The sequence below is a fragment of the Novosphingobium sp. SG919 genome (genome assembly GCF_012932495.1).
Classification (GTDB): domain Bacteria; phylum Pseudomonadota; class Alphaproteobacteria; order Sphingomonadales; family Sphingomonadaceae; genus Novosphingobium; species Novosphingobium rhizosphaerae.
Genome location: NZ_JABCNG010000005.1, coordinates 1 through 115,343, shown reverse-complemented (window position 1 = coordinate 115,343; position 115,343 = coordinate 1). Strand labels below are relative to the sequence as shown.

The window sequence follows — 115,343 nt, the reverse complement described above, 5'->3', positions numbered from 1 at the left end:
GCGATCGCCGGCGAGGAACAGCCCGGCCTGATCATCACCGGCAAGCAGGCGATCGACGACGATTCGAACCAGGTGGGCCAGATGATCGCCGCGCTGCTCGGCCGGCCGCAGGGCACCTTTGCCAATGAAGTCAGCGTCGAAGGCGATCAGCTGATCGTCAAGCGCGAGATCGACGGCGGGCTGGAAACGGTCAAGCTGGCGCTGCCGGCGGTGGTGACCACCGACTTGCGTTTGAACGAGCCGCGCTATGCCTCGTTGCCCAACATCATGAAGGCCAAGTCCAAGCCGCTCGCCACCAAGACCGCCGCTGACTTGGGCGTGGACGTGAGCCCGCGCCTCAAGACGCTGAAAGTGGCCGAGCCGCCGGTGCGCGCGGCGGGGGTGAAAGTGGCCGATGTCGATGCGCTGGTGGCCAAGCTCAAGGAACTGGGAGTCGCGTGATGGGTAAGGTTCTTCTCTGGGTCGAGCACGATGGCGCCGCGATCAAGGACGCGACGCTGAGCGCGGTGACCGCCGCAGCCCAGCTTGGCGACGTGGTCGCGCTGGTGGCGGGCGAAGGCGTCGATGGCGTGGCCGCTGCGGCGGCGCAGATCGCCGGTGTTTCCGCCGTGCTCAAGGCTGATGACGCGGCCTATGCCCATGCGCTGGCCGAGAACGTCGCGCCGCTCGTGGCCGGCCTGATGGCGGATTACGATGCCTTCGTGGCGCCGGCCACCACCACCGGCAAGAACGTCGCGCCGCGCGTGGCCGCGCTGCTCGACGTGGCGCAGGTCTCCGACATTCTCTCGGTGGAAGGCCCCAAGACCTTCACCCGGCCGATCTATGCCGGCAATGCCATCGCCAGGGTCGAATCGGGCGATGCCAAGCTGGTGGTGACGGTGCGCGCCACGGCCTTTGCCAAGGCGGACGCGACCGGCGGCAGCGCGAGCGTGGACGCGGTGAGCGGCGCGGGCGATGCGGGCCTGTCCAGCTTCGTCGGTTCGGAAATCGCCAAGAGCGAGCGCCCGGAACTGACCAGCGCCAAAGTCATCGTCTCGGGCGGCCGCGCGCTCAAGGACGCGGAGACCTTTGCCGCGACGATCACGCCGCTCGCCGACAAGCTCGGCGCCGCCATCGGCGCGAGCCGCGCGGCGGTGGACGCGGGCTATGTGCCCAACGACTACCAGGTGGGCCAGACCGGCAAGATCGTGGCGCCGCAAGTCTATGTCGCGGTGGGCATTTCCGGCGCGATCCAGCACCTGGCGGGGATGAAGGACAGCAAGACCATCATCGCCATCAACAAGGACGAAGACGCGCCGATCTTCCAGGTGGCCGACGTGGGCTTGGTCGCCGACTTGTTCACCGCCGTGCCGGAATTGGTGGGGAAGCTTTGATTTGACGGGAACATGCCCTCCCCCAGCCCCTCCCGCAAGCGGGAGGGGAGCTTAAGGCAAAATCCCCCTCCCGCGTGCGGGAGGGGTTAGGGGAGGGGGTGTTGCCCCAATGCCCTTGATGACCACCCGCCAGACTTGCGCTATAAGCAGGCCATGGGGCGGGGCATCTTGGGCATGGCGGCGCTGGTCGTGGCGCTGTCGCTAGCGCCGGCAGCGCAGGCGGACAGTTTTTCGATCCAGCGCACGGCAGACTTGCGGTTCGGCCGCTTTGCCGTGTTTGCCAGCGGCTGGCGTGCCGTGGCTGTCAGTGGTGCGGTGAGCGGCAGCGGGATCATGGCGGTGGCCGGCAGCAGCACCGGCCCGGCGCAATTCACCCTCCGCTACGATCGCGGCAGTACCAGCACCCGCCCGATCACGGTGGCCGCGCAAGTGATGTTGATCGCGCCGGGGCAACTGATCAAGGATGGCGTCGTGGCGCGGCTTTCCGCATTCGAATCCGATCTGCCGGGCGGCAGCCTGCTGGTTTCGGGAATGCCCGTCACCGTGACGATCGCCAATTGCACCACGCGGGTGTGCACCGCCAATTTCGCCATTGGTGCGCGCATCGATGTGGATCGCCAGGCGGGCGGGGCTGACCTGACGATCCCCTTGCCGGTCACCGCCATCTTGCTTGGTGTGCTCTAGCCTCTTGCCCTGCGAGACGCTTCGTGGTTTCCTTCTAATGGGAAACGCAAGGCAATCAGGTGGTTGATAATCGTTCACCAAAGTTTCGGGCCAAATTGGCACGTAGGTGTGCCGTTATGGCCGTGCTTGCCTTGCCTGGCAGCGCCCAGGCAGCCCAGGCCAACACCGCCACTGGCGAGGCGCAGGCACGGGTTGTCGCCGCGCTGTCCGTCGATGCGCTCGACGCGCTGGATTTTGGCGTCGTGGTGGGCCGCGCCACGACAGGCGGCACCGTGGCGGTCGATCCCGCCGGCGGAGCGCCGCGCTATGGCGGAGGGGCCATCGCGGCGTGCGGGGCCGGCGTGCCCTGCGCCGCGGCGCACCCTGCCCGCTTTGCCGTGCATGGCGAGGCGGGGCGCGTCTATCTCGTGTCCGTGCCGGAAAGCCTGGTGGTCAGTGGCGATGGCCAAGGCCCCGTGCTGACGGTCGATGCCTTGGCCGTGCTCGCGCACACCCCGGGGCCCACCGGCAATGCCGGGCTGCTTGATGCGCAGGGCGCCGATACGTTCAGCGTGGGTGGAACGCTGAACGTCCCTGCCGATGCGCCGGCAGCGCGCTATCGCCTGACGATTCCCCTGATCGTCACTTACGGCTGATTCTTGCGCGCGTTTTTTTCGTGCCGGACTGGCGAAATTTTTTGCGATGTGGCGGGAAATTTACAGGGGAAATTCCCTATGTGCTTGTTTTGCCAAAGCCAGGGGTAAACGCCAATTGGGTGAATTGTTAACTTAACCCAGATTAAAGAAGGCCTGCACCGCAGGACGGGGAAAGTACGTAGAACGTGCTGGTGCGGTGTCTCTCGCAGAGAGCACCCAGGGGGTCTTTAAGGGGTAAAGACGATGAAGAAGATTGCTGTTATCGCGGCCGTGATCGCCGCTGCTGCTGCCGTTCCGGCTTTCGCCGCCGGCAACACTGCCACCACCAACGGTACGGCCACCGCCACGGTGATCGCGCCGATCACGCTGGCCCACACTTCGGGCGCGGCGCTCAAGTTCGGCACCTTCACCACCGGTGCGGGCTCGATCACCGTGGGCGCCGGCGGCGCTGGCTCGGTTTCGGGCGGCGTGGTCTTCGTGACGGGCAATGCCAACGCGGCCGATGCGTTCACCGTGACCGGTGATCCCAGCCGTTCGTTTGCGATCTCCACCACGGGTGGCACGATCGCCAACGGCACCAACACCATCCCCTTCACCACCGCAGCGTCTGCCGCCACCGGCGCGCTCGACAGCAAGGGCAATGCATCGTTTACGGTTGGCGGTACGCTGACCCTGGCCGGCACGGAACCGGCTGGTGCCTATTCGGGCACGTATAGCGCGACGGTCACCTACAACTGATCGCGACGAGGGGCCGGCTCATCGGGGGGTGAGCCGGTCTCTTTCGGTACAGGATAATTAACCATGATTGGAAACCGCAAGCCTGGCCGCAGGACCTGGTCGGGATGGGCGGCAGCGGGCCTTGTGTGGTCGAGCGGGATCGTCCTGGGCCTGGCGCCCGGATCGGCCCAAGCGGCGCCGAACAAGGTTACCGTCAGCGGGACTGCCGCGGGAACGGTGGTCGCCCCCATTTCGGTTCGCCAGATCAATGGCATGAGCTTTGGCCAGTTCGTTCAGCCCGCATCGGCGGGCGCGCTTGTGCTGAGCACCGATGGCACGCTGACCGCTTCGGGCGGCATGGGCGCGCAGACCACGATCGCGCAAAGCAGCGCAAATCCGCCGCGCGCCGGGCAATTTGCCGTGGATGGGGATGCCGGCCGGCTGTTCTATGTGACGCTGCCTTCGTCGACCACGTTGACGGGTAACGGCGCGAGCATGACGGTGAGCAATTTCACCCAATCCACCTTTTTCGGCTTTGCCTGGACGGACAGCGATGGCGAATTCACGCTTAACGTGGGCGCGCAACTCAACGTGAATGCACGGCAAGCTGTTGGAACCTATCGAGGAACCTATGCGGTGACAGTCACCTACCTGTGATGGCGCCGTATTGTTTCGCGATATCCATCTTGTGAACTCCTAGGAAAAATCCCTATAGCTTCCGCCAAGCTGTACGGGGGTAAGCGATGAAGGGGATGCGTTGCGCGGGGGCGGGGGCCCCAGTGCGGGCTAAAGGCGCGCGGGCTAAAGGCGCGCGGGCTATTGGCGTGCGGGATGCCGGGTTGCGGATCTTGGGCATCATCGCCACGGCTATGGTTGGGGGAATGGTTTCGGGCGTGGTGCGCGCCGCCGATGATCCACCGCCAGCTGCGCCGGTCGCCAATGCAGTGCCACCCGAAGGGGCGGTAGGCGGGCTTGGCGATGTAAACCTGTTTCCCAAGCGCGTGGTGCTCGATGATCGCCAGCGTGTGGCCACGATCGGGCTTTACAATCGCAGTGCCGGATCGGGCGATTATGAAATCGCCATCACCGACCGCGCGATGACGCCGGGCGGCGATATTGTGGACCTGGCCGCCGTCACCGATCCTGCGCTCAAGGCCCGGGTCAAGACCGCGGCCGACATGCTGCGCTGGTCGCCGCGCCGCGTGGTATTGCAAGGCAATGAAGCGCAGACCGTGCGCGTCATGGCGCGCCTGCCCGAAGGGCTGCCGCCGGGCGAATATCGTGCGCATTTTTCCGCAGTGGCAGTGCCGCCCGATGTGGACCAGGGCCTATCGATTGCCGATGCGGCCGGCAACCCGCCCAAGAACGCCATCGGCGTGAAGATCGTGCCGCGCTTTGGCATTTCCATTCCCGTGATTGTTCGCGTGGGCGAAACCACGCTGACCGTGGGCCTGGCCAGCGTGCGGCGCACGGCCTTGCCCGATGGGCGCCAGGCGCTGGCGCTTGCGATCACCCGCGGCGGCACGCGGTCCGCGTTCGGAGACATCACGGTAACGGCGCCGGGCGCCAAGGGGCTACTGGCGGTGGCGCGCGGGGTGGGCATCTATCCCGAAGTGGATGGCCGCACGGTGACCTTGCCGCTCAACCCTGCCGCGGGGCCGCTGGCGCCGGGCGCGCGCGTCACGGTGACGTACACCGACGATGACTTTGCCCCCGGCCAGACGCTGGCCAAGCAGGACTTCACCGTGCCGTGATCACGCCGCCATGCTCGCCTGCCATGGGCCCTGCCTTGCCGCAGGCCCTGGCAGCGCGGGCCACCTGGTGGAGCACGGGCCTGGGTTTGGGGCTGGGCTGCCTGGCCCATGGCACGCCTGCATGGGCACAGCCATGTCACGCCGGTCCCGTGCACGCGGGAATCGCCCGGCCCTCATGCGGGCATGGCCATGGCCAGCGGTTTGCCATGCCGGGCTTGCGCTTCATCCAGGGCCATCATGCGCGGCGGTGGGACCATCATCGCAGGCGCCACCTGTGGCGCGCGTGGCGCATGCATCGCCGCGCGGTGATACGGCGCAATCTGCTGGTTTCTGTCGCGCCGCGGGCATTGGCACACGCCGGCATGGCCCCGCGCAGGAGCCGGGCGTCGGCGAGCGCTGGCCCGCGCCTGCCACGGCCGATGTTTGGCGCCAAAGCCGCGAGCGGGCCGGTTGCCGAGGCGCCGGCACCAACGCCGGCGCAGATTCAAGCGCCCCCGCCGCGCGCCGCGCCTGCAGACAAGGCACAGGCCAAGGCACCACGCGCGCCGGCCGATCACGCGCCTTCGGCCAAAGGCGCGCCGCTGTTCGATTATGACGACGAACTCGTGCTGCAGATGCGCACCGAAAAGGGCGGCTTCGAAGACACGGTCATTGCCTATGGCACGCGTGCCGGGGTCTATCTGCCGCTGGGCGCGCTGGCCCGCTTCCTCGATCTGCCGATCCGGGTGAGCGACGAGGGGCATTTTGCCAGCGGTTGGTTCCTGGCCGAAAACCGCACGTTGAGCGTGGACCTGCGCCAGGGCAAGATTGCCGTGGCCGGCAAGGAACGCGCGACCGAAACAGGTGAAGCCACGGCCTTTGACGGGGAGCTGTATGTGCGGGCCGACCGCGTGGCGACCCTGCTGCCACTGGAGGCGCGGGCCGACTTGCGCGACCAGTCGCTGGTGATCCGCACGCACGAGCCGTTTCCCTTTGAACAGCGCCTGGCGCGCGAGGCCGAGCGCGAGCGCCTGGCGGGGCTGCATCGCAACCAGGGGCCGCAGCACTGGCCGCGCGAGGAAACGCCGTGGCTCGCTGCCAGCGTGCCTTCGGCCGAAGCGGAATTGCGCGCCGTGTCCGACGATCAGCGCGGCACGCGCGGCCAGGCCGACCTGCGCCTGGCAGGTGACCTGGCCTGGATGACCGCGCAGGCCTATGCCAGCCTCGATAGCGCCGAAGGCCTGGTGGCGGCTCGCGTGGAAATGGGCCGGCGCGATCCCGACGGGCAATTGCTTGGGCCGCTGCGCGCCACCGGTTTTGCCCTGGGCGATGTGGCCAGCATGCCCATGGCGATCGGCCTGCGCGGGGTTTCGGGCCGGGGCGTGGCAGTCACCAACGCGCCGATCGAACAGACCAGCGTTTTTGATACGCTCGACCTGCGCGGGCCGTTGCTCGCTGGCTATGAAGTGGAACTCTATCGCAACGGCATCCTGGTGGGATCGACGGCCAAGCCGGTCAATGGCCAGTACGAATTCCTGGCGGTGCCGGTGGATTTCGGCCTCAATGTGTTGCGGCTGGTGTTCTATGGGCCGCAAGGCCAGCGGCGCGAGGAAGTGCGGCGGATCAGCGTGGGCGATGGGCGGCTGTCGCCCGGCCAGTTCGTCTATAGCCTGGCAGCCCTGCAGAACGGATCGAGTGTGCTGGGCGCGCATGGCGCCGCGTTTCAGCCGGGGCAGGACTATGGCCGCTGGCGCGCCGGTGCGCAGCTGGGCTGGGGGATCAATCCGGCGCTGACCGTGCTGGGGGGCCTGGCCTGGTTCGATGGCGATGCCGGCCGCAACTATCTGGCCAGCCTGGGCCTGCGCACCGGGATCGGGCCGATGGCCTTGCGCGCGGATGCCGGCATCGAAAAGGGCGGGGCCTATGGCATCACGCTGGCCGGCGGGGCACGCGTGCTGGGGCTGTCGTTCACTGCGGCGCACAGCGAATATCGCCGGGGTTTTGTCGACGAGGTGCAGGCGCTTTCCGCCCAGCCGCTGCGCGCGGTGAGCGAGGCGGAACTTTCAGGACAACTGGTGCTGTCGCATCGTGGCAACGGCCTCACGCTGCCGCTTGCCGCGCGTTGGCGCATGGTGGACCACCTTGATGGACAGCGCGATGTGACCGCCAGCCTGCGCTCTTCCCTGGCGCGGGGTGGCGTGCTGGTGTCGAGCGCGTGGGAACTGACCAGCACAAGCGCGCCGGGCATGGCGACGAGCCGGCAATTGCTAGCGAGCTTTGACCTTGCCACGCTGTCGGGCTCTCGCTGGCAGGTGCGCGCCGGGCTGGGCACGCGGGTGCTGCCGCGCCCGGCCTTTGCCAGCGCGGCGGTGGAAGTGAACCGGCGCATCGGCGAACAGACGCTGGTGGCGGCCACGGCGTCCCACGCCTTTGACAACCACCAGACGCAATTGGGGGTGAGCGCCATTCGCCGCCTGCCGCGCCTTACCATAGGATTCGATGCGGCGGTCGGGTTTCCCGATCGCAGCTATGCCGCGATGGTGCGCCTGGGATTCAGCATCGGGCGCAATCCGCTGGATGGACGCCTCTTTCTGGCAAGGCCAGGGCTGGCCTCGTCAGGCGCGGTGATGGTCCATGCGTTTCGCGACAACAACGGCAACGGGCGGCACGATGATGGCGAGCCGGCCTTGCCGGGCGCGGCGTTTACGTCGGGCGCGGACGTGGTGCAAAGCGACCGGCACGGCCAGGCCTTCCTGGGCCAATTGGGCAGCGGCACGCGCACCAGCGTGCAGGTGGACATAGACAGCCTGCCCGACATTGCCCTGGCGCCGGTGACCCGCGGGGTGGAAGTGGTGCCCCGGCCCGGCCGCATCCATGTCAGCCATTTTGCCATCCAGGCCCTGAGCGAGATCGAAGGGACTGCGCGCTTTGCCAGCGCCGGGAGCGGGCGGCGCCGCGAAGTTTCGGGCCTGGCGGTGCAACTGGTTGACGCCAAGGGCACCGTGGTGGCGCAAGTGCGGTCAGAAGCGGACGGGTTCTACCTGTTCGAGCAGGTGCGGCCCGGCACATATCGCCTGCGTGTCGATCCCGATCAGGTTCGCCGCTATGGCCTGGTGGCGCAAGACAGCACGGCCATCACGGTGACCGGGGATGGGCGCGGCGCGCGGCGTGACCTGGAGGTTTCCGCCGCGCATTGACGGCGCGGCATCAGTCGCAGGGGTCGCCGGCTTCCACCGTGACGCTGGCCTGGGTCTGGCGCACGCGGCTGCCCGGCGGGACCGAGCGGGTAAGCCAGACATTGCCCCCGATGACGGAGCAGCGCCCGATGGTGACGCGGCCCAGGATCGTGGCCCCGGCATAGATCGTCACGTCATCCTCGATGATCGGATGGCGCGGTTCGTCCTTGACCAGTTTCCCGTCCTCGTCGGTGCTGAAGCTGCGCGCGCCCAGGGTTACGGCCTGGTAGATGCGCACGCGCTTGCCGATGATTGCGGTCTGCCCGATCACCACGCCGGTGCCATGGTCGATGAAGAAGCTTTCGCCGATCGTGGCGCCGGGATGGATATCGATCCCCGTGCGCGAATGGGCGATTTCAGCCAGGATACGGGCCACCAGCGGCGCGCCGAGCTTGTAGAGTTCGTGCGCCACGCGGTGATGCAGCACGGCGGTGACGAACGGATAGCACAGCAGCACTTCATCGACGCAGCGCGCGGCGGGGTCGCCATCGAAGGCGGCTTCCACATCGCTGTCGAGCAGGCGGCGGATTTCGGGCAGGCGCGCCGCGAGGGTGCCGACGATGCGGTTCACTTCGGCGTCGACGATGGCGTCGCCATCTTCTGGATGGCTGTAGTGCAGTTCCATCCGCACTTGCGCGGCGAGCAGCGGCAGGGCCGATTGCAGGCTGGCCGAAACGAAGATGTCTTCGTTGACCGCAGTCACTTCTGCCGGCCCCAGGCGCAGCGGGAACAGGGCGGCGGCGAGCACGTCGATGATGCGGCCCAGCGCATGGCGCGAAGGGAATCCCACGGCGCCGTAATCGCCGCGCTTGCTGCGTGCGTCGCGCCAGTTTTCGCGCACGTCGCGCAGCCGCTCGACCACTTCGTTGACGGCAAATGGCGGCTCGGGAAATTCCACGTCGGCCTTGCCCATATCCCTCATGTCCTTCCTGCGCCTGCGTGGACCGTCGATCGTGGGCGGTCTGGCTTCTCGCGCATCATATAGGATGCCCGCCCACCACGGAAAGGGGGGCGCCCAAGGTTTGTTATGCTTGGGCAAGGCCGGCCGCGGCGAGGCGCGCGGCCGTGGCATCGCCATGGGCAAACCGCGCCGCTTCTACCACCAGATCGGCCGAGGGGCGCACCCCGGTGTAGAGCACGAATTGCTCCACCGCCTGAAGCACGATGACTTCCGCGCCAGAGATGACCGGCTTGCTGGCGGCGATCGCGGCCTGGATGAACGGGGTCTGCGCCGGCTGGGCGACCACGTCGAACGCCACTTGCGCGGCGGCGATCATGGCTGCCGGAAAGGCGAGCGTCAATGCGTCGGGGCCTTCCATGCCCAGCGGTGTGACATTGACCAGCAGCGGCGCACCTTGGGCTGGCAGTTCGCTTGCCCAGGCAAAGCCATAGCGTTGCGCCAGTGCCGGGCCGGCCACGCCATTGCGCGCCACGATCGTGCCCTGGGTAAACCCGGCATCGCGCAGCGCGGCAACCACCGCCTTGGCCATGCCGCCGCTGCCGCGCAGGATGAAGGGCGCGGCGCGATCGGCCGGGCTGGCTTCCAGCAACTGGCGACAGGCGGTGTAATCGGTGTTGTATCCGGTGAGGCGGCCGTCGTCGTTGACGATGGTGTTGACGCTGTCGATGGCGAGCGCGGAGGGCTCCAGCGCATCGAGCAACGGGATCACCGCTTCCTTGAACGGCATCGAAATCGCGCTGCCGCGAATGTCGAGCGCGCGAATCCCGGCGACGGCAGCAGGAAGATCGCGCGTGGAGAAAGACTTGTAGAGGAAATCGAGGCCCAGCGCTTCATAGAGGAAGTTGTGCAGGCGCGATCCGGCATTCCCGGGGCGACCCGAAAGCGACATGCACAAGCGAGTGTCACGGCCGATGGGGGGCTTTTGGGGCATCGGGGGAGGCTCCTTTGTTGGCGCCAGCGCCTGGCGCGGCAGAGTTTGGGGCAATTTGCAGGAACGCATCGAGACGGGGAAATCAATACCCAATTTGAAGTATTGCCATATTTGCAGCAACTTACACTGGCGATTCGAGTTGGCTTGGTCTAAATGCCCTCGTGGGACCGGGCAGTATTGGCGCTGAACGGAATGATCGGGGGGCTGTTCAGGGATGCGCGCGATTATCGATTTTCTGCGTCGGTTTTTCAGTTGGCGCTGCCCCTATGGCGCCCCGAACTGCAAGTTGATCGACATGTGCCCCGATTGTCGCCGCGACGAGGCATGGTGAGGGCACGGTGATGGCGCGCCCTGCAGGATTCGAACCTGCGACCACCGGCTTAGAAGGCCGATGCTCTATCCAGCTGAGCTAAGGGCGCGCACAGCCGTGCCCATAAGACGGCTTTGCCTTTGGTGCAAATGGCGATAGCAGTTCATCCCCATGAACGATCCCGCTCCTGCATCGCCGACGCTCGAAAAGCCTGCGCTCGAAAAGATTGGGGGCTCGCTCGGCGCACGCCGCCATTTCCGCTTCTTCGACTATATGATGGCCGCGTTCGTGGCGATCTTGCTGCTGTCGAACCTGATCGGCGCGTCCAAGCTGTCGAGCGTGGGCGGGTTCACCTTTGGCGCGGGCATCCTGTTCTTCCCGATCTCCTACATCCTGGGCGACGTGCTCACCGAAGTGTACGGCTATGCCAATGCACGTCGCTGCGTGTGGGTGGGCTTTTTCGCGCTGCTGTTCATGGCGGTGATGAGTTTCGTGGTGGTGGCGATGCCACCGGCGGCCGATTGGGGGTGCGCATCGAGCGGTGACCCGCAGTTTGCCGGTCTTGTCGCCAAGTCTTCCGCCGGGGCGGTCTGCCAGACCACCTATGTTTCGGTGTTCGGCAGCACCTGGCGCATCGTACTTGCCTCGGTCGCGGCGTTCTGGGCGGGCGAGTTCGTCAATTCATTCGTCATGGCGCGGATGAAAGTGTGGACGGGCGGCAAATACCTGTTCACGCGCACCTGGGGCTCCACCATCGTGGGCCAGGCGGTTGACAGCCTGATCTTCTATCCCGTGGCGTTCCTTGGCACCTGGACCAACGCCGATGTCGTGCACGTGATGATCACGAATTGGGCGATGAAAGTGCTGTGGGAAGTGGTGCTGACGCCGCTGACTTATGCGGTGGTCAATTTCCTCAAGCGGCGCGAAGGCGTGGACGTGTTCGACACCGACACCGATTTTTCGCCGTTTGCCCGCACCGCTTCGGTGTGAAGAGGTGCGGGTCGAATCCGGCCCGCATCAATCGGCAAGCAGGGCGATGGCCAGGTAGATCAGCAGCAGCGAGCCGAAGCCCAGCAGCGTGCCGGCGATCCAGGCAACGCGCACCAGCGTGACATCGAGGTCCAGCGCTTCGGCCATGCCGGCGCAGACGCCGAAGATCTTGCCGTTCTGGCGGTCGCGGCGGAAAATGCTGCCACGGCGGCGGGCGGGGCGGACGGGGCTGTCTTCAAAGCGCAGGTCGGTCATCATGCGATCTCCACGACGGGGGCTGCACCCTGGGCGGTGACGGCCGGCGTTTCCACGGTCTGGCCGATCAGGGCCAGCGAAAGGGCGAGGGCGGCAACCGCGGCAGAGGCGCGGCCGGCAATGGCAAGCAAGGTGTTCATCGTGAGGTACTCCCTGAAAGTGGCGCCGGAGCGTTTGCTTCCGGCCGATGCTCCCTGCTTTGCATGGGCCGTGCCAAATTCAGAAAGTGGCGGTTTTCCGGGATTTTTTCATGCCCGCGCCGCGAATGAACATCAAATGAATGCCAAGGATTGGGATTATTCACCGATAATTTGGATGATGTATTCCCATGGCTGACGCGATTCGCATGCCGCGCAGCTTTTGAGGGCGGGAGCCGGCCTTCTTTTCCCCTTGGAAGGCAGGCGAGCCGCGTGGGCCGGGCGGGCCCACCGCGGCGCGCCGCCGGAGCAATCCGGCGGCTCTCGTCCCGTTTTGCCGCGACCAGCCTGGCTTTTGGCGTGCAAGGAACGGCGTCGCCGCTTTGTTCTTGCAATTTTGGGCTGCTTGCCTTATCTGCACATTCATCCCGACATTGTGAAGGCAAGAGCGGGCTGGCGCCGAAAGGGGCTGGCGCGAAACTCCGTTGCCTGCATGGGTTTGCATGCCAGGGGCATGTTCGGGTCATTGGAGACGGCATGACGGATATCGCGCGGATCATCGAGATTGTGGAGCCCGAGGTGAAGGCCCTGGGATTCGATCTCGTGCGCGTGCGCCTTTATGGCAAAAGCGAAGTGGGCGACGAGGAGCATACGCTCCAGATCATGGCCGAGCGGCCCGAGACCGGGCAGCTGGTAATCGCCGATTGCGCCGCCTTGTCGCACCGCATTTCCGACAAGATCGACGCGCTCGAAGAAGCCGGCGAAATGCTGATCGAGGAAGCCTATCGCCTCGAAGTCAGCTCGCCCGGGATCGACCGTCCGCTGACCCGTCCCAAGGATTTTGCTGCCTGGATCGGGCACGAAGCCCGCATCGAGCTGGCCGAGCTACTGGACAATCGCAAGCGTTTTCGCGGCGATCTCAAGGGCTTCGATGCCGATACCGGCACGATTTCGATCGAGGATGATGGCCAGGTCTATGCCGTGCCGTTTGCCCTGGTCACCAATGCCAAGCTGATCCTGACCGATCGGCTGATTGCTGCCTCTCGCCCGGTGGATGCCTCCGGCGTGGACGAGGAAGATTTCGAAGACGAAGACGCTTTGGCGCAAACCGACGCATTTCTTGAGGAACAGGAAGACTAAGCCATGGCCAGTGCGATTTCCGCCAACCGTGCCGAGCTGCTGGCGATTGCCAACGCGGTCGCTGCCGAAAAGATGATCGACAAGTCCATCGTGATCGAAGCGATGGAAGAGGCGATCCAGAAGTCGGCGCGCAACCGCTATGGCGCCGAGAACGACATTCGCGCCAAGCTCGATCCGCGCACCGGCGACCTGCGCCTGTGGCGCGTGGTCGAAGTGGTCGAGCATGTCGAAGACTACTTCAAGCAGGTCGATCTCAAGCAGGCCGAAAAGCTGCAGCCGGGCGCCAAGGTGGGTGACTTCATCGTCGACCCGCTGCCCCCGGTGGACCTGGGCCGCATCGACGCCCAGTCGGCCAAGCAGGTCATCTTCCAGAAGGTGCGCGATGCCGAGCGCGACCGCCAGTATGACGAGTTCAAGGACCGTGCCGGCGAAATCATCACCGGCGTGATCAAGTCGGTCGAATTCGGCCACGTGATCGTCAACCTCGGCCGTGCCGAAGGCGTGATCCGCCGCGACCAGCAGATCCCCCGCGAAGTGCCCCGCGTGGGCGAGCGGGTGCGCGCGCTGATCCTCAAGGTGGAGCGCCAGAATCGCGGGCCGCAGATCTTCCTGAGCCGGGCACACCCCGATTTCATGAAGAAGCTGTTCGCCCAGGAAGTGCCCGAAATCTATGACGGCATCATCGAGATCAAGGCCGCTGCGCGCGATCCGGGCAGCCGTGCCAAGATCGGTGTGATCAGCCGCGACAGCTCGATCGACCCGGTCGGCGCCTGCGTCGGCATGAAGGGCAGCCGCGTTCAGGCGGTGGTCCAGGAAATGCAGGGCGAAAAGATCGACATCATCCCCTGGAGCGAAGACACCGCGACTTTCGTGGTCAACGCGCTGCAGCCGGCAACCGTGAGCCGCGTGGTGATCGACGAGGAAGAAAGCCGCATCGAAGTGGTCGTGCCCGATGACCAGCTCAGCCTGGCGATCGGCCGTCGCGGCCAGAACGTGCGCCTGGCCTCCTCGCTCACCGGTTCGGCCATCGACATCATGACCGAGGCCGAGGCGAGCGAAAAGCGCCAGAAGGAATTCTCCGAACGCTCCAAGACGTTCGAGGAAGAACTCGACGTGGACGAAACCCTTTCGCAGCTGCTGGTGGCCGAAGGCTTCAGCGAGCTGGAGGAAGTGGCCTACATCGACATCAGCGAACTGGCCAATATCGAAGGTTTCGACGACGAGCTGGCGTCTGAACTGCAGAACCGCGCGCTTGAAGCGCTGGAGCGCCGCGAAGAAGGCCAGCGCGAGGAGCGCCGTGCCCTGGGCGTGGACGATGCCCTGGCCGAATTGCCGCACCTGACCGAAGCGATGCTCGTCACCCTGGGCAAGGCCGGGATCAAGACGCTCGACGATCTGGCCGATCTGGCCACCGACGAGCTGATCGCCAAGAAGCGCAACAACGACCAGCGCCGCCGCAACGACCGCCGCGAGCGCGATCGTTCGGAGCGCAGCGAAGACAAGGGTGGCGTGCTGGGCGAATATGGCCTGAGCGACGAGCAGGGCAACGAAATCATCATGGCGGCACGCGCCCACTGGTTCGACGACGAACCGGTGGCTGACGAAGCCCCCGCAACCGAGGAGGCCGCCGATGCGGAATCCTCACAATGAGACGCTGAGCGCGCAAGGGCCGCAAGACCGCCCGGCAAGGCCTGAAAAGGCTTTGCCGGAGCGGAAATGCATCCTCACCGCCCGCCACGATGGCCGGGGCGCGTTGCTGCGCCTGGCGATCTCGCCCGATGGCCTGGTCCTGCCCGACCCATTGGCGCGTGCCCCCGGGCGCGGCGCCTGGATCGGCGTGTCGCGGGCAGACCTTGAAATTGCGCTTGCCAATGGCAAACTTAGGGGAGCGCTGGCGCGTGCGTTCAAGGGCGCGCCGCTGACCATTCCTGCCGACCTGCCCGATCTGATCGAACAGGGCCTCAAGCGCGCCACGCTGGACCGACTCGGGATCGAGTTGCGGGCCGGCAATCTGGTGCTGGGCACCGAAAAAATTGCCCAATCCGCCCGTTCGGGGGCGATAGCGTGGCTGGCCCACGCCAGCGATGCGCGCGCCGATGGCGTGGGCAAGCTGGCACAGGCCTGGCGCGTGGGCGAAATGGCCGAAGGATCGGGGATGGCTGGGGTCATCTTGCCGCTGGACCGGGCGGCGTTGTCTGTGGCATTGGGCCGCGACAACGTCGTTCACCTGGGCGTTACCGATCCGGCTGCGGCCGAACGGATTGCCGGTCCACTGGACCGTCTGATGCACTTTATCGGGGCTGCGGCACCGGAAGGACCACCTGGGACCCCGATTGGGATCGAGTCTCCAGGCGGGCCTGCCCCTGCCACTGCACCGGCTGCGCAAGCAGCGAACGACGATTTGGATACGAAGGGCGAATGAGTTCGATGAGCGATAGCGACAAGAAGCCGACACTGGGCCGCAGGCCACTGGGCCTGAAGACCGCAGTTGAGGCCGGAGAGGTCAAGCAGACCTTCAGCCATGGTCGCACCAACAAGGTGGTGGTCGAGGTCAAGCGCCGCAAGCTGGTGCCCGGCGGGCAGCCCGCAGCCGCTGCGCCGGCAGCCGCCGCCCCTGCCGCGGCGCCGCGTCCGGCTGTGCCTGCAGCCCGCGCCCCGGTCGTGCCGCCGCCCCCGCCGCCGGTCTCGCCCACCGCATCGCGCGAAACGCGCCAGGAACTGCAGGCCCGCCTGCTGCGCCAGGCCGAGGAAGCCCGCCTTGCTTCGCTCGAAGCGGCCAACCGCCGCGAGCAGGAAGAACGCCTGCGCGCGATCGAGGACGAGCGCCGCCGCGCCGAGGAAAAGGAAGCGGCTGCCAGGGCTGCTGCCGCGCAGGAAGCCGGCGAGGTTGAACCTGCCCCGGCTGCGCCGGTTGCCGAACCCGCCCCGGCCGCTGCGCCGTCGGCGCCCGAGCCTGTCGCTGCTGCCGCTGCGCCCGCCGCCGAGCCGGAGGCATCTGCCCCGGCCGAAGAATCGGCCCGCCCGGCCGCTGCGCCCGTGGCGGCTGCCGCTCCGGCTGCGGCCAAGCCGGCTGCTGCTGCTCCGGCGCAGGCCGCCGTGCCCGCACCGCGTCGCTTCACCCCGGTTGTGGCGCCCAAGCGCCCCGAACCGGCCAAGAAGCCGGCCCATGCCCCGCGCGACAAGAACGCCAACGACCGCCGCCAGGCGGGCAAGCTGACCGTGACGCGCGCGCTCAACGAAGACGAGGGCGCCCGCGCCCGCTCGCTCGCCGCGCTCAAGCGTGCCCGCGAAAAGGAACGTCGTGCGCACTTTGCCGGGCAGACCCAGCAGCGTGAAAAGCAGGTGCGCGACGTGGTCGTGCCCGAGGCGATCACCGTGCAGGACCTCGCCAACCGCATGGCGGAAAAGGCTGCCGACCTGATCAAGGCGCTGTTCAAGATGGGCATGATGGTCACCATCAACCAGACCATCGACCAGGACACCGCCGAACTGCTCGTCACCGAATTTGGCCACAACATCCAGCGCGTGAACGAAAGCGACGTCGACATCGACACCGCTTCGGACATCGATGCCGAGGCGTCGCTCAAGCCGCGTCCCCCGGTCGTGGCGATCATGGGCCACGTCGATCATGGCAAGACCAGCCTGCTCGACGCGCTGCGCGGCACCGACGTGGTGCGCGGCGAAGCCGGCGGCATCACGCAGCACATCGGCGCCTATCAGATCAAGACCAAGGGCGGTGACTACATCACTTTCCTCGACACGCCGGGCCACGAAGCCTTTACCGAGATGCGCATGCGCGGTGCCAACGTCACCGACATCGTCATCCTGGTGGTGGCGGCCGATGACGGCATCATGCCGCAGACGATCGAGGCCATCAACCACACCAAGGCGGCCGGCGTGCCGATGATCGTGGCGATCACCAAGGCCGACAAGCCCGAGGCGAACCCGCAGAAGATCCGCGAGCGCCTGCTTGAGCACGAAGTGATCGTGGAAGACATGTCGGGTGACGTGCAGGACGTGGAGGTTTCCTCCAAGACCGGCGCCGGGCTCGACACGCTGATCGAGAAGATCCTGCTCCAGGCCGAACTGATGGAACTGCGTTCCAACCCCGATCGCGCCGCCGAGGCGACCGTGATCGAGGCCAAGCTCGACAAGGGCAAGGGTCCGCTCGCCACCGTGCTGATCAACCGCGGCACGCTGCATGTGGGCGACATCCTGGTGGTTGGCACCCAGTCTGGTCGCGTGCGGGCCATGCTGGATGACAAGGGCCGCCAGGTGAAATCCGCACCGCCTTCGCTGCCGGTCGAAGTGCTGGGTATCGGCGGCGTGCCGATGGCCGGTGATACGCTCACCGTGGTCGAAAACGAAGCCCGCGCCCGCGAAGTGGCCGCCTACCGCCAGGAAAAGGCAACCGCCAAGCGCACCGCCGTGGCTCCGGCAAGCATCGAGAACATGTTCTCGGCACTGGCTGCCAAGCAGACCGTCATCGAATATCCGGTGGTGATCAAGGCCGACGTGCAGGGCTCGACCGAAGCGATCGTCAATGCGCTCAACCGCTTGTCGACCGACGAGATCAAGGTCCGCATCCTGCAATCGGGCGTGGGTGCGATTACCGAGAGCGACGTGGGCCTGGCCCAGGCATCGGGTGCACCGATCGTGGGCTTCAACGTCCGTCCCAACGCCAAGGCGCGCGAGCTGATCGAGCGCAACAAGGTGCGGATGAAGTACTTCGACGTGATCTACCAGCTGACCGACGACATCGCCAAGGAAATGGCGGGCGAGCTGGGTCCGGAACGCATCGAAACCGTGGTCGGCCGTGCCGAGGTCAAGGAAGTGTTCCCCGCCGGCAAGAAGGACAAGGCCGCAGGCCTGCTGGTGCTGGAAGGCTATATCCGCAAGGGCATCCACGCCCGTCTTACCCGCAACGATGTCATCGTTTCCAAGACGACCATCGCGTCGCTCCGTCGCTTCAAGGACGACGTGGCCGAAGTGCGCGCCGGGCTGGAATGCGGTGTGGTGTTGCACGACACCAACGACATCAAGGCTGGCGACATGCTGGAAGTGTTCGAAGTGGAAGAGCGCGAACGCACGCTCTGATCTTCGGATCGGTTATCAAAAGGGCGGCTTTTCCTGTTGGAAAGGCCGCCCTTTCTTTTGGCAGACGGGAGCAGGCGGTTGGCTAAAGCAAGGGATATTGCAGGCGGGGCGGAATGGAACCCGGCGCAAGTGCGCACCTGGCTGGAAAGCCGCATGGCGGCGGCCGCGCAGGAGCAGATCTATGCCGATCGCAAGGGCCGCGACTACCGCGACGACTACGACAAGGCCGCCGCCGAGGGCTACGTCTGCGGCATGGCCCGCCGCAGCCCCAGCCTAGAAGACCAGGCCAGCTTCGTTGCGTTTCTGACCACGCAATTGGCCAAGGACGACTATCTTCTGGCCGGGGTGAACGATGACCGGCGCTTCGAGCGCGAGGTGCGCGCTTGCCTGCGCAAGCTGATCAAGCAGGCCAAGGCGAACGACGGGTTCGCCAATCTCGCACATTTCCAGTAACCGCCACCTTCACGCGTTGCGTTGCGCCACGGCTTGCTGGGCGGCAAAGGCACGGACGAAGGCCGGGCGTTGCTCGCCCCGCGCGACATAGGCGGCGAGGGGGGCATGGGCATCGAGCAGGCCGGAGCCCGAAAGGCGGCGCAGCACGGCAACCATCACCAGATCGGCAGCGGAGAACGCACCGTCGAGCCAGGTCTTCTCGCCCAGATGGTGGGCGAGCTGCGCCAGGCGCGCCGCCACCCGCGCGTCGAGCATGGCCAGGCGCTCGGCATGCCAGGGCTTGTCCACCTCCAGCAGCAGGGCCATGCTGCGCTCCACGATCGGCGGCTCCACCGTGGCAACGGCCGCGAACAGCCAGGTGATCGCGCGGGCGCGGGCCTGCGGCTCTGCCGGCAGCAGCTCGCCATGGCGTTCGGCAATATGCAGCACGATGGCGGCGGATTCGAACAGCACCAGCCCGTTTTGCTCATAGGTCGGGATCTGGCCGAACGGATTGCGCGCCAAGTGCGCGGGCGCCTTGAGCTCAGCGAAAGTCAGCCGTTGCACGGCGTGCGGCTGGCCCACTTCTTCCAGCGCCCAGCGCACCGCCATGTCGCGCGCCAGGCCCCGGCCGCGATCGGGCGAATTGGCAAAGGCGGTGACGATCGGTTCCATGCCAGGCAGCATCGCACCAATCGTCCGTCCGATCCAGCCGGTCCGCTGCCGCGATAGCCGATTGGTTGGGCAAGGCGTGCGTGGCGCTTGCCCGGCGGCGGGGTTTTGCGCCTTCGGGCAAGCAAAAAGGGCGGCCCCTTGCAAGGCCGCCCCTTCTTATTCCGATCGGGGGAGCGATCAGAAGTTGTTGGCGATCACCGAGGCGATCACGCCGGTGCCGATGGCGACCAGCAGCGCGTCATTGCCCGAGCGCACCCAGTGGTAGCCGCGCGGCGGCGGGCCGAGGCGGCGATACTGGCGATAGTCCACCACGCGGTAGTTCGGCGCGCGGCGCGCTTCAAAGCGCTGGCCCTTGCGGAACGGATTGCCGGCCTGCATGCGGTTGGGGCCGGGGCGGGCCGGACCATGGGCGGCGGGGCCACGGCGGTCGTCGTGGCGATCGTCGCGGTGCTGGGCCAGGGCCGGCGTTGCGGCGGGCAGGGTGATCGCAAGCGCGATCAGGGCAGAGGAAAGCTTGTTCATGACGGTCCTTTCATGTCATGCCGGAAGCACTCTGCCTTAACCCCGCAACGTGGTTGCGGCTCCCGAAACAAATGTCTGATTTTGTATCCGCTTTGTAACGCTGGGAGACATGGCGCGGGGGCCGGCCGTGCCGCCTTGGCATGAAATCTTCACCGGCAATCGTGCACAGGTTCTGGCGCAATCGTGGCCAATGCCCCATATAGGCCGGCGATGAACCGACAGAATGCCTCTCCCGAACAACGCTCCGTCCGCCTGCTCAAGGTGGGGGAGCAGGTGCGCCACGTGCTTTCCGAACTGCTCACGCGCCAACTCGTGCACGACGATGTGCTGTCTGCCCACACCGTTTCGGTAACGGAAGTGCGCATGTCACCCGATCTGCGCCACGCCACCGTTTTCATCAAGCCGCTGCTGGGCGAGGACGAGGATATCGTGCTCAAGGCGCTGCGCACGCACACCGCCTATTTCCAGAAGGAAGTGGCCGGCCGGCTCAAGCTGAAATATGCCGCGCGGATCAAGTTCCTGGGCGACGAAAGCTTTGACGAGGCGAGCCGGATCGACGCTTTGCTGTCCGATCCGAGGGTGCAGCGCGATCTTTCGGGCGAGGCGGAGGGCTGAGCCCCCGCGGGCGGCGCCATGGCCAAGCTCTATTTCTATTATGCCAGCATGAATGCCGGCAAATCCACCAACCTGCTCCAGGCCGCGTTCAACTATCATGAGCGCGGCATGGCCACTATGCTGTGGACCGCTGCGCTTGACGACCGGGCAGAGCATCTCGGACCGGGGCGGGCCATCGCCAGCCGCGTGGGTCTTCATGCCGACGCGCATCGTTTTTCGTCCGACACCGACCTGTGGCAGGCGGTGAGCACGCAATTGGCACAGGCGCCGCTGGCGTGCGTGCTGGTGGACGAAGCCCAGTTCCTGACACGCACGCAGGTTTGGCAACTGGCTGATCTGGCTGACCGCGCCGGGGTGCCGGTGTTGTGCTATGGCCTGCGCACCGATTTCCGCGGGGACCTGTTCGAAGGTTCGGCCGCGCTGCTGGGCCTGGCCGACAGCCTGGTGGAATTGAAGGCCGTGTGCCACTGCGGGCGCAAGGCGACGATGAACTTGCGCGTCGATGCCGCCGGCCACCCGGTGCGCGAGGGCGCGCAGACCGAAATCGGCGGCAACGAACGCTATCTTTCCCTGTGTCGCGCCCATTTCAGCGCGGCCATGCGCCCGGATGAACGCCTATGAGCTTTGGCCAATGAGCGACGAACTTTATGTGCCCCTGGCCGAGGGCAACCTGGCGTTGGAGCCGCTGGCGGAGCGCCATCGCGAGGGGCTGCGCGCGGCCTGTGCGCAGGATACGGAGATCTGGGCGGTCTATCCGCACAACTATCTGGGTGCCGATTTCGATGTGCAGTTCGATCGCCTGCTGACCAGCGCGCCGCAGCGGCGGGTCTATGCCGTGCTGGCCGATGGCGGGGTGGCGGGCATGACGGGCTGGCTCGAACATGGCGCGCCGGGCTGGTCGATTGAGATCGGCAACAGCTTCATCGTGCCGGCGCTGCGCGGCACGGGCTTCAATGGCCGGCTCAAGCGCCTAATGCTCGACCACGCCTTTGCCTGCGGGCTGGAGCGCGTGGTGTTCAAGGTCGATCAGGTGAACGCCCGCAGCCAGGCGGCGGTGCGCAAGTTGGGCGCGCAGACCGAAGGGGTGATGCGCCACGAGCGCCGCACCTGGACCGGGCGGGTGCGCGATACTGTGCTGTTTTCGCTGCTGCGCCAGGAATGGGAAGAGGCACGGGGATGAACGAGACGCTTTATACCGTCGCCACCCTGGCGGTGCCGATGATCGTGGCCATCGTGTTTCACGAAGTGGCCCACGGCCGCATGGCGCTGCTGCTGGGCGATCGCACCGCAAAGGATCTGGGGCGGCTGAGTTCCAATCCGCTGCGCCATGTCGATCCGGTGGGCACGGTGATCCTGCCGGGCATGCTGGCGCTGGCCCATGCGCCGGTGTTTGGCTGGGCGCGGCCGGTGCCGGTGGACGTGCGCGGGCTGCCCCGGCCACGCCGGGCGATGATGCTGGTGGGCGCGGCCGGGCCGGCGATGAATTTCGCGCTGGCGGTGGCGGCGGCGCTGGCCATCGGCGTGCTCGCCCGGTTTGTCACCGTGCCGGGCGCCGTGGCGCAGTTCGTCGCCGCCAACCTGGTCAATTTCCTGGCGATCAACCTGTTTCTCGCCTGCTTCAACCTGATCCCGCTGCCGCCGTTCGATGGCTCGCACATTGTCGAAGGGCTGTTGCCCGAACGGCTGGCGCCCGGCTATGCCCGGCTGCGGCCGCTTGGCTTTCCGGTGATCCTGTTGCTGCTGATCGGGCTGCCCTGGTTGTTTCCCGGTATCGATCCGTTGCGCACCGTGATCGATCCGCCGGTGAATTGGTTGGCGGATCGCTATCTCGCCCTGGCCGGCCTGGTGGCCGGGCGGCCGCTCGCTTGAATCCCGTTTCGGGCTGAATGGAATTTCAGCTTGGTCGCGATTTGTCGCGCCGCGCTTGATGCGGGCGGCGGGCTTCCCATGTCGCATGCATGATTTTACGCATGGAGCAGATCTGATGATCCGCAACGCACTGTTCGCCGCGCTGGCCCTGGCTGCCACGCCGGCACTCGCCCAGGCGCCCGCCGCGCCGGCCCCGGCAACGGCCGAAGCCTCGATCCCCTTCGTCAACCATGGCGGCATCCAGGATTGGCGCGCGCAAGGTGACAGCACCCTGTACGTGCAGGACCAGCACCGCCAGTGGTACCGCGCCACGCTGATGGCGCCGGCATTCGACCTGCCTTTCGTGGAAACGATCGGGTTTGATGGGCGCGGCACCGATACGTTCGATCGCTTTGCCAGCGTGCTGGTGCGCGGGCACAGCTATCCGGTGCAAAGCCTGGTCAAGGTGGATGGCCCGCCCTCGCGCGTGGCGCCCAAGGCTGCGCACACTGCAAGCAGCAGGCCCGCCGCCTGAGCCTTGCTTGCGCCGGTCGGCTTTGCCCCCTAGGGGGCAGGCCCATGGCAGATGGCTGGATCATTCTCGACAAGCCGCTGACCCTGGGCTCCACCCAGGGTGTGGCGGCGGTAAAGCGCAATGCCCGCACGCGCGGCTTGGGCAAGGCCAAGGTGGGCCATGGCGGCACGCTCGATCCGCTGGCCACCGGCGTGCTGCCGATCGCGCTGGGCGAGGCGACCAAGCTGTGCGGGCGGATGCTCGACGCCAGCAAGACTTATGCGTTTACCGTGGCGTTCGGCGCGGAAACCGACACGCTCGACCTGGAAGGCGCGGTGATCGGCGAAAGCCCGGTGCGCCCTGCGCGCGCTGCGCTCGATGTCGCGCTCGCCACGTTTACCGGCCCGATCGTGCAAGTGCCGCCGGCCTATTCCGCGCTCAAGGTGGATGGCCAGCGCGCCTATGACCTGGCCCGCGCGGGCGAAACGGTGGAACTGGCGGCGCGCAACGTCACGATCCACGCCTTGCGCGTGCTGGAAACCACCGGCCGCGCAGATGCGCTCGACAGCGCGACGCTGGAAGCCGATGTTTCCAAAGGCACCTATGTCCGCAGCCTGGCGCGCGACTTGGCCCTGGCGCTGGGCACGCGCGGCCATGTGACCATGCTGCGCCGGTTGAAAGCCGGGCCGTTCACGCTCGATCAGGCGATTTCGCTGGACAAATTGAACGAATGGGGCCAAGGGGCGCCCCTTGAGAACGTGATCTTGCCTGTGGAGGCAGGGCTGGTCGACATCCCGGCTCTTGACCTCAACCCCGAACAGGCCGGGGCGGTCCGACAGGGCCGCGTTCTATCGGGGTTGCCCTTTCCTGACGGGCTGTGGTGGGCGCGATGCGGCGGCAAGCCGGTCGCGCTGGTCATGCTGGCAGGCGGCGCCTTGCGCGTTGAACGGGGTTTCAATCTATAGCATGTCGCGGAGTGAATACTTATGTCGGTGACCCCGGAAAAGAAGCAGGAAATCATCCAGGACAACGCGCGCGCCGCCGGTGATACCGGTTCGCCCGAAGTTCAGGTGGCCATCCTCACCGAGCGGATCGTCAACCTCACCGAACACTTCAAGGGCCACCACAAGGACAACCATTCGCGTCGTGGCCTTCTGCAGATGGTGAACAAGCGTCGTTCGCTGCTCGACTACCTGAAGAAGAAGGATGTCGATCGCTACAACGCGCTGATCCAGAAGCTTGGTCTGCGTAAGTAAGTTCACAGACGGCCCGCCCCAGGCGGGCCGTTTTGCTTCAAGGTCCGCCAGCAAGGCTGGCCGCGGCCGCCCCAGGCGGGCGGTTTTGTATTTGATCCTCCGTCACGGTGGATCGACCAGGATGGGCTGCGAGCCGATGCAAAAGGCATTCGGCATCCCTGCAATCCATGGTAAGGCAAAGGGGCCTTGCGCAATTCGGCGCGGGCTCTGTGGGGCCAAGCCCCAGACCGGACCGGGACGGTATCCCCGGCAGCAAATCCCGCCGGCAATAGGGCCTGCGGGCCGAAGGAAAATTCATGTTCGACGTCAAGACCGTATCGCTGGAGTGGGGCGGAAAGACCCTCACCCTGGAAACCGGCCGTATCGCACGCCAGGCTGATGGCGCGGTGCTGGCCACTTATGGCGAAACCGTGGTGCTTTGCGCCGTGACCGCCGCCAAGTCGGTGAAGGAAGGCCAGGACTTCTTCCCGCTCACCGTGCACTATCAGGAAAAGTTTTCGGCCGCCGGCCGCATCCCCGGTGGCTTCTTCAAGCGTGAACGCGGCGCCACCGAAAAGGAAACGCTGGTTTCGCGCCTGATCGACCGTCCGGTGCGCCCGCTGTTCCCCGAAGGCTTCTACAACGAAGTCAACGTCATCGCCCAGGTACTGAGCTATGACGGCGAGACCGAACCCGATATCGTCGCGATCATCGCCGCTTCGGCCGCGCTGACTATCTCGGGCGTTCCCTTCATGGGCCCGATCGGCGCAGCGCGCGTCGGCTTCAAGGATGGCGAATACCAGCTCAACCCGTCGCTGTCGGAAGCTGCCAGCGGCCGCCTCGACCTGGTCGTTGCCGCTACCGACACCGCCGTGATGATGGTGGAATCGGAAGCCAAGGAACTGACCGAGGAAGAAATGCTCGGCGCGGTGGTCTTTGCCCACCAGGAAAGCCGCAAGGTCGTCGGTGCGATCATCGAGCTGGCCGAAAAGGCTGCCAAGGATCCTTGGGAAATCGACCTGTCGGACAACACGGCCGACATCAAGGCGAAGCTCAAGAAGGGCGTCGGCGCCGATATCGCCGCTGCCTATCGCCTGACCGACAAGTCGGCCCGCTCCAACGCCCTGAACGAAGTGCGCGCCAAGGCCAAGACGCTGTTTGCGGATGAAACCCCGCAGACGCAGATGGTGGCGATCAAGACGCTCAAGAAGCTGGAAGCGGAAATCGTGCGCGGCGCCATCCTCAAGGACGGCCAGCGTATCGACGGCCGCACGGTCACGCAGGTCCGCCCGATCGAATCGATCGTCGGCTTCCTGCCGCGCACCCATGGCTCGTCGCTGTTCACCCGTGGCGAAACCCAGGCCATCTGCACCACCACCCTTGGCACCAAGGATGCGGAGCAGATGATCGACGGTCTCGACGGGCTGACCTACCAGCGCTTCATGCTGCACTACAACTTCCCCCCCTATTCGGTGGGTGAAGTGGGCCGCTTCGGCGCTCCGGGTCGTCGTGAAGTGGGCCATGGCAAGCTCGCCTGGCGCGCGCTCAACCCCGTGCTGCCCACCAAGGACGAGTTCCCCTACACGATCCGCGTGCTCTCCGACATTACCGAATCCAACGGCTCCTCGTCGATGGCCACGGTGTGCGGCGGCTGCTTGTCGATGATGGACGCCGGCGTTCCCATCGCGCGCCCGGTTTCGGGCATCGCCATGGGCCTGATCCTGGAAGGCAAGGACTTTGCCGTCCTGTCGGACATCCTGGGTGACGAAGACCACCTGGGCGACATGGACTTCAAGGTGGCCGGCACCAGCGAAGGCATCACCTCGCTGCAGATGGACATCAAGATCGCCGGGATCACCGAGGAAATCATGCGCAAGGCCCTGGCCCAGGCCAAGGAAGGCCGCGCGCACATCCTGGGTGAAATGACCAAGGCGCTGGGCACTGCCCGCACCGAACTGTCGGCCCATGCCCCGCGCATCGAAACGATCCAGATCGACAAGTCGAAGATCCGTGAAGTGATCGGCACCGGCGGCAAGGTCATCCGCGAAATCGTCGCGGAAACCGGCGCCAAGGTGGACATCGACGACGAAGGCCTGATCAAGATCTCGTCTTCGGATATCGCGCAGATCGAAGCGGCCAAGGCTTGGATCCTCGGCATCGTCGAAGAACCCGAAGTGGGCAAGGTTTACAACGGCAAGGTTGTGAACATCGTCGATTTCGGCGCTTTCGTGAACTTCATGGGTGGCAAGGACGGCCTCGTCCACGTGTCGGAAATGAAGAACGAGCGCGTGGAAAAGCCGGGCGACGTCGTCAAGGAAGGCCAGGAAGTCAAGGTCAAGGTCCTCGAGATCGACAACCGTGGCAAGGTGCGCCTGTCGATGCGCGTGGTGGACCAGGAAACCGGCGAAGCGCTGGAAGACACCCGCCCGGCGCGCGAACCGCGTGAACCGCGCGGTGACCGTGGCGGCGATCGCGGTGACCGGGGCGGCGATCGTCGTGGCCCCCGCAGCGATCGCGGTCCGCGCCGCGATGGCGACCGTGGCCCCCGCCGCGAAGGTGGCGACCGCCCGCGTCGCGACCGTGACGAAGGCCCGGCCCCCGATCACATGCCGGCGTTCCTCAAGTCTGACGACTGAGGACAAGCCAGCCTGATGGCAACAAGGAAGGCTCGCACCCACCCGGTGCGGGCCTTTCTTGTATGAGGACGCTGCGTCAGGGTTTGATAGCCGGCACCGCAAGCGGGCTGGCGGGCGTGCACTTGGCGTGGGCATCGCGCTCTATCCGTCCCATGACGCCCAGCGTCATCACCTGGTGATCCGCAAGCATGCCGGTTCGCGGATCGAACGTGATCCGTCGTTGCTGGCTCGGCCAGGAGACATCGGCGAGCCTGATCGGCACGGCATGGCGCTGCGCGATGGGATAGGTTTCATTCGCGGTGCAGCGGTCATAGCAATAGGTGCCGGCCAAGAGGTCAGCATGAAAGGTCAGCGCATAGGGCAGGGTGCGCGGCGCCTGGGTGCCGACCTGCAAGGTTTCCGAACCGCTGCAGGCCTCGTCCAGCCGTGGCGCGGCGTGGGCGGCGATCGGGGCAAAAGCAAGCACGGACAACAGGATCTTCATGGCAATCTCCGTGCCTTTCGATCCCGATGCGAGCCTAGCAGATTTTCCCGTTTGCAAAAGAGTGGCGGTCACGATGAAGGCGCACGCCTCGCTTTGGCCAAGCTATTGGAATTCCTTCCCGAAGAAGGAATCGATATTGAACCACAAGGTCAATTCCTCGCCGCTATCCTGCGCGCTCTTGACCGTCATGACGTCGAAATTGTGGCCCTCGACATTGGACAGCGCCTGCCGCGTGGTCTTCATCCCACCCAGGGCCAGGAACGCATATTCCTCGTCGATGGTCACCGCGTTGAACGCATCCTGCGCGCTCTTGCCGGAATGGCCGCCCATGATCGAGCGGATCAGGCCATCGATGATGGTCTTTTCCTGCGCCGCCTCCGCCGTGCGGCCCAGCTTGATCAACGCCATGCGCGCCACGGCATGGGCAAACATGTCGACCCACACGTCCTTGAGCCGTGCCTGCGCCAGCGCGAGGCTCCGCGCGGGTGCGCTGTCGAGCGCGGCATCTGCCTTGGGCAGATCGTCCCAGCGCGGAAAGGCATAGTGGTGGCTGATCGCGGCCTGTTGGCGCAGGAACAGATAGTCCACGTCGGCAGCACCGCTCTGGGCGCGGGCAATGGCCGCCTCATAGCCCTGCCGATCGAACGCCTCCTTGGCCAAACCTGTCTGAGGCACGGCCCAAGCCAGAAGGGCAACCGAGACTGAGGCGCAGAACTTGAACCATGGGTTTGGATAAGGCACGGACGCGCTCCCTTCGATCGGCAGGGTGCCATCACAGGCCTTGGGCAACAAATACATATCGCGCCAGATCGGCGTGATCGCGACGCGATTGGCTATCTGGTCACTGGCCACGCGCGGTCGGTCAGCATCACGCGATTGCGGCCGCCGCCCTTGGCAGCGTAGAGCGCCCCGTCCGCGGCGGTCAGCGCGCTTTCCAGGTCGCCACAGGCAATGGCATCGGCGATACCACCTGAAAACGTCACTGGCCCGAACGGCACGTCGGTGGTGCGATTGATGAGGCGGCGTTCCGCCATCCTGGCGCGCGCGGAATTGAGCAGCGCCAAGGCCTGGCCAGGGCTGCGGCCAGGAAACAGCACGCCGAATTCCTCCCCACCGATCCGGCCCACGATGCAGCCGGCCTCGCGCAGCACGCCCAGGGTTTCTGCCACCACCTTGAGCACGCGGTCGCCGGCAGTGTGGCCGTGCCGATCGTTGATCCGCTTGAAATGGTCGATGTCGACCACGCCCAGGCACAGCGGCGCGGCTGTGGCGCGGGCTGTCTCCAGCGCCTGGGCGAACTGGCGTTCGAACGCGCGCCGGTTGGCCAAGCCGGTCAGGTGATCCTCATCGGCCACCCGCTGCACTTGTTCCAGGGTGCTCTGCAGTTCGGCCGTACGCTTACGGCTGGCGGCCAGCTCGGCATGCAACTGGCCTGCCTGCGCCAGCATGGCGCGCGTCGCTTCGGCCAGGCTGCGCACCAGCGCCTTGTCGGCGCCCGCCTTGGCCATTTCTCCCAGGTGCGCTTGCAGGCTATCGGCAAAATCGCCGCTCGCCTGCATGGCGCCATGGGTGCTGCGATCGAAGGCGGTCAGGCTTTCGCGCACATGGCACAGTAGCGTGACGAGCTTTTCGGCCGCCAGGTCTTGCGCGGGATGGCGCAGGGCTTGCTCCAGCCAGGCAAGGTCCACCGGCAGGCCGGCACCGATCCGCTGAATCAGCAGTTCGGCCAAGCGCGGATTGGCCCCGGTCACGCAATCGTGCGCCATGACCAGGGTGAACGGTGTGATCGGCAGGTCGTGATCGATCAATAGCGCGGCGAGGCGCGCCAGCAGCGCCCGGCGCGCCGCAAGCGTTTCGGCCACGCCGGCCACGTCGGCAGACGCGTGCGGTTCAGGGCCAAGGCCCAGCCTGTGCCACAGGCGCTGGAAAGGGCTCTCTGCCCACCGGTCTTGCTTGGCCATGCGCGCCAGAACGACAAGGCCGCGTCCCGGTTAAGGGCGCGGCCTTGCGTTATTTTCGGCAATGGTACGACGGGGCCCGGCGGCTATGCCAGGCCCCGTGGATCAGCGCACGCGCGGGCCGCCAAACGGCATCGGCGGGGGCGGGCGGCGATGGCCACGCGGCAACTGCGCCTGATAGGCGCGGCCGCAGTGTTCCACGCAGTAAGGGAAGCCAGGGTTCACCTTTTCGCCGCAGAAATGGAAGTCCGGCTCGCCCGGGTGCCCCATCGGCCAGCGGCAGATGCGATCGTTGAGATCGAGCAAGCTGGTCTTGTCGGCGATTTCCGGGCTCGGGCGTGCGGGCACTAGGCGGCGCGGCGGCGCGGGCGGGATCGGCGCTTGCTGGTCGCCAGGGCCTTGGCGCAGGAAGCCGCCAGGGCCGACCGAAACCACGCGCGGTGCAGGCGGGGTGGGTGCGTCCGTCGCCGGCGCAGCGCTGGCAGGCGCCGGGGCGGCGGGGGCTGCCGGGGCAGGGCGGGCCACCGGGGCGGCCGGGGCCGGGCGCGCTTCCACCGGCGCGGGCGCCGGGGCAGGCTTGGGCGCTGCCGGACGCGCTTCCACCGGCGCTGGCGCCGCTGCGGGTGCAGTCGGCTTGGCCGGCTTGGGCGCCGCGGCGGTCGCCTCGGTCTTGTCGTTGGCCTTGACCGGGGAAGGCCGCGCCTTCAGCCCCAGCCTGTGGGCCTTGCCGATCACGGCGTTGCGGCTGACCCCGCCAAGTTCCTCGGCGATCTGGCTGGCGGTGGCTCCGCCTTCCCACATCTTGGTCAGTTTCTCGATCCGCTCGTCGGTCCAGCTCATCCGTTCGAAAACCTTTGCATGGGCCAAGGGGATTGCCCCTTGCCCTTTCATTGTCTTGCCATCGGCCCGTGCGCGCGATACCGCGCAGCCCATGGCCAATCAATTCCCGTCTCCCACCGGAGAAACGAAACCGCTTGACGCCGGCAACACCTTTGCAGGCGCCGCCGCCGGTCATGCCTATGGGCATCTAGCCGGTTTCCCGCCGCCCGGACAGCCGATTTTCCGCAGCTTCAATAGTGTCGGGCTCTGGACCCTCTATATGAAGGAGGTGCGGCGGTTCTTCAAGGTGCAGACCCAGACGATCTGGGCCCCGGCCGTAACCACGCTGCTCTACCTGATGATTTTCACGCTCGCGCTGGGTGGTGGCGGCCGCGTGGTGCTGGGCGTGCCCTTCGCCAGCTTCGTGGCCCCGGGCCTGATCGCCATGGGCATGATCAACAATGCCTTTGCCAATGCCAGCTTTGGCCTGCTGGGCGGCAAGATCCAGGGCACCATCATCGATTACCTGATGCCGCCGATTTCCGAAGGCGAACTGCTGGCGGCCATGGTCGGCGCGGCGGTGACGCGGGCGATCCTGGTGGGCCTGGCCGTGGCGGCTGCGATGATGTTCTGGCCGGGCGTCTCGCTCGTGGTGCGGCACCCCTGGGCGGTGGTATGGTTCGGCCTGATGGGCGCGATCCTGCTCTCGCTCATCGGGGTTGCCACCTCGCTTTGGGCGGAAAAGTTCGATCACAACGCGGCGGTGACCAATTTCATCATCACCCCGATGTCGATGCTGTCGGGCACGTTCTACGTGATCGACCGGCTCGCGCCGGCGTTCCAGACCGTGAGCCGGATGAACCCGATCTTCTACGTGATCTCGGGCTTCCGCTATGGCTTCCTGGGGCAGAGCGACATCGGCAGCAGCAACATGGCCGTGCTGCACGGCGCGATCGGCCTGGGCGTGCTCAACCTGGTGCTGGGCCTTATTGTCTATGGCCTGCTGCGCTCGGGCTGGAAGCTCAAGGCCTGAAATTTTCACGGATACGAAAAAGGGCGCCGTTCCCATGGGAAAGGCGCCCTTTTTCGTGTACCGCGCAGATCAGTGCGACAGGCTGCGCCTTAGCCGATAGCGCCCGTCGGTAAAGCCTTCGAACATCTCGCGCAGCGAGGGATGGTCGACCGGCCCGGCTTCCGCATCGGCCGCCAGGTTCTGCTGGCTGACATAGGCGACGTAGCTGCTCTCGTCGTTCTCGGCGAGCAGGTGGTAGAAGGGCTGCTCGCGCATCGGTCGCATGTCTTCGGGAATGGATTCGTACCATTCCTCGCTGTTGGCAAAGACCGGGTCGATATCGAAGACCACGCCGCGAAATCCGAACAGGCGGTGGCGCACCACATCCCCGATCGCAAAGCGTGCCTCGCTTACCGCCGGAACGGAAATCTGGCGGCCGGCCTGGGGCGAAAAGTAACTGGTATTTTCGGCAAAGATCGACATGGGGTGAATATAGGTTTGCGGCAGGTGCGAAACAAGCAAGGCTTTTGGGGAATATGCGCCTGGGGATAACTCCTGTTTCCTCTTGGCAAGCCCGGAATCGTGCGCTAGTGGCGCGGTCCTCGACCGGGGCGGCGCCAGCGCCGCCTTCACACGGCACTTCATGGAGAGGTGGCAGAGTGGTCGAATGCGCCGCACTCGAAATGCGGTGTACGGGCAACCGTACCGTGGGTTCGAATCCCACCCTCTCCGCCATGTGCCCCCTCCGGCAGCGCGCTGGGCTACCCTAAAATACGACGCAAGGTTCGGAAAAATAGACGTTTTTTCGAAACCTCCTATTTTCGCTGGGCGAGCCGTTGAAGTGCGAAGTGTGGGCTGGAGTGTGGGCTAGCGCAGGGACGGTCGGTTTGAAATCGGACCTTCCAGTGATAGATTCCGGGCATGGGAAAGCTCACCAACTCCACGGTCAACGCGTTAAGCGAACCTGGCCGCTATGCTGATGGCGAGGGGTTGTATCTGCGCATTTCGCCTGCCGGTGGCAGGAAGTGGGTGTTGCGGATCCAGATCCACCGTACACGCAACGACATTACCATCGGCGATGCTCGGCACATCTCGCTGAAGGCCGCCCGGCTCGAAGCGGCCGCCCTGCGCGCGCAGGTTGCGAAAGGTGGCGATCCGGCCGAGGAGCGGCGCAAGGCCAAGAAAGTGATCCCTCGGTTCGAGGAGGCAGCCCGACGGGCCCATGCCGAGATGTGCAAGGGCTGGAAAAACGGCAAGCACCAGCAGCAGTGGATCAAAACGCTGGAACTTTATGCCTTTCCCAAGCTGGGCAAGCGCACGGTCGACAAGATCGATGGGCCGATGATCCGCGATGTCTTGGCCGAAATCTGGCTGGATATTCCCGAAACCGCGCGCCGGGTGCGGCAACGGATCGGTGCGGTGCTGGACTGGTGCTATGCCAAGGGGTTGCGTGACAGCGAAGCGCCGATGCGCTCGCTCGCGCGCGGCTTGCCGCGCCAGCCCAAGCGCAAGGGGCATTTTGCCGCGCTGCCCCATTTCGAGGTTCCGGCCTTTCTGGAGACCCTGCGTGCCAAGCCGAGCAGCGCCGGCACGCTGGCCCTTGAATTGCTTATCCTGACCGCGGTTCGTTCGGGCGAGGTCCGGCATGCGCTCTGGTCGGAAGTGTACGATGATCTGACGATCTGGACCATTCCGGCCGAGCGCATGAAGATGGGTGTGGAGCATATCGTGCCGCTTTCGCGCCAGGCCGCCGACGTGCTGCGTCGTGCCAGGCAACTGGCGATCGACGACAGCATGTATATCTTTCCAGGACCGATTTCGGGTGCGGCCTTGACGGATATGGCGTTGCTCGAACTGGTGCGCGGCATGGACGTCCCTGTGACGGTCCATGGCTTTCGCTCGAGTTTTCGCGACTGGGTTGCCGATGAAACCGACACTGCCGATGAGGTGGCCGAAGCTTGCCTCGCGCATTCCATCGGCAACAAGACCAAGGCAGCCTACTTGCGCACGGACTTTTTCCGCAAGCGGCGTGCGCTGATGCAACTCTGGGCGGACCATTGCCTGCCTCCGGCCCGTATCGCGGCCGTGCCCGCGCAGCCTGTGGCAACTGTCCAGCAGGCGCTGGCTTCGCCCGTGCCAGTTCGCGCCGTCGCGACGCTTCCACCGCTGCGCCGGCACGCCTATCGCTGACCCGGCGTGGGATTTGGCGTTGCCGGATGCGGCTGAGCTTGGCGGCAAACTGGTGGTTGCATGTCTGTGGCGGCGCGGTGTTGCGGAAAGGAAAGAGGGATTTGGGGGGCTGAGGCCCCCCGGGAGCATAAAGGTTCCCCTGATCCGGGCCTCGGTCCTGGTCCCGGAGATCTTTCATGCAAACCACTGCTGTTCCCCATGCCAAGCTGCGCCTGTCGCAGGCCAATGTCCGCACGAGCGAGCGGGATGCCGGCCTGAATGCCCTGGCGGCAAGCATCGCCGAGCACGGCCTGCTGCAGCCCTTGGTCGTCACGCCTGCCAAAGGGCGCAAGGCGCTCTACGATGTTCATGCCGGCGGTCGCCGCTGGCGCGCGATCGGACTTCTGATCGAGCGTGGCCTCTGGCCGGCGGAGCGGCTGGTCGATGTCTGCCTGCTGGCCATGGGCGAAGCCAGCCCGCGTGAAATCAGTCTTGCCGAAAACATCCTGCGCGAAGCGATGGCGCCGGCCGATGAAGCGCGCGCCTATCGCGATGTTATGGGCGATGGCGCCGATGCCGCGGCCGTGGCGCGCCGCTTCGGGGTCACGGTTCGCCATGTCGAAGGCCGCCTGCGCCTTGCCGATCTTGCTCCGCCGATCTTCACGGCCTTGGCGGAGGGGACGATCACTCTCGATATCGCGATGGCCTATGGCGCCACGGCCGATCATGCCCGGCAACTGGCCGTGTGGCAGCGGCTCGCCGATACCTGGCAGGGCGACAATCCCCAGGCGATCCGGCGGGCGCTGGCGACTGACGTTCTGGCCAGTGATCATCCCGTCGCAATGTTCCTGGGGGAGGCGGAATACGAAGCCTGCGGGGGACGCGTCGAACGTGATCTGTTCAGCGAAGCCGGGCAGGGGAGCTGGCTCGACGTCGATCTTGCTTACGACCTGGCACTGCGCAAGCTGACCCATGAAGCGGATGTTGCCGCGCTGGGCAGCCGGCTGGCCTGGGTGCGCCCGTGTCTCGCGACCTATCTCTCGCATCGCGAAACGGCGGGGCTGGAAATCTATTGGCCCGACCATGCCGATCCGACGCCCGAAGCACTGGCGCGGATCGCCGCTATCGATGCGCGGATGCAGGAGCTGGCCGACTGCCTCGATGCGTGTCCCGATGGCAGCGAGGGCGCGCTCTATGAACAGGAATACGATAGCCTGGTCGCCGAGCGTGAGCGGCTGCAGCGCAGCGCGCCGGTCATTCCGGACAGCGATCGCCCGCATGTCGGCACCTTCCTGCTGCTCGACAGCGCCGGGCGGCCACAGCTGCTCGACATGTACTATCGCACGCCAGCTGAAGCGCCGACCGATCTCGAAGATGATGGCGATTGCGGTGGTGCAAATACGGAGGTCGGCAGTGCTGGTGACGCGGTCGTTGGGACATCGCCGACCGCCTCGGGGTATTCCCGCGCACTGGAAGTGCAACTCGCGAAGGACCGGCGCGACATCCTGGCCTGTAGCATCGCGCAGGAGCCAGACCTGGCGCTCGACCTGGCGATGTTCGTTCTGGCTTGCTGCGTTGCCAGGCCGAGCCATCTGTCCGCGATCGGCTGCACCATTCGTCTGTGTGACCCGGGTGATCTCAAGGGACTGGGCAACGTGCCGGCCTCGCGGGCCGCGCAGGCCCTGGCCGCGCATGCCGAGGGATTGCCGCGATCGTGGAGTGACAGCGAGGATCCGTTCCAGTCTTTCCAAGCCTTCCGGGGACTGGATTGGGCGGAACGACTGTCGTGGCTGGCGCTCGCGGTCGGTTGTGGCCTGACCGCCAGCTTGGCCAGTGGCGCGCACGAACGCCCGTTTCACACACAATTGGGCGCGATGATCGGCATTGCGGCGGCCGATGTCTGGCGACCGACCGCCGAGGGCTTCTTCGACCGTTTGCGCAAGGCGCAGATTCTCGATGTCTTGCGGGAAATCGATCCTGAACTGCCGGCGCGCCACGGCGCGAGCAACAAGGCCGAACTGGCCGGGTTTGCCGCGCGACTCTGTGCCGGGGAAGCCATAGTGGAGGCCGAGGTCAAGCAGCGCGCACTCGCTTGGGTGCCGGCTGTTCTCGAGTTCGCTGCCGCTCCTTGCACCCCAAGCGATGGATCGTCGGTCGAGCAGGATGGCGAAGCGCCGGCTCAAGCCGCCTGATTTTTCCGAACCTGATGTCCCGCCAGCGGGGGCCGTGCGCGCCTCCTGCTGGTCTTTGTGCGCCCTTGGTCAGGGCCGAGGCGCCCTTGCAGGAGATTGCTCATGTCTTCCCGTCATGACGTATATGCCCAAGTGACTGCCGAACTGGTGGCTGCCATCCAGGCTGGTGCCGGCGAATGGCGCATGCCCTGGCACCATGATGGTGCCGCTGTGACTCGGCCCGAGAATGTCGCGACCGCCAGGCGCTATCGCGGCATGAATGTTCTGGTACTATGGGCCACTGCGCAGAACCGCGGCTACAACAGCGGTCAGTGGGGCACCTATCGCCAGTGGCAAGCGCTCGACGCGCAGGTCCGCAAAGGAGAGCGGGGAACCGCTGTCGTATTGTGGAAGCCGATCGCAGACCGGCAGGCAGTCGGTGGTGACGATGGTCAGGCAGCGCCAGGTCGCATGTTTGCGCGTGCTTTCACCGTATTCAATCTGGCCCAGGTCGGTGGATACACGCCCAAAACATGGCCCCTCCTTCCCGAAACCGAGCGGGTCGCGCATGCCGAGACGTTCGTGGCTGCCCTTGGCATTCCGGTGCGGGAAGGGGCGTGGGATGCCCATTACCGGATCGACCTCGACGCGATCTTCATGCCACCGTATTCGGCATTCCGCAGTCCGGTAGACCATGTCGGCACCTTGCTCCATGAATGCGGCCACGCCACCGGGGCAGCGCATCGGCTTGATCGCCGGTTCCAGGACCGGTTCAAGGAAGACTGGCTTCCGATCGAAGAGGCCTGTGCCGAATTCACCGCATCGTTCGTTCTGGCTGACCTTGGCTTGGCCCATCACCCCCGCCGCGATCATGCCGCCTATATTGCGTCCTGGATAGCGATGCTCCAGCATGATCCCAGGGCCATCTTTACCGCCGCGAGCAAGGCGCAACAGGCGGCAGACTGGATGTGGGCGCAACAGCCCCAGGTTGAGGCCTTGGCCGCGTGACCCGGTCTGCCTGCGAGCGCAGGTTTCGCCGGCGAGGGCGACGGGCTCTGCGGGGGATGACGGCGCGCCAGCGCGCGATCTTCACAGCCATGCGCTTCGAGGGTGCCTCGTACCAGGACCTTGCCGCGCGCTATGGCCTTTCGGTGGGGGAAGTGCAGCGGGAATTCGCGTGTGCGATTTTGCGGCTTTCGCGGGCAATCCATGGGCGGTGGTGGCAACGCTGGTGGCCGTGGTGAAAAATTCAGGCCGCCCGATGACTTGCCATCGGGCGGCCCTCGCGACAGGGTAGCCATGTCATGCGCAGCGATCTCGACCATCTTCCCGCCAGCAAGCAGCGCGAACTCGAGCGCGTGGTACAGATCGTCTTCGAGGAATTCGAGGACGCCCTGGCCCTGGCCTCGCACGAGTGGAAGAAGAAGGGCCGCATTCTCAAGGTCATTCTCTACGGCAGCTACGCGCGTGGCGGCTGGGTCGACGAACCGCACACCGCCAAGGGCTACCAGTCGGACTATGACCTCCTCATCATCGTCAACGACAAGCGCCTGACCGACCGGGTCAAATACTGGGCCAAGGTGGATGACCGGCTGATGCGCGAGTACGGCATTGCCGGCACGATCAAGACCCCGGTCAATTTCATCGTCCACACCCTGCAGGAGGTGAACGACGGCCTCGCCCATGGGCGCTATTTCTTCATGGACGTGGCCCGCGATGGCATCGCGCTCTACCAGAGCGACGATACCGAACTGCACCAGCCCAAGCCGAAGACGCCGCATGCGGCGCTGGCCATGGCGAAGGAGTATTTTGAAGAGTGGATGCCCACGGCAGTGGGCTTCAAGCGGAATGCCGGTTACGCCGTGAAGGACGGCGATAACAAGCTGGCTGCATTCCTATTCCATCAAACAGCTGAGCGCCTTTACCACTGCGTGCTGTTGGTCGTAACCTTCTACACTCCGCACGTCCACAATCTGGCGTTCTTGCGCACTCAGGCTGAACGCCTGGATGTCAGGCTTGTCCATGTCTGGCCCAGCGACAATCGCAAGCAGCGGGCCATGTTTGAGAAGCTCAAGGAAGCCTATGTCAAGGCGCGCTATTCCAAGCACTACCATATTACTGAGGAGGAACTGGCGTGGCTGGGCGAGCAGGTCGAGGAATTGGGCCGCGTCGTTCACGCCATCTGTTCGGAACGCATCAACCAGTTGGAAGCGACTGCGCGACAGGCAGGGTGAGAAATAGGCAATGCGTCGATTTCGCGCATCGCACGGCTTTTGCTCGCGCAGTCCGGGTCTGGGACAAAGCCGTCGTTCTCCGGTGCGGCGGCGAATGTCGGATACGGGCTGGACCTGACATTCGCGGCTCGGCTAGCTTTGAATTTCCGAAAGTCGCAAACGCTTTGCGATGGTCCTCCCGCTAATCGTATATCTAGAGTTTGTCACGGAGCATGCTTGAGGCACCGAATCGTTTCAGTGGCGGGCAAAACAATGTAGAAGCGCGGCGTCTGTTGGGGGATGATTGAACACCGTGCGTTTCTTTGTCGGAAACCAGCAACCTGCTTACCAAGGCATGCCGACCTTCCAGTTGATCAAGGACAATTGGAACGATTGGTTCAAATGGTATACGCTCTACGCGATCCGCGCGATCCAGCCCGATGGTTCAATTGTCGAATTGGGTAGCGCGAAAATCGCGCGGCAAGGCATGACGGAGGAGCAAGGCAGCACCGAATTGCCGCTGACCTTCGAGGCTTTGGACGCAACTTATTTCTCTGTCGGTCAAGACGAGAATTATTATGAGACGCTGATATCGCTTGGCGATGACGTGCGCACTGGCTTTCTGACCGCAATGCGCGACTGCGCATTCACGCCAGCAATCCTCGACGCTAACGCCAACGAGCCCGTCCTTCAAAACTCGCTTCTACGCTATGTCGAAATGTCGCGAGTTCGCGAGCGCTTCAATCGCCTAGCCCACGGACAGGTAGTGCTGTCGCCCTACAGTTTCGACTATCTCTTTCCCCCTGATCCGCAGGCGCTGACGCCGCCCCCCATTCTTAGCTTTGCGGTGAAGCCGAACTCGCTGCCGGCGACCAACATCCATGTGCTGATCGGTCGCAACGGCGTCGGCAAGACTCGCTGCTTCGACTTCTTGGCGCGCGCATTCCTCGGAATGCCGGCGAACGATCCGCAACAGGCTGTCGGCCAACTGCGCAACCGCGCCGCCAATCCCTGGGGGGGTGAAGACCTAGAGGCCGACCCCGGCTTTGCAGGGTTGGTCACGGTGTCGTTCAGCGCGTTCGATTCTACCGGTCCGCTCGGCGGTGCCAGCAGCGGTGAAAAGCGTTACGCTTATGTGGGACTGGTCACGCACGAGGCCCCGCAGACCGGCGCACCAGTCGCGATGCCGCGCGGCCCGCGCGTTAAGGATGGGCACGAACTGGCGCACGAATTTGCTAAGAGCATGCTCGCCTGCCGCGAAGGCGTCCGGCGGCGCCGCTGGGAAAACGCCCTGCGGACGCTTGAGGCCGATCCTCTGTTTGCGGAGGCGAACGTTTCTGAGCTAGCGGATTATCAGGGGCCAGATCTCGAACAGCGGGCACGCAGCCTGTTTCGACGGATGAGCTCAGGTCATGCCGTTGTGCTCCTTTCAATGACCCGCCTAGTCGAGCTGGTCGAAGAGAAGTCACTCGTTTTGATCGACGAGCCCGAGAGCCATCTTCACCCGCCATTACTTTCAGCGTTCGTACGCGCGCTGTCGGACTTGCTGATTAACCGCAATGGCGTCGCGATCATCGCCACGCATTCACCGGTCGTCCTGCAAGAGGTTCCGAAATCCTGTGCTTGGAAGTTGAGCCGCGTCGGCCGCGAAGCCCGCGCCGATCGTCCCGAGCACGAAACCTTCGGCGAAAATGCTGGCACGCTGACCCGCGAGGTGTTTGGGCTGGAGGTGACGCAGACGGGATTTCACAAGCTGATCGCCGATCGAGCCGAGGGCCACACCTATGAGCAGATCTTGGCGCTGTTCGGTGGCCAGCTTGGTGCCGAGGGCCGGGCGCTCGCGCGAGCCCTCAGTCTCGTTCTACCCAACCAGCTCCCGCCGGAGGGCTACGAATAGGATGCGCACGCTCCCGATGCCGCCGCAGTCGGCGGCCGATGTACTGGCAGCTTGCATCGGCGGCGTTGCCGATCCTGCCTTGAGCCTTCGACTGCAGGCCATCGCAGGACAGATCGTTGCGGACGCAGCCAGTTTTGACCAGCTCGCCCGCGCCCAAAGCCTGCATCAGGTCGTGCGTGCGCCGAATGTCGGCGCAGTCACCCGGCCTGAGCTCGAAGCGCTCTATTCAAAACAGATGAGCGCCACGAACGGCGCTGCGCGCACGATCTACAGCGCGCTTCGTAACGCCGCGCCTAACAGCAAATGCCCGTTATGTGGCATCGGCACGGTCACAGTGCTCGACCACCATCTCCCAAAGGCGCACTATCCTAATCTATCGGTTTGCCCCTTTAACCTCGTTCCGGCTTGCGACTTCTGCAACAATGCCAAGCGGGCGCGCTTTCCGACCTGCGCGGAAGAGCAGACTCTCCACCCATACTATGACGACTACACTCAGCAGCAATGGATCTACGCCCACCTTGATGTCGCTGGGCCGCCCGTTCTCGTGTTTTACGTCAATGCGCCGGCGCACTGGCCGCAGGTCGCGCGGCTCCGGGCAAAACGGCATTTCGATGTCGTCAAACTCGGCGTGAGCTACACTTCAAATGCGAATGATGATCTCAATAACCTGCGCGATCATCTCATTACGATCGCGGAGACAAAGGGAGCAGTCGGCGTGCAGGTTTTTCTCGCCGAAGAGCAGGCGCGCTACGCGGCTCGGCTCAATTGCTGGCAACACGTCATGTTTCAGACGCTGGCTGCCAATCCGTGGTTCATCGGGGGCGGATATCTTCAAATCCCGCAATAATATCAGGTGCCGTCAAGAGACCATTGTCGGCACCCGCACTCAAGTTGTCGGATCGCATGCGAAAGACCGGTTTCGGCGTGAGCAGACATTCAAACGTGGCTGCGGAACGGCGTAAAGTGGTCGCGAACTGTCATTTTGACCATCGCCTCGTCATCCGCCAGGATCGCCGCCATAGCGGCCGTTCAGGCGCCTGAGTTCGTACGCTGGAAGCGGTCGTTTGTTTATCGATGTCCCTGGCTCCAGGAATGGCCTGGGTTGGTGGGAAAGCGGACGTCGCTTTCAACGTATCTGCCTGTTAGGTACGCAGTGCTTTCGGATGATTTGAAAGAGTGGGGATATGGTAAGACGGTCGTTCATCGCGGGCCTTATCAGTGCAATCGGTTTTGGCGGAGCGAAGGCGAGTGAGGCCGTCACGCGACTCCCGCCGGTTCCAACATGGCATCCCTCATTCGAGCAGCCGTTGGACGAAGTCGTTGGACGCGTGAGCTACTATACAAATGGCAAACGGGACTATGTGGTCTTCGAGCATGGCACTTGCGTCATACTCGAAGAGGGGCTGACTGACGCGGCGGCCACGGCCTTCGCCTTAAAGGCGCTCGCCCAAATACTTGGTTCCCATCCGGATATAAATCCTGCGCCTATGGATGATGGGAACATCCTCGTTCGCTACAACTGCCCCGCCGTCAACGTCGTGCTGAAGGAGGTGGCCAAGGCTCACTGGCCAGAATTTGAGAAAATGCATTTGGCAGGCCTCACAGAGTCTGAGGTTCTGATAACGCCACTTGGTTCAAACAAGTTCGATGACTTCGGAAAACAGGCGCTTCTGGGCCGAGCGTATATGTTCTTGGACGCCCAACATCCCAAGATTGACGCGATTCATCGCCATCAATAGAGTCCAAATTTGGGCGCGAGCCGCCCATCTGCGCATTACGCCGCGATCGCCAGCAGAGCCGCCGTTCAGTCGTCCAAATCGGCTTCTCGAAACCTTCCGTTCATTTATCAAGCTCTCAGGACGGACCGACCGACCAAATCTGGGACGTTTTACTCGGTCCGGTTTGGAGAAACGACAGTCAAAGGTCGACATCTAGAGCGCAATGCGTAATGACGGCTTAGCGCCCCAACTGCCGCCGTTCGAGCGATCCAGCTTCGATCCTAAAATTGGACGTTCGGTTCGAAATGCCGTATTATCGAGATCGCCATTATGGCCTCCCACAACCCTTGCAGCTGTCATCACAATCGCATGAACGCCGATTGGCAGTCCTGCAAAGACGCGCCAAGATAAGACTTGATGAGCGAGGCCCCGGACCCACCCGTTAATCTCGACAGCCTGACGCCGGAGCTACGCCCCTATATCGAGGAAGCTCTCAAGGGCGGCGCGAGCTTCGTGTCTGACCTCGGTAATGAGCTATCGGGCAAGGCCGCTGGCGGGCTGACCTCGCTGGGCGTCAACGCGGCAACCTCGATCGTGAAGGCGATCCGAAATCGGCGGCGCCGCTCCAAGGCCTGGCATCAGCTTGAAAACAGTTGGCGCGACGCGTCGGACGACTCGTCGCGGGAAGCAGCTATTCGCGCATTTCTTGCAGAAGATCCGCGTTTCGCATCCTCGCTTGAGATGTTGCTCATCCGCCGAGACTTCGTCCGAGCAATGCTCCATGCCTGCCAGCGGCTGCCGTTCGTCGAACTGCTTGATAGCGAACGTGAGCTTTCCGAGGTCTATGTGCCTGCGGCGCTGAGGCGGGCGGAAGCCGAGGATGAGCAGGCTCTCGGAAGCGCGGACCTCATTGAAGAGATTCTGAGCGCGGACGATGGCCAATATCTGATCGAGGGGCCAGCAGGCAGTGGCAAGTCCGTCCTGGCTCGCCACCTCGTCGCCACTGCATGCCACAAGCTATTGGACGGGCGACAGGTCGTCGCCTTCGACCAGTTTCGGCTGCCGGTGTATGTTTCGGCTCGGGATCTTGGCGCGGGAGACTTTACCAGCGCTGTGGACAGAGCGGTTGAGGCGACCTTGGGACCACTTGGCATCGCACCACTGCCCGAACGTTTCTTCGTTCCTTACGCGCAGAACGGGCATGGACGATGGCTGATCGTCCTCGACGGCCTGGATGAAGTCGATGACCCACGCGCTCGGACCGCGCTATGGGACGCGATCACCCGAATGCACGGGAATTCGGGAAATGCGTTCCGCTTTGTCGTCACTGCACGTGTTGGAACAATCAGCTCGGTGCCTGAGACCGTCTCGCGATGGTCGATCGAGCCGCTCTCGCCAGGAGCCTCAGAAGCGATGGCCGAGAGGTACGCTCGCGGTGCCCAGCGGAAAGCTCTCAAGAAGTACGTGCGGCGCCCCGAATTTCGTGACGTCGCGCGCGTTCCACTGCTGCTCGCGATTGCCGCATCACTCTTCGACCATGATGCCACTTTCTCGGCGCAACGCGACAAGCTTCTCGAAGCATATGTCGATCATCTGCTCGACAAGGCGCATCTTAGGGAGCCCGCGCGCCGGGTGGCGGCCGTCGCATTGCTTGGGCGGGTTGCGCTTACTCCGAACGCAAGCGCCAGCGACATCATCAAGGCCCACCGCGTGCTGGCGGAGCAAGTCTGTGGGGTGCTTTCCACACTCCGGCTGGAGAAGGAGTTGGAGCGCATCCTTCGTTCCACGGGACTCGTTCAAAGGTCCGGTGACCGCTATCGCTTCCTGCATGATCTGTTCCGCTCACATTTCGCAACGCTTGCAATTGCGGAAAGAGAAACTCCGGACCCACGGGTGTGGCGTCGCATCGACCCGTACCGGATCGGCTGGACGACCGTTGAAGCCTTGTGCGTCGAGTGGGCTAGCCGTGGTCTCGCAATAGACGGGGCGGTCCAAGCCCTGATTGATTTCAAGAATGCTGGAGAAGAATGCGCGCTTGCGGTCGCAGCACGATGCCCCTCACTCTCCCGCGAGACGATAGAAATCGTCACCCAACGCGCTTTCGATTTGCTGGAAGGTGGCGATAGTCCGGGGGTTTTGCTGGATCTGCTCGTACCTCTCGCGACCAGAGATGCCTATGTTCAGGACCGGCTCGCGGAAATCGCAGATGAGCGGGGAACATGGTCGATGGCGGATATTCACGCCGCCACCTGCCTAGCGCAAGCCGGTTGTCTGGGCCTCGCTATCCCAGCCTTGATCGCGATCGCTGGCGATGGCGATTGCTACTCTCCCTACCGCACCGATGCAGCCGAGCTCCTCTTGGAAAATGGCTATCGCGCCGAAGGGTTGGCAGCGCTCCTTTCGACATCAGAGTTCGGCGATGAGGCTTGGTCGCGGCTAGAAGCCGCATGCTTGCTCCATGAGCATGATCCAACTCCCGCGAACCGAACCTGGCTGCGCGCCGTCGTCGAGCAGGTCAAGGAATATGATGGGGCTTATCTCAGCTCGGCTACGCTTGAGCACCTGATCAAAGCAGGTGAGCCGGATTTGGCGCTTCCTCTCTTACGGCAAATGGCGTCCCAGACGGGAGATGCTGAAGATTACCGGCTGGACGTGCACGATATTACTGGCGCCGCGATCACTATCGGCCGATATCATGATCTCGCCGAAGGGAAGGCATATTTGGAGACGCTACTGCAAGCGTCGAATTTGTCCCTCCGTAACCGGGTCGAGGCTTTGAATGCTCTTGCTATGCTTGATCCTGACGAACGCTTTGATCGACTGGTTCCACTCGTCCGAGCAGCGCCCCTACAGATCGATTGGCGCGTAATCGACATTCTTGTGCGTTATGGGCGGGAAGATGTGGTTTGGGAAGCCGGATCAGTGAAGCTCAAGCATAGCTTTCGTCACCGGGGCACCCAGCATGAAACGGTGCAATTGATCGAGCATCTGGCTGGCATTGGATTCGACGCGGAACTTGCCCAGCTTCTGGGCGAGCAACTAGCTGTGGGTCACAACCCCCGCTTGGCTTCCTGCCTTGCGCTAGTCGGTAAGGGAGAGGAAGCGCGGGACCTGCTCAACCAATATTGGGCCCAAGGAGCACCTGACACGCGAGCGGCCGCTGCCGAAGCTCTATGTGAGGTCGGTGACCGGGCAACAGGACTGCATCGGCTCTACGCGATGGCGCGAGACGTCGGCCTAAGCTCCGCGATCCGTTTGACCGCCGCAGAGTCTCTGCGAAACAAAGGTGCGGCACGTCGGGCAAACGCTGCGTTCGTCCGTCTGGTTCGGGATAAGAGCGCGAAGATCGAGGATCGCTGTTCCGCTGCGAGATGGTATGGTGAGGATGAGGACAAGCCTCGTGAGCCAGTCCTGAATCCGCTGCTCGCCCACCTGCTCGAAGGGACGGGCTCAGAAGACGCCAAGGCGGTTGCAGCTACTATAGGTGAGATCGATCCCTACGGAGAGTATTGGGACGATATTTTCGACACAATGATCGAACTAATCGAGCGTGAAGGAACAACCGACACACAGGTAGTTCGCATCGCCAGTGCTTTCGCCAGAATTCGACCGCCATGGGAGGCGATGCCGCGTGTCGCGACCGCGCTCAAAAGCAGCACAGTTTCGGATACGGACAAGCTGGATCTGATCGGAAATGTCATCAGTGCCAATGATGGGGAGGGGACAGTTGGTGGGGCGACACTCAGCACGATTGCGGGGAATCGCGAAGCGTTGTTGGCGGATCGTCTGGCGGCCGTCGAGATGCTCGATGGTATCGGCGAAACCGACCAAGCTCTCGCGATCATTTCAGCGATTGCCACAGATCAGAAGGTACCACCAAGCTGGCGGCTGAAGGCGGCACTGAGGATCGAAGATACCGCAGCTCAAATCGCTCCGCTGCTTTCTATCGCTGCAGATGAGGCAATCGCCGTCGCGTTTCGGCTCGAGGCGCTTGGAAGCGTCCATCAAATATCGCCCGATATCCATCGAGAGCTTTTGCGGTGCATTGGCTCGGTCATGGACCTGACTATCGTCGAGCGCTTAGAGGTCGCTAACGCGGCGCAGACTGCGGGTGAAAGCGAGTTGTTCGCAAAACAGCTTGAGGCGGCGCTTTCCGACACGCCGCTATCGATCGGTGAAGCAATCTCTCTCCTTGAAGCATGCCGGAAGCATCATGCTCCCGAGTTGGAAGAGCGTACGATCGAGATGCTGCGCACCATGCCTCTCGAGACTTTCCTGCATAACCAAGACAGCCATGATGTCATCGACGCCGTGACGGCTATAGGGACAACCGATCCTGGGCATGCGGAAGCCCTTATCAAAGGGCTTGTTTCCGCTCCTGACGTCAGCTGGTGGGATATCGCTAAATATCTCAGCCTGCTCGTCAAGTTCGCGGGTCAAGAAAGTGCGGCGCGCCACGCGAAGCCAATCTTGGAAGAGCTAGAGCGCATACTTCGTGACCCGGATAGGTCGCCTAGGGTTGCGTGGATCTCCGTTTTTGAATCCCTGGTGGAACACGGTTTCTCATTGGACGTTGACGCCCTCAAGGCATTTGCGAGCAACGACGGTGTCTCTTCCTATGATCGCGCCATAGCGCTGGCGCGTATTCTTGACATGGAGGGAAGCCCTGCGGCGAGACGCGCTCTGTGGGAGTTCGTGCATAACGAGCATGCGTCGTTCTCGGGGCTAGTGCTTGCGGCGCAGGCGCTTATCGAGCGAGGGCATCGTTCCTTTGGCGCGGTGCTGGCAGACCGTTGTATAGCCTTAGCGCCGCATTCAGCCGCCGAAGTGCTCTCGCTCGCGCATGCGCTCGATCATCTAGGCCGATCCGCCCATGGCGATGATCTCTTACGAGACTGCGATCCGGCGGCACTCGCTGCCGCCCATCTGTGGGACCAGGATAAGGCTAGAATGCGTCGGCTCTTCGGCGAACAACGCTGGTTCGAAGTGACCACAGTGTTCACCGCGATGGCAGGGCGACCTGACTGCGAAGTGTATTGGGAAGCGCGTGATGAGATCGAGGCCGCGGGCAATCCCGTGATGCTTACTCGCCTCATCAATGCTGCCAAGAGTGATGAGCATATTCACGATCGCCTCGAAGCGATAAACAGCTTGGATGAGATCGGCTTTCGTGCATTGGCGCGGCAGTGCCTCTCGTCGCTGACGATGCCCGACACGGAGCCCTACTGGCTGGGAGCACAGCTGCTGCGCTTCGGTCGAAAGGAACAGGCGCGAGCCTGTTTCATAAGTGCAGCTTCCGAACTACCGCAGGAAAATCAAAGCATAATTCTTGGCGGGCTAGCGGATCTTCACGAGACAAAGGAGCTTGTTCGATATCGAGTAGAGAACTTGGCATATGTCGAGCCGGACACCGCCGAGCGTGTTACGGCTACCTAAGAGTTCGGTTAGAGCCAATGCATCGATGATGTCGTGGCAAATATGTTCACCTTCGCATCTGCTTGCTCGATAGCTACCAGTCCGCAGGCGGCCCAATTCCTGCTATTGGCTGATCTTCAGAGAATATCTGGTTTCAAGAAGCCGGGGCGTAAGGCTGAGTGACTGACAAGGGTCGACCCCGGAAACCGAGTAGCCGTCCGGCGAAGACCGCTACAGGGAGCGGTCGAAGTTGGCGCTCGGCGAGGTCGGCGAGGTAGCTTGAATGTTTAACAGGTCAGGCCGGGCGACCCAACCCATGGAGGAACCTTAGCGCACTTTCCTTTGATGGCTTTGGACGCTCGGTCCAGGCACCGGCATGCCAGATAGCCTCACCACAACTTGTCACCCAGTGAGGTGGTCTCGCCTTCCTGGACAGGTTTGCGGCGAACTTAAGCTCAAGCCGATGTCATTATGCCGCGAGTTTGGGCATCAGATCATGGGGGGCATGCCCCCCATGATCTGATGGGCCGATGTTCCCATATGCCTCTGCCGGGGTTCTACCGGCAAGGGCCGAATGGGGCCGATGGTGGTTATAGTAGGTGAACCAGCGGGCGAGACCGGCCCGCAGTTCACTTCCGGTCTCGAAGGCGTGGAGATAGACGCACTCGTACTTCACCGACCGCCACAGACGCTCGATGAAGACATTGTCCATCCAACGGCCCCGGCCATCCATGCTGATCCGCACTTCGGCCGCCCGCAGCACGCTGGTGAAGGCGTGGCTGGTGAACTGGCTGCCCTGATCGGTGTTGAAGATCTCCGGCTTGCCGTAGCGGGCCATGGCGTCCTGTAGCGCCTCGACGCACAAACCCGCATCCATCGTGTTCGAGATGCGCCAGGCGAGGACTTTGCGCGTGGCCCAGTCCATAATGGCCACCAGATAGAGAAAGCCGCGCCGCATCGGCAGGTACGTCACATCAGCGCACCATACCTGATTGGGCCGGATGATCGCCAGATCGCGCAGCAAATAGGGATAGATCCGGTGCTCTGGATGGGGATCGCTGGTGCGTGGGCGTTGGTATATCGGCGCCAGCCCCATCCTGGCCATCAGGCGCCGCACCCGGCGGCGACCAACGGCGTGGCACATCCGTTGCAGGTGGCGAGCCATCTGCCGACTGCCGTACCAAGGACAGTCCATGAACACCTGATCGATCACGGCCATCAGCGCCAGCGTCGCGCCATTCTCCGGCACCGGCACATAATAATAGCCCGAACGGCTGATCGAGAGCAGGCGGCATTGCGCCGTGATCGACAGGTCGGGGTTGTCTGGCTCGACCATCTTTCGCCTCCGATCCATGCTCATCGACCGGAGGCCCGCGCCAAAAAATCTCGCTCCACCAGCAACTGGCCAATCTTGGCGTGCAACTTCTCGATCTCGGCCTCGTTGGAGGCCTTGGCCGCTTGATCGCCGCCGTCACATGCCGTCCATCGCCTGACGCTTCCAGGCCCCGATCATCGTGTGGTGTACGCCATGTTTGGCCGCCAGTTCCGCCAGCGTCAGATCGCCACGGATCGCTTCCATCGCAACCTTGGCTTTGAACTCCGCGCTGTAGCGCTTCCTCGTCGTCTTCATTCCAGTCCGTTCCTCAGGTCAGGCTGAGCTTATCACCCTGTCCAGAAAATCGGCACCACCTCAGGAGGGCGAGCCCGAAGCGGCCTTGGCTTTGTGTCGAACCTGGCCTGATGCGCTGGCGATCGAGTGCACCGGCGATCGCTGGGCGGGGGGCTAAGCCGGGTATCCGGACTGTCCGGTCGGGCGCTCGGCCATTGCCCCTATTGCCAGGTCAGCGTTGGAGCGCATGTGGCATGCTGCGGTGGCCTTGCTGCGCTGTTTGCAGTTGGGAAGCGGCTGGTGGTGGCAGAAGTGATCCGGCCGGACGCGCCTGGCCGTGCCGCGCGTGGCCGGCCGTGCTGTGGCCTGGCCGGATAGAGGAGAGAGGGGGCGGGGCGGGTGCGAGCACAAGGGCTCGCGAAAGTCTGGAGACAGCCCATGACCGACCTTTCCCTTCACGGCATTCCCCTGGCGACCGTCTTACGCCTCAATGCGGCGCGCGTCGTGCCGCTCGCGTGCTATCACGAGGATAATGCCTACGATCGCTTCGGGTATCTGGCCCAGCTCGCCTGCGAGCAAGGTGTCGCGCTCGATACTGTGGTGTACCTGGCCGAACTGCTGGGTCCGGAGGAGGATTTCGACGGCCTTGTCGCGATGCTCGAGGATCTGGCGCTCGCTGGCAGTGCAGGGAGGGCCTGATGGACCACGCCCCCGACCATGATCGCCTCGCCGCGATTGCCCGCGCCAACGACCTGGCGCGCTGCGGCTGCGATCCCGACGCCTGGATTGTCATCACGCGAAACTGCCTGGCTGCCATCGGCGGGCTGGGCGACGAGGCTGATGGGCCGGGCGATAGTCTCGCCCTGCGGCGGGAATTGCTCGCCGCCTTCCGCGATTGTCCCTTCGCGCCCGATTGCCCCGAGCGCGACTTCACGGAAATCCACTTCCGCGGCTTGCGGGTATGGCTGAAGATCGACTGCTACGATCGCGATCTGGTCTGGGGCTCGCCCGACCCGGCCGATCCGGCGGTGACCCGGCGCGTCGTGACCATCCTCCTGCCCGAGGACTATTGAACCGCGTAGCGGTCCGGGCGCTCCGCCCCCGGACCGCTACCGCTTGCGCGAGGTTGCCATGCCGCATCAATCCGACAGCGCCTGGGCTGCGCTGGTAACCCGCCTCGGCGGGCACTGGAATGGCCACGGCGCCATGGTCCGCTGCCCGGTCCATGCCGATCGCACGCCGAGCCTGTCCTTGCGCGCGGGCGACAACGGCCTGCTGGTCCACTGCTTTGCCGGCTGCGACCCTCGCGCCGTGTTGCGCGCGCTGCGCGCTCTGGGACCGCTGCCCGTGCCGGCCCCTGATCCGTCGCCCGCAGGCGCCAGTCTGGGGCTGGTGTGCCGCCTGTGGGACCAGGCCGGAGCGGTCGCCGGTACCCTTGGCGAACGTTACTTGCGTGGGCGGCGCGGGCTGCTTGCGCTGCCGCCCGACCTGCGCTTCCATCCGCGCTGCCCGATGGGCAAGGGTCATGCCGCGCGTTTCGAGCCCGCTTTGCTTGTCGGGGTATTCCGCCTTGGCCAGCTGGTCGCCGTCCAGCGGCGGTTTCTCGATCCCGTGACAGGGGCAAGGACCGAGCGGATGATGCTGGGCGCGTCGCGCGGCGGGCTGTGGCCGTCGCACAGCGATGGGCCGGAGCTTGCCGTGGCGGAAGGCCTGGAAAGTGCCTGTGCCTACCAGCAGGTAACCGGGCAGCCTGCCGCGACCTGTTTTGGGGCGGCCAGTTTCGCGTCCCTGCCACCACTTGGGAGCCAGCTCCGCTACGTGCTCTTGCCCGACAACGACGCGGCCGGGTTGAGCGCAGCGTCCCGAGCGCTGGACCGCCTTGCCGAACGCGGGATCGCTGCCCGCATCGCGCGCTGTCCGGCCGGTTTTGGCGATTGGGGTGCGATGATCGAACCGGAACATGGCCTGCCAGGACGGGACATCGCGACCTGATGGCACGGCGCGCGCGCGGTTGGGTGCAGGGGGCTGGGTCAGTGATCAGGCTGCAGCGAGCAGCGCACGCTGGGCGGTGTTGTGGTGGGCGAGGGCCGGCCTGGCAGGGCGGTGCTCGATCGTTCTGCTATGAACACCGTGTCGTGCCACGGCAGCTTGCCCGATGCAGGCGGCGAGGATCACGTGACGGCGATCGCATAGCCTGCTCGTGGTGCGGCAGCGCCGCAGGTGCCATGTTGCCCGGGAGGCGGCCCACTGGTCAGGATCGGGTGTGCCGGGCCCCTCGCCTGGGGCCGCCCCAAGCGCCGGGCGGCGATGTCCGGGCCTGATCAGCTTGAAACCCGTCTCTAGGATGGGGCTGCCTGGTCCTGCCGGTGGACCGACCCGCCGTTCGGGATGCCGTCCTGCGCCCGCGCGAAACCGCCGCAACACCGCTTGCGCCCGCCGTGTTACCGGCCTGCGGCCGGCGCCCGCACCACCGGACGCAAGCGATGTTTCCCTCACGCTGCGGCGCTCGGTGCAGCGGCTTCTTGTACGCGGGCTTCGTCTGGGGGCATCCCGGCGGGATCGGCCCGCCGGCAGAACCTGGAGTAACCCCCATGAACTCGGTTTTTCTTTCTGGCCGCATCACTTCGGACATCACCCGCTTCGGCACGGACAGCAAGGGCGGCGCCAGCTTCACGCTCGTCACCTCGCGCCCGGTGATCAAGGACGGCCAGGTGGTCAAGGGCGAGGACGGCTATCCCGAAACCTACGACCAGTTTCACACGATCAAGGCTTTCAATGGCCTGGGCAAGACTGTCGCCAACCACAAGAAGAAGGGCGACAAGCTGATCGTCCACGGTGAGATCCGCTACAGCCGCAACGAGAAGGACGGCCGCACCTATTACAACACCGAAATCGTCGCCGACGAGATCGAGTTCCTCTGACCCAGCCGGGCGGCCCTCTCGGCCGCCCGCTCCTTATCCGGGAGCCCAAAGTCATGCAGCTCTTCTCGATCCTCGACGAGGTCGCCTGCGTCCTCACCGGCATCACTGCCCGCAATCCCGCCATGGTCGCTCGCCTGCGCCGCCAGGCCAAGGCCATGCCGCCCGCGGAAATCGCCGCCCATCTCGCCAATGCCATCGCCAGCGCCACCGATGCGGCCCATGCCCGGGCCTGGGAAGAAGCCGAGCACGGCATGGCCAGTGCGGAAACCCTGGTCGACCACGAATACTACGGCGAGCTTGTCGCGGCCTGGAGCCTGGTCGCAGGCGAGCACCAGATCACCAGTCTCGATCCCTTGCTGGGTGAGCGCGACCGCCTGCATTGAGCCTGGCCGGTGCCGCCTCGGGCGGCACCGGCCGATCCTTGTCGGCAAAGGGTCACGGCTTATCCTGGCGAATGGCCTGACAGCAGGGACTTGCCGGCAGCCTGCCAATCCAAGTGGCGGCGATGGCGCCTTGCGGCCGGGCAGATTGCGCCACGCCGGCCATCGCTTTGGTCGCCTGCCGGGAAGGGAAGGGGGGCGGCGGGTCGTCCCAGTCTGGCAAGCCGGTCTGGCGCCCGTCAAGGAGACGCGGTGCCCCCAATTTTGGCGTGCGGCCCGAGGCGGGCCCCCCGCAAAAATCGGCTCCCCCACGCCCCGCGGGGCGGCGCCGGCAGAACCGGCGTCCCTGACCGGCTGGACGCGGCTTGCCGGTGTCGTGGCACTGCCATCGCGGTGATGGCGGTCCGTCTGTGCGGAGGACACCATGACCCATACATTTGCTTTCGATGCTGCCGAAGCGTCTGGCGCTGCCGAAACGCGCGCCTTTGCGGCGGCCTTTGCCGAGCAGGATGCGCTGGCCCAGCTCTCGATCCACCACGAGCCCGAGGCACGCGACATGCCCGATCCCACGGCCGTGCGCGCCGCGCTCGACCTCGTCATGACCACGCTGTTCGATTGCCTGCGCGATACCCGCCTCGCGGCTTTTGCCGCCGATTTGGCCTGGGGTTTCGTCAACAGCTTCCACAGGACCGCAGAACGGGCGGCGCGGCGCGAGGACGATGCGGCGCGCAAGCTCGGCGAGCTTGCCCGTGGCTTCGACCCGTCCGAAGCCCATGCCGTCGAACTCGAAGAAACCCAGCGCATCTGTCGCACCCTGATGGATTGCCGTGCCGCGCTCGAGGCGATGCGCGACCATGCCGGCGAGGTCTATCGCCTCGAAACCGGCCAGCCGTTTTCGACCACGCGCGGCTCGCGGGTATCGTCCGGTTTCACGGCCAGCCAGATCGATGCCCGCGATTTCCTCGCCGCACGCGCGGCGGCGCGGCGCGAGGCCCTGGCGCCCAGCGGGCCGGTGGTGATCGTCTCGGGCGGGACGGCCTGGCACGACCATCGCCTAATCTGGGATGCCCTCGATGCGGTCCACGCGCGCGTGCCTGCCCTGGTCCTTGCAACCACCGCGCAGCAGCGCGGCTGCGACCAGATCGCGCATGCCTGGGCAGCCGCCCGCGGCGTGACGACCGTGCGCTTTGCGCTCGACCGGGCGCTGGGCAAGCGCGCCGGCTTCGTGCGCAACGAGCAGTTGCTCGCGCTGGGTCCGGTCCATGCCATCGTCGGCGAAGGGTCGGGGCTCCAGGCCAACCTGCTGCAGCGTCTGCACGCGGCGCGCGTGCCGCATCAGGCCCTGGCGCTGGCCGATCAGTGCCCGCTGCGCTGACGCGCGGGGCGGGTCCGATCGGCCTGATCGTGTCGCGCTGGCGCCTTGGCGGGACGCGGTGTGACAAAGATGCCGGGGGCGTTTTTGTCACTCCGCCCCGGTGCCGGCACCGCGCCAGGATTGGGCTCATCGGGAAGGGCTGCGCCGCAGCTCTTCCGCTCGCGATGGAGCCCGACTATGAATCCCATTCCTTCCCCGGTATACCCGCGCTACTTGCGCACGCCCGATGCGGCCGTCCATCTCGGGCTGTCGCCGCGCACGCTCGAAAAGCACCGCTGCTTCGGCACCGGTCCGGTCTACCACAAGCTTGGCGGGCGGATCGTCTATGCGCTCGCCGACCTTGACGCATGGGCCGACCAGGGGCAGCGCCGCTCGACCCGCGAGCCGGGGCGCGGCGTGGTCCATCCGGCGCGGCGCCAGCCCGGCACCGGGCCGGTGCGGCGGTGAGTGCGCGGTCCACCGCGGCGGCACGCGCCGCACCGACCAGCCGCATGCCGTCACGCGAGCAACTTGACCTGTTCGTGCCTGTGCGCGGCCCGATCGCGCCGCGAGATGCCCAGGATCTGATGGTCTGGCCGTTCTTCAGCCTCGCCAAGAGCCGCCGCACCCGCCCGATCGATTTCCGCATGGGCGACGTCGCGATCCTCGTCGAAGCCACCCACGAGCATGGCATGGCCACGATCTGGGATGCCGACGTGCTGATCTGGATTGCCAGCCAGATCGTCGAAGCGCGCGATGCCGGGCGGCCGACGTCGCGGCTGATCGCGGCGCGGCCCCATGATATCCTTACGTTCACCTGCCGTGGCACCGGCAAGGCCAGCTACGAGCGCCTCAAGGCCGCGCTCGATCGCCTGCAGTCGACCAGTATCGCCACCACCATCCGCCAGCCCGAGCGCGGCCGGCGTCACCGCTTTTCCTGGATCAACGAGTGGCGCGAATGCTGCGATGCGCGCGGCCGGGCATGCGGCATCGAGCTGGTCGTACCCGACTGGTTCTACCAGGGCGTGATCCAGGCGCAGTGGGTGCTGACGATCGATCGCGCCTATTTTGGCCTGACCGGCGGGCTCGAGCGCTGGCTCTACCGCCTGGTGCGCAAGCACGGTGGGCGCCAGCCGGGTGGCTGGACGTTCGATCTGCCCCATCTCCACCTGCGTTCAGGGCTGCTCTGGCCGCTCAAGCGCTTTGCCTTCGCGCTGCGCGATATCGTCCAGCGCCAGGCCTTGCCGGGCTACACGCTCACGCTTTTTGCCGAGCACGGCCGGCACTGGCTGCGCTTCGTCCGGCTTCCCGAAAACCGCTACGACCAGGCGCTGCGGCGGGTCGGCTTTGCCCCTGTGGATAAGTCATGATGCGGCACGGACGATCAGGAACCCCGTCGCCCGGACCATCGGGAACCGCTTTCCCGGACGATCGGGAACCGAACCAGGGCGATAGGCTCATGCTTTCAACGGGTTGTGAGTTGCTTAACCGACCTAACCAGGAATCCTGCGGATTCCTGCTAACGCCGGCAAGCGGTGGAGAATCCGGCGCTGAATGCGGTGCCGCGGGCACAGCGCCGTGCACAGTGTCAGGCCGCGATACTGCCGCGACTGGCGCGCGCGATGATCGCCTTACCCACGTCATGCTGTCCTGGCCGCAGGGCCGGCGCGCGCACTGGCTGCGCTTTGGCAAACCGGTTTTCAGCGGTCGCTGCGATGGCGGGTGCCGCGTCGAAAGCTATGCGCCTGGCAAGGTCTTCGCGCTGGTACGCTGGGCCGGCCCTGACCATGGCACCGCGCTTTCGCACCTCGCCATCGTCCGCGCCGTGCAACGCGGCATGCCCGTCACGCGCCTCCCGTTTGTCGATCAGGGCGGCGAAATCCTCCTTGCCGTGCAGGGCTGGCGCCGCGTGGCTCGGGTCTTTGCCGTGATCGATGCCCTCGAGGCGCTGGGCCCTGCCGCTCAAGAGGTCGTGCCGGCTCACTGGCGGCAAATCCATGCGCGCCTGGCCGCGCCCGCCGCGGCGTGGATCGCCGAGTCCCGGGACCAGGCTGCCTGCCCTGCGCGGCGGGAGGCACGGCCATGAACGGGCGCGCCTTGCTGGCGATGGAACTGGCCGTGGCCGCGCTAGTCGTGCCGGTCGTGCTGCCCGCGCGGCCACGCCTGGTGTGGAATGCCTCGCCCAGCGTCCCGACCGGTCTCTACTGGATCAGCCCGCCGACGCGGCTGGTGCCGGGCCAGCGGCTCGTCGTGCGCATGTCGCCGCCGTGGGCCAGGCTCATGGCGCAGCGCGGCTACCTGCCGGCGGGGGTGCCGCTGCTCAAACCGCTGGCGGCTGCGACAGGTACGCGGGTCTGCCGCATTGGCCAGACGATCACGATCGCGGGGCATGTGGTCGCGGAGGCTCGCGCACGCGATCGGGTAGGGCGCGCCCTGCCGGTCTGGTCGGGTTGTTTCCGCCTGGCGCCCGATCAGCTGTTCCTGCTCGCCCCGGCGCGCGCCGACAGCGTCGACAGCCGCTATTTCGGGGCAGTGTCGCGCCGCGCGGTGCTCGGCGTGGCCCACCCGGTCTGGACCGACGAACGCGGTAGCGGCCGGCGCGTGTGGTTCGCGGCCAGCCCGCCATCATTGTCTCTGTCTCCCATGCGAAGGACGCAGCCATGATCCCTCCTGGTCTTGTCTCGCAAAGGTCGGCAGGCCGTGCCTGGTGGCTGCCCTGCGCGCTGGTATCGGTTTGCGCGCAGGGCGAGCGTGGACCATGGCCTGCCGGCGCCGGCGATCGGGCCCATCCTGCCCGGTTCGCGCCGCTGCCTTGTCGGCAATGCCGCGCCGGCAATCGGCAGCGTGGCCTGGTCTGGTATTGGGCAGGGCGGTCCAGCGGCATGCGCTGCGTCGTGCGCAGCATCAGGGTGATACCGGCGCTGCTGCTAGTCTGCGGCCTGACCTCGCCGACCGCAGTGGCCCAGGCGAAACCGCTGACTGGCTTGTCCCTAGCGGCACCGCCGGACCGGTCGCCCTGGGCGCCGCTTGTCGCCGAAGCCGCCGCGCGGTTCGCCGTGCCCGAAGCCTGGCTGGCCGCGATCCTCGCTGCTGAAAGCGGTGGCGATCCTGCGGCCGTGTCGCCGGCCGGTGCGATGGGCTTGATGCAACTCATGCCGGACACCTGGCGCGCGCTGTCCCGCACTTATGGATTGGGCGAGGATCCCTTCGCACCGCGAGCCAATATCCTGGCCGGCGCGGCCTATGTCCGGGTGCTGCGCGATCGCTATGGCAGTCCCGGCTTTCTGGCGGCCTACAACGCCGGGCCGACCCGCTACGACGCCTATCGTCGCGGCCTTCGCCCCTTGCCTGCCGAGACCCTGCGCTATGTGGCCCGGCTGTCCGCTCGGCTCGCCTTGTCGGGGGATCTCGGCACCACTGTGCCGGCGGCGCAGGACGAGCATGCGGCAATGCCAGACTGGCGTGCCGCCCCACTGTTCTCTTCGCCCCGGCCGCTTGGCGAAACGGACCGGTCGGCGGATCCCGCCAGCGTTGACGCGCTTGAGGTGCCGCCGCGCGACAGTCTGTTTCCACGCGAACTGCGGAAAGACCGGCCATGATGGTGCGGATGGCACAGGTTCGTGCCGGGGGCGCCGATCGCCGGCGTGATGCCGGTCCCGGCAAGTCGGCACACGGTGATCCGGCAGCCACTACTCCCGCCATGTGGACAGGGTTCCTGGTTGGGGTGGCGGCTCGGCACGCCGATTGTGCACGCTCTTCGAAGACTGTTGGCGAGGGCCAGTTCGGCGCGACGGAAGGGTGCCTGGCAGGCTGTCCATCCCGTGGCGGAAAGGCCGCGACAGTCCGCGAATGCATCGTTGACCGGGCAAGCAAGCGGGGCCGCGATGCTGCGCATCGGGCCCATAAAATCGATACACACCTCACGCACCCGTGCATGCCGGTTTTCTGCCGTTTCTCGCGACTGCGCGGCGCGTGCGCGGGCTTGGCTGGTTCTCAGCATCGCGCAATTGCGGGCTTTTCCAGGAGTGCGGCGCGCACGCTGGCGGAGGCGGAGCGATGAGGCCGGTGCAGCATACCGTGCGCGTGCCGATTGCGCTCGACAAGGCCCTGCGGACTCTCGCCGAACGCGACGGCACCAGTGTCTATGCCCAGCTGCAACGCTGCGTGAAAGCCGGCGCCGCGACGCTCGCCAAGCCAGCGGCGCAGGACACGTCCGGGCGCGACATCGTCCTCGAACTGGCCTCGGTCGGCACCCGGCTGACTGCGGCCGAGCGTCTGCTCGACCGCGTGCTGTTCACCGCCTGCGCCGCCTACGGCTATGCGCGCGCTTCGGCCCTGGGCCTGGCCGAGGACGACGAAGCGATCACCGCACAGGTCCACGCCGCCTATGAGCGCCAGCGGCGACTGGCACGGGACGAGCCATGAGTGGAACGCCGGATCGTCGCATCCATGCCGATGCCCTGCGCAAGCAGCAGCACGAACGCAGCCTGGCCCGCGGCAAACGGCAAGCCCTGGCCATGCTGGTCGCCGTCATCTTGGGGGGGATGACGTTGCCCGGTGTCGCGGCAGGGCGGGACGCGATCGTGGCGGCCGCAACCTATCACTGGGCCAGGCTCAAGCTGTGGGCGGTGTCGGCCTGGGCCAGCGATACGGGAATCGATGTCCATCGCGGCGGGCAAATCGACAGGGACCGTTCGGCACGTGCGATCATCGCCCACCCCTATTTCCAGCGCAGCGCGCGGCAGGTCCGCAGCCGGGCAGCATGGGGCAGCGCGGTGGGTTTTCTCGGCTGGCTCGCTCTCCTGCTGGCCAGGCGCGACGTGCTGGCGCGCCGCCGTGGGCGCCTGCTGGCCGACCGCTGGATGGCCGGAACGGCGATCGTCAGCGAAGCGCAGCTGGCGCGGCGGACGGCGCAGGAGGCAGGGCCCTTGCCCTTGTCGATCGGCACGGTGCCGCTGCCGTCGCGCTTGGAAACCCGCCATATCGCCATGATCGGCACGACCGGATCGGGCAAGACCACTGCCCTGCGCCAGTTGCTCGACGGGATCGAGGCGCGCGGCGAAGCGGCTCTGGTCTATGACACCAGTGGGGAATTCATCGCCCACTATTACCGACCCGAGCGGGGCGACATCCTGCTCAATCCGTTCGACGCCCGCTGCGCGTTCTGGTCGCCCTTCGCCGAGATTGCCCATCCGGCCGACGCCGATCGCATTGCTCACCAGCTCATCACCGAGACCGGGCAGCGCGACAGCGACGTCTGGCTCGACACCAGCCGTATCCTGGTCGCCAACATGCTCCGCGCGCTGTGGCGCGAGAAGGCCTGCACGCTCGCCGATCTGCTGCACGCGCTGCAAAATCGCACCAAGGACGATCTCAAAGCCTGGCTCGCCACCAGCTCATCGGCGCGGACTTTTGCCGATGATGCCGATCGGGCGACCGGCAGCGTGCTGTTCATGCTCGCCAAGGCCGCCGACCTCATCCAGTTCCTGCGGGTCGAGGGCAGCGGGGCCACGCCTTTTGCCTTTCGCGACTTCATCCATGGGCTTGACCAGCGCGAGGGCGCCAGTCCGTGGATCTTCGTGCCGCGCAAGGAGGACTATTTCGAGGCTTCGAAACCCTTGCTCGCCTGCTGGCTGGAATGCGCGGCCAGCGCGGTTCTCGGCCTGCCGCCATCGCCTGACCGACGCATCTGGTTCGTGCTCGACGAGCTCGCCGACCTCCCGCGCGTCGACAGCCTGGCGCGGCTGCTGCCCGAGGGCCGCAAGTTCGGTGCTGCCGTGATCCTGACGTTCCAGGCGCTGGGGCAGATGCAGCATCGCTATGGCGCGCAGATGGCAGAATCGATCCTGGGGTGCTGCAATACCAAGCTGTTCCTGCAGACCATCGATGGCGAAACGCAGCAATGGGCGAGCCGGGCAATCGGCGCGTGCGAGGTCGAGATCCAGACCATGACCGATGCGCTGGCCGAGGGTGACGAGGGGCCGCGCACGACCTTGGGCAAGCTGCGCAAGGTTCGCCCTGCGGTCATGGCCAGCGAGTTGCGCCTGCCCAAGTTTACCGGCTATCTGCTCTTTCCCGATGGCCTGCCGGTGGCGCGGATCATGCTGGGGGCCGATCATGTTGCCCGGCGTGGGCCGGCGCGTGAGCCGGGCTTTGTTGCTGGCGATCCCCGCCAGACGCTGTGGGAGAAAGTATCGGCGACCAGGCCAGCGCCATTGTCTGTTCCTGCGCCGGCTGCAGATCCTTCGGTCGCGGTCTTCCGAAAGCAGAAGCCCAAGCGACAGTCACCCACCAGCCAGGGGCCGGTGTAATGGTCGCTTCCGTCTCCGCGCTGACCAGTTCGGCCCAGGCTGCCAGCTATTACGAGGCCGATGATTACTACGCCGAAGGTGGTCTCGCGCCGTCGCAATGGCAGGGCCAGGGCGCGGCCGCGCTGGGCCTTGCCGGCGAGGTCGACCGGGCGCAATTCCACGCGCTGCTCGATGGCCAGGTCGCCGGGCAGCAGCTGGGCACCATGCGCGGCGGCAACCGCGAGCACCGCCCCGGCTGGGACATCACCTTGAGCGCGCCCAAGTCGGTGTCGATCATGGCCGAGGTGGCGGGAGACCGGCGCTTGATCGCGGCGCATGGCGCGGCGGTGCAGGTCGCCATGGCCCACGTCGAGCAGCACATGGCTGCGACCCGCACCCGCGAGAATGGCCAGATCGTGCGCGACATGACGCGCAATCTGGTCATTGCCAGTTTCCAGCACCATACCAGCCGGGCCCAGGACCCACAGCTGCATACCCACAATGTGGTGATGAACGCGACGCAGGACGCGGATGGCGCGTGGCGCAGCCTGGAGCCGCGCGCGATCTATCAGCTGCAGAAGCAGATCGGCGCGATCTATCGCCAGGAACTGGCGGTGAACGTGCGGGCGCTGGGATACGACATCGAGGTGGGCAAGGATTCCCTCTTCGAAATCAGGGGTGTTGCCAGCGCGGTCCTGGCCGCTTTCAGCACCCGCAGTGCCGAGATCGAAGCCAGGCTTGGCGAACGCGGTACCTCGCGCGGCGAGGCCAGTGCGGCCGAGAAGCAGATGGCGGCCCTGGATACGCGTGCGGCCAAGTCGGCCGGCAATCATGCTGCCCTGGTCGCCGGATGGCGCCTGACGGCGGACAAGGCCGGGTTCGGCCCGGCGACGCGGCAGGCACTCGTGGCGGAGGCGCAGGCGAGGGCGGCCAGTCCGGCGCACCAGGTGGAATGGGCGAGCCGGGCGACCATGGCGGATCGCGCCGTCGCCCAGGCTGCCGACAAGCTGGGCGAGCGGCAATCGGTGTTCTCGGCCGCGGCATTGCAGGAAGAGGCGGGGCGGTTCGGGTTGGGCAAGGTCGGCCACGCCGAAATCGCGACGGCCGTGCAGGCGGCGACCAGGGCGGGACAGCTGATCGACCGGACCTATCTGGATCGCCGCGGCGCGGCGTTTTCGGGCTTCACGACCCGCCAGAATGTGGCAATCGAGACAAGGATGCTCAAGGCCGAATTTGACGGGCGAGGGGTGATGGCGCCGATTGCTTCGCCGCTCGCCGCGGCCAAGGCAGTTGCCCGCGCTGTAACGCGGGCTGAGTGGGCCGGCTTTGCCTGGAATGCCGAGCAGCGCGCCGCAACGCAGCAGCTGCTGAGCAGCGCGAACCGCATCACGGCCTTGCAGGGTTATGCCGGCACGGCCAAGACCACTACCGTTTTGGCCACCTTCGCCCGCGAGGCCGAGGCGCATGGCGTTGCGGTCATCGCGCTGGCTCCGACCGCATCGGCGGCGATGGTCTTGGGCGAAGCTCTCGGCACCAGCAGCGAAACCGTCGCGCGCCACCTGCTGTCCCCGCAATGCGCCAACCCCGGCCAGCCGGCAGCCTGGATCGTCGACGAAGCATCCTTGCTTTCGGCCCGTGACACGGCCCGCCTGTTCGATCTCGCGCAAAAGGAGAATGCCCGCGTCGTCCTGGTCGGCGATGTGCAACAACTGGGATCGGTCGAGGCAGGCGCGGCCTTTGCGCAGTTGCAGGGTGCCGGCATGGAGACCGCCAGGCTCAGCGAGATCGTGAGGCAGAGCAACGCGGCGACGCGGGAAGCGGTCATCGCGTCGATTGAAGGGGATGCCAGGGCGGCACTTGCTGCGCTCGACCGCGGTGGCGGCCGGATTGTCGAAAACGCCGACCTGGCTGAGCGTTTTACCACTATCGCTGCGCACTATGCCGGGCTGGACAAAGCCGCCCGGGCGCGCACGCTGGTGATCGAGCCGTCCCGGGAGGGTCGCGATGCGTTGACCGCCACTATCCGTGATGCCTTGGCCAGGGCCGGGGCGCTGACTGGCCCGGCTGTCATGATGCAAAGCCTGCTCAACAAGGGGCTGACCCGTGCCGAAGCGCGTGACCCTTTGGCCTATGACCAGGGAGACGTCGTGCGCTTCACGCGCGACTATGCCGACAAGGGCGTGGTGCGCGGCGAAGCATATCGGGTCGCGGCCATCGATCCGGTGAGGGCTGCCATCACGCTCCAATCGGAGGATGGGCGGGACGTGGATTGGCGTTTGCGGCAATGGGGAACGGGGAACAGCCAGGCGTTCGCGCCGCGGAAACTGGAGCTCAAGGTCGGCGACCGCATCCAGTTCACGCGCAATGACCGAGAAGCGGGGCGGATCAATGGTGGGCGGGCCGAGGTCATCGCCGTGGACGAGCTGTTACGCAGCGCGACCATCCGGACGGCACGGGGCAGGACCGAGGCATTGAGCCTGGATGCCGCCCGTGACCAGCATATCCGGCATGGCTATGTGGACACGGCCTTTGCAGCACAGGGCCGCACAGCCGACCATGTCCTGATCCATGCCGACAGCAAGGCAAGCAACCTGGTCGATCAGAAGAGCTTCTATGTCGGGATTTCCAGGGCGAGGTCCACGGCGACGGTCTTTACCAACGATCGCGACCGGTTGATTGCAGCGATCAGTGAGCGAGCTGGGCAAGTGCAGACAGCCGTGGCGCAGATGGGCAGTGTGATGCCGGCGCCCACTGCGGCCAGGGGGCTTGGCGCCGGGCTAGGTTGAAGGACAGAGGGTGGAACGATCCGGCAAGTCACTTCCATGGCGCGAATTGGCCCGAGCTGCTCTTCATTCTTCTGCTGCAAACTCGGCCCGAAAGTGCCCATGGTTGCGGACAGTCCGGGAAGGCAGGTTACGAATAGCTATGGCCGGATAGTGTTGAAAAGGTCGGCCTTGAATGCGGTGTGTGAGTAGCCCCCAGATTTCTGGACGCCTTCGATCCTCATTTTGAGGACGGGAGGCGATGAGGGGAAGCCCAATTTCAGTGATGAGTTCAAGCGCGATGCGGTGGCCCAGATCACCGAACGCGGGTATCCGGTGGAGGAGGTTTAGCTGCGCTGGCCTTCGGCTCACAGCGGCTCGGTGTCAGGCAGAACTCGCTGTATGCCTGGAAGCGTCAGGATGCGAATGCGGTGGCCGGCGATGCCAGCAAGGATGCCGACATCCGCCAGTTGAAGTGCGAGCTGGCTCGGGTGACCGAGGAGCGCGACGTCTTAAAAAGCCACCGCGTATTTCGCCAGGGATGCATCTCCACGCGCCGCCATTGAAGCAACGGACCGAGCCGCCCGCTGGGAATTGAATAGGTTCTGACCCTGGTGATGCTTTCACGCTGGCTCTATTGTGACCGGCAGACTTTCCACCGCAAACAGCGTATTGTTCAAGCGGCGCTGCGGTTCGCCAGCAGGGTTGATCGATGCAACTCGTTGGCTCAGGACCTCAAGGACAACCTCGCTTTCCTGCCGCGCAATCATCTGCCCGAGGCATTGGTGAATGCCGAAGGCGAAGCCGACGTGGCCACTGGTCTGGCGGGAGATATTGAACGTGTCGGCTTCTTCCCAATGGCGCGGGCCGCGATTGGCAGCGCCCAGGAATGCAATAACCTTAGATCCTTCTGGTATGCTGACGCCTGCCAGATTCACGTTTCGCGTCGTCGTGCGGAAAAATGTCTGGACGGTCCCCTGCCAGCGCAAGCTTTCCTCGAACGCGCGCTTCACAAGAGAGCGGTCGTTTCGCAACTTCTGCCATTCCTGCGGATGCAAGCTGAAAGCATGGAGCAGATTGCCGATGCCATTGATGGTAGTATCCACACCGGCCGACAGGAACGAGCGCACGAGCAGAGCGCCATATTCCGCGGGCAAACCGGCCTCTTTCACGAACTCGTGGACGTCGCGGCCCCATCCTCCGGGCGCAAGGTTCTCATAACGACATGCCTCATCGATCCAAGCAAGAGCATGTTCTATGCCGATCTGGCTTTCGAGGAAAACATCATTGCGTGGCCCGAAAGCGTTGAATGTGGACGTTGCGTAATCGTTGGCTGTGATTGGACTGCCATGGACTCGGACAGGCGGTGATTCATTCTCCAAGGCAGAGCCGAAGCACAATGTTCATGACATCCAAATTACGTCGGCACACCGATTGGCTCCTATCCGGTCGTCTGAGGGGGCGCTTAGCCGTTTCTGACAACTGTCCTGCCGGACCGACCACATGCCATTCCGAACGATTAGGTATGGGACATTCTGCCGTTCCGAGGGGATGTGTCGAATGGCAGGTCCCGCCAGGAGCCGATGTCCAGCACTGTGCCGACCGGCTATCAGAGAGAGACAGAGGCTGGGCCGATTACAGACAAACAAGGTTCGAGCGCGCCATCCCCGCTTACCCCGTTGCAGGTCGGCTTGCGACAGAAGCCGGCCTGCCGGGCATCAGTCGCGCGATATGGATAGCCCAGCGAGAAGCGCTGCGTAGCCGGCCAATCTGTGGGATACGAACTCGGTGAATAGGCGCACGCGCTTCGTCTTGCGTGCCTCTCCCTGAGTGAGAAGCCAGAGCGTTGCCTGTGCTTTCAGGTCGATACCCGGAACCCGTGCCAGTAGGCGATCGGCATCGCCAACAAAGCACGGCAGTCTGGTCATACCGATCCCTTGCCTTGCCGCAGCGATCTGCGCGTCGGCATCCAGCGTCCTGAAAGGAACCCCTGCCGCGCGAATCTCGCCCTCGTCGGCCCAGTCCGGGGCGCCATGGCCCCCGATGACGATGGGGCGGACGGGATCCGACGCGCCCGCACGCCACGCGGCCAGTCGATCGCAAGACATATAGATGCCCGCGAACAGTTCCGGCCCCTTCAGCCCATGAAGATTGAGTGGCAGCGTCTCGCGATCGGAGACCATACGGATCGCGACGTCCGCCTCTCGATTCGTCAAATTCACTACTTCGCCGGTCGACACGATCTCCATCTCGATGTCGGGATGCACACGTGCAAATTCGGCGAGATCGGGCATGAGCAAGTGTGTGGCAAGGAACGGCGGCAGCGTCACCCGCAGAAGCCCGCGCACGCTCTGATCGCGCCCGAAAACGCGTGTTTCCAACTGGTGCGACGAGGCCTCCATCTGCTCCGCGAACGCGAGGACTTCCTCGCCCGCAGTCGTCAGGCGATAGCCAGCAGGTAGTTTTTCGAACATCTGCGCTCCGAGGTGTTCCTCCAGCTGGGTAATACGTCGCAGCACCGTCGCGTGGTTCACCCCTAGACGCTTGGCGGCGGCCCGCACTGAGCCACCGCGCGCGGTGGCAAGAAAGTACCGAACGTCATCCCAGTCGATCATGGTGCAATCCCGCGCCGCGTGGGGGCGGCTCCCGAAGCCCGTTCTAGCATACCAAGCCGCAACGCGCGCGAGCGTCCCGGCATAGCGGCCGCAGGAGCTGAGTCAGGCCGTGTATATTCCGAAGCTTTTGCGGCTTCCATTGGACTCTAAATTGCGCATTGCCCCGCGACGACGGGCCATGCCGTCCCAATACGCACCGCAGTCCGCGATCGTCTGGCTGGATCGTTTGCGCACCACCGATATGCGCGGCTGCACACTCACAGCCTGCCTTCGGTGACCCCATGTTGGATCTCTCGGGGGAACGCCCCGTACAGCCCAAAACGCGTAACGGCGAAACCAAGGATGCACGACATGAACAGACTGAATGGAAAGACCGCCGTCATCACCGGCGGCGCCACCGGCATCGGCCTTGCCTCGGCAAAGCGCTTCATCGAGGAGGGCGCCTTTGTCTTCATCTTCGGCCGCCGACAGGAAGTACTCGACGCCGCTGTGGCCGAGCTTGGGCCGAATGCCCGCGCGGTGAAGGGCTCGGTCTCGGATCAGGCTGACCTCGACCGTCTCTATGCGATGGTCAAGACCGAACGCGGAAAGCTGGACATCCTCTTCGCCAATGCCGGGGCGGGAAGCCCGCTGGTTCTCGGCCAGATTACCGCCGAGCATATTGACGAAACTTTCGACACCAATGTGAAGGGCACGATCTTCACGGTGCAGAATGCGCTGCCGCTGATGAGCACGGGCGGTTCGATCATCCTGACCGGATCGAGCGCGGGCACCACAGGCGCGCCGGGCTTCACCGCCTATAGCGCGAGCAAGGCGGCGGTGCGCAATCTCGCGCGGACCTGGGCTGAAGATCTGAAGGGCACCGGCATTCGGGTCAATGTGCTGTCGCCCGGAGCAACGGCGACCGAACTCGCGAAGGCGGCGCTGGGTGAAGAAGGCCAGAAAGCTTACGGCGCGATGACACCGCTCCAGCGCATGGCCGATCCAGCAGAGATCGGGGCCGTTGCCGCCTTCCTCGCCTCTTCGGACAGCAGTTTCATGACCGCCAGCGAGGTCGCTGTCGACGGCGGTCTGGCGCAGCTCTGACTGGACACAATTCCCCGCTGGGCAACACATGGAAGGATAAAATAACATGAAAAAACTGGAAGGTAAGATTGCCCTGATCACCGGCGGAAGCAGCGGGATCGGGCTGGCGACAGCCAGGCGCTTCGTGGAAGAAGGCGCGCATGTCGTAATTACTGGGCGGCGGGAAAAGGAGCTGAACGATGCCGCAGCCCTTGTCGGCAGCAACATCACCACATTGGCAGGCGACGTCGCGAGCCTGGCGGATCTGGACCGGCTCTATGCCGCCGTGAAAGAGCAACACGGCCATATCGACATTCTCTTCGCCAACGCGGGCGCCGGAACCATCGCACCGCTCGCGGACGCGACCGAGGCCCATTTTGACCAGACCTTTGATGTGAACGTGAAGGGGCTGTTCTTCACGGTGCAAAAGGCCCTTCCCCTCTTGCGAGATGGCGGTGCGATCATCCTGACCTCATCGGTATCGAATGTGTTGGGCCTGCCGGGCTTCAGCGCCTACGCCGCCAGCAAGGCAGCCATCCGCAACTTCGCGCGTGCATGGACGCTGGAGCTCAAAGACCGCAAAATTCGGGTGAATGTGGTCAGCCCCGGTCCCATCGACACCCCGGCTCTCACGACCACGACAGGCCTTACCGCTGAGCAAGCCGTGCAAGCGGCCGCCCAATTTACCTTGCAAATCCCTATGGGGCGCATGGGCAAGCCCGAGGAAATCGCCGCCGCTGTCACCTTCCTCGCCTCTGACGAAAGCTCGTACATCACCGGCGTGGATCTCGCTGTCGATGGCGGCATGGCGCAGGTCTGACCTTGGCGCCAACCAGGACAAAATCCCATGAGCATTGAGAAAAACATCCAGACCGTGAAAGACTTCTTCGCCGCGATCGGTAGCAGCGACAGGGAGGCTTTGCTGGCGCTGGTCGCGGACGACATCGTGTGGATCATCCCGGGCGAGGACTGGCCGCTGGCCGGAACGTACCAAGGCCACGCCGGGCTGGCGGATTTGCTGGAGATGGCATCACGGTCGATCGAAACCTCGACGGAACCACGCGAGTTCGTGGCGCAAGGCGACCGGGTCCTCGTCATCGGCTTCGCTACGGGCAAAATCAAAGCCACCAACAAGATGTTCGAGGACGATTGGATCTTCGCCATCACGGTCCGGGACGGCCAAGTAGTGCATATCCGGGAGTATATCGACACGCAGGCGCTGGCGAGGGCCGCTGCGCTGTCTGGCAATGCTGGATATCCGCCCGAAGATTGCAGCGATCTGCGCGCTTCATAGCACCTAATGCGGCACGCGCGCCGCATGTCCAACCGTCAAGGAGGTCCCGATGTACGACCAATCCAAGCTAGTCGAATTGATCCAATTCGCCCGCATCGAAGCAAGTGCCACCGTCATCGACGTGTACCCCGGCGATGGCGAGTGGACGCGCCGGTTCTCCGACGTCGTCGGGCCAGAGGGAGGGGTCTACAGCTTCGTGCCGGCCGAAGTCGCTCATTTCAAGAACGACCCACTCGGCATCATGCGGACGCTCGCGAAAGAGCCGGGCCGGGAGAATGTTGCAGCCGTCTCGGCGGACCTCGTTGCCATCGCGGAGGTTACCCAACCAGCCGATGTCCTGTGGATGCACCTGTTCTACCACGATCTCCACACCAAGCTGATCCAGGCCAGGGGCGCGACGGCGGCCGACTTCAATCGCGCCGTTTTCGAGCAGCTGAAACCAGGCGGGTGCTACGTCATCGTCGACCACGCTGCCACCGCAGGCTCGGGCACGACCGACACCCAGGCGTTGCATCGGATCGACCCAGCGTTCGTCCGCAAGGAGGTGGAGGCTGCCGGCTTCGTGCTGGACGCGCAGAGCACCATCCTTGCGAACAAGGACGATCCGCAAGCAGTCAAGGTGTTCGATCCCTTGATCAAGGGCAAGACTGATCGCTTCGCCTATCGCTTCGTGAAACCCTGAGAGGGGCTGGCAACATCAGCCTCAGCACCCGGACTGATATTTCGATCCGGGGTGGGTGGACTTGCCGCATGCGACGAGTGCGGTCGTTCGCGGATAGATCTAGGAGCGACCGCAGGTGGTCGACTATTGCCGGTGCTGGATAGCGGGAATTGCCGCCGCGTTTATAGCCGCCGTTCAGCGACCCAGTCTGGGGCGTCGGAACCCGTCTTTCGTTCACCATCGCCGTGGGGCGCTTGAATGACGAGGCTGGGACAAACCCGCCGTAAAGCTCGGCGAACGTGAACGTCCGGTTGCACCGAAACCGGCCGATCGCTGAGCCGCGAGGGCCCTCTGACGAACGTCAGGCCGTGGGGACGATCCGGAAAGGCACCTCTCGTGCTAGGACTGGGCTGAGCTGCCTTTCATTCATCCGGTCGAGAATTGGCGCGTGAACGCCAAGCGCGGCAACGGGACAGACGCTGACCGCAGATCGCGTCAATGCGGTCAACACTTTTGAGAACCCGAACGTCGTGGTGCCGCGCCCCTTTTCCGCCAAGCCGGTCAAGGGCGTGCTGACCCTGCGGCGGCCTCCTACGTTGGTAACGGTGGTCAGCTTCGAAGGCTCTTCGTTAAAGGTGCCGATCAAGGCCAAGCAGACGACCGCCCTGTCCGCCAGCGCGACTCCAATGAGCGAACTGCTGGCTCGCCCGGACTCCAGAGCAATCCTTGATTGTCATATCTCCGGCTTTAGCACCAACGCGGCGGGCCTCAAGGATGTCCCCATTCGCCAGCTCAAGATTATCGCTCCGGATACGCTCACCGACGCATTGCTGGATAAGATCGACGCCGACCTTAAAGCCCTCAAGCCCTAACACTTCAGGTTCAGTTGAATTTCGCCAGGAGGGGACCGACCTGCTGTTATGGGCGAGGTCCCATCAAAATTTCATTGCCTACCACGCTTCGAGTTGACTCGTGTTTAGATAATAATTAAACGACGTTTAGATAACGCGTGAACCGGCCAATGGCACGGTACTCGAAAGCCTATGAGAAGCGCGCTCGAAAATGAGCGGCAAAAAGGGAGGGGTATAATGAACAAAATTTTCAATATCATAATGGCATCAACGGCGCTTGCTGTTTGCTCGCCTGCGCTGGCGCAGACCGCGCCGGGCAAGCCGGTCAAGGGCGATGACAACGGCGTGCCCGACATTGTCGTGACCGCCAACCGCGTGGAATCCAGCGCGCAAAAGACACCGGTCGCGCTCACCGTTTACCGGGGCACGGAACTGACGGCTGCGGGCGTCACCAGCGTTGCCAATCTGTCGCGGATTGACCCCAGCGTCAATTTCACCGCGCGCAATGGCGCGGGCTATATCGCGGTGCGCGGCATTGCCTCGACCGACGTCACCGAAATTGGTGATCCCTCGGTGCCGATTGCCCGCGACGGGTTTTTCACCAACCGCTCTTTCAGCATCAACACATCAATGTACGACCTTCAGCGGGTCGAAGTCCTGAAAGGACCGCAAGGTACGCTGTTTGGCCGTAATTCCACCGGCGGTCTGGTCAGCCTGATCACCGCGCGCCCTGGCAGACAACTTGGTGGTTTCGTCACCATCGAGGCTGGCAATTACCGCCAGATGAATGTTGACGCGGCGGTCGACCTGCCTTTGTCCGACAAGGTACAATTGCGGGTTGCGGGTATTTCGCATCGCCATGCCGGCTATCGCGAATTGCTCTCGATCGGCGGTCGCGGCGACGATGATGCAACACTTTCTGGCCGCGCCACGCTGGCCTTTCAACCCTTCGAGAATTTTGAAGGCCTGATCCAGTATCAGCATGACGATATCGACAATGTGGGTGATGTGGCCTTCAATACGACCATCGCCACGGTGCCGACCAATTACGATCCCAAGCGCTTCGCCAGCTATGCGCCTACCAGCAACCGTTTGACGGGTGATCGCATTCGCTGGGAATTTGCGCTGCACGGCCTGCCGCTGGACGCCACTTTGTCCTATGCGGGCGGCTATGATAAGCAGAAGTGGGCGCACAAGCTGGACGGTTCGGGGTCGGCCTCGTCGCCTGCCACTTTCATTCAGAACGAGCAGCCCGCTACATGGAACCATGAGGTTCGCCTCGCCACGCCGCAGGACCGCATGGTGTCGGCGCAGGTGGGCTATTTCCACTTTGACGAAACCAGCCCGCTTTCGGCCGGTTTCCAGAATCTGTCGGGCGCCTATGCCGGTCAGTATCTGGTCCATTTCAACTATCTGACGAAAACGCAATCGGACGCCGTCTTTGGCCAGTTCGGCTTCAAACCGGCCGAAACGATCCGCCTGACCGCCGGCGCACGCTACACTTGGGACAAGAAACAGCGGACCGGCGATTCCCAGCTGCGCTGCGATATCGCGGGCATTCCGCCGTTCCTGTATGGCGTCATCGGTTGCTCGGGCACGCCGCCGATCCATCCCGCCACGGACGCGGGCAACATTGCCCAGTCCAAGCCGACGTGGCTGCTGGGCGTCGACTGGACCCCGACCAACCGCAACATGGTCTATGCCAAATTCTCGACCGGCTACAAATCGGGCGGCTTCAATTCCAACGGCTCCGCGCCGCCGGTGCCCTATGGCGCCGAAAATATCACCTCTTGGGAACTGGGCACCAAGAACCGACTGCTGGATGGGCAATTGCTGCTCAACGGGGATGTGTTCTATCAGACCTATCGCGGGTATCAGGCATCGCAGGCCACCCCGGCGGTTTCCAGCGGCAGCGGCGTGTTCAACGTGGGCAATGCCACGATCTATGGCGCCGAGGCGCAGGCGGTGTTCAATGCGGGCGATCTTCGTTTTGAACTGAACGGCACGTACCTACACACCGAATTCGGTGCGGGTACTCAAGCGATCCTGACCACCGATCCGGCCAACGGCAACGGCATCTCGCGCAATGTGGTCGGCCATCGCCTGCCCAACGCGCCGGGGCTGGCGGTTTCGGCCTCGCTGGAATACCGCTTCGATATGGGCAAATCGGGGTCGCTCACTCCCCGCATCGACGGCAAATACAGTTCGACCTATTATTTCGATGTGTTCAACGATGTGGATACCGCGCAAAAGAGCTATGCTACCGGGAATCTCAGCCTGACCTATCGGCCCGAGAACAGCAAGTTGCAGATCGCCGTCTTCATCCGCAATTTCACCGACAAGACCGTGTTTGCCAGTGCCCAGCGCAACTTCACGCCCACGCCTTTCGTCAACGCCTATCAGTTTCAGGCGCCCCGGACGTTTGGCGCGCGTATGAACTACACCTTCTAAGCTCCTTCCCATTCTTCAACCGGGGCCTGCCGAAATTCCTGCGGCGGGCCCATTTTTCTGTATCTTCATGTCCTTGGGAGAAATCCGTGGCCCAACTGTCCAGATCCTCCACGTATCGCCTCCTTTGCGGCGTTGCGGCGCTTTCGATGTTCGTGGCGGGCGGCCCTGGGCGCGCGGCCCCGCCACAACCGGCTGCCCACGATGTTGATCGCATGGAGGAAGAGTTTCGAACTCCGCCCGCTTCGGCACGCCCTCGGGTATGGTGGCATTGGATGAACGGCAATATCACCAAGGAAGGCATCGCAGCCGACCTTGCATGGATGAAGCGCATGGGCATCGGCGGTGTCCAGAATTTCGATATCGATCTGGATACACAGCAAATTGTCGACCAGCGCCTCATCTATATGACCCCGCCATGGAAAGACGCCTTCCGCTTTGCCGCTTCGGAGGCCGAGCGTTTGGGACTGGAACTGGCCATTGCCTCCTCGCCCGGTTGGTCCGAAACCGGGGGGCCATGGGTCGCGCCGGAAGATGGGCTCAAGAAACTGGTTTGGAGCGAGACGCTTGTTCAAGGCGGTCGGCGCCAGAACATTCGCCTCAAACAACCTCCATCAGTTGCCGGGCCTTTTCAGGATCTGGGCAGTCAGGTTGAAGTGACGGAGCTGATTTCGGGCGAAGCGCCCAAGGCCGGACCCGCGTTCTACCGCGATGTGAAGGTCTTGGCCGTGCCGGTCCAGTTGGCTGAGCCATTGCCTGCGCCGCAACTGACCGATGGCGATGGCAAGGTGCTGGTGGCCCCGAAAGATCCAAGGGGAGCGTTGGTCACCAACGTCCGGCTTGGGCCGGTGATCGCAAAGACTGCGCCTGAACTTAGGCTGGATTTTGGCCGTCCGGTCACTGTCCGCACTGTCACGCTGCATATTCCGGGCGGAGCTATCCCTCTCATCGGCCCGCTGTTGGCGCCGGTCCTGCAATCGAGCGCCGACGGCAAGTTGTGGTCCGACATTGCCGCCGTTCCCCTTGAAGCGACGCCCAGCACCTTGACCTTCAACCCGGTCAATGCGCGCTATTTCCGCCTGACAATCAAGCCCGCCCATGCCGCCGCCAGCGGCAATCCGGCGCCCGACGAGCACGCCGGCGATCTGGCCATGGACGACGTGTTCGGCAAGGGCATGGGCCGTCTGATCTCCGCGCCGGTCACCATCGGCTTGCTGGATTTGGGCGTGGACACAAAGATCGACCGCTATGAGGTCAAGGCGGGTTTTTCCATTGCCCCGGACTATTTCGCGCTTCCTACGGTGAAAGACGGCGCCACCGGTCCGGCGGCGGACCGCACGCTCGATCTGACCGACCGGCTGGAGCCGGATGGCATGCTGGACTGGACCCCGCCGCCCGGAACGTGGAAAGTCTTGCGCTTTGGCTCCTCACTGGTGGGCAAGACCAACCATCCCGCTCCGGCAGAGGCCACGGGATTGGAAGTCGACAAATATGACGCCGATGCCGTCCGCCGCTATCTTGAGCATTACCTTGCCAACTACCGCGATGCGGCAGGCGAGGGCATGATGGGCGCGCACGGCGTGCGGGCGCTGCTCAACGATTCCATCGAGATCGGCGCGGCCAACTGGACGCCGCACATGATCGAACAGTTCAAACGCCTGCGCGGCTATGATCCGGTGCCTTGGTTGCCGACGCTGGCCGGAACGCTGATCGGCACGCGCGAGGAAAGTGAGCGCTTTCTGTTCGACTATCGCCGCACCTTGTCCGACCTGATGGCCAGCGAGCATTACGGGACCATTGCCGATGTGGCCCACCGGCACGGCCTGAAAGTCTATGGCGAGGCGATTGAAGGCAATCGGTCGAGCTTTGGCGATGACATGGCCATGCGCCGCTATGCTGATTATCCGATGGCGGCCATGTGGGCCTTTCCGGCAAAGCAAGGACCCGCGCCGTCCTATGAGATCGATGTTCGCGGGGCGGCTTCGGTCGGGCATCTGTATGGTCAAAACATCATTGCGGCGGAATCGATGACGGCCGGTATGGCACCCTGGGCGTTCGGACCCTCCGATCTTAAACATATCGTCGATCAGGAATTCGTGCTGGGTGTCAACCGGCCGGTCGTCCATACCTCGGTGCATGTGCCGGTCGAGGATCGCAAGCCGGGCCTGTCACTGGCGGGGATTGGGCAATTCTTCAACCGCAACGAAAGCTGGGCCGAATTGGCCAAACCCTGGGTGGATTACCTGTCCCGCAATGCCTACATGCTGCAACAGGGGCTCAACCGGGCCGATGTGGTCTATTTCTATGGCGAGGAAGCGCCCCTTTCGGGTCTGTATGGCACGCGGCCCGTGGCCGATGCGCCGAGCTATTACGCCTATGATTTCGCCAATGCCGATGTGTTGAACTCGGCGCTGGTCAATGAAGGGGATTCTTTGGTGTCGCCCGGCGGCGCGCGTTATCGTGCCCTTTATCTGGGCGGATCATCGCGCCGGATGACATTGCCGACCTTGCGCCGGATTGCCGAACTGGTCGAAGGCGGGGCAACGGTGATCGGGATGGCGCCGGAAAGCTCGCCGGGGCTGATGGACGACCGGACGGACTACGACGCGCTGGTGCGCAAACTGTGGCCCGCATCGGGCGGGACAGGTGGGGCGGTCCATGTCGGCAAGGGGCGGGTGATCGCATCGACCAACATTGACCGGGCCATGGCGGATCTTGGCATCGCGCCGGACTTTCTTGCCTTGGGCGCGGTCGACAAGGCCGACATAGCCTTTGCCCACCGTCACCTTGCCGATGGCGAAAGCTATTTTCTGGTCAACCGCACCGGGCAAACCGAGCGCTTCGAGGCCTATTTCGCGGTTTCGGGCAAGGCGCCGCAACTGTGGCATGCCGAAACCGGCGCGATTGAGGAGGTATCCTATCGGATTGACGGGGGGCAAACCATTGTCCCGATAGAGTTGAAGGCGGGCGATGCCGTACATGTGGTGTTCCGCCGCCCCGCCGAAAACGCCGAGTGGCGCATCGCTGCGGCCACAAAGGGGGCGATGGCGGCATTAAGCGGCCGATGGACCGTCCGGTTTGAAGCGGGACGCGGCGCGCCCGCGCAGATCGACATGGCGGCTTTGGTGCCGCTCGATCAGAACGCCGATCCGCGCATCCGCCATTTCTCCGGCATCGCCACCTATTCCACGGATTTTGCCCCGCCCAAAGGATGGCACCCCGGTCAGCCGCTTTCCCTCGACCTGGGCGAGGCGCGGGAGATTGCCGAAGTGTTGGTGAATGGCAAAGCCGCAGGCTCGGTCTGGCGGGCGCCCTATACCGTTGAGGTTGGCGCCTTCACCCGTCCGGGCAAGGCCAACCGCCTGGAGATCCGCGTTGCGAATCTGTGGGTCAACCGCCTGATCGCGGATGCCGATCCTGCGGTTAAGGACAAGGTTTCGTGGACCTCTGTGCCCACCTACAAACCCACTGCGGCCTTGCGCCGTTCCGGTCTGATCGGGCCGGTCACGCTTCAGGCTGGGCGGTGAAAATCCGCGCGGCGTGGGAAAGTCCCGCGCCGCGCGAATATACAAAACCGGCGGAACCTGTCGGGCTCCGCCGATTCTTATTTGCCGACTGGGCCGCTCAGGTCACGGCTTGCGCGCAATCGTGGGCAGGTGATCGATGGGTTGCAGGGAGATGTTGCGGAAATAGGTTTCCGCGCCCTCCGATTGCAACTGGATGCGCCCAGCCGTCAGCGGAATCACCTTGCCGGTTTTTTCATCCTTGGTGGTCAGCTCGGCGGCGGCCATCACCGGCACCCCGTTCACCACATGGATCGACTTATCGCCATAAACATAGAGGTCGAGCGTGTTCCATTCGCCCAGCGGTTTTTCGGCATCGGTGCCCGCATCCACATTATAGGCGGGGAACTGCACCGGAACCAGTTTGCCCCCCGGCATATAGCGGCGGCCGGGATAGATGATGGCGGGATCATGCGCCACCTCCACCTTGGCCCCCACGCGCCAATCCACCGTGGTGAAGGAGTGCGTGCCTTTGGCATCGCCCACCGTCAGCAGCATGCCCACCGAATGGGGCACGATCTCGAATTCCACGCCCGACATCCATGTGCCGAAGAACGCCCCATAATTTCCATGCGAATGATAGACCACGCCATTGTTGCGCGGCATGGGCATCCAATGGCCGGGGCCCCATTTGAACTGCAGGTGCAGATGGTAATTGCGATAGGGCTGTTTGGTGATCAGACCGCCGAACAGCTTGCCGCTGGAATAGATCGCCGGGGCGCCATCTTCCTTCACGACCTTGAAAATGCCGTAGGTATCATGGTTGAGGCCGATGGGCTCGCTGCTGGGCGTGCCATAGGTGGTGCCAGGCACGGTATAGCCCAGCCAACTGTCCCAGCCCGCCAGATTGCGGCCATTGAACAGTGCGACGGCCTTCCCCGCCTGGGGCAGGTTGGTCAGTGTCAGGCGCATCGGCTGATAGGCCGGATCATCGGCAATGGCGGCCTTCTGCTCAGGGGTGGAACCGTCGGGCGGGCCGCCCTGGGCATAGGCGGGGGTGAGCGTAGCCGTCAGCAACAGGCTGCTCAGCAAGGGCGTGCAATAACGCATCAGGAATCTCCGGTTGGATCAGAAGCGGGGTGATCAGGACGCATCGGCGTCCAGCCGTGTCAGGTGCGGCTTGGCCTGCGGCGCGACATTGACCAGATCGAAGGGTGATGGCGTCAGCGCGATCAGATCGGCATCGGCAACCGGATCGATCGGGGCCGGGCGGCGGCACTGGGTCTGCATGGCGATCGATTGGCCGATCCGGGCCGATTGCGCGATGGCTTCCATCACCTCGACCGCGTGGACCATGAAATCGGGCGCGGTGCGATGCTGGTGGCCATGGCGCACCGCAAGGGACAGATCCGTCAGACCAACGCCGCGGTAATCGGCCACGGGCTGGCCCGCGTGGTTGAGGCGATTGGGTTGGGAAAAGGGCAGATCGTGGCCGGGCAGGGGGCTGCGCCCTTCACCGGGGCGCAGCAGCGATGGTTCGCCGCTGAAAAAGTTCGGGTCGGCCAGCGACAGGATGCCCTGCGCGCCATAGAGTTCGCCCGGCCGCTGGATCGGTGCCAACACATCGAGCGACATGGTCAGATTAACGAAGCCAGTTTCAAATTCCAGCGTGGTGTTGAAGGTGGTGTCGACCTCGACGGCAAAGGAGGTTCCCTCCAGCGGCCCGCGCCGGATGGTGCGCTGGGCTTGTCCGCTTTCGGATGTGGCAAACACGCGGCGTACCGGCCCCAGCAGATGCAGCCACATCGTGATATAATAGGGGCCGACGTCAAAGGGCGGTTCGCCGCCCGGCTGATAGAAGGCGGCGGGGTTCGGGTGGAAATGTTCCAGCCCCGGCAGACCCACCAGGGACGTGCCGAACACGGGCCGACCGATGGCGCCGCTGTCCAGCGCGCGGCGCGCGGCCTGATGCGCGCTGCCATAGAATGTGTCTGGCGCCGATCCGATCAGGACGCCCCGTTCCTCGGCCCGCTCGGCCAGCGCCTCAGCCATTTTGCGCGACAGGGCGAAGGGCTTTTCGGAATAGACATGTTTGCCCGCCTCGATGGCCGCGCGGTTGATCTCTTCATGCGCGCTGCCGGGGGTCAGATTCACGACCATTTCGATCGCGTCATCGGCCAGCAATTCGGCCACGGTGGCCCCGGTTGCACCATAGGGCGTGGCCATGACTTGGGCCTTGTCGCGGTTGCGGGTGGCGATCTTGCGCAGCGTTACGATCGATGATCGGGCGATGGCGGCCAGATATACCGGACTGATGTCGCCTGCGCCGATCACGCCGATGCAGACCGGATCGATAGCCATAATTTCCCTCCCGAACTGTTATTTAAACAACGTTTAGATAAAACCACTCCGCTGTCAATGGCGAAACTGGGCCTGACGATCAAAGAAGGAGGGGTTGCCTTCGCATCGTACAATCGGGAGGCGCTCGGCTCACCAGCACAAGGGAGGTGGCGCACTTCGGTCTCCTTGGTGCGCATTTGACATGGTCCGCCCTCTAATCTAAACGGTAGTTAGATTAAAGGGCGCTGCTCCATCCGCAGCTTGGCCCGAACTGCGGGGCGCGCCGGCAAGGACGCTTCCCGCGATTTGCCCGAAGGTTGAGGTTTGTCATCATGAAGACCCCAGTGGCGTCTGCCCCACTGTCGATACATTCGCATCGTCATGGCGAGGTGGCGGCGGAATTGTCGGCGCGGCAGAAGTCGATGGCGTTTTTTACGCTGCTGACCGCTCTGGCGCTGGAAATCATCGATCTCACCATCGTCAACACGGTGCTGCCCGCCATCGAACATGATCTAAAGGCCGGTTCTGCTCAGTCGCAATGGGTGATCGCGGCCTATTCGCTCAGCTTTGCCGTGCTGCTGATTCTGGGCGGACGGTTGGGCGATCTGTTTGGCGGGCGGCGCATGTTCCTGCTGGGCGTGGGCGGGTTTACCGCATCCTCGCTGCTCTGCGGCCTTGCCGCAACGCCGCACCATCTGATCGCCGCTCGCGCGATGCAGGGCACGACCGGCGCGATGATGGCGCCTCAGGTGATGACTATGATCCAGCTGCTCTATGATCCGGTGGAGCGCATCGGGCGGATTGCGTGGTTTGGTGTGGTGGGAGGCCTCTCGGCCATTGTCGGGCCTTTGCTGGGCGGGGTTTTGATCGCGCTGAACCTGTTCGGGCTGGGATGGCGGGCGGTGTTTCTGCTGAATGTGCCGATTGGCCTGATGGCGGTGCTGGCGGGGATCGCTTTGCTGCCGCGTGCCGAGCCTCATCCGGATCGCAGGATCGACCTTGTCGGCACGGCGCTGTTTGGTGCGGGCCTGTTCGCTTTCCTTTTCCCGATGATCCAGGAAAAGCGCCATGGTTTCGGTATGTCGATGGCTGGATGGTGGCTGGCCGCGCTGGGTTTGGCCGGGGCGGGGCTGATCCATCAGCACCGCCGTCTCCGCAAGCGGCAGGCCACGGTCATCGAGCCGGGCATGTTTGCCAACGATACTTTTCGTCTGGGCGTCCTGATCTCATTGAGCTTTTCGGCAGCCAACACAGGTTTTCTGTTCGTGTTCGCCTATGCGCTGCAACGCGAACTGGCCTTTTCCGCCCTGCAGACCGGCCTGCTGCACGTGCCTTTCAGCGCCGGTGTCATGTTTTCCATGGCCTTTCTGGTGCGCCGGTTTCTTGCGCAATATGGCCGTCTGGTGCTGATCGTTGGTGCCATCATCATGGGCGCCGGTTGCATGGGCATTCTGGGCTGGATCGCCCTTGGCGCCGTCCGGCCGGTGCTGCTCATTCCCGTTCTGCTGCTGGCCGGTGTGGGCATGGGGCTGGTTTCGGGGCCTCTGGGGGCGGTTTCGGTGGCGCGGGTGGAGCGGCAACAGGCAGGATCGGCCAGCGGCATCATCAAAACCGTACAGCAGATGGGCGGAGCGCTGGGCATCGCCTTGGTCGGCTCGGCCTATCTCCAGTCTGCCCCAAGCGGGCGTGGCGAGGCCGCCGCGCTTGCCGCGATGCTCGCACTGTTGGCGCTGTGCTTGCTCTGGGCCGTTCGGCTGCCGACGGAAATTTTCCCGCGCCAGGCGGGTTGAACATCAAACCATTGAAGAAAAGGAGAGTTCCAGGTGGAGGATCGCTTCAAGTACGGCGTCTCTCTTTACAGCTTTACCGAGGATTTCGGCAGCGTCATGTCGATCGAGGAGGGCTTTGACCATATTGCCGACACGGGCGCGACGGGTATCGAGATCCTGGGCGAAACCCATGTAACGGGCTATCCCACGCCGGACAAGGCGTGGCTTGACCGCTGGTTCGGCCTGCTGGACCGCACCGGGCTGGAGCCGACCAACATGTGCTCGTGGGTGGACACCAAGCTGCGCCTTGGCCAGTCGCTCTCGGCGGATGAAGGTGTGGCGGAACTGACCCGCGACCTGACGCTGGCGCACCAATTGGGCTTCAAGTTCCTGCGCCCCAAATTCGGCGTGATCTCCGCCGATCTGGATCCCGATCCGATCTGGGCGCCCGCGGTCGAGCGCGTGCTGGATCTGGCGCACAAGCTGGACATCGTGATCTGCCCCGAAATCCATTCGCCAACGCCGATCAACCATCCGGTCGTCCATGGCTATATCGATTTCATCGAGCACACCGGCACGAAGAACTTCGCGCTTCTGATCGACACCGGGATCTTTCAGGATCGTCCGCTGAAAAGTTGGGTACACGAGGTGCCCGAGGGCGACAGCGACCATGCCAAGCTGATCAACGGCATGAAGGTGAACCCTGAGGAACTTGTGGGCATCGCGCCGTACATCGCCTTTATTCAGGCCAAGTTCCACCACATCGACGACAACCTCCATGACGAGAACATCCCGTGGGAAAAGGTGATCCCGGTGCTCAAGCGCATTGGCTACACCGGCTATCTGTCGAGCGAATATGAGGGCGTGCGCGAGCCTTGGGTGGCAATCGATCAGGTGCGCCGCCAGCACGTGCTGCTGCGCCGGCTTGAGGCTGCGTGCGGGGCTGTGCATGCCTAAACCTCCTTTGGGATGACGATCATGTATGAATTCCAATTGATCCAAAGCACTGGTTTTCGCAACCACGGACCCGAGGGCGCGCGTGACGGCGTTGAAGTGCGCCTGCGCCTGCCCAATTATCGCGGCATGCGCCTCTCGCTGCTGGACGGTATCGACGTCACGCTCGACGGTGAGTTCTTCAGCCACGAGGTCACCAGTCTGATCCTGGGCGGCGCGGTGTATGATCTTGCTGCCATGCGCGATGCCACCACGGTGCGCTGGGCGATGGGCGAACATGCCAGCGTGCTTGTGCCCAAGCCGGGCGGGCTGCTGCCGGGCATTCATCATGTCAAGGTGGCGGCTCTTGTGCGCTCGCCCTATTTCCCGCCGCATCTGCAACCGCTGGCGGTGAATGGCGAGCGTCTGGCCACCATCGTGCTGCCCTGACAATTGCCAGGGATCGCATCCGGGGCCGGTCAATTCTGACTGGCCCCGATCCGAATTGCTGCTAAGGGAACCGGCCTATCGCAGGAAAGACATCATGGCGGAAAAGAAGCCCTATCACCGTGAAAACCTTAAACGGGATCTGTTGGAGGCCGGGCGGGACTTTGTGCAGAAGCACGGACACCATGAGCTTTCGATGCGCATGCTGGCACAGTTGGCATGCGTATCGCCGGGCGCCTCCTACCATCATTTCGCCGATAGGCGGGCGATTCTTCTGGCCGTGGCGATTGACGGTTTCGAACGGTTGCTCAATCAGGTCATCGAGCCTCAGGGAACCGAGCTTTCGCCGGTGGAGATGATCAAGGCGGGGGCGTCGCGCTTTGTCCGCTTCGCTTTGGAAAACCCCCACCTGATCGAGCTGATGTATGAGAGCGAGCTGACCCGCCCTCAGATCGATCCTGCCCTGCATCACTATCAGGAAATCAGCCATGCCAAAGGGGTGGCTGTTATCCGGCAATTCCTGCCCGATATCAGCGAAAAGGAAGCCGAACTGCGCAATATCACCTTGTGGACTTCGATTTATGGTCTGGTGTCGATGATCAACAAGGGCATCATCAGGCCGTTCGAGAATGGCAAGGCCACCATTGACGACATTTCCGATTGGGTGCTGGAACGCGCCGCCCGCAGCACGATCGGCGATTGAGCAAGGACGCTAACAACAACCTTCCTGATCGCCCCAGTGTCGCTGTCGACTGGTGTGTCCGATGCCGGGGTTCAGCCGATTGCCGGGGTCCAGCGCCCGATAATGGGCGGCCAGCTCAGGCCCGGCCTCATAGAGATGCCCCACATTGTGTTCGGCCGGATAGCGCGCGCCGCGTTCATCCAGCAGGTGCCACATGCGATGCTCCAGCGCGATGGGGTCGATGCCGGGTTTCAGCGCGTAATCCTGATCAAAAACGTGGCAGAGGAAATGCCCGTAATAAAGCGCCTTGTCGATGCAGGCGCCGATGTCGGGGGCAATTGTTCGCGCCAGTCGCGGTCATTGCGACGCAGGGCAACGTCGAGCGCGATGATTTCGCCCACCTCGGCCCCATGGATCGCCCGATAGCGCCGCGCCGCGCCCGCCACGGCAAAGCGGTAGAGGAACGCCTTTTGCGCCTCCAGCGGCGTGCATTCGAACAGATCGCCGGCGGCGCTGGGGAACAGCGAGGCGAGCAGGGCGCGCGTCTCCTCGATCCCCTCATCGGCCACTTTGAGGATCAGGTGATGTTCGAAATGGTCGCGCCACTCGCACATGCGCGGCGGCAGATGCTGAGGCAACAGTCGGCTGACAGCCTGAATCATCCGATCAGAAAAATGGCCCGGCAGCCAACGCAGCGCAGCCCCCAGCCGGTCCAGCCGGTTTTTCAACGCAAAGAACAGCGGCAGACGGTCGGTGCCGAACCGTTCGATGGCGACGAACACATCCTTGCCATAGCGCGCCGCAACATCGAATGCCTCGCGGTGGATATATTCGCCCGACACCGGCAAATGCCGCAATTCGCCCAACGCCCAACGCCCGCCGCCGCAGCGCATCCAGTTCGCCCGGATCATTCGTGCCGATATAGAAAGTGGCGGTGCGCCGGTCTTTGGGAAACGTGTCCAGCTGCACGGCCAGCACCATCAGCTTGCCCGCGCAGCCCGATGCCTCGAACAGCCGCGTGGCATCGGCGTTGAAGCGGGAGGGCGAGGGGGCATCGACCGCCCGCACCCGCTTGGCATAATCAGGGGTGGAGGCCGCACCCGGAACCACCGCCGCGCCAAACCGCCCCTTGGCTACCGCGCCCAGCATCGTTTCGGCATCTTCACCCAGATCGAGCCCCAGATGGTTGACCAGTTCCACCCGCCGGTCCGCCGTGGCGCGGGCATAAAGCGCCAGTTCGGTATAGGCAGGGCCGCGCCGGATCAGCGCGCCGCCCGAATTGTTTCACACGCCCCCGATCACCGATGCGCCGATGCAGGAGGAACCGATCACCGAAGGCGGCTCGCGCCCGATGGGGCTGAGCACGCGCTCCAGTTCATAAAGCGTTGCCCCGGCAAGGCACACCACCTGCTCGCCAGCGCCCAGCAGGTGGACGCCCTTGATCCGCATGGTGTTGATGATGACAAGTGGGCGATCATACAGCCCATCGGGGGTTGATCCCCCGGTAAGGCCCGTGTTGGCCGCTTGCGCGATCACGATCACATCGGCTGCCACGCAGGCGGCGAACACGCGGAATTGCTCCAGCGGGCTGGCGGGCCGCACCACGGCCAGCACGGGCCCTGCGCCATAGCGATAGCCGGTGGCATAGGGCCGGGTTGCGCTGTCCTGAGTGAGCACATTGGCCTTGCCCACAATCGCGGCCAACTCGCGAAGCAGACCCCCGTTACTGGGCATAGGGCCACGCGGCGCGGGTAAAGACGCCGCCATCGACCCCCAGGGTCTGGCCGGTGACAAAGCGCGATCCGGCGCCGGCAAAGAACAGCACCGCGCCCAGCAGATCCTCAGGTGTGCCCACCCGGCGCAGCGGGGTGATGGGCGCCCATGTCGCGGCATAATCTGGCGCTTCCTCGGACGTGCGCCGGGTGGCGATGGCGCCGGGGGCGACGCAGTTCACCGTGATGCCATAACGGCCCAGTTCGGAGGCCGCTGACTTGGTGAACTGCTCGATCCCGCCCTTGGATGCGGTGTAATCGACCAGATTGGGAAAGGCGAGTTTGTTGCAGCCCGAGCCGATGTTGATGATCGAACCGCCGTTGCCGGCCTCTGCCATCAGACGGCCCACGATCTGTGTGTGCAGAAAGCAGCCCTTGAGATTGGTGCGGATCACATCGTCCCAACGCTCCTCGTCCAGCTCGAGCAAGGGCGCCCATGTCTGGATGCCCGCGTTGTTGACCAGCAGCGCGGGCGCCTGGCCTGCCCACGCCACCGCCTGCTCGACAAAGGCCTCCGCCTGCGCCTTGACGCCCACGTCGCATGGCAGGGCCAGAGCGGCCAGCCCCTCGGCCTCTAGCGCCTCAACACTGGCCTGCGCGGCCTCGGGCGAGGAGCGATAGCTGAAGGCCACCGCGTAGCCCGACCGCGCCAGCGCGCCCACCAGATATTCCCCGATGCCGGTGCTGCCCCCGGTCAGGATGGCAAGTGGCCGTGAAACGGGCTGCGTCACAGGCTCATCCCTCCGTCGATCACCAGATTACTGCCGGTCATGAAACGCGCTTCGTCGCTGGCCAGCAGCACGGCGGTGGCGGCAATCTCCTCTGCCTGCCCCATGCGCCCCATCGGCTGGCGGGCGATGAAGGCGGCACGCGCAGCCTGCGCATCCCCTGTGGCTGCGAAACGCTGGTGCAGGGACGGCGTTTCGACCGTGCCGGGGCTGATCGCGTTGCAGCGGATGCCCCGGTCGATGAAGTCGCGCGCCACCGACATGGTCAGGCCGATCACCGCCGCCTTGCTGGTGCCATAGGCAAAGCGGTTGGGCGCGGCCATGACGCTGGAAACCACCGAGGCGACATTGATGATCGAGCCGTCGCCGCGCGCCAGCATGGCGGGCAGGAAGGCGCGGATCATCAGCGCCATCGCACGCACATTGACGCTCATGCTGCGGTCGAAATCATCCATCGCGCCATCCAGAATGGTGCCATGCGCCACCAGCCCCACGCAATTGACGAGAACGCCCACATCGCCCAGCGCCGCAGCCGCCCCGGCCACGGCCGCCTCGTCCGTCACGTCCAGCGGCAGCCGTTCAATGCCGCATATGGCGTGGGGCGCGTCATCAAAGCGCAAATCCGCCGCGATGACCCGCGCCCCTTCGGCGGTAAAACGCTCTGCGATTGCCCGGCCTATCCCCTGCGCCCCGCCTGTAATCAGACAGGTCTTGCCCCGCAGCCGTCCGTCCATGGCCATCAGATCCCGTCATTCCATGCGCGCACGGTGTGGCGCTGGCTGCCCAGCTTTTCGATGCCCAGTTCGATCACATCGCCTTCCTTCAGAAACACCGGCGGCTTCATGCCCATGCCCACGCCCGGCGGAGTGCCCGTGGTGATGATGTCGCCCGGCAACAGGACCATGAACTGGCTGACATAGCTGACGATGGTGGCGCAATCGAAGATCATGGTGCGGGTGTTGCCGGTTTGCATGCGCTGGCCGTTGACATCCAGCCACATGCCAAGGTTTTGCACATCGCCGACCTCGTCGCGCGTGACCAGCCAGGGACCCACGGGGCCAAAGGTGTCGCAGCCCTTGCCCTTGTCCCACGAGCCAAGGCGGTCAAGCTGATATTCGCGCTCGGACAGGTCGTCGCACACGACATAGCCCGCCACATGGTTCAGCGCTTTGTCCTTGTCGACATAAGCGGCGCGGGTGCCGATGACGATGCCCAGTTCGACTTCCCAGTCCATCTTGTCCGATCCGCGCGGGCGGCGCACATCGTCATTGGGCCCCTGAATGCAGGACACGCCCTTGGTGAACATGATCGGTTCGGCCGGGACTGCCATTCCGGCTTCTTCGGCATGGTCGGAATAGTTGAGGCCAATGGCGATGAACTGGCGCGTGCCGGAAAACGGCGTGCCAAGCCGCGATGCGCCATCCACCACGGGCAGGGTCTGTGCATCAAGCGCCTGCAGCGCGGCGAGGCGGTCGGGCGCCAGCCAGTCGGGCGTGATGTCTGCGACATGGGCCGAAAGGTCGCGCAATTGTCCCTGCGCGTCGATCAGACCCGGCCTTTCCGCGCCGACAGCCCCATAACGTACTAGCCTCATAGAATTCTCCAAAAACAGACATGATTTCTTTATTCGGGATCGCAAAAACGCTTCATGCAAATTCGCAGGGCGCGTGTTGCAAATAGGCCAGACAGGCAAGTGCCAGCTCTGTCCGAAACGCGGCCCAATCGATCCACCGGGCAGAATCGCGGGTTGTCCCCAGTCCAAATTCCCACGCCAGCGCCGCAAAGATAAGGCGAAAGGCGACGTCCGCTTTAGCCTGCTTGCGCGACCCGCCAATGTCTTGGGGCAAGGCAAGGAATATCTGCATGGCCGCGACGGCCGATTGTTCCGCCTGAGCCTTGCCGATAACGGACAGTTCCGGGTCATGTTCGGCGCGGTTCATCGCGGTGCGCAGGATCAGGGCGTTGGTGGCCAAAAGGTGCCCATATCCTTCAATGTACAGCGCGACCGCCTCGGCCAGATCGTCCGCCTTGTTCAGAACGCTTCGGACCATTTTCTCATCTTCTGCGGCTATCCTGTCCAGCTCGAGGCTGAGCACCGTGCGGATCAGTCTGTCCTTGGAGGGATAGCGAAGGTAGATCGAGCCAACCGAAACCTTGCCGGCAAGGGCCACACCCTTCAGCGTGAAGTCGTCGTTGCCATGGTGGGCGATCAGCTGGAGCGTGGCGGCAAGCATGCGTTCCTGGCTGGCCTTGCTACGGTCCTGCGCGGGCAGTTTGACTGCCGCTGCGGGGGGCGTGGATCACCATGGAATGATGGCATTGGTTGCATGGTTACCTCTCAAATAGCCATGCGAGCTTTTCTGCACTCCAGCAGGCCCCATAGAATGACCGCGCCGCAAGAGGCCACGGCGATCATTCCCGCGATCAGGAAACCGCCTCGCATGGAGCCTGCTGCCTGCGCCAGATCATTAGCGACCCATGCCGAGGCAAACTGGCCCATGAAAAAGGCGCTGGTCCAGGCGCCCATGCCGCGCCCTCGGTGTTCAAAGTTGAATTTTGTCTGGGCCCAGGCGATGAGCGTGGGCACGGCCATACCGGCGCCGATTTGTTGAACGGTGACAGCCAGAATCATCGAGGGCAGGTTCTTGGCCATCCCCACGCCGGCCAGACCGGTTCCAAGAAAAAGGAGGAAGGCCGTCAACTGGATTGCATTGGACCGCTTGGCTAAAATACGGAAGATCACCGCACCGAGCATGACAAACAGGCTGGGAATATAGGTCAGGCGGCTAAGTTCAGCAGGATCCCTCACGCCGATTTCGGCAAAGGCGATGCTCCCATTGACGATGAACAGGTAGTAGAGAACAGATGCTGAGAACGTGACCAGTACCACCGCAATGGCCTCGATCCACGGGAAAGGCGTGCGGCTGCGCGTGGCCGCTTCGGGGCGCTGATCCTTGGGCTGGGGCTCATAAATGAATACCAGCATGGCAGCAACGATCGGAAAGGCGACCAGATAGATCAGGAAGCCGCCGTTCCATCGCACGCCCGCGATCAGGCCGGACGCCAGCATGGCTGCAGAGCCGAAAAATGTGCCGACGAAACCCTGCACAAACAGCCAGTTTTTGCGTCCTGTGTCGTCCCAATAGTCTGCGATCAGCGTGTTGACGATGGTGAGAATGCCCGCTTCACAGGCCCCCAGCAGCAGGCGCGTCGCGAAAATCTGGTCGACGTCGTCAAGCAGGAACGGCGCGCTGCCCAAGGCGCCATATAACAGCGTGCTGACAAGCAGCAGGCGCCGCCGCCCAAACCTGTCGACAATCAGCCCGGCAAAGGGCGAGAGCACCGCCACGGTAAGCCCCGGTGCGGTCACCGTAAGGGGCACCTTGCTGGCCGCAGCCGGATCGTTGCTGAAATGCTGGATCATCGCCGCCACGATGGGAAACATCGTGACGATGGCGAATACCGGCAAAAAGCCGGCCGCTATCAGAGTAAGTCCCTGCGGGCGCAGGGTCATACCGGCGAAGAAACGGCTGAACGGGTTCATTTTCTCTCCCAGCGCGGCATTGTCCCGCCGATTCTAAACTAAACATCGTTTAGAATGCGTGAGCGCGGACTGGCAAGCGATTCTTTGCCCGGTTTGTCCAAGTGGATTCCGTCCGCAAAACATTTGAAACTGCAAATTGCTGCGTGAGGACGTTCTTGCGAAGCGGTGCTTGCCTTTTACGGGCACTCATCCGCAGTGACAGGACCGGGCATAGGGCTTGACCGGGCGCAGGACTTAAAATAAACGCCGTTTAGATAACGGTCGCCGATTGCCGATTTGGATTGCTTCAAAAAGGCTTCGGCGCGGCCACGTTCACGCTTTTGGGAGAAGGTGTGCGACTGGACGCCCCCTTGGATCAGGCCCTTAATCCATCAATGACATTTGCGCGGATACGCACCCTCAGGTGAGACAGAGCACGCCCTTCGAAATTTCAGTCAATCTTGAGTATGCATTCCAGGATGCTGGTGAAACAATTGAGCAGAGAATCGATGCCGCCGCTGTCGGGTTCCGTTACGTGGAAATTTTCCTGCTCAAGGGGCGCGATCTTCCCGCAATTCGCGCCGCGCTGGCGCGCAATTCGGTGCAGCTTGTCAGCACTGTCGCAGATTATGTAACCCAGTTGGTCGATCCGCAAACGCATGAGGGCTTTTGCGACATCTTCCGCAAGGCGGCGCAAGACGCGCTCTTTTTGGGTTGCCGCAATGTGGTGGTGACATCGGGGCGCGCAGTTCCATGGCTGACCCGCCCGGTCCAGCTGCGCATTTTCGCTGATGCGCTGGTGCGGTTGCTGCCGATCGCAGAGGAACTCGGCGTCACGATCTATCTGGAATCGGCCAATACGCGCCATGATCATCCTGGGGTCCTGTGTTCGACAACACAGGACAGTGCTTGTGTCGTGGAGATGCTCTTCTCGCCGCGCGTCAGGCTGATCTGCGATCTCTATCACTCGGTGGTGGAAGGGGAATATCCGGCGAAAGAATTGCCGCGCGTCATCCATCTTACAGACCACATTCAGATTGGCGATGCCCCTGGCCGGGGAGAGCCGGGTTCCGGCACAATCGACTGGCCGGCGCAACTCGCCTTGTTGAAACAGCTCGAATACAAGGGTTTGATCGGGCTTGAGCTAAAGCCAACCAAAGCGCCCACTGCCAGCGCGTTGGCCTACATACAACAGCTCTGCGGCGATGCATGAAACACCGAGCTGAAGCATCCCGGGTTTCCCGAGAGGATCTTCGAAAGAGATAAATGGAACACAGTTATTGAGGAGATGGCCGGGGGCGCTGAAAGACTTATAATTGTTGATTGGTACTGAGAGTTGATCCGGGGCGGGTGCGAATGAAAAATCGGACAGATTTTTATACGCTAAAGCCAAGACTTTTTCGGTAGTCGATTGGACTGAGGGCGCCAAGAGATATCTTGATCCGCTTCTCATTGTACCAATGGATATAAGCGTCAGCCTCTTCGACGAATTGCTCAATGGTGGCGGCGCTTCCAGTGCGCTGCGATAACATAGACCAACAACCGGTTCCGACGCTCCAGCCAAGGGGCCTGAACGTTAGCAATTAAGGCGGTTTGCGCCCCAATCCCGCAACTGGTCAAAAGCGCTAGCTCCTGACCAGACCAAGACGTTCGTGTGGGCTCGCCCGAACGACGGGAAACTGGAAGGAACAGTTGTTCGAGCCTCATGAATCGACGCGGGGGCAGGCGACCATTTCACGTTGATGCGGGATCAATCGATGCTTTCCAAGGGCCGACTATCGGTCGATCGGTCGGAGCCCGCGATGGCGAGGCTTATGCCTATAGAGCTGCCCTACATCGACTTGGCTCATCTGCACGCCTCCGACCGTTAGATATTGGTTCTCAGGCTGCGGAGGGGACAGGCTCTGCCGCTGAGACGCCATTGGCCGATGTTGATGCGAGTGGGTTGGCCTAGCAGGTATGCTAAAGGCTGGCCGGAAGCCAAATGCTGACCAGAAAGCCTCCTTTGTCCCGATTGGCGAATGCGATCTCGCCGTCCTGGGCGGTGATCAGCGCACGGACAATCGCCAGCCCAAGCCCTGCTCCGCCGCCGGCGCTCCTATCGCGCGAGGGATCGATTCTGCCGAACGGCTGGCCCAATCCGGAGAGCTTATCGGCCGCTATGCCCGGCCCATCATCGCTTATGTCGATCCGCCACCGCCCTCGATCCTCGCACAGCGACAGGACAACCTGTGTGCCATGGCGCAGGCCGTTGTCGATCAGGTTGGTCAATGTCCGGCGTACCGCAAGCGGCGCGGCGACAACGCTTGCCTGCTCGACCGAAAGCGACAAAACTACGGCATCGCCCATTTCCTGGTGAATTTCCACGGCGCGGCGCAACTCGGCGGCGAGATCCAAGGACCGTCGCATCCCGGCCCTGCTGGCCTCTGCCCGAGCGAGGAGCAACGTGTCTTGCAGCAGGGCCGCCATCTCGTCGAGGTCGCGCGCGGCGCGTTCACGCTGCTCCGCGTCGTCGATGAACTCGGCTCGCAGGCGGATGCGAGTGATATAGGTGCGCATGTCGTGCGCGATTGCGGCAAGGACACGGGTGCGCTCGGCCATCAGCTCGGTAATACGGCCCTTCATCTCGTTATAGGCCTGCGCCAGCTCGCGCAGTTCGGGAGAACCTGCGACGGCGAGATCGGGGGAATCCGGTTCGCCGCGATAGGTGCGGATATCGCGGGCGAGCCGCGCCATCGGCTGCGTTGTCGCCCGCACCGCGAAGGCCAGCGCCACCAGCGCCGCGATCCCACCAACCCCGAGTAGCGCCGCGCGCTGGCGAAGCAGGGTGCGAACCGGCTGTGACGGCTGACTCTCGATCGTCAGCATGGCGGGCTGGTCGCCGCCCAGTGTGACATGGATGGCAAGCGGATCGGACATCCATCCAGGCCAGGGGTTCAATCGCGCCAGCCTGCGAAACCGTGCCGCACGTCCGGTTACGGACAGGCGATATCCGGGCAATCCCCTGCTGTAGACGCGACCGATGTTCATGGCCTGCGCGCTTTCAGCCGTGGGTGGTAGCGGCCCGCCTTCGACCAGCACGTGATAGAGGGCGCCGTCGAACGCCTTCGCGGCCGCGACGCGGCGTGGCGGAGGCACGGCCGCGATCAGATCGACCATCGCGCGCACTTGCGCGACGCTGGGGAGCCCGCCGCCGCCCGAAGGCTCATCCCTTCCTGGCGTCCATGTCAGCGCGAACACCGCAAGCTGCAGCAGGACGAAGCTGCCGACCAGCAACACCGTGATGCGGAAGGAGAGCGTGCCGCGCTGCATGGTGGTCAACCACGCTCAACTTGGGCGGCAAGACAATAGCCCCCGCCGCGCACCGTCTTGATCAGGCCCGCGCCCGCCGGATGAGCTTCCAGCTTCCGACGCAGTTTGCCCACTTGCACGTCGATCGCGCGGTCGAAGGGCTGCGCATCGCGCCCGCGCGTCCAGTCGAGCAATTGATCGCGCGAAAGCACCCGCCGTGGATGGCGCACGAAGGCCGCAAGCAGGTCGAATTCACCCCCAGTGAGCTCGATTTCCCTACTTGCAGGATCGATCAGCGTCCGTCGCGCCAGATCGAGCTCGAACCCTTCGAAACGCCAGCGTTCCTCGGCGGCTGGCATGGGGGCAACCCGATGCCTGTCTCGGGTGCGGCGCAGGATCGCGCGGACCCTGGCCACCAGCTCGCGCGGGTTGAACGGCTTGGGCAGATAGTCGTCGGCGCCGATCTCCAGCCCGACGATGCGGTCGATGTCATCGCCGCGCGCAGTAACCATCAGCACGGGCACTTCGCCCTCCGCCTGGAGCCGGCGGCAGATCGAAAGCCCGTCCTCGCCCGGCAGCATGACGTCGAGCACGACGAGATCGACCCGCCGTCGCGCGCGCAGGCGGTCGAATGCTTCGCCCGTCGGGCACAATTCCGCCTCGAACCCCTCCCGTCGCAAAAGGGCTGCAACTAGGGGGCCGATCTCGGGATCGTCCTCGACGACGGCAATGACGGTCTGGCTGTCCATAGGCCCATCATGCTTGTGGGACGGGCCAAGGAAAAGCGACGATCGGCATGATTACATTTCTTCACACACGCTCATCCGCCGCTCGCACAGCAATTACACCCTCATTCCAGATTGATGGCATCGGACGCGAACGGCCGATCCACGTTTTGGAGATTTGCCATGAAGAAATTTGCTATCGCTCTCGTTGCCGGCGCTACCGTCGCCGCCAGCCTTGCCGCTGTTCCTGTGCAAGCGCGGCCGCGTGGCGGCGCGGTTTCGGTCCAGGGTACTGGCGGCCGTGGCGGCACCCTGTCGCGTAGCGTCGACCGCCAGCCTGGCAGCACAAGTGTGACCCGCGGCATCCAGACCAATTCGGGTACGGGCGCCACGACGACGCGCGGTGGTAGCTGGGTCAATGGCAACTATTCGGGCGGCGCCACGCACACCACCAACAACGGCCAGACCTGGGGCCGCTCGACCAGTGTGACTGCTAACGGCAATGGTACAGGCAGCGTCTCATCGACGGTGACCGGCCCGAATGGCCGCACCGGCACCGTGTCGGGAACGGTGAGCTCGACCCCGCCCCAGAACTGAGCCCGCCCCGCCACTCGGCCCGGCCATCTTGCCCTCTCCCCCCAGAAGGCCGGGCCGACTTTCACAAGGATAGCATCATGAGAATTTCCCTCTTCATCGCCGCGACCGCCACCCTTGCCATCGCCGGCACGGCCCATGCGCAAAGGGGTGGCCGCTTTGCCGACATGTTCGCCGGCGCGGACGCCAACCACGATGGCCGCATTAGCCGCGATGAATTCATGGCGGGCCGGAGCGCCCGGTTCGCCGAACTGGATCGCAACCACGACGGCGTGATCAGTGCCGCCGATTTTCCCCGTCTGGCGGCCTTTGCCGCAGCGAAAGCGAAGATGGATGCACTCATCACGAGCGCCGACGCCGATCATGACGGCAGGGTGACGCGACAGGAACTGGCGCATGCGCCGACCACGATGTTCGACATGGCCGATGCCAACCACGATGGATTCGTCGATCAGTCCGAACTCACCGCCTTCCGCGCCAACGCGCGGGCGATGCGGGGAGGGATGTGACGTGGACGCACTGCTCACCCGTTCACCGGCTTGGTTGGCGGTCGTGGTCGGGCTGGTGTTCGCCGAGATCGTCTGGCGCTTGCGCAGCGGGCGCGGCTACGATCGCGGCAATGCGCTGACCACGCTTGGCCTTGCCGTCGGCAACATTCCGACCGCCATCCTCAATGGCGTGGTCATCGGGGCAGTATTCGATGCCGCGTGGAAGATTGCCCCCATCCATCTTCCGCTCGACGACTGCAAGACTTGGGTAGCCGGGTTCTTGGCGGTCGAGTTCGCCTATTACTGGTTCCACCGCGCCAGCCATCGGGTCCGCTGGCTATGGGCGACGCATGCCGTTCACCATTCACCCGGGGAGATGACCCTGCTTTCCTCGCTCCGGCTCGGTTGGACCAACCTCCTGTCGGCGGGGTGGGTATGCTATGTGCCGCTGGTGTTCGCCGGGTTCGATCCTCGGCTCGTGGTGCTGCTGTTGGCGCTGGATCTGCGCTACCAGTTCCTCCTCCATACCGAGGCGAAGCTGTCCTTGGGGCCGCTCGAATGGCTGCTCAACACGCCGTCCCACCACCGCGCGCACCATGGTTGTAACGACGCTTATCTCGACTGCAATTACGGCGGCGTGGTCATCGTCTTCGACCGCCTGTTCGGGACCTTCCGCGCCGAGCGAGCCGAGGAACCCGTGGTGTTCGGGCTCAAGGGCAGGGGGCTTGAAACCAATCCCGTACGCTTGGCCTTTCGCGAATGGCGCGACTTGTTGCAGGATATGAAAACCGCGCAAGGGTTGCGCTACGCTGTGCGCATCGCGCTCTCGCCGCCGGGCACTGTCCTACAGCACCGGAAGACCCAGGAGTTGGCGCCATGAAACCGCTTTTCGCTGCAGCCGCCGTGGCAATAGGCGCCACCGCTTTTTCTCCGGCTCAGGCCTTCGCCGCGCCCGCCATCTGCAATGCGACTTGGACCGACGCGGCAAGAAGCGGTCGTCCCGTTCCGGTGCGAATACGGATGCCCGAAGGACGCGCCCAAGTCCCTGTCATTCTTTTCAGCCATGGCCTGGGCGGCAGCCTTGACGCCGGAACGAATTGGGTGACGGTCTGGGCCGCGGCAGGCTTCGCAACCGTCAATATTGAGCATGCCGGCAGCGATGCAGCGATCTGGAAGGGCAGAATGCGGCCCATGCAGGGTCGGCGCAGCGCCATGAACGGCCAGCAGCTACAAGCGCGCGTTGACGATGTCCATTTCGTGCTCGACCGGCTGGCAAAGGGCGGGCGTGAAGGGGCATGCGATCTCGGACGGCTCGATATGGACCGCGTCGGCATGGCGGGCCACAGCTTTGGCGCCCAGACGGTGCTGGCCGTGTCGGGCGCGCGCTACGGCGGCGCGGCGATCATGCACGACCCGCGTATCAAGGCGGCGATTGCGCTCAGTCCGCAACCAGCACTGAGGCAGGACGACCGTTCGGCTTTCGGAGGGATCGCCATTCCCTTCTTCTCGATCACGGGCACACGCGACGAACTGCCATTCCTCAACAGTGTGGCGCCCCAGGATCGTACCCGGCCGTTTGCGGCCATGCCGACCGGGAGCAAGTATCTGCTCGTTCTCGAAGATGCCAATCACATGATGCTGGGCGGCCAGTCGAAACGGATGCCTGTCATGCGCGCCACTGCGCATATCGTCGATGCCGTCGCCCGTTTCACCACCGACTTCTGGCGGACCTATCTCATGTCGGGTTCGAGCCGGCCTGACTTGATCGCCAAAGATCGGCATTTGCTTGCCAAAGAAGATCACTTTGAAGAAAAATAGAATGTCGAACTGACGCGTTCGATGTCCGAAACGGTCTGCATGGGACAGTCTGTGTGCAGAATTCCTTGTAAGATGACAGATACCGTCATCTTGCCACCCGAAAACAGCCCGACCCTTCGCCACCATCTGGGCCCAACACCGCCCCGGCTCTGACACGTTGGAATGACCGCATTTGGGCAGAGCCGCCACACGGCGAAGGCATCTCGGATGACCGCTGCTTCCCAGCCCTCGACATTCCAATGTGCGGCTAGGGGGTGAGCCTACGACCAGTTAGACGCTCCACCCCTGGCCGCCGAACGTCGCCTTTTGTGGCGATTCCAACGGTGCTCCCGAAAATCTGAATGCCGGGAGGCGTCGACCACATCAGGCCGTTTTGCGGCTGCCGTCAGAATGACATCTGTCACTAAACCCTACGCCCGTACGGGGAAGACGGAGTCCCCTGCTGCGGTACATCCATGCGGCTAGTCACTACGTGCGCCGGGCGGTGATCGAGGCGTTTTTTGGGGTATCAGTCTGCCTGGCCCGGTGCTGATCATCCCTTCGCTTCGTTGATGACATGGATCTGGGTGAATTCGTGGAATCCTTCCTCTGCGAATTCGACGCCCAGTCCGGATTGCTTGGCGCCGCCGAAAGGAACGGTCGGGCCAAAATCAAGATGCTTGTTGATCCATACCGTGCCGGCCTCCATGCGCATGGCGAGATCGTGCGCCGCGTCGCGATCGGACGACCAGATCGAGCCGCCCAGGCCCATGTCGGACGCATTGGCCCGCGCCAGTGCATTGTCGGGATCATCATAGCGGATGATGGGAAGGATGGGACCGAACTGTTCCTCGTCCACCAACCGCGCGCCGTCGCTGATATCGCGCACGATGGTGGGCCGGATGAAATAGCCCGGGCGGTCCAGAACTTCGCCTCCGGCGATGATCGTGCCGTCCGATCGGGCCGTTTCGAGCAGCGCCCGCACCTTGTCGTATTGCGCCCGGTTCTGGAGTGGGCCGATCTGCGCGCCCTGCTTCAGCCCATCGTCGACGACAGCCTCTTCGGCGATCCTGGCCAGTTCCACGCAGAGCGCGTCGTAGATGTCCGCATGGGCATAGACGCGCTTGATGGCGAGGCATACTTGTCCGGCGTTCATGAAAGCACCACCAAAGATGCCCGATGCGGCCTTCACCGGGTCGGCATCGGGCAGCACGATCGCCGCGTCATTGCCGCCCAGCTCCAGCGTCAGCCGCTTGATCGAGGCCGCCGCGCCCGCCATCACCTTTCGGCCGGTTTCGGTCGATCCGGTGAAGCTGATCTTCGCGACATCGGGGTGTGTCGTGAGACGGGCGCCGAGGTCGTTCTGGTCGGTAATGATGTTGATCACGCCGGGGGGAAAGATTCCCGCCATCATCTCGCCCATGCGCAGGGTCGACAAAGGCGTCGTGGGGGCTGGCTTGATGAGCAGCGTATTGCCCGCCAGCAGCGCGAATGGCAGCTTGAAGGCGACGATCAGCACCGGAAAGTTCCAGGGAATGATCGCGCCGACCACGCCCAGGGGGCGGCGGTGCAGTTCCACCCGGCGGCTGTCATTGTCTTCCAGTACCTGTACCGGCAGGTCGTGGGTCGCGAGTTGGCGGATGAAGGCGATGCTGTAGGCGATCTCGGCCGTGGCTTCGCTCAGCGGCTTACCTTGTTCCTGCGTGAGCAGGCGCGCCAGGCTTTCCGCATGAATCTCCATGCAGTCCGCAAGGGCGAGGATCATCGCGCGTCGTTCCGCGATCGGTGTCCGCGCCCAGGCGGGAAAGGCCTCCTTCGCCGCCATGATCGCGGCGTCCAGCTGCCCCGCCGACGCGCGCGGGCAAAAGGCCAACACCTCTTCAGTGGCGGGGTTAATTATTCCCATCACGTCGTCGCCATCGACCAGCCGGCCGCCGATCAGAAGTTTGTAGTCAGGCATATCCAATCCTCCTGTCTTGTCGTCAGCGCGCGCCACAGAGACGCCGATGATTTTCAGGAAGGCTAGGAACCTATCGGCCCAAACCCTAGAGCCATACCCGGCTTTATAGGTGGTGCCAGTTCGTGCGGCCTAGCGCCGTAGGCCAACCACTGTGGCCACCCGCGCAAAGGCTTCGCGGATCGCCTCTTCCGACAGCCCGGTATAGCCGAGCACCAGCGACCGTTCGCGGAAGCGGCCGGGATTGCCATATTCCTGCGTCGCCGCCCCCGCGAACGGATAGAGGCCGACCCCGCAGTTCAGCGCTATGCGCTGCATGTCGTTCGCGGAAGGGAGATTGGGCGGCAATGTCCACATCATATGCATGCCGCACTCCCGCCCCAGCAACGCACCACCGGGAAAATGCTCTTCGATCGACCGGATCACCGTGTCGCGCGCGCCCATATAGGATCGGCGGATGCGCCGGAGATGGCGGAGGAATGCGCCTTCCTTGAGAAAGTCCGCGATCACCGCCTGTTCGAGCCAGGGAGCGCCGTTGTCGGTCAGCGTCTTCACCAGCCGCGCCTGGTCCAGAAGATGACGCGGCATGACCGCATATCCCACTCTCAGCCCGGCACCGATCGATTTGGAGAATGTGCCGAGATAAATGACGTGACCGTTCCGGTCCAGCCCGGCCAGCGCGGTGAGCGGCGGCCCATCGTAGCGGAAGTCGCTGTCGTAATCATCCTCGATGACATAGCTGCCCGTCTGATAGGCCCAGTCGAGGAGGTGCAGCCGGCGATCGAGGCTGAGCGTGCAGCCAGTCGGAAACTGATGGGACGGCGTCACATAGACAAGATTGCCCAGGAAGCCTTCGAGTTGCGAAACGACGATACCCTGCTCGTCGACGCCTATCGGATGAATGCTGGCGCCATAGCTGCCGAACAGATAGGCCGCACCCTGATAACAGGGGTTCTCGACCGCCACGCTCGCCCTCGACCGGTCGGTGATGAAAATTCTGGCCAGCAGGTTGAGCGCGCCCTGGATACCGGACGTGATCATGACCTGATCGGCGCTGGCATCGATCCCACGTGTTTCGCCCAGATGCGCCGCGATCGCTTCGCGCAGCGTCTGTAGTCCGCGCGGATCGCCGTATTCGGTCTGGATGCCACGCGCATAGGCAAGATGTCGCGCGGTGGCGCGCTGCCAGAAGCTGGTCGGGAAACTCTCGGGGTGTGGACGGCCGACGAAGAAATCGAACTGTGGACGCGAGCGCTTCTCTTGCCAGAGCTGGGGCGCCCGCCCGGAAAAACTTGGGTTCTTGCCCAGACGCAGTCGCTTGCGGCTCGGCTGGACCGAAGCGTGCCCGTTGCGCAGCAGGACGGTGGCGTCGGGCAGCTTTTCGTTGACGAAGATGCCAGCCTTGGCCCGCGAAGTGATATAATCCTCGGCGGCCAGGCGTTCATAGGCCAGCGTCACCGTGTTGCGGGCGATGCCGAGCTGGTCTGCCATGCTGCGCGTGGAGGGCAGGCGCTTGCCCGCCGCCAACGTGCCTTTCAGGATCTGGTCGCGCAGCGCCTCGTAGATCTGGACTTGCAGGGATCGTTCATCCTTGCGGTCAATGCGGATGATCAGGTTCATCGTCATCTGGGCATGCCCCAAAATCTTGCTCGTGGCATCCTACCGCGCCGCCGCGGCAATGATAGAGCGATTGGAAACTGGCACTATCATCTTTCCCGATGCTGGCCCTACCGGCTGGCCATGGCGCTGTTCATCCTGCGCAAACAGCTTGTCTGGCTGGACTCATTGAGCGGAGAACCCCATGTCCATTTATCTCAGCATGCAGCGCGTGCGCTTTTCCAGCCCGGACGGGTATGAAAAGTTCAAGGTCATTTTCGCCGATACGCGCACCCATCTCATGAAATTGCCGGGCTTCCTCCATTTGACCTGGTGGGTCCATCCCGAAGACCCCACCTGGTTCAACGAGGTCAGCTTCTGGGTGAGCCGCGAGGCGCTCAAGGACTGGCACATGGCGACCTATCACAAGCACGCCAAGGAATGGGCCGCGCGCGGTGCCATCATGGAAGACATCATCACCAATTTCGAGCTTACCAACACGCGCCTGCTGCGCGTTTGCCCCTGCTGTGGACTGGTCGAGGACAAGGCGTTCGAACTCCAGGAAGAGCAGAAGGTGCTCGCCGAGCCGTGCCCCAAGTGCGATTTCAACTTCCCGGTCATGCCGAACACGCCAAGCAGCTTTGCGGTATTCAAGGACGTCCCGTTGCTCCCGGAAGCGTCAGAGCCGTCCGTGGCGCCGTGAACGGGCGGGCATTAGGGCCAGCGCGCCCGGCATCTGGCCCTATCGAAAAGACCGACGGTGGCGCTAGGGCAATGACCGCAATGCGCTGATAGTGGATACTGGCTGACCTTTGAGCAGGCATACGCGGCTTTCACGGTCGGCCTGAGATGGTTCAATCTTGTTCCAGGGAGATTTCGCATGGCGACGCAGTTGGCCGCGAAAGTGCAGGATTCGCCGCGTTACGCGGTTCATGGTGGCGTGCAGAACGAACCCAACGAGAAATGGGTGCCGTTCGAGTGGATCGAACCGCGTTTCGGTGCGCAGGTGCACGGCGAATACGTGGTAATCCGGCCGGAAGGCACGTCGGGGTCGCTCTCGGCCGGGTTCTGGCGCACCGGGCCATCCGCCCCGGGCGCCGCCGCGGATGGGTCGCATACCATCGTCTATTCCTCGCCGCTGGGGGATGAGACCGCCTGCGTGATCGACGGCACCGCCGTTCTCACCGTCATTGCCACCGGCAAGAGCTACAAGGTCGGCCCCGGCTCGATCATCTACTCGCCCAAGGGGCTGGAGGTGCAGTGGGAGATCGAAGGGCCGTCGTTCAAGAAGTGGTGGTGCATCTGGAACGGCAGCGAACCGACCGCCAACCCGCCCCAGGACCTGCTCATCATGCACACCAGCGAAAATCCCGACGAATGGCAGGAGTATCATTTCGTCGAACCCGCTGAGGGTGCGCAAGTCGCCGGCGAGCTCTATTTCAACCGCTCCGCCGGATCGACGGGCACGATGTTGAGCGGCGTGTGGCGTTCCGGCAAGGGAATCGCCGGGACCAACGTGGACGAGAAAGGTACGCTCGTCACACCTTATACCGGCGTGCTGGGTGACGAGACGATCCTGCTGCTCGAAGGCGAAGTCGAGGTGGTGGAGACGGACACCGGCAAGGTGCACAACTTCAAGGCGGGCGATTCGATCGGCCTGTCTTCCGGCATGCACATCACATGGACGTCCAAGGGACCCTTCTCGAAGAAACTGTGGGTCATCACGCGGGACGTGCTACCCGAATAACGTCCAGGTTTGCGATGGCAGGTGGCGGCGGTTTCAAGGCCGCCACTTCGCTTTCAGGATGCGATGGCGACGGCGGATGCACGGTTCCGCAAGCGCGCCGCCGCCTTTCTCTATTCGGCGGAGTGAATACTCGGAGCGGGCTGGAAAACCGGCGCGCCGTATCGTTGCGGCATGATTGCGGAGAGGATCGAAGGCATGACCGGCACACCGGTATCTGTCGCCGCCCCCGGCTACCGGGAGGCGGTTGAAGAATTTTGCTTGGAACGGGAATGGGCCCGGCTTTCTGGCAGTCTTTCGGGCGGTATCAACGCCTGCGTGGAATGCTGCGACCGATACGCCGATGGCGACGATCTGGCCCTCATCACAGTGGCGGCGGACGGCACAAGACAGGACTACGGTTTTGCCCGGTTGCGCGACTTGTCGGCGCAAGTGGCGAACATGCTGGTGGCGCATGGCGTCAAGCCCGGCGATGTGGTTGCGGGCCTGCTGCCGCGAAGGGCCGAACTGGTTGCCACGGTCCTGGGCGTCTGGCGGGCGGGCGCGGTCTATCAGCCGCTGTTCACCGCCTTCGGTCCCAAGGCCATCGAGCACCGGTTGGGTATCAGCAAGGCCGTGCTGGTCGTTACGGACAGCGCCAATCGCGCGAAGCTGGCGGGCATCGCGCAATGTCCGCCGGTCGCGACCGTTTGCTTGCCCGGGGAGTTCCTGACCGCGGGGGACATCGACTTCAGCGCCGAAGTAGCGGAGATGCCCGCCGATTTCGCGCCGGTGATGCGCACCGGCGACGATCTCTTCCTGATGATGTCCACATCGGGTTCGACTGGGCTGCCCAAGGGCGTGGGCGTGCCGCTCAAGGCCCTGCCTGCCATCAGTGCCTATATGCGCTGGGCGATCGACCTGCGGGCGGAGGACCGTTTCTGGAACATCGCCGATCCGGGCTGGGCCTATGGCCTCTATTACGGAATCACCGGCCCGCTGCTGCTGGGCCGGCCAACCATCCTGTACGAAGGCGCCTTCTCTGCCGAGGCGGCCTATGACCTTATAGCGGCCCTGGGCATCACCAACCTTGCCGGATCGCCTACCGCCTATCGCCTGCTGATGGCCGAAGGCGCCGATGCGGCAGCGAGGATCAGGGGCAGGTTGCGCGTCGTCAGTAGCGCGGGCGAACCCCTGAATCCCGAAGTCATCCGCTGGTTCGACGAACATCTCGCGGTGGCGGTGCACGATCACTACGGCCAAACCGAAACCGGCATGGTCGTGAACAACCATCACGGCCTGTCGCACCCGGTGCGTCCGGGTTCGGCCGGGTTCACGATGCCCGGCTACCGGGTGGCGGTGCTGGATGAGGAGGGCAACGAACGGCGCGCGAACCAGCCGGGCGAACTGGCCATCGACATTGCCCGATCGCCGCTGCTCTGGTTCGGCGGCTATTGGCAACAACCCACGCCCGCCATCCGGGATGGCTATTATCGCACCGGCGATACCGTGGAATGGGAGGCCGACGGCAGCATCAGCTTCATCGGCCGCGCGGATGATGTCATCACTTCATCGGGCTATCGCATCGGCCCGTTCGATGTCGAAAGCGCGCTGATCGAGCATCCCGCCGTGATGGAGGCTGCCGTCATCGGCGTGCCCGATCCCGAACGCACCGAACTGGTCAAGGCGTTCGTCGTGCTGAACACCGGGTTCGCGGCATCGCCGGCACTGTCCGATGCCCTCAAGGCGCATGTCAGGAACCGGCTCTCCGCCCATGCCTATCCCCGGCTGATCGCGTTCGTGCCGGAATTGCCCAAGACGCCCAGCGGCAAGATCCAGCGCTTCATGCTGCGCGCGATGCATGCCGAGCAACGGTAAAACTGGCTCCATAAAAAACCGGCAAACAGGTTCTAAGAAGAGGGTCAGATTTCCTTCAGGTTGGCCCTTGACACCAGAGCCGGGGGGGGCGGGAAGGTCCACACATCCCCTGATGCTGATGTCCAGGCGCAACGGGTCACGAATGCACCCAGATGCAGTGACCATATCAGGGAGCTTTCTATGAACAGGGTTGGAGGCATCAGCATTCTTGCCATCGCGGTATGTCTTGCGACGCCGGCATTAGCGCAGCAGGCGACTGACGAGCAGGCGCCGTCCGGAGGGCTGGGGGAAATCGTCGTCACCGCGACCAAGCGGTCGGAAAATCTCCAGAACGTTCCCGTTGCCGTGTCGGCCATCTCGTCCTCGCAACTCGCCAGCAAGGGCGTGTTCGATACGTCAGACCTCAACAGTTCGATGCCCAATCTTCAGGTATCGTCGGCTTACGGTTCGCAGCAGCCCAATTTCACCCTGCGCGGCATCGGTGTCGGCACCGAACTCAGCGCCAGCGCAGCCTCCCCGGTCGGCGTCTATGTCGACGAGGTCTATCAGACCTTCCGCGCGAGCCAGGGGCAGCAACTCTATGACCTGGCTCAGGTCGAGGTGGTACGCGGCCCGCAGGGCACGCTCTATGGTCGCAACACCACGGGCGGCGCGATCAACTTCATCACCCGCAAGCCCGATCTGAAGGGCGCGAATGGTTATCTGACGGCCGGCTACGGCAATTTTAACCGCAAGAGCGTCGAAGGCGCCATCGAACTGACGCCCGTCGAGGACCAGCTCGGTATCCGCATCGCCGGCACTTATGTCAAAATGGATCCCTATATCCACAACCTGATGCCCGCCGGTCTGAACAAGACCGCCGCAGGTGGTGCGTCCGGTCGGAATTTCGCCACGGGCCGCGATCCGGGGGGCGATGAAACATATGCCTTCCGTGGGACTGTGCGCTTTAAGCCGAGCGACACGCTTGATGTCACGCTAAAGGGCTATGCGTCGAAATCGACCGGGGGCGCGGCTGCCTCGCTCGGTGCAGGTCCTTACAAGGCCAATCCGTCCCTGTTCGACTATGAGAACTCCAATTTCATCCTGGCACCATTGTTTCGCGCGCTCGGCGCCAACGGCGCCGGTTTGCTACCCAGCAGCTATAGCCGGGCGGGCCTGTCGGACACGCAGATCGATCAGGATACGATCGGCCGCGCCGAGACGCGCACCGAAGGCGTGGTGCTAACGGTGAAGGCCGAACTCGCCGACAAGCTCAACCTCACCTCGATCACCGGCTATGATTCCGGGCTCTATCTCCAGACGCAGACCGATTGCGACAGCGGTCCCCTGCGTCTCTGCTCGAACGGCTACCGTTCGGATTTCAAGGCCTTCAACCAGGATCTCCGGCTCGATTACAGCAGTGGCCCGTTCAAGATGATCGCCGGCGCCTATTATGGCTGGGACACGGTGACGTCGAACAACGATATCGACATCTTCAACCTGCTCAGCGACGTCCGCGCGGCCGTCGGCCTTCCGGCGACTTGGTTCAATCCGGCGGGCGGCTTCAATGGGAAGGGTTTGTCCGCCGGGTCTCTTCCGACCGGCATTTTCGGCAAGCAGCATTTCAGGCAGAACCGCGAGAGTTGGGCGGTCTATGGCGAAGGCAGCTACGAAATCACCCCGACCGTGAAATTCACCGCAGGTCTGCGCTACACGACCGACACGACCAAATACCGCGATGGTCTCACCACGTATTACGACGACGCCGGTAACCCACGGATGCTCGCCGTCTCGGCTTATGGTTCGCCCTATTTCCTGTCGCCAGTTTATGACGAAGCCGGCAACGTGGCGATCCCGGCCACCGGGGGTGCGATACCGGGCGGCGTGAACAAGGACGGCAAGACCAGCCGCGTCTCGGGCCGCGCCATCCTCGACTGGAAACCGGTGGACGGTGTCATGCTCTATGCCAGCTACAGCCGCGGCTATCGCGCCGGAACGTTCAATGGCCTGGCCTATATCAGTTCGCCACAGGTCTATTTTGTCAAGCCGGAGGAAGTGAACGCCTATGAGATCGGGTTCAAGACCCGGTTCCTTGACAACCGGCTGCAAATCAACGGCAGCTTTTTCTATTACGACTACAAAAACCAGCAGAGCCAGGTCGTCGACCAGAGCGTGACCGCCAACATCATCACGCTCGACGGTACGATGAAAGGGCTGGAACTGGATGTCCAGTTTGCGGCAACCGACCGTCTGACGCTGAGCGCATCGCTCGGTCTGCTAGACAGCAAGTACAAGGGCTTCGACCAGGCGACTTGTGCGGCGCTGAACCTGAGCGGGCTGTTCCCGGCGCAGAAAGGATCCTGCGTGCAGTCCGGCGCGGGCAGTGTCAGCGTGGGCGGCAATCCCTTCCCCTATGCGCCGAAGTCCTCGATCAACCTTGGCTTCGACTGGGATGCGGCGGATCTTGCGGGTGGTAAGATCAAGCTTCATGGCGATGCCGCCTATACCGGGCGTTTCTACTATGACTCGTTCAAGGACTACAGCCGTGGTGTACTCAAGAATCTCGCGACGGGCGCCTACACGAACGGCGAAGGCGATTACTGGGTGTTCAACAGCCGCATCAGCTTCGTGACGGATCGCTATACGCTTTCGCTGTGGGGCAAGAACCTGTCGAACAAGCTCTATTTCCCGGGCGGCTATCCCAACGAAGGTATTACCGGGGCGGGCTACCTGGTTCGGGCGCTACCCAGAACCTATGGCGTTGAAGGCACTTTGCGCTTCTGAGGTGAGGCAGGGGATCGCATGCGATCCCCTGCTGTTGGCTGAAACGCCCCATTTCTCGTCGAGATGAACGAAGGTGCAGTTTCGTTGTCGGCCTCCGGCCTCGGGAATGGCAGGAATTGCGGCGGCATCGTCGGCCCGAGCACCAGCGTGCCGGCGGCGACTATCTCCCTCCCTGCGTCATAATCGGTCTATCCGGTCGCGCCGCAGTTGCGGACATCGCCGCTGCGGATCATTATGGGGCGATGAGCAAAAATCATTGGACCTATCAGGAGTGGGAAGACGCCACCGTCGAGAAAATCGCGACGTTAGGTGCAGTTGCGCCAGACGAGCATCGCGTCGATTACCTGCGCGTCCAAGTCCGATCTGCGATCCGTCAGGCATTACGCCATGGGCGGTCAGGGCTGGACGATAACGAAGCAGTTGTCGCGTAGCGACGCGGTTGCGGACATTTACCTGTGCTTAAACACAGTCTCCGAAGCTAGGTGGTCCGTCGCGAGCGAGAAGATCATCAACCGCCTTATCGAGCACTTCCACTTTCATTGCTTTCATGTGATCGTAACTAGAGCCAACGTCGCCTTCGCAGATATAGCTATGATCTGCGCTTGTCAGGTTCTGACTGCCCTTGAATTTCGCGAGCACCGCTGGATCCCCGCCCGAGTTGCGAATGATGTAATCATCGAATCTACGCGCATAGCTCGCGATTCTGGCCTGAAATTCGGGATCTTGCCCGGCCCGGCATTCCTGGCCTGTTTTCTCTGCGAAGTAGATGAAACTGCCGAGACAGAGCACTCCGGTTCCTGGCTCCTGCGACGGTGGTGTAGCAGAGATCAATAGTGCAGAAGCCGCAGCTATGAGCGCTGGTCTCACATAGGGCAATGTGTCGAACATCGAATGAGCATATTCAATATTTCGACAGGGAACCAGCGCCGTCCGCTCCCCCCGCCATTGCCGCCGATCGGCTATGCATACGGCAGCACTGTCACCCGCCGTTCGCCGCCTATCCCCAGAAGATGAACGAAGGAGCGGTTTCGTGCTCGGCCTCCAGGCCCTGCAACGTCTCCTTTGAAGGCGACAATCACCGAGCCAGCCAAGGCGACGATGTATGCGCAAAAGCGGTCGAGCGGGAACCATGCGTGCTTGGCTAAATGCCGTTGCCGTCAGTAAGGAAGTTCCCGATGTCCGCCGCCGACACAACCCAGGCCCGATATGAGAGTGGCAGTCGCCGCGCTTGGCGCCGGGACGCGGGCGGCGGCTATCGCCATCCGCGCGCAAAAACCCGGCGTTCCGGACACGGTGCTAAAGCTGCCGTCTTCATCGGAAAATCTCGCACAGGACTAGCGTTTTCCCAATTCATTGCTACCAGTTAGCCGATGGACGGATTTCAAATATCGCAGCAATTCCAGCCCTATCTTCTCACAGGCGAACGCATCCTTTGGTCGGGTCAGCCCAAGCAGGGGCTGGTGCTGGGAGGAAGGGATGTGATGCTTATCCCATTCAGCCTGATGTGGGGTGGATTTGCGATTTTCTGGAACGCGATGGTATGGTTTGCCCCATTCGACAGGGATTCTGGTGCGAGCCCGGAATGGTTTTTCAAACTGTGGGGACTGCCATTTCTCGTAGTTGGCCTATACTTGATTGCAGGGCGTTTTTTCCATGATGCGCACATTCGCAAGATGCTGTTTTACGCGGTCACTGACCAACGTATCCTGATCCTTCGGGGTTTGAAAATCACGTCCCTCGACATTCACCGTTTACCGCGCCTGGAGTTGTCAGAGCACCGAGATGCATCGGGCACAGTGGCCTTCGAGTCCAGCAATGTTTTGACATTCGGTGGCATGAATGGGTTTGGCTGGTGGCTTCCGGCAATTGGCAGCGGCATGCAGTTCTATAAAATTGAAAGTCCGCGTAAAGTCTACGAATTGATCCGCAGCGCAAGTCGCTCGTGAAGTCGAGCTTCGGCACTACGGGTCTTTGGACTCGGAATGTCCGCTCCCCCCAACATTGTCACCGGCCCGTATGGTCGTGGAAGGCCATGGGATCGGCCATTAGTTGCTGATTTGCACCGGATGAATCTATGACCGGTTTCGACGGCACTGCCAGTGGCTGTGAACGACCGGTATCGCGGCGGCATTTTCCATTACAGTGCAATTGCGGACGTTGCGACGCGCGTTTACCCTTGGGCGAGGAGGACCGCCAGATGCGGCTTATCGAGCTTATTCGCGACGCGGCTGATTTGGACGATGACCTGATTATCTACGCTGTAGCGCCGTGGTCACCAGATGCCGATACGGTCTTGGTCGTCGTCCAAGGCAATAGTGCAGAACCGGTGACTTTCCATGGCAGGCAATATGACTACTTCCTAGAGTCGTTCATCGCTCGCAATTTTATTGAGGACTATGCCGCGAGCGTAGAAGGTGCATCGGCAACAGAGCGAGAGCGCTGCGAGCGTCTCATACGATACGCGCAGGATGACGCCTAACCAACGGCAGCTTCCCACCAACCCAGGCCATTCCTGGAGTCAGCGACATCGATAAACAAACGACCGCTTCCGGCGTACGAGTTCAGGCGCTTGAACGGCGGCTATCGCGGCGGCAATCACCAAGCCAGCCAACGCGATGATATATGCGCAAGAACGGTCGAGCGGGAACTATGCGTGCTTGGCTAAATGCCGGTGCCGTCAGTATGGAAATTCCCGATGTCCGCCGCCGACACAACCCAGGCCCGATATCTGCTGCGGATGCAGCGGGTGATTGATCATATTCACCATCATCTCGGTGACGATCTGGGGCTTGACGTGTTGAGCGGGGTTGCGGCCTTTTCGCCTTATCATTTTCACCGGCAGTTCAGCGCCATATTCGGCATGTCGCTCCACCGCTATGTGCAAATGGCGCGCATGAAACGGGCCGCTTCGCGATTGGCCTTTCGTGCCGATACCGTGACCGACATCGCGTTCGACGCCGGTTATGAGGCGCCCGACAGTTTCGCCCGCGCCTTTCGCCAGCGCATAGGCCAGGCGCCATTGGCCTTTCGGGAACAACCAGACTGGGCGGCATGGGAAGCGGCAATGGCGCAGCTATCCCGAGCAAGGAGCCAAATCATGACCCAGCAGTTCTCGAGCGAAGATGTAACCCTGCGCGAGGTGCTCGAAACCAACATCGCCTTCATGAGCCACCATGGCGAGCCCCAACTGCTTGGCGAAACGATCCGGCGCTTTATTGCCTGGCGCAAAGGGCATGGTGTGCGCGCCGCTGATCATGCCACCTACACCATCTTTCACACCGATCCCGAGATAAGCGGGCCAGACGCCTATCACCTTGCCCTCGCCACCGAAATCCGCCGCCCGTTGACCGCCGTCGACGCAGGCATCGAGGCGGGCACTATACCGGGCGGGCGCTGCGCGGTTCTGCGTGTGATCGGCAGCAGCGACGATCTGCGCCCGGCGGCTGAATTCCTCTATCGCGACTGGCTGCCTGTCAGCGGAGAAGAACTGCGGGACTTTCCGATCTATGCCCAGCGGGTCCGTTTCTTCCCGGACGTTCCCGAGCATGAAGCGATCACCGATTTGTTCCTGCCGCTCCGGTAAAGACCGGCCTCCGGCCAGATGGCCGCAGGCCGAATGGATACCCCGATGAATGAATGCCCGCTCCGGAAGGGCGGTATTGGCTTCGTAAACGTCGTCTTTTGGGGCGATCGCCGCAACTGGCAATGCGATGGTCATATCAGCGGCTCGCGCCCACTTGCGGACATTGAAGGAACTATTGAGGCTGGTGTCATGAAAGTTGATCGTCGGGAAGAACATTGGTGGGTTTACCGGTCGCAGCGGCACCGCGAGGTCCGAACGATTGCGAGTAGCGACGGTCGCGTTGTCATTGCCATCTGCCAGCGAAGCGATGGCTTGTTTTGCTTCTACGTGGATGAGCTGGAATATGTCACCGAACGTGAAGAGGATTTCTGGCAGCCCGGATCGCTAGAAACGGGGGTGTTTGGCTCTATGGACGAGGCAGAAAGGGAGGCTAGGTCGCGCTATCGCGAACTCGACGGAGGCCACGTTTAGCCGAGATTGCAAGCCATCGACACGTCCGCTTCCCACCAGCCCACGCTATTCACGAGCCTAACGGCATAGATAAACGAGCGGCCGCTTCCGGCGTACCAACTCAGGCGCCCCAACGACGGCTATTAAGGCGATCATGGCGAAGGACAGGTCGGTGCTCAAATCGGCGGCTCGCGACCAACTCAAGACATTACAGTGCGGGCGCCGGAACGACGGCTTGGCGCCGAAACTGGTCCTTCGTCAATTGGACGGGCAGCCGGTCGGCGACGCGCCATTTGCCGCCGTTTGACTGATATTTCATCGTGCCTAAAAGCGGCCGCTCAAATCATGGAACACCGCGCAATTGATGGAGCCACGCTCCTGAAGCGCTTCTTCACGGGTACGGGTGTCGTGACCCGACCACGGTGCATGATGTTCAAGCGACCGCCTTGGTGCCGCGCCTATCGTAAACCGGTAGACGGTCCGAGTGGTGCGGACGATCGGTCTCCGGTAAAGAAGGCTGATTCCCTGAGCGGAGATCCCAACCCCCGATCCGCGATCGTGTGCGAATTACGAGCCTGCGAGCTAAGATGGTCGATTGATGATCGCGCTCCGGAGGTAGTCGTGACCAACCGCTCATCGCTAACGGCATGTCAGATCAGTCGATCGCTCGCTCGGGTGTGTTGCCTAGACTGTCATGGTCGCGGCAACCAAACGACCGCAATCGACGTTCGTCACGTTGTTGTGGGCGTCGACATGCTCCGTCTTGACCACATAGGTGTCGGCGAGGAAGCGGTTGATCTTGCCGGGCACAGGATGGAAATCGGTCGTGTCACAATCCGGCGCCATCATGTCGCCGGTCATCTGCGGGCCGTTGGCGCCCATCGCGCCGAAGATGTCATTCGCATCGCCTAGGCTCTTGGTTGCGTCCCCGCTGAGCCGTGAGGCCAGCGGGTAGGCGATTGTCGTCGCCTGGTCGTTGTGCGTGTGACTGAAGGAGATCGGGCCGGACGGCTTACCGACGAGTGCCGAGAAGGGGCCTTTGCCGGCCGTAAGGCCATTGTGCGAATAGGCGCCCTGCAACAGCGTCACGCTGCGGAACGTCATATGCGAAGGCGGCACGAGACGCGTTCCCGCCGCCGTCACGAGACGCGCCCCGAAGCTGTGACCGACGAAGTGCAGGCGAACGTCACCCTGGGGCTGAAGGCTGCCAATCAGATCTGCGACGCTATCACCGACGGTTCCGGCGCGCTTCTTCATCGTGTAATAGGTCAGCTTGTTGAGCGCCCAGACGACACCGCTTCGTGCGCCTTGGAAGGTACCACGAAGGACATCGCCGAGTCCCTGTGCGGCACCCACGCCAGGGGATACCTCAAGGGCGAGCGGCGCGCCGAAACTCAGCAATAGATCATTTGCGTCGCTGATCGTCGCGGACCTCCGAAAGATGCTCGCGTCCTGCGTGAGTTCCGGGTCGGCATGGTCCGGCTGGAGGTCGAGGGATGCCATGGCCGCTCTGAAAAACTCATAGGCGGCGGACTCGTCTCGCTTTTCAGGGGTTGCAGCCGCGGCACGGGCGGCATCTGCGACCTTATCGAACTCCGGATCGTCGGCAAATGCGCGAACCTGTGCAATCATCGCCTCAAGATGTTCGACAGGCACGTCGAAATTTGCCCGCTCTGGCCGGTCCACTACCGCCATGGTGCCACCTTTCTGGTTCTCTTTGACTAGCTCCCCAGCCCCATCGTAAATGGCGTCGTAGGCCTTGGCTGGCCAGAGAATGCCGACCACGGCGAAGCTCGCCGGATCACGGCCGCGCTTAATCAGCTCGTCCGCCGCATTCTGCCAAAGCGTCGCATAGAGCTGCTCGGCGTCGGGAAGGTCGTTGTTCCAGCCGTGCGAGATGACGACCAAATCCTTGATTTCGGGACTGAGCAGTGCTTGCAGCCTAGCGGCGACGTTGAGGTCTTTGCACCGCGCGTTCTTGTCAAATTCGAGCCATTCAAATGGGGAGGGGCCGAGTTGCATCGTTTCTTTCCTAAACGGATTGTAGGGCGCGCATGACGTCGATCAGGCCCGCACCTTGGAATTCGGGCCGTCGCTTGAGATCGGTCGCGCTGTCGATAAAGATTTGCTTCACCGCATCGGGCCGGCCTTTGAACTCGCGGCGAACCGAAAGGAAGGCGGCGATCGCGCCAGACACATGCGGTGCTGCCATGCTGGTGCCGGTGTCCTCGTGAAACAGTGCGACGTCGGGCTGCGCGGGATCGCTCACCATCGCGGAAACGATCCGTTCTCCCGGCGCTACAAGGTCAGGCTTCATCCGCCCGTCGGCGGTCGGCCCTTTGGAGGAGAAATAAGAGATGCCGTAGGTGTGCGGACTGTCGCGATGGGTCGATCCGACCGTGATCGCGAGATCGGCATTGCCGGGGTCGGAGATGGTCGCGAGATGAGAGGCGCGCTCGGTCGTGAGGCTCAGCGACTGTACCGTCCCATAGCCGCCGTTGCCGGCAGCGACGACGACAACGACGCCGCTTCGGACGAGTCGGTCGACCTCCACGCACAGGGGACTCTGTCCGGCTGCGAACCAGCGCGCGTCGAACGTGTAGCCAAGGCTAAGATTGAGGCCGTGGATGCGCAGGTTACGGCCGTCGTTATTCGCACTCTGCAAATAGCCGATTGCCGCGAGCAGGGTCGCGACGTCTCCGGTCTGACCGTCCTGGAGGACCTTTAGACTGACAAGCTTGCATTCAGGTGCGACGCCCGAGATCACGGTTCTCGATAAATCGCTGACATCGTCGATCTGGGTATCAGAAGTACGCACCTTCTGCTGGACAACGATCTGCGCGGGCTGCGTTGGTTCGGTCGAGCCTGCAGGTCGCTTAATGGTCTCGCCAGCAATGATCGCTGCGACATGCGTGCCATGGCCATCGGTATCGACGAGCGGACTGCCAGCGCCGGTAAAATCCATATGCTGGAGCCCGTCGGGCAGCTGCAGCGTCTCGTGCTGTTGGAAATGGAAATGACTGCCGTCGATCCCGGTGTCGGCGACCGCCCAGACAATGCCGTTGCCGGCTGCGGAGAATGCAGCGCGTGCCGCATCGCATTTGACCGTCCTACCGGACTCGAACACGAACCGGCCGACGGCATGGTTAAGCCAGATCTTGTGGACCAGCGGATAGGTCTTGTCGCCCACTACGATGCGAAGCGTCGACAGCGCCGCGATCGCCTTCTCCGATAGACAGGCGAACAGATATTGATCGGTCCAAAAAGAATTGACGAAATCAACAGTGTCGCCGTCTGCGAGATAGGCATGGCCGTCGATCCGAGCGCCTGGCGGGAGTGTGAATGGGTTTCTCAGGCGAAACGCTTCTGGAGGCGTTCGCTCGACATCCGAATGAACGAGGACGAACAACTCGTGCGCGATGGCCAGCCGAGCAAAGTTCACGCCGCCCGGCGTACGCGCATTGGCTTCGATGATGACCTTTATAGGGCCGTCGGGATTGAACATCCGATTTGCATCGGACACATTATCGGCCCGACGCGCCTCGATCGCTTCGAGCAAATCGCCTGCAAGCTGCGACTTGCGTAGTTGTTCGCTCAGAACATTGCTCTGTACGATCTCTGCCAAAGCGGTTCCCTCCGACGAAAGCGCCGATTCTGCCCATCTCCGCGAGCGCTAGATTGCGGGCCGTTCCTGTTCAGGTCAAGGCAATCTCGCTGGCGGCACTCACGGGGATTTGTCTCGCGAATTAGGCCGAATATTGCGCATTACCAGCGGCGAAAATGTTGATTCTAAAGCCACCGGATCGATTGGTCATCTCTGCGCAGCGTTTCTTCTGGAAAGAAGATGCTTCAAATCCAATGATCATCTGCGGCTTCGCAGCTCGATTCTCGTTCATTGCAGAACACGGGGCATGGCGACGCATAAGCAAAATACATCGCCACAGCATCGCGCCATTTATCGATTTGCACTGTGGATATCATCAAGCAATCGTCCAGACATTGTCGGTCGTATTATTTTTGGGCAGAAACGCCGGATCCGCGCGGATCTATTCTATTCGCGCATCGGGAATGTGAACGGATAGCCCTCTTCCTGTGCTTTTTGCACCGTTTGGCGAAGTACATGCGGAAAAACGTCGGGAAAGAGGTGCGCGCCGGGCTGGACTACCTTCAGCAAACCAATCGGTGTTCGCGATTTGCTCAAATCGGTGAACATGCCGAGATAGGGTTCGTTACTTCCGGTGAGGCTTAACAGGAAGTGGTGGCCGAAGCTGGCTCGCTTTAAGGAAAGGAGATTGCGAACCCCCATTACGGTGTGAATGATTTCGTCGCCAAGGGGCTCCATGAAGAGCGGAAGTGCGAGCGGCTTGGGCGCTGGCGACAGCATCCGCAACATTTCGAGGCAAACGAAGAGCAGCTTGAATAGCGGCTGATCATGGTCGCCGAACCACTCGTCATCCTCGGTCCCCTTCCAAATGAACTGCTGGTCGAAATCGGAATAGGCGATCTGCCAGGGTCCGATGGCGGTGACGCCATGCTCTTCTTCTCCAACGCGGCTGACGCCAATGTAGAAGGTCACATAGAGGAAGAGCTGATCGTCCATGATCCACACGCCGCGCGGGACTTCGATCCGGTCTGCGCAATGCCATTTACAATATTCGAGCGGGCTGAACTCGAAAAAGACGTTGGTGACGGGAGCGGTTACCTCCGCTCCGTCAAATTCGAGCGCAGGCACATCAACAGGACGATCCGTCGCGAGCAAGCCCTTGTGCCATATGTTCGCTTCCAACTGCGGGGTACTGTAGATGACAGGCCCCTCGAGGAGGATCGGCACTGGGTTCAGCATGAGATCGATCGGGCAGTGCGGGATCATCGCGGCGTACTTGGCTTCATCCACGAAATTGCGAAACCCGGGGTAAAGCAATGGCGGCTTCACCGTATCCATCCGCTTTCCCAAGGCCTCGGCCTCATCATCGCGGGGTACGTAGAGCGTTACTGGAAGGGACGCTTGCAACTCGCCTTTCGACGTCTCACTTGCTGCTTCGATCCGGGGAATGAATGGAGTGCTGAGAAGGCGATCGTACCAGTCGTCGATCTCTGGCCCCGGGAAAAGGTCGTAATATTCTCTTGACCTTGGCGGTGTCAAAAGCTCGAACTTACGCATAGCCACCCGAAGGCCAAGCGCTTCCGACCACAGATCGCGCTCAGTTTCGCTTGCATATATCAGGCATGCCGCCTGAGCGAGGATGCGCGGACTATGGAAGATCTTCGGCGCGTCGAGGAGATCGACCAGCATACCCGGCGTCAGTATATCCGCAGACTTCCACTTCGGCGCGTCGAGCACGTAAATGTAGCCGCTTGTATATGGCCCCGAATATCGCCGCCAATCGCCATCGGCAAAGCTCTCGGGCACAGTCGGGGGGCATTCGCCTTGCTCGAAATGGTGGGTCGCAAACCAGAGAGCGATCTCAAGAGATGTCGTAACGTCGAGAAAGGGGGCACCGGGGCCGTAGTGCTGAACGACTGCCTGACCCCAGATCTCATTCACTTTGTGCTTTTCGGCATTGGGAATGCCGCGAACCCCTTCGATGTGGAAGGGATGGTTCGGCCGCTCGATAAAGCCCTTCTGGACCGGATCATCTCGCCAGATATCTTCGGTAAGGTGATGAGCGTAGGCGCGCCAAATGGCGCGGCCGCGCGCGGCCGCGGCAGTTCTCAAACTGCTCGGAATCAGCGTGCCATAGTCTTTCGCTTGGCCGCGGAAGACACGAACGGAGCCCGCCTTTGGCGGCGCCAAGCCCGCAACAAAAGATTCAATTGCTTCGACAGATGTCAATATCTCGACGTGAGAGTCCATTGGTGCTGCCCCGCTTGTCGCCCTCGGCTTTTGCTTCAGCGCGAGCGTAGCGACAAGGCCGTTAATAGATTTTGTAGCCTGCACAGGCGGAACTCATCGGATATGCCTAAAAACCCAGATCCTCGTTTGCCACCGCGCAAGGTCTGTTATGCGGATGGAAGCGATGCGCGGAAGCGGGCATATCCTTGCCCTGAACTGTCAACGGCAGGTGTAGCGCTATCAATTGACAAGCACTGCGCACCTGCTGACCTGCCCCCCCGAAAGATCCCTCAATCTGATGTAGAGTCTGCCACTGGAAGGAGCAGACGTATGAGGAAGAGCCGTTTCACCGAGGCGCAGATTATCGGGATGATCAAGGAGCAGGAGACCGGGTTGCCAACTGTCGAGGTTTGCCGCAAGCACGGGCTGAGCACGGCGACGTTCTACAAGCTGAAGGCCAAATACGGCGGATTGGAGGTACCTGCCCTTCGACCTATTGCCCTGGAACGGCAGAAACGTCCCAGCCCTCGTCATCCAAGAGCCCCCTGGCGACGGTGAACGAACGACGGGTTCCGACGCACCGGACTGGATCCCTGAACGACCGGTATTAGGGCGGCAAACACCAGCCGGCCGGCCGGACTCGCAGGTCCGCTGCCGACCAGCTCAAGACATTCAGCGTCGTTTATCTGAACGTCAGCCTTTGCGGAAATCAGCCATTCGTCCGCGCGACACGGCCGGTCGGCTATGGCTAACTTGCAGAGAAAGGTTGGCCTATCGACAAGCCGAGGCTGGAGCGGCTGCAGATGGCGGTCAATGTCATCAAGCATGATAGCGCAGTGCTATTTGACCATCACCGACAAATGTTCGTTGCGAATGAGCTTCATGTCTTCGAGAGCGGCCTGCCCCGACCGAAGCGCGAGACCATCAAGACCGTCTCGCAAGAGGGGCTACGGGGCAACTGGCTCGAAGCATTGAATCTGACCGACGAATGCATCGTCGTAAGTCGACCCTGCCGCCGAAAGGGCAGGTCTGGCGGTGCCGTCAACAAGCTGAGGATGATGCCATGCCCTTGAAGTGATGGTCGTTGTCCGCTTTGCACGTTACCTATCCTGAAGCGGCCACGCAGCTCCGGCCTAACCAGCCGACGGGAGATCGCATAGAACTGACAGATACTGCCGTATGTCCGCCTGATCATTGATAAAGGTTCGCTCGGCAAACGTGCGCACAGCAACCCCAGGTGGTGCCGTGCGGCCTTCGGCAAGCACCAGTACCGGCACCGACTGGTGTGCTTCGCCCACCAAGGCAACGATCGGTAAGCGAGGGCGCTCAAAATCGACATAGACCACATCGATTGTTTCGCGCAGCTGCGGGAAGAAGCTTAGCATTCCCTCGACCGGGGCTGAATCGCCACAGTAGAAAGGGCCCAGCCCGGCATTGAAGAAGCCCGGCCGCATGAGAAACAGTGTGTCCTTCATTTGCAAAACTCCCAAAGTGTCAAAGCGATTGGCGCAGGCGGCGCCAAGCGACAGCTATGCCGGTCACGCTGAACGTAAAGCCAGCCAGCATGAGCAGCAGAACCAAGCCCTGGCGCAGCCAAGGCAGCCTAACCAAACCGGGAAACCGCCAGGTGTGCAGCGCGTAGTAACTCCAGGCGTAGCGTTTGCGGCTCGCGCTGAGTACGGTCAGCAGGTGTCCATCGCGACCGTCTATGATCAAGTCGGGCCGTCGTGCGGCAGGATCGGTTACGATGAGCGCGTTGTCCGGCGCTCCTTCCGCCTGGGCGTAGAATGCATCAGGCGCGAGGGCGTGCAACTGTGGCGATCCGCCCTGGGGCCATGCTGCCCGCACACCTTTGACGATGGCGGCTGCAAGCCCAGGCGGCGAAGTGGCGGCGCCTGTCCTGTCCCAAGTGGTCATTATCACTTGGCCGCCTACCATGCCAATGTCCATCTCTCGGAATTCGCCGGCATGTCGAAGCGCGGCCAATGGCATGCCCGCAAGGCCTGGTGCAAGCGGCGCGCCGGCATAGGCCGCTGTTTGACCCGCAGTGGCCTGGCCGCGCGAGAACAGGCGCCCATGGTCCATCGACAACCACCCGCTCAGCATCCATGTCAGCACGAACAAGCCGGTGAACAGGCCGAGAAGATGGTGCCAGCGCATCCATTTGCGCTGGTAGAACGTCAGCG

General features: G+C 63.5%; 104 protein-coding genes, 2 tRNA genes and 6 pseudogenes (1 of these 112 running past the window's edge). 77 read left to right on the top strand and 35 right to left on the bottom strand.

Going from position 1 to position 115,343, the window contains the following annotated elements:
* The 8 genes from FHT19_RS18485 to FHT19_RS18450 all read left to right on the top strand — a co-directional run.
* On the top strand, positions 1-441 hold the 3' portion of the coding sequence (locus tag FHT19_RS18485) for an electron transfer flavoprotein subunit beta/FixA family protein (RefSeq protein WP_169476280.1). The gene continues 306 nt to the left of window position 1, outside the view; only the last 441 of its 747 coding nucleotides appear in the window; its start codon lies off the left edge, out of view; the stop codon is at positions 439-441.
* Complete coding sequence (locus FHT19_RS18480) at positions 441-1,373, top strand: FAD-binding protein (RefSeq protein WP_169476279.1); 933 nt, start codon at positions 441-443, stop codon at positions 1,371-1,373. The genes FHT19_RS18485 and FHT19_RS18480 overlap by 1 nt, the downstream gene beginning before the upstream one ends.
* Before the next feature lie 153 nt (positions 1,374-1,526).
* A complete protein-coding gene (locus FHT19_RS18475; protein ID WP_169476278.1) occupies positions 1,527-2,057 on the top strand; it encodes a DUF4402 domain-containing protein in 531 nt (176 codons plus the stop codon).
* A 116-nt stretch (positions 2,058-2,173) separates the two neighbouring features.
* Entirely contained in the window at positions 2,174-2,692 is a 519-nt protein-coding gene (locus tag FHT19_RS18470) for a DUF4402 domain-containing protein (protein WP_169476277.1), read from the top strand.
* Positions 2,693-2,935: 243 nt separating this feature from the next.
* Positions 2,936-3,430 carry a DUF4402 domain-containing protein gene (locus FHT19_RS18465; RefSeq protein ID WP_169476276.1) on the top strand — a complete coding sequence of 165 codons (495 nt, stop codon included), beginning with the start codon at positions 2,936-2,938 and terminating at the stop codon, positions 3,428-3,430.
* Positions 3,431-3,493: 63 nt separating this feature from the next.
* Positions 3,494-4,066, top strand: a complete 573-nt coding sequence (locus FHT19_RS18460; RefSeq protein ID WP_169476275.1) for a DUF4402 domain-containing protein — start codon at positions 3,494-3,496, stop codon at positions 4,064-4,066.
* A gap of 212 nt (positions 4,067-4,278) precedes the next feature.
* Positions 4,279-5,163: a hypothetical protein gene (locus FHT19_RS18455; RefSeq protein ID WP_169476274.1), complete on the top strand. Its 885-nt coding sequence runs from the start codon at positions 4,279-4,281 to the stop codon at positions 5,161-5,163.
* Between the two features lie 419 nt (positions 5,164-5,582).
* On the top strand, positions 5,583-8,339 hold the full coding sequence (locus tag FHT19_RS18450; protein WP_169476273.1) for a hypothetical protein: 2,757 nt from the start codon (positions 5,583-5,585) through the stop codon (positions 8,337-8,339).
* 10 nt (positions 8,340-8,349) lie between these two features.
* Here the strand turns inward: FHT19_RS18450 and epsC are convergent, their stop codons facing one another.
* From epsC to FHT19_RS18435, 3 genes are all read right to left on the bottom strand, one after another.
* Positions 8,350-9,291, bottom strand: coding sequence for a serine O-acetyltransferase EpsC (gene epsC / locus FHT19_RS18445; RefSeq protein WP_168557800.1), 942 nt, complete (start codon positions 9,289-9,291; stop codon positions 8,350-8,352).
* A gap of 112 nt (positions 9,292-9,403) precedes the next feature.
* Positions 9,404-10,270: a shikimate 5-dehydrogenase gene (locus tag FHT19_RS18440; RefSeq protein ID WP_169476272.1), complete on the bottom strand. Its 867-nt coding sequence runs from the start codon at positions 10,268-10,270 to the stop codon at positions 9,404-9,406.
* A 342-nt stretch (positions 10,271-10,612) separates the two neighbouring features.
* Positions 10,613-10,689 (bottom strand) — tRNA-Arg (locus FHT19_RS18435).
* A 62-nt stretch (positions 10,690-10,751) separates the two neighbouring features.
* Here FHT19_RS18435 and FHT19_RS18430 point away from each other — a divergent pair.
* The gene (locus FHT19_RS18430; protein WP_168557755.1) at positions 10,752-11,570 is read left to right on the top strand and encodes a queuosine precursor transporter; all 819 of its coding nucleotides are present in this window, start codon (positions 10,752-10,754) and stop codon (positions 11,568-11,570) included.
* 27 nt (positions 11,571-11,597) lie between these two features.
* Here the strand turns inward: FHT19_RS18430 and FHT19_RS18425 are convergent, their stop codons facing one another.
* Complete coding sequence (locus tag FHT19_RS18425) at positions 11,598-11,828, bottom strand: PspC domain-containing protein (RefSeq protein ID WP_248290551.1); 231 nt, start codon at positions 11,826-11,828, stop codon at positions 11,598-11,600.
* Complete coding sequence (locus tag FHT19_RS18420; RefSeq protein WP_168557756.1) at positions 11,825-11,965, bottom strand: hypothetical protein; 141 nt, start codon at positions 11,963-11,965, stop codon at positions 11,825-11,827. Before FHT19_RS18420 ends, FHT19_RS18425 begins: the two co-directional genes overlap by 4 nt.
* A gap of 1 nt (position 11,966) precedes the next feature.
* Here FHT19_RS18420 and FHT19_RS18415 point away from each other — a divergent pair, with 1 nt between their 5' ends.
* From FHT19_RS18415 to FHT19_RS18390, 6 genes are all read left to right on the top strand, one after another.
* Positions 11,967-12,161, top strand: coding sequence for a hypothetical protein (locus tag FHT19_RS18415; protein WP_169476271.1), 195 nt, complete (start codon positions 11,967-11,969; stop codon positions 12,159-12,161).
* A gap of 338 nt (positions 12,162-12,499) precedes the next feature.
* Positions 12,500-13,102, top strand: a complete 603-nt coding sequence (rimP, locus tag FHT19_RS18410) for a ribosome maturation protein RimP (protein WP_169476270.1) — start codon at positions 12,500-12,502, stop codon at positions 13,100-13,102.
* Between the two features lie 3 nt (positions 13,103-13,105).
* Entirely contained in the window at positions 13,106-14,752 is a 1,647-nt protein-coding gene (gene nusA / locus FHT19_RS18405; protein WP_168557758.1) for a transcription termination factor NusA, read from the top strand.
* Entirely contained in the window at positions 14,733-15,524 is a 792-nt protein-coding gene (locus FHT19_RS18400) for a DUF448 domain-containing protein (protein WP_169476269.1), read from the top strand. The genes nusA and FHT19_RS18400 overlap by 20 nt, the downstream gene beginning before the upstream one ends.
* 5 nt (positions 15,525-15,529) lie before the next feature.
* Positions 15,530-18,199 (top strand): translation initiation factor IF-2, encoded by a 2,670-nt coding sequence (gene infB, locus FHT19_RS18395; protein WP_211184972.1) that lies wholly within the window; start codon positions 15,530-15,532, stop codon positions 18,197-18,199.
* A gap of 78 nt (positions 18,200-18,277) precedes the next feature.
* Positions 18,278-18,652, top strand: a complete 375-nt coding sequence (locus FHT19_RS18390; RefSeq protein ID WP_248290550.1) for a hypothetical protein — start codon at positions 18,278-18,280, stop codon at positions 18,650-18,652.
* Positions 18,653-18,661: 9 nt separating this feature from the next.
* On the opposite strand, the gene FHT19_RS18385 is transcribed toward FHT19_RS18390, so the two are convergent.
* Both FHT19_RS18385 and FHT19_RS18380 read right to left on the bottom strand, forming a co-directional pair.
* Entirely contained in the window at positions 18,662-19,306 is a 645-nt protein-coding gene (locus FHT19_RS18385; protein ID WP_169476267.1) for a glutathione S-transferase family protein, read from the bottom strand.
* Between the two features lie 177 nt (positions 19,307-19,483).
* Positions 19,484-19,828 (bottom strand): RcnB family protein, encoded by a 345-nt coding sequence (locus FHT19_RS18380; protein WP_168557762.1) that lies wholly within the window; start codon positions 19,826-19,828, stop codon positions 19,484-19,486.
* A 210-nt stretch (positions 19,829-20,038) separates the two neighbouring features.
* Between FHT19_RS18380 and rbfA the strand changes: the two genes are divergently transcribed.
* The 8 genes from rbfA (at position 20,039) to pnp (ending at position 26,676) form a co-directional block, all read left to right on the top strand.
* Entirely contained in the window at positions 20,039-20,443 is a 405-nt protein-coding gene (rbfA, locus tag FHT19_RS18375) for a 30S ribosome-binding factor RbfA (RefSeq protein WP_168557763.1), read from the top strand.
* An 18-nt stretch (positions 20,444-20,461) separates the two neighbouring features.
* Positions 20,462-21,064: a thymidine kinase gene (locus FHT19_RS18370; protein ID WP_169476266.1), complete on the top strand. Its 603-nt coding sequence runs from the start codon at positions 20,462-20,464 to the stop codon at positions 21,062-21,064.
* Positions 21,065-21,074: 10 nt separating this feature from the next.
* Positions 21,075-21,623 carry a GNAT family protein gene (locus tag FHT19_RS18365; RefSeq protein WP_169476265.1) on the top strand — a complete coding sequence of 183 codons (549 nt, stop codon included), beginning with the start codon at positions 21,075-21,077 and terminating at the stop codon, positions 21,621-21,623.
* On the top strand, positions 21,620-22,312 hold the full coding sequence (locus FHT19_RS18360; RefSeq protein WP_169476264.1) for a site-2 protease family protein: 693 nt from the start codon (positions 21,620-21,622) through the stop codon (positions 22,310-22,312). The genes FHT19_RS18365 and FHT19_RS18360 overlap by 4 nt, the downstream gene beginning before the upstream one ends.
* Positions 22,313-22,427: 115 nt before the next feature.
* Positions 22,428-22,826 (top strand): DUF6491 family protein, encoded by a 399-nt coding sequence (locus tag FHT19_RS18355; protein ID WP_169476263.1) that lies wholly within the window; start codon positions 22,428-22,430, stop codon positions 22,824-22,826.
* Positions 22,827-22,870: 44 nt separating this feature from the next.
* The gene (truB, locus tag FHT19_RS18350) at positions 22,871-23,770 is read left to right on the top strand and encodes a tRNA pseudouridine(55) synthase TruB (RefSeq protein WP_169476262.1); all 900 of its coding nucleotides are present in this window, start codon (positions 22,871-22,873) and stop codon (positions 23,768-23,770) included.
* A gap of 21 nt (positions 23,771-23,791) precedes the next feature.
* Entirely contained in the window at positions 23,792-24,061 is a 270-nt protein-coding gene (gene rpsO, locus FHT19_RS18345) for a 30S ribosomal protein S15 (RefSeq protein WP_022677134.1), read from the top strand.
* 296 nt (positions 24,062-24,357) lie between these two features.
* The gene (gene pnp, locus FHT19_RS18340; RefSeq protein WP_168557769.1) at positions 24,358-26,676 is read left to right on the top strand and encodes a polyribonucleotide nucleotidyltransferase; all 2,319 of its coding nucleotides are present in this window, start codon (positions 24,358-24,360) and stop codon (positions 26,674-26,676) included.
* A gap of 76 nt (positions 26,677-26,752) precedes the next feature.
* On the opposite strand, the gene FHT19_RS18335 is transcribed toward pnp, so the two are convergent.
* The 4 genes from FHT19_RS18335 to FHT19_RS18320 form a co-directional block, all read right to left on the bottom strand.
* A complete protein-coding gene (locus tag FHT19_RS18335) occupies positions 26,753-27,160 on the bottom strand; it encodes a hypothetical protein (protein WP_168557770.1) in 408 nt (135 codons plus the stop codon).
* A 102-nt stretch (positions 27,161-27,262) separates the two neighbouring features.
* Entirely contained in the window at positions 27,263-27,835 is a 573-nt protein-coding gene (locus FHT19_RS18330; protein ID WP_168557771.1) for a hypothetical protein, read from the bottom strand.
* A 158-nt stretch (positions 27,836-27,993) separates the two neighbouring features.
* Entirely contained in the window at positions 27,994-29,121 is a 1,128-nt protein-coding gene (locus FHT19_RS18325; RefSeq protein ID WP_169476261.1) for a GGDEF domain-containing protein, read from the bottom strand.
* Positions 29,122-29,223: 102 nt separating this feature from the next.
* On the bottom strand, positions 29,224-29,958 hold the full coding sequence (locus FHT19_RS18320; RefSeq protein WP_168557773.1) for a GcrA family cell cycle regulator: 735 nt from the start codon (positions 29,956-29,958) through the stop codon (positions 29,224-29,226).
* Positions 29,959-30,049: 91 nt separating this feature from the next.
* Here FHT19_RS18320 and FHT19_RS18315 point away from each other — a divergent pair, with 91 nt between their 5' ends.
* The gene (locus FHT19_RS18315) at positions 30,050-30,970 is read left to right on the top strand and encodes an ABC transporter permease (protein WP_168557774.1); all 921 of its coding nucleotides are present in this window, start codon (positions 30,050-30,052) and stop codon (positions 30,968-30,970) included.
* A gap of 69 nt (positions 30,971-31,039) precedes the next feature.
* Here FHT19_RS18315 and hspQ read toward each other — a convergent pair whose 3' ends face one another.
* Entirely contained in the window at positions 31,040-31,432 is a 393-nt protein-coding gene (gene hspQ / locus FHT19_RS18310) for a heat shock protein HspQ (protein ID WP_168557775.1), read from the bottom strand.
* A gap of 162 nt (positions 31,433-31,594) precedes the next feature.
* On the opposite strand from hspQ, the gene FHT19_RS18305 reads away from it, so the two are divergent.
* From FHT19_RS18305 to FHT19_RS18260, 10 genes are all read left to right on the top strand, one after another.
* A tRNA-Ser gene (locus tag FHT19_RS18305) sits at positions 31,595-31,684 on the top strand.
* Between the two features lie 186 nt (positions 31,685-31,870).
* Positions 31,871-33,139, top strand: coding sequence for a site-specific integrase (locus FHT19_RS18300; RefSeq protein ID WP_169476260.1), 1,269 nt, complete (start codon positions 31,871-31,873; stop codon positions 33,137-33,139).
* Positions 33,140-33,315: 176 nt separating this feature from the next.
* Complete coding sequence (locus tag FHT19_RS18295; RefSeq protein WP_169476259.1) at positions 33,316-35,310, top strand: ParB/RepB/Spo0J family partition protein; 1,995 nt, start codon at positions 33,316-33,318, stop codon at positions 35,308-35,310.
* A gap of 102 nt (positions 35,311-35,412) precedes the next feature.
* Positions 35,413-36,297, top strand: coding sequence for a zincin-like metallopeptidase domain-containing protein (locus tag FHT19_RS18290; RefSeq protein WP_169476258.1), 885 nt, complete (start codon positions 35,413-35,415; stop codon positions 36,295-36,297).
* Positions 36,294-36,533, top strand: coding sequence for a sigma factor-like helix-turn-helix DNA-binding protein (locus tag FHT19_RS18285; RefSeq protein ID WP_348981807.1), 240 nt, complete (start codon positions 36,294-36,296; stop codon positions 36,531-36,533). The genes FHT19_RS18290 and FHT19_RS18285 overlap by 4 nt, the downstream gene beginning before the upstream one ends.
* Positions 36,534-36,593: 60 nt before the next feature.
* Positions 36,594-37,523: a nucleotidyltransferase and HEPN domain-containing protein gene (locus FHT19_RS18280; protein ID WP_169476256.1), complete on the top strand. Its 930-nt coding sequence runs from the start codon at positions 36,594-36,596 to the stop codon at positions 37,521-37,523.
* 292 nt (positions 37,524-37,815) lie between these two features.
* Positions 37,816-39,399, top strand: coding sequence for an AAA family ATPase (locus FHT19_RS18275; RefSeq protein ID WP_248290570.1), 1,584 nt, complete (start codon positions 37,816-37,818; stop codon positions 39,397-39,399).
* 1 nt (position 39,400) lies between these two features.
* Positions 39,401-40,246: a hypothetical protein gene (locus FHT19_RS18270; RefSeq protein WP_169476255.1), complete on the top strand. Its 846-nt coding sequence runs from the start codon at positions 39,401-39,403 to the stop codon at positions 40,244-40,246.
* A 481-nt stretch (positions 40,247-40,727) separates the two neighbouring features.
* Positions 40,728-41,138, top strand: coding sequence for a hypothetical protein (locus FHT19_RS18265; protein ID WP_169476254.1), 411 nt, complete (start codon positions 40,728-40,730; stop codon positions 41,136-41,138).
* A gap of 396 nt (positions 41,139-41,534) precedes the next feature.
* Entirely contained in the window at positions 41,535-46,553 is a 5,019-nt protein-coding gene (locus FHT19_RS18260; protein ID WP_169476253.1) for an NACHT domain-containing protein, read from the top strand.
* 448 nt (positions 46,554-47,001) lie between these two features.
* On the opposite strand, the pseudogene FHT19_RS18255 reads toward FHT19_RS18260, so the two are convergent.
* A pseudogene (locus FHT19_RS18255) lies at positions 47,002-48,162 on the bottom strand (IS3 family transposase).
* Between the two features lie 417 nt (positions 48,163-48,579).
* On the opposite strand from FHT19_RS18255, the gene FHT19_RS18250 reads away from it, so the two are divergent.
* The 15 genes and pseudogenes from FHT19_RS18250 to FHT19_RS18180 all read left to right on the top strand — a co-directional run.
* The gene (locus FHT19_RS18250; protein ID WP_169476252.1) at positions 48,580-48,840 is read left to right on the top strand and encodes a hypothetical protein; all 261 of its coding nucleotides are present in this window, start codon (positions 48,580-48,582) and stop codon (positions 48,838-48,840) included.
* On the top strand, positions 48,840-49,214 hold the full coding sequence (locus FHT19_RS18245) for a DUF3768 domain-containing protein (protein ID WP_169476251.1): 375 nt from the start codon (positions 48,840-48,842) through the stop codon (positions 49,212-49,214). The genes FHT19_RS18250 and FHT19_RS18245 overlap by 1 nt, the downstream gene beginning before the upstream one ends.
* Positions 49,215-49,272: 58 nt before the next feature.
* A complete protein-coding gene (locus FHT19_RS18240) occupies positions 49,273-50,133 on the top strand; it encodes a toprim domain-containing protein (RefSeq protein ID WP_169476250.1) in 861 nt (286 codons plus the stop codon).
* A gap of 599 nt (positions 50,134-50,732) precedes the next feature.
* Positions 50,733-51,062: a single-stranded DNA-binding protein gene (locus FHT19_RS18235; protein ID WP_062788416.1), complete on the top strand. Its 330-nt coding sequence runs from the start codon at positions 50,733-50,735 to the stop codon at positions 51,060-51,062.
* Between the two features lie 53 nt (positions 51,063-51,115).
* Positions 51,116-51,445, top strand: coding sequence for a hypothetical protein (locus tag FHT19_RS18230; protein ID WP_169476249.1), 330 nt, complete (start codon positions 51,116-51,118; stop codon positions 51,443-51,445).
* A 421-nt stretch (positions 51,446-51,866) separates the two neighbouring features.
* Entirely contained in the window at positions 51,867-52,817 is a 951-nt protein-coding gene (locus FHT19_RS18225; RefSeq protein WP_169476248.1) for a DUF2493 domain-containing protein, read from the top strand.
* A gap of 177 nt (positions 52,818-52,994) precedes the next feature.
* Positions 52,995-53,264, top strand: coding sequence for a helix-turn-helix domain-containing protein (locus FHT19_RS18220; RefSeq protein ID WP_169476247.1), 270 nt, complete (start codon positions 52,995-52,997; stop codon positions 53,262-53,264).
* 44 nt (positions 53,265-53,308) lie between these two features.
* Complete coding sequence (locus FHT19_RS18215) at positions 53,309-54,166, top strand: replication initiator protein A (RefSeq protein ID WP_169476517.1); 858 nt, start codon at positions 53,309-53,311, stop codon at positions 54,164-54,166.
* Between the two features lie 215 nt (positions 54,167-54,381).
* Complete coding sequence (locus tag FHT19_RS18210) at positions 54,382-54,882, top strand: DUF2840 domain-containing protein (protein ID WP_169476246.1); 501 nt, start codon at positions 54,382-54,384, stop codon at positions 54,880-54,882.
* Positions 54,879-55,460: a S26 family signal peptidase gene (locus FHT19_RS18205; RefSeq protein WP_169476245.1), complete on the top strand. Its 582-nt coding sequence runs from the start codon at positions 54,879-54,881 to the stop codon at positions 55,458-55,460. Before FHT19_RS18210 ends, FHT19_RS18205 begins: the two co-directional genes overlap by 4 nt.
* Positions 55,461-55,690: 230 nt before the next feature.
* On the top strand, positions 55,691-56,395 hold the full coding sequence (locus FHT19_RS18200) for a lytic transglycosylase domain-containing protein (protein WP_248290549.1): 705 nt from the start codon (positions 55,691-55,693) through the stop codon (positions 56,393-56,395).
* Between the two features lie 457 nt (positions 56,396-56,852).
* Positions 56,853-57,221: a hypothetical protein gene (locus FHT19_RS18195; RefSeq protein WP_169476243.1), complete on the top strand. Its 369-nt coding sequence runs from the start codon at positions 56,853-56,855 to the stop codon at positions 57,219-57,221.
* Positions 57,218-59,107 carry a type IV secretion system DNA-binding domain-containing protein gene (locus tag FHT19_RS18190; RefSeq protein ID WP_169476242.1) on the top strand — a complete coding sequence of 630 codons (1,890 nt, stop codon included), beginning with the start codon at positions 57,218-57,220 and terminating at the stop codon, positions 59,105-59,107. Before FHT19_RS18195 ends, FHT19_RS18190 begins: the two co-directional genes overlap by 4 nt.
* The gene (gene mobF, locus FHT19_RS18185) at positions 59,107-61,872 is read left to right on the top strand and encodes a MobF family relaxase (protein WP_169476241.1); all 2,766 of its coding nucleotides are present in this window, start codon (positions 59,107-59,109) and stop codon (positions 61,870-61,872) included. Before FHT19_RS18190 ends, mobF begins: the two co-directional genes overlap by 1 nt.
* 222 nt (positions 61,873-62,094) lie before the next feature.
* A pseudogene (locus FHT19_RS18180) lies at positions 62,095-62,393 on the top strand (transposase); the annotation flags it as partial.
* A gap of 78 nt (positions 62,394-62,471) precedes the next feature.
* Here FHT19_RS18180 and FHT19_RS18175 read toward each other — a convergent pair.
* Positions 62,472-63,020, bottom strand: a complete 549-nt coding sequence (locus tag FHT19_RS18175) for a cytochrome P450 (RefSeq protein ID WP_169476240.1) — start codon at positions 63,018-63,020, stop codon at positions 62,472-62,474.
* A gap of 546 nt (positions 63,021-63,566) precedes the next feature.
* The gene (locus tag FHT19_RS18170) at positions 63,567-64,463 is read right to left on the bottom strand and encodes a LysR family transcriptional regulator (RefSeq protein WP_169476239.1); all 897 of its coding nucleotides are present in this window, start codon (positions 64,461-64,463) and stop codon (positions 63,567-63,569) included.
* Between the two features lie 351 nt (positions 64,464-64,814).
* On the opposite strand from FHT19_RS18170, the gene FHT19_RS18165 reads away from it, so the two are divergent.
* The 7 genes from FHT19_RS18165 (at position 64,815) to FHT19_RS18135 (ending at position 74,309) form a co-directional block, all read left to right on the top strand.
* A complete protein-coding gene (locus FHT19_RS18165; protein ID WP_169476238.1) occupies positions 64,815-65,549 on the top strand; it encodes an SDR family oxidoreductase in 735 nt (244 codons plus the stop codon).
* 46 nt (positions 65,550-65,595) lie between these two features.
* The gene (locus FHT19_RS18160; RefSeq protein ID WP_169476237.1) at positions 65,596-66,348 is read left to right on the top strand and encodes a glucose 1-dehydrogenase; all 753 of its coding nucleotides are present in this window, start codon (positions 65,596-65,598) and stop codon (positions 66,346-66,348) included.
* Positions 66,349-66,375: 27 nt separating this feature from the next.
* Positions 66,376-66,822, top strand: a complete 447-nt coding sequence (locus FHT19_RS18155; RefSeq protein ID WP_169476236.1) for a nuclear transport factor 2 family protein — start codon at positions 66,376-66,378, stop codon at positions 66,820-66,822.
* A gap of 49 nt (positions 66,823-66,871) precedes the next feature.
* Positions 66,872-67,504, top strand: a complete 633-nt coding sequence (locus FHT19_RS18150; protein WP_169476235.1) for a class I SAM-dependent methyltransferase — start codon at positions 66,872-66,874, stop codon at positions 67,502-67,504.
* Between the two features lie 512 nt (positions 67,505-68,016).
* Positions 68,017-68,355, top strand: coding sequence for a hypothetical protein (locus FHT19_RS18145; protein WP_169476234.1), 339 nt, complete (start codon positions 68,017-68,019; stop codon positions 68,353-68,355).
* Between the two features lie 240 nt (positions 68,356-68,595).
* Positions 68,596-70,785: a TonB-dependent receptor gene (locus tag FHT19_RS18140; RefSeq protein ID WP_169476233.1), complete on the top strand. Its 2,190-nt coding sequence runs from the start codon at positions 68,596-68,598 to the stop codon at positions 70,783-70,785.
* Positions 70,786-70,931: 146 nt separating this feature from the next.
* Positions 70,932-74,309, top strand: coding sequence for a glycosyl hydrolase (locus tag FHT19_RS18135; protein WP_348982490.1), 3,378 nt, complete (start codon positions 70,932-70,934; stop codon positions 74,307-74,309).
* A 102-nt stretch (positions 74,310-74,411) separates the two neighbouring features.
* Here the strand turns inward: FHT19_RS18135 and FHT19_RS18130 are convergent, their stop codons facing one another.
* Together FHT19_RS18130 and FHT19_RS18125 are read right to left on the bottom strand one after the other, a co-directional pair.
* Positions 74,412-75,395, bottom strand: coding sequence for a DUF1080 domain-containing protein (locus FHT19_RS18130; RefSeq protein WP_168558094.1), 984 nt, complete (start codon positions 75,393-75,395; stop codon positions 74,412-74,414).
* 33 nt (positions 75,396-75,428) lie between these two features.
* The gene (locus FHT19_RS18125; protein WP_169476231.1) at positions 75,429-76,646 is read right to left on the bottom strand and encodes a Gfo/Idh/MocA family oxidoreductase; all 1,218 of its coding nucleotides are present in this window, start codon (positions 76,644-76,646) and stop codon (positions 75,429-75,431) included.
* Positions 76,647-77,047: 401 nt separating this feature from the next.
* Here FHT19_RS18125 and FHT19_RS18120 point away from each other — a divergent pair, with 401 nt between their 5' ends.
* From FHT19_RS18120 to FHT19_RS18105, 4 genes are all read left to right on the top strand, one after another.
* Positions 77,048-78,415: an MFS transporter gene (locus FHT19_RS18120; protein ID WP_248290547.1), complete on the top strand. Its 1,368-nt coding sequence runs from the start codon at positions 77,048-77,050 to the stop codon at positions 78,413-78,415.
* Positions 78,416-78,448: 33 nt separating this feature from the next.
* Positions 78,449-79,351, top strand: coding sequence for a TIM barrel protein (locus FHT19_RS18115; protein WP_248290546.1), 903 nt, complete (start codon positions 78,449-78,451; stop codon positions 79,349-79,351).
* A gap of 12 nt (positions 79,352-79,363) precedes the next feature.
* On the top strand, positions 79,364-79,777 hold the full coding sequence (locus FHT19_RS18110) for a DUF6379 domain-containing protein (protein WP_248290545.1): 414 nt from the start codon (positions 79,364-79,366) through the stop codon (positions 79,775-79,777).
* 94 nt (positions 79,778-79,871) lie between these two features.
* Entirely contained in the window at positions 79,872-80,477 is a 606-nt protein-coding gene (locus FHT19_RS18105) for a TetR/AcrR family transcriptional regulator (RefSeq protein ID WP_168558098.1), read from the top strand.
* Between the two features lie 9 nt (positions 80,478-80,486).
* Here the strand turns inward: FHT19_RS18105 and dld are convergent.
* From dld to FHT19_RS18075, 7 genes and pseudogenes are all read right to left on the bottom strand, one after another.
* A pseudogene (dld, locus tag FHT19_RS24670) lies at positions 80,487-81,349 on the bottom strand (D-lactate dehydrogenase).
* Between the two features lie 391 nt (positions 81,350-81,740).
* Complete coding sequence (locus FHT19_RS24665; protein WP_282436403.1) at positions 81,741-82,160, bottom strand: FAD-binding protein; 420 nt, start codon at positions 82,158-82,160, stop codon at positions 81,741-81,743.
* 19 nt (positions 82,161-82,179) lie between these two features.
* The gene (locus tag FHT19_RS18095) at positions 82,180-82,959 is read right to left on the bottom strand and encodes an SDR family oxidoreductase (protein ID WP_169476229.1); all 780 of its coding nucleotides are present in this window, start codon (positions 82,957-82,959) and stop codon (positions 82,180-82,182) included.
* Positions 82,956-83,690, bottom strand: a complete 735-nt coding sequence (locus FHT19_RS18090; RefSeq protein ID WP_169476228.1) for an SDR family oxidoreductase — start codon at positions 83,688-83,690, stop codon at positions 82,956-82,958. The genes FHT19_RS18095 and FHT19_RS18090 overlap by 4 nt, the downstream gene beginning before the upstream one ends.
* Positions 83,691-83,695: 5 nt before the next feature.
* Complete coding sequence (locus FHT19_RS18085; protein WP_168558100.1) at positions 83,696-84,550, bottom strand: fumarylacetoacetate hydrolase family protein; 855 nt, start codon at positions 84,548-84,550, stop codon at positions 83,696-83,698.
* Between the two features lie 52 nt (positions 84,551-84,602).
* Entirely contained in the window at positions 84,603-85,190 is a 588-nt protein-coding gene (locus FHT19_RS18080; protein WP_168558101.1) for a TetR/AcrR family transcriptional regulator, read from the bottom strand.
* A 104-nt stretch (positions 85,191-85,294) separates the two neighbouring features.
* Positions 85,295-86,500, bottom strand: a complete 1,206-nt coding sequence (locus FHT19_RS18075; protein WP_169476227.1) for an MFS transporter — start codon at positions 86,498-86,500, stop codon at positions 85,295-85,297.
* A gap of 403 nt (positions 86,501-86,903) precedes the next feature.
* Between FHT19_RS18075 and FHT19_RS18070 the strand changes: the two genes are divergently transcribed.
* Entirely contained in the window at positions 86,904-87,692 is a 789-nt protein-coding gene (locus FHT19_RS18070; protein WP_169476226.1) for a TIM barrel protein, read from the top strand.
* A gap of 163 nt (positions 87,693-87,855) precedes the next feature.
* Here the strand turns inward: FHT19_RS18070 and FHT19_RS18065 are convergent.
* The 3 genes and pseudogenes from FHT19_RS18065 to FHT19_RS18055 form a co-directional block, all read right to left on the bottom strand.
* Positions 87,856-87,987: pseudogene (locus tag FHT19_RS18065) on the bottom strand (IS3 family transposase); the annotation flags it as partial.
* 454 nt (positions 87,988-88,441) lie between these two features.
* Entirely contained in the window at positions 88,442-89,791 is a 1,350-nt protein-coding gene (locus FHT19_RS18060) for an ATP-binding protein (protein WP_169477529.1), read from the bottom strand.
* 5 nt (positions 89,792-89,796) lie between these two features.
* Entirely contained in the window at positions 89,797-90,519 is a 723-nt protein-coding gene (locus FHT19_RS18055) for a response regulator (protein WP_169476224.1), read from the bottom strand.
* A gap of 159 nt (positions 90,520-90,678) precedes the next feature.
* Here FHT19_RS18055 and FHT19_RS18050 point away from each other — a divergent pair, with 159 nt between their 5' ends.
* The 4 genes from FHT19_RS18050 (at position 90,679) to FHT19_RS18035 (ending at position 93,395) form a co-directional block, all read left to right on the top strand.
* A complete protein-coding gene (locus FHT19_RS18050) occupies positions 90,679-91,092 on the top strand; it encodes a hypothetical protein (protein ID WP_169476223.1) in 414 nt (137 codons plus the stop codon).
* Between the two features lie 77 nt (positions 91,093-91,169).
* The gene (locus tag FHT19_RS18045) at positions 91,170-91,598 is read left to right on the top strand and encodes an EF-hand domain-containing protein (protein WP_169476222.1); all 429 of its coding nucleotides are present in this window, start codon (positions 91,170-91,172) and stop codon (positions 91,596-91,598) included.
* A gap of 1 nt (position 91,599) precedes the next feature.
* Positions 91,600-92,457, top strand: a complete 858-nt coding sequence (locus FHT19_RS18040) for a sterol desaturase family protein (RefSeq protein ID WP_248290544.1) — start codon at positions 91,600-91,602, stop codon at positions 92,455-92,457.
* The gene (locus tag FHT19_RS18035) at positions 92,454-93,395 is read left to right on the top strand and encodes a dienelactone hydrolase (RefSeq protein ID WP_169476220.1); all 942 of its coding nucleotides are present in this window, start codon (positions 92,454-92,456) and stop codon (positions 93,393-93,395) included. The genes FHT19_RS18040 and FHT19_RS18035 overlap by 4 nt, the downstream gene beginning before the upstream one ends.
* A gap of 532 nt (positions 93,396-93,927) precedes the next feature.
* Here the strand turns inward: FHT19_RS18035 and FHT19_RS18030 are convergent.
* Positions 93,928-95,334 (bottom strand): aldehyde dehydrogenase family protein, encoded by a 1,407-nt coding sequence (locus FHT19_RS18030; RefSeq protein WP_169476219.1) that lies wholly within the window; start codon positions 95,332-95,334, stop codon positions 93,928-93,930.
* A 129-nt stretch (positions 95,335-95,463) separates the two neighbouring features.
* Entirely contained in the window at positions 95,464-96,951 is a 1,488-nt protein-coding gene (locus tag FHT19_RS18025; protein WP_169476218.1) for a PLP-dependent aminotransferase family protein, read from the bottom strand.
* A 181-nt stretch (positions 96,952-97,132) separates the two neighbouring features.
* Between FHT19_RS18025 and FHT19_RS18020 the strand changes: the two genes are divergently transcribed.
* The 5 genes from FHT19_RS18020 (at position 97,133) to FHT19_RS18000 (ending at position 103,722) form a co-directional block, all read left to right on the top strand.
* A complete protein-coding gene (locus tag FHT19_RS18020; RefSeq protein ID WP_168558071.1) occupies positions 97,133-97,630 on the top strand; it encodes an antibiotic biosynthesis monooxygenase in 498 nt (165 codons plus the stop codon).
* A gap of 177 nt (positions 97,631-97,807) precedes the next feature.
* Positions 97,808-98,674 (top strand): cupin domain-containing protein, encoded by an 867-nt coding sequence (locus tag FHT19_RS18015; RefSeq protein ID WP_168558070.1) that lies wholly within the window; start codon positions 97,808-97,810, stop codon positions 98,672-98,674.
* 258 nt (positions 98,675-98,932) lie between these two features.
* Entirely contained in the window at positions 98,933-100,528 is a 1,596-nt protein-coding gene (locus FHT19_RS18010; protein WP_246866360.1) for an AMP-binding protein, read from the top strand.
* Between the two features lie 180 nt (positions 100,529-100,708).
* Positions 100,709-103,291, top strand: coding sequence for a TonB-dependent receptor (locus tag FHT19_RS18005; RefSeq protein WP_168558068.1), 2,583 nt, complete (start codon positions 100,709-100,711; stop codon positions 103,289-103,291).
* A 242-nt stretch (positions 103,292-103,533) separates the two neighbouring features.
* Positions 103,534-103,722 (top strand): hypothetical protein, encoded by a 189-nt coding sequence (locus FHT19_RS18000; protein ID WP_169476217.1) that lies wholly within the window; start codon positions 103,534-103,536, stop codon positions 103,720-103,722.
* Positions 103,723-103,750: 28 nt separating this feature from the next.
* Here FHT19_RS18000 and FHT19_RS17995 read toward each other — a convergent pair whose 3' ends face one another.
* The gene (locus tag FHT19_RS17995) at positions 103,751-104,179 is read right to left on the bottom strand and encodes a hypothetical protein (RefSeq protein WP_169476216.1); all 429 of its coding nucleotides are present in this window, start codon (positions 104,177-104,179) and stop codon (positions 103,751-103,753) included.
* Positions 104,180-104,661: 482 nt separating this feature from the next.
* On the opposite strand from FHT19_RS17995, the gene FHT19_RS17990 reads away from it, so the two are divergent.
* The 4 genes from FHT19_RS17990 (at position 104,662) to FHT19_RS17975 (ending at position 107,345) form a co-directional block, all read left to right on the top strand.
* Complete coding sequence (locus FHT19_RS17990; protein ID WP_169476215.1) at positions 104,662-105,237, top strand: PH domain-containing protein; 576 nt, start codon at positions 104,662-104,664, stop codon at positions 105,235-105,237.
* A 128-nt stretch (positions 105,238-105,365) separates the two neighbouring features.
* Positions 105,366-105,770 (top strand): hypothetical protein, encoded by a 405-nt coding sequence (locus FHT19_RS17985; RefSeq protein WP_169476214.1) that lies wholly within the window; start codon positions 105,366-105,368, stop codon positions 105,768-105,770.
* 216 nt (positions 105,771-105,986) lie between these two features.
* Positions 105,987-106,874: an AraC family transcriptional regulator gene (locus FHT19_RS17980; RefSeq protein WP_211184974.1), complete on the top strand. Its 888-nt coding sequence runs from the start codon at positions 105,987-105,989 to the stop codon at positions 106,872-106,874.
* Between the two features lie 33 nt (positions 106,875-106,907).
* Positions 106,908-107,345 carry a hypothetical protein gene (locus FHT19_RS17975; RefSeq protein WP_169476213.1) on the top strand — a complete coding sequence of 146 codons (438 nt, stop codon included), beginning with the start codon at positions 106,908-106,910 and terminating at the stop codon, positions 107,343-107,345.
* A 663-nt stretch (positions 107,346-108,008) separates the two neighbouring features.
* Here the strand turns inward: FHT19_RS17975 and FHT19_RS17970 are convergent.
* On the bottom strand, positions 108,009-109,346 hold the full coding sequence (locus tag FHT19_RS17970; RefSeq protein ID WP_169476212.1) for a hypothetical protein: 1,338 nt from the start codon (positions 109,344-109,346) through the stop codon (positions 108,009-108,011).
* A gap of 10 nt (positions 109,347-109,356) precedes the next feature.
* Positions 109,357-110,949: a S8 family peptidase gene (locus tag FHT19_RS17965; protein ID WP_169476211.1), complete on the bottom strand. Its 1,593-nt coding sequence runs from the start codon at positions 110,947-110,949 to the stop codon at positions 109,357-109,359.
* A gap of 155 nt (positions 110,950-111,104) precedes the next feature.
* On the opposite strand from FHT19_RS17965, the gene FHT19_RS17960 reads away from it, so the two are divergent.
* Positions 111,105-111,398 (top strand): hypothetical protein, encoded by a 294-nt coding sequence (locus FHT19_RS17960; protein WP_169476210.1) that lies wholly within the window; start codon positions 111,105-111,107, stop codon positions 111,396-111,398.
* Here FHT19_RS17960 and FHT19_RS17955 read toward each other — a convergent pair.
* Positions 111,376-113,178 carry an FRG domain-containing protein gene (locus tag FHT19_RS17955; RefSeq protein ID WP_169476209.1) on the bottom strand — a complete coding sequence of 601 codons (1,803 nt, stop codon included), beginning with the start codon at positions 113,176-113,178 and terminating at the stop codon, positions 111,376-111,378. The two genes, FHT19_RS17960 and FHT19_RS17955, sit on opposite strands and share 23 nt — an antisense overlap.
* A gap of 309 nt (positions 113,179-113,487) precedes the next feature.
* On the opposite strand from FHT19_RS17955, the pseudogene FHT19_RS17950 reads away from it, so the two are divergent.
* Positions 113,488-113,664, top strand: a pseudogene (locus FHT19_RS17950) (transposase); the annotation flags it as partial.
* Positions 113,665-113,960: 296 nt separating this feature from the next.
* Positions 113,961-114,230 (top strand): hypothetical protein, encoded by a 270-nt coding sequence (locus FHT19_RS17945; RefSeq protein WP_169476208.1) that lies wholly within the window; start codon positions 113,961-113,963, stop codon positions 114,228-114,230.
* Positions 114,231-114,290: 60 nt separating this feature from the next.
* On the opposite strand, the gene FHT19_RS17940 is transcribed toward FHT19_RS17945, so the two are convergent.
* Complete coding sequence (locus tag FHT19_RS17940) at positions 114,291-114,632, bottom strand: DUF3088 domain-containing protein (RefSeq protein WP_169476207.1); 342 nt, start codon at positions 114,630-114,632, stop codon at positions 114,291-114,293.
* A 19-nt stretch (positions 114,633-114,651) separates the two neighbouring features.
* Positions 114,652-115,343, bottom strand: a pseudogene (locus FHT19_RS17935) (PepSY domain-containing protein); the annotation flags it as partial.

Bases quoted from the DNA above. Each gene is read 5' to 3' on its own strand.
- FHT19_RS18480 (WP_169476279.1), top strand. From the start codon at position 441: ATGGGTAAGGTTCTTCTCTGGGTCGAGCACGATGGCGCCGCGATCAAG.
- FHT19_RS18475 (WP_169476278.1), top strand. From the start codon at position 1,527: ATGGGGCGGGGCATCTTGGGCATGGCGGCGCTGGTCGTGGCGCTGTCG.
- FHT19_RS18470 (WP_169476277.1), top strand. From the start codon at position 2,174: ATGGCCGTGCTTGCCTTGCCTGGCAGCGCCCAGGCAGCCCAGGCCAAC.
- FHT19_RS18465 (WP_169476276.1), top strand. From the start codon at position 2,936: ATGAAGAAGATTGCTGTTATCGCGGCCGTGATCGCCGCTGCTGCTGCC.
- FHT19_RS18460 (WP_169476275.1), top strand. From the start codon at position 3,494: ATGATTGGAAACCGCAAGCCTGGCCGCAGGACCTGGTCGGGATGGGCG.
- FHT19_RS18455 (WP_169476274.1), top strand. From the start codon at position 4,279: ATGGTTGGGGGAATGGTTTCGGGCGTGGTGCGCGCCGCCGATGATCCA.
- FHT19_RS18450 (WP_169476273.1), top strand. From the start codon at position 5,583: ATGTTTGGCGCCAAAGCCGCGAGCGGGCCGGTTGCCGAGGCGCCGGCA.
- epsC (WP_168557800.1), bottom strand. From the start codon at position 9,291: ATGGGCAAGGCCGACGTGGAATTTCCCGAGCCGCCATTTGCCGTCAAC.
- FHT19_RS18440 (WP_169476272.1), bottom strand. From the start codon at position 10,270: ATGCCCCAAAAGCCCCCCATCGGCCGTGACACTCGCTTGTGCATGTCG.
- FHT19_RS18430 (WP_168557755.1), top strand. From the start codon at position 10,752: ATGAACGATCCCGCTCCTGCATCGCCGACGCTCGAAAAGCCTGCGCTC.
- FHT19_RS18425 (WP_248290551.1), bottom strand. From the start codon at position 11,828: ATGATGACCGACCTGCGCTTTGAAGACAGCCCCGTCCGCCCCGCCCGC.
- FHT19_RS18420 (WP_168557756.1), bottom strand. From the start codon at position 11,965: ATGAACACCTTGCTTGCCATTGCCGGCCGCGCCTCTGCCGCGGTTGCC.
- rimP (WP_169476270.1), top strand. From the start codon at position 12,500: ATGACGGATATCGCGCGGATCATCGAGATTGTGGAGCCCGAGGTGAAG.
- nusA (WP_168557758.1), top strand. From the start codon at position 13,106: ATGGCCAGTGCGATTTCCGCCAACCGTGCCGAGCTGCTGGCGATTGCC.
- FHT19_RS18400 (WP_169476269.1), top strand. From the start codon at position 14,733: ATGCGGAATCCTCACAATGAGACGCTGAGCGCGCAAGGGCCGCAAGAC.
- infB (WP_211184972.1), top strand. From the start codon at position 15,530: ATGAGCGATAGCGACAAGAAGCCGACACTGGGCCGCAGGCCACTGGGC.
- FHT19_RS18385 (WP_169476267.1), bottom strand. From the start codon at position 19,306: ATGGAACCGATCGTCACCGCCTTTGCCAATTCGCCCGATCGCGGCCGG.
- FHT19_RS18380 (WP_168557762.1), bottom strand. From the start codon at position 19,828: ATGAACAAGCTTTCCTCTGCCCTGATCGCGCTTGCGATCACCCTGCCC.
- rbfA (WP_168557763.1), top strand. From the start codon at position 20,039: ATGAACCGACAGAATGCCTCTCCCGAACAACGCTCCGTCCGCCTGCTC.
- FHT19_RS18370 (WP_169476266.1), top strand. From the start codon at position 20,462: ATGGCCAAGCTCTATTTCTATTATGCCAGCATGAATGCCGGCAAATCC.
- FHT19_RS18365 (WP_169476265.1), top strand. From the start codon at position 21,075: ATGAGCGACGAACTTTATGTGCCCCTGGCCGAGGGCAACCTGGCGTTG.
- FHT19_RS18360 (WP_169476264.1), top strand. From the start codon at position 21,620: ATGAACGAGACGCTTTATACCGTCGCCACCCTGGCGGTGCCGATGATC.
- FHT19_RS18355 (WP_169476263.1), top strand. From the start codon at position 22,428: ATGATCCGCAACGCACTGTTCGCCGCGCTGGCCCTGGCTGCCACGCCG.
- truB (WP_169476262.1), top strand. From the start codon at position 22,871: ATGGCAGATGGCTGGATCATTCTCGACAAGCCGCTGACCCTGGGCTCC.
- rpsO (WP_022677134.1), top strand. From the start codon at position 23,792: ATGTCGGTGACCCCGGAAAAGAAGCAGGAAATCATCCAGGACAACGCG.
- pnp (WP_168557769.1), top strand. From the start codon at position 24,358: ATGTTCGACGTCAAGACCGTATCGCTGGAGTGGGGCGGAAAGACCCTC.
- FHT19_RS18335 (WP_168557770.1), bottom strand. From the start codon at position 27,160: ATGAAGATCCTGTTGTCCGTGCTTGCTTTTGCCCCGATCGCCGCCCAC.
- FHT19_RS18325 (WP_169476261.1), bottom strand. From the start codon at position 29,121: ATGGCCAAGCAAGACCGGTGGGCAGAGAGCCCTTTCCAGCGCCTGTGG.
- FHT19_RS18320 (WP_168557773.1), bottom strand. From the start codon at position 29,958: ATGAGCTGGACCGACGAGCGGATCGAGAAACTGACCAAGATGTGGGAA.
- FHT19_RS18315 (WP_168557774.1), top strand. From the start codon at position 30,050: ATGGCCAATCAATTCCCGTCTCCCACCGGAGAAACGAAACCGCTTGAC.
- hspQ (WP_168557775.1), bottom strand. From the start codon at position 31,432: ATGTCGATCTTTGCCGAAAATACCAGTTACTTTTCGCCCCAGGCCGGC.
- FHT19_RS18300 (WP_169476260.1), top strand. From the start codon at position 31,871: ATGGGAAAGCTCACCAACTCCACGGTCAACGCGTTAAGCGAACCTGGC.
- FHT19_RS18295 (WP_169476259.1), top strand. From the start codon at position 33,316: ATGCAAACCACTGCTGTTCCCCATGCCAAGCTGCGCCTGTCGCAGGCC.
- FHT19_RS18290 (WP_169476258.1), top strand. From the start codon at position 35,413: ATGTCTTCCCGTCATGACGTATATGCCCAAGTGACTGCCGAACTGGTG.
- FHT19_RS18280 (WP_169476256.1), top strand. From the start codon at position 36,594: ATGCGCAGCGATCTCGACCATCTTCCCGCCAGCAAGCAGCGCGAACTC.
- FHT19_RS18270 (WP_169476255.1), top strand. From the start codon at position 39,401: ATGCGCACGCTCCCGATGCCGCCGCAGTCGGCGGCCGATGTACTGGCA.
- FHT19_RS18260 (WP_169476253.1), top strand. From the start codon at position 41,535: ATGAGCGAGGCCCCGGACCCACCCGTTAATCTCGACAGCCTGACGCCG.
- FHT19_RS18250 (WP_169476252.1), top strand. From the start codon at position 48,580: ATGACCGACCTTTCCCTTCACGGCATTCCCCTGGCGACCGTCTTACGC.
- FHT19_RS18245 (WP_169476251.1), top strand. From the start codon at position 48,840: ATGGACCACGCCCCCGACCATGATCGCCTCGCCGCGATTGCCCGCGCC.
- FHT19_RS18240 (WP_169476250.1), top strand. From the start codon at position 49,273: ATGCCGCATCAATCCGACAGCGCCTGGGCTGCGCTGGTAACCCGCCTC.
- FHT19_RS18235 (WP_062788416.1), top strand. From the start codon at position 50,733: ATGAACTCGGTTTTTCTTTCTGGCCGCATCACTTCGGACATCACCCGC.
- FHT19_RS18230 (WP_169476249.1), top strand. From the start codon at position 51,116: ATGCAGCTCTTCTCGATCCTCGACGAGGTCGCCTGCGTCCTCACCGGC.
- FHT19_RS18225 (WP_169476248.1), top strand. From the start codon at position 51,867: ATGACCCATACATTTGCTTTCGATGCTGCCGAAGCGTCTGGCGCTGCC.
- FHT19_RS18220 (WP_169476247.1), top strand. From the start codon at position 52,995: ATGAATCCCATTCCTTCCCCGGTATACCCGCGCTACTTGCGCACGCCC.
- FHT19_RS18215 (WP_169476517.1), top strand. From the start codon at position 53,309: ATGCCGTCACGCGAGCAACTTGACCTGTTCGTGCCTGTGCGCGGCCCG.
- FHT19_RS18205 (WP_169476245.1), top strand. From the start codon at position 54,879: ATGAACGGGCGCGCCTTGCTGGCGATGGAACTGGCCGTGGCCGCGCTA.
- FHT19_RS18195 (WP_169476243.1), top strand. From the start codon at position 56,853: ATGAGGCCGGTGCAGCATACCGTGCGCGTGCCGATTGCGCTCGACAAG.
- FHT19_RS18190 (WP_169476242.1), top strand. From the start codon at position 57,218: ATGAGTGGAACGCCGGATCGTCGCATCCATGCCGATGCCCTGCGCAAG.
- mobF (WP_169476241.1), top strand. From the start codon at position 59,107: ATGGTCGCTTCCGTCTCCGCGCTGACCAGTTCGGCCCAGGCTGCCAGC.
- FHT19_RS18170 (WP_169476239.1), bottom strand. From the start codon at position 64,463: ATGATCGACTGGGATGACGTTCGGTACTTTCTTGCCACCGCGCGCGGT.
- FHT19_RS18165 (WP_169476238.1), top strand. From the start codon at position 64,815: ATGAACAGACTGAATGGAAAGACCGCCGTCATCACCGGCGGCGCCACC.
- FHT19_RS18160 (WP_169476237.1), top strand. From the start codon at position 65,596: ATGAAAAAACTGGAAGGTAAGATTGCCCTGATCACCGGCGGAAGCAGC.
- FHT19_RS18155 (WP_169476236.1), top strand. From the start codon at position 66,376: ATGAGCATTGAGAAAAACATCCAGACCGTGAAAGACTTCTTCGCCGCG.
- FHT19_RS18150 (WP_169476235.1), top strand. From the start codon at position 66,872: ATGTACGACCAATCCAAGCTAGTCGAATTGATCCAATTCGCCCGCATC.
- FHT19_RS18140 (WP_169476233.1), top strand. From the start codon at position 68,596: ATGGCATCAACGGCGCTTGCTGTTTGCTCGCCTGCGCTGGCGCAGACC.
- FHT19_RS18135 (WP_348982490.1), top strand. From the start codon at position 70,932: ATGTTCGTGGCGGGCGGCCCTGGGCGCGCGGCCCCGCCACAACCGGCT.
- FHT19_RS18130 (WP_168558094.1), bottom strand. From the start codon at position 75,395: ATGCGTTATTGCACGCCCTTGCTGAGCAGCCTGTTGCTGACGGCTACG.
- FHT19_RS18125 (WP_169476231.1), bottom strand. From the start codon at position 76,646: ATGGCTATCGATCCGGTCTGCATCGGCGTGATCGGCGCAGGCGACATC.
- FHT19_RS18120 (WP_248290547.1), top strand. From the start codon at position 77,048: ATGGCGTTTTTTACGCTGCTGACCGCTCTGGCGCTGGAAATCATCGAT.
- FHT19_RS18110 (WP_248290545.1), top strand. From the start codon at position 79,364: ATGACGATCATGTATGAATTCCAATTGATCCAAAGCACTGGTTTTCGC.
- FHT19_RS18105 (WP_168558098.1), top strand. From the start codon at position 79,872: ATGGCGGAAAAGAAGCCCTATCACCGTGAAAACCTTAAACGGGATCTG.
- FHT19_RS18090 (WP_169476228.1), bottom strand. From the start codon at position 83,690: ATGGACGGACGGCTGCGGGGCAAGACCTGTCTGATTACAGGCGGGGCG.
- FHT19_RS18085 (WP_168558100.1), bottom strand. From the start codon at position 84,550: ATGAGGCTAGTACGTTATGGGGCTGTCGGCGCGGAAAGGCCGGGTCTG.
- FHT19_RS18080 (WP_168558101.1), bottom strand. From the start codon at position 85,190: ATGCTTGCCGCCACGCTCCAGCTGATCGCCCACCATGGCAACGACGAC.
- FHT19_RS18075 (WP_169476227.1), bottom strand. From the start codon at position 86,500: ATGAACCCGTTCAGCCGTTTCTTCGCCGGTATGACCCTGCGCCCGCAG.
- FHT19_RS18060 (WP_169477529.1), bottom strand. From the start codon at position 89,791: ATGCAGCGCGGCACGCTCTCCTTCCGCATCACGGTGTTGCTGGTCGGC.
- FHT19_RS18055 (WP_169476224.1), bottom strand. From the start codon at position 90,519: ATGGACAGCCAGACCGTCATTGCCGTCGTCGAGGACGATCCCGAGATC.
- FHT19_RS18050 (WP_169476223.1), top strand. From the start codon at position 90,679: ATGAAGAAATTTGCTATCGCTCTCGTTGCCGGCGCTACCGTCGCCGCC.
- FHT19_RS18045 (WP_169476222.1), top strand. From the start codon at position 91,170: ATGAGAATTTCCCTCTTCATCGCCGCGACCGCCACCCTTGCCATCGCC.
- FHT19_RS18035 (WP_169476220.1), top strand. From the start codon at position 92,454: ATGAAACCGCTTTTCGCTGCAGCCGCCGTGGCAATAGGCGCCACCGCT.
- FHT19_RS18030 (WP_169476219.1), bottom strand. From the start codon at position 95,334: ATGCCTGACTACAAACTTCTGATCGGCGGCCGGCTGGTCGATGGCGAC.
- FHT19_RS18025 (WP_169476218.1), bottom strand. From the start codon at position 96,951: ATGAACCTGATCATCCGCATTGACCGCAAGGATGAACGATCCCTGCAA.
- FHT19_RS18020 (WP_168558071.1), top strand. From the start codon at position 97,133: ATGTCCATTTATCTCAGCATGCAGCGCGTGCGCTTTTCCAGCCCGGAC.
- FHT19_RS18015 (WP_168558070.1), top strand. From the start codon at position 97,808: ATGGCGACGCAGTTGGCCGCGAAAGTGCAGGATTCGCCGCGTTACGCG.
- FHT19_RS18005 (WP_168558068.1), top strand. From the start codon at position 100,709: ATGAACAGGGTTGGAGGCATCAGCATTCTTGCCATCGCGGTATGTCTT.
- FHT19_RS18000 (WP_169476217.1), top strand. From the start codon at position 103,534: ATGAGCAAAAATCATTGGACCTATCAGGAGTGGGAAGACGCCACCGTC.
- FHT19_RS17995 (WP_169476216.1), bottom strand. From the start codon at position 104,179: ATGTTCGACACATTGCCCTATGTGAGACCAGCGCTCATAGCTGCGGCT.
- FHT19_RS17990 (WP_169476215.1), top strand. From the start codon at position 104,662: ATGGACGGATTTCAAATATCGCAGCAATTCCAGCCCTATCTTCTCACA.
- FHT19_RS17985 (WP_169476214.1), top strand. From the start codon at position 105,366: ATGACCGGTTTCGACGGCACTGCCAGTGGCTGTGAACGACCGGTATCG.
- FHT19_RS17980 (WP_211184974.1), top strand. From the start codon at position 105,987: ATGTCCGCCGCCGACACAACCCAGGCCCGATATCTGCTGCGGATGCAG.
- FHT19_RS17975 (WP_169476213.1), top strand. From the start codon at position 106,908: ATGGATACCCCGATGAATGAATGCCCGCTCCGGAAGGGCGGTATTGGC.
- FHT19_RS17970 (WP_169476212.1), bottom strand. From the start codon at position 109,346: ATGCAACTCGGCCCCTCCCCATTTGAATGGCTCGAATTTGACAAGAAC.
- FHT19_RS17960 (WP_169476210.1), top strand. From the start codon at position 111,105: ATGTTGATTCTAAAGCCACCGGATCGATTGGTCATCTCTGCGCAGCGT.
- FHT19_RS17955 (WP_169476209.1), bottom strand. From the start codon at position 113,178: ATGGACTCTCACGTCGAGATATTGACATCTGTCGAAGCAATTGAATCT.
- FHT19_RS17945 (WP_169476208.1), top strand. From the start codon at position 113,961: ATGGCGGTCAATGTCATCAAGCATGATAGCGCAGTGCTATTTGACCAT.
- FHT19_RS17940 (WP_169476207.1), bottom strand. From the start codon at position 114,632: ATGAAGGACACACTGTTTCTCATGCGGCCGGGCTTCTTCAATGCCGGG.